Annotated in this window: 109 protein-coding genes, 1 tRNA gene and 5 pseudogenes (1 of these 115 only partly in view); 65 read left to right on the plus strand and 50 right to left on the minus strand. The window is 70.2% G+C overall.

Annotated elements, in window-relative coordinates; translation table 11 throughout:
* Positions 1–267: 267 nt before the first annotated feature.
* The 12 genes and pseudogenes from ACIQGQ_RS09845 to ACIQGQ_RS09900 form a co-directional block, all read left to right on the plus strand.
* The gene (locus ACIQGQ_RS09845) at positions 268–1566 is read left to right on the plus strand and encodes an ATP-binding protein (protein WP_402392897.1); all 1299 of its coding nucleotides are present in this window, start codon (positions 268–270) and stop codon (positions 1564–1566) included.
* A complete protein-coding gene (locus ACIQGQ_RS09850) occupies positions 1563–1985 on the plus strand; it encodes a roadblock/LC7 domain-containing protein (protein ID WP_366288795.1) in 423 nt (140 codons plus the stop codon). Before ACIQGQ_RS09845 ends, ACIQGQ_RS09850 begins: the two co-directional genes overlap by 4 nt.
* Positions 1982–2356, plus strand: coding sequence for a DUF742 domain-containing protein (locus ACIQGQ_RS09855; RefSeq protein ID WP_402392900.1), 375 nt, complete (start codon positions 1982–1984; stop codon positions 2354–2356). The genes ACIQGQ_RS09850 and ACIQGQ_RS09855 overlap by 4 nt, the downstream gene beginning before the upstream one ends.
* Positions 2331–2921, plus strand: coding sequence for a GTP-binding protein (locus tag ACIQGQ_RS09860; protein WP_402392903.1), 591 nt, complete (start codon positions 2331–2333; stop codon positions 2919–2921). The genes ACIQGQ_RS09855 and ACIQGQ_RS09860 overlap by 26 nt, the downstream gene beginning before the upstream one ends.
* 109 nt (positions 2922–3030) lie before the next feature.
* Entirely contained in the window at positions 3031–4440 is a 1410-nt protein-coding gene (locus ACIQGQ_RS09865) for a cytochrome P450 (RefSeq protein ID WP_402392906.1), read from the plus strand.
* A 465-nt stretch (positions 4441–4905) separates the two neighbouring features.
* A complete protein-coding gene (locus ACIQGQ_RS09870; RefSeq protein ID WP_402393429.1) occupies positions 4906–6036 on the plus strand; it encodes a cytochrome P450 in 1131 nt (376 codons plus the stop codon).
* Positions 6033–6833, plus strand: coding sequence for an enoyl-CoA hydratase/isomerase family protein (locus ACIQGQ_RS09875; RefSeq protein WP_402392909.1), 801 nt, complete (start codon positions 6033–6035; stop codon positions 6831–6833). The genes ACIQGQ_RS09870 and ACIQGQ_RS09875 overlap by 4 nt, the downstream gene beginning before the upstream one ends.
* 350 nt (positions 6834–7183) lie before the next feature.
* Positions 7184–9391: an MMPL family transporter gene (locus tag ACIQGQ_RS09880; RefSeq protein ID WP_402392912.1), complete on the plus strand. Its 2208-nt coding sequence runs from the start codon at positions 7184–7186 to the stop codon at positions 9389–9391.
* A gap of 95 nt (positions 9392–9486) precedes the next feature.
* A complete protein-coding gene (locus tag ACIQGQ_RS09885) occupies positions 9487–10734 on the plus strand; it encodes a sensor histidine kinase (RefSeq protein WP_402392914.1) in 1248 nt (415 codons plus the stop codon).
* Positions 10731–11411, plus strand: a complete 681-nt coding sequence (locus ACIQGQ_RS09890) for a response regulator (RefSeq protein ID WP_402392916.1) — start codon at positions 10731–10733, stop codon at positions 11409–11411. Before ACIQGQ_RS09885 ends, ACIQGQ_RS09890 begins: the two co-directional genes overlap by 4 nt.
* Positions 11412–11682: 271 nt before the next feature.
* A complete protein-coding gene (locus tag ACIQGQ_RS09895) occupies positions 11683–12480 on the plus strand; it encodes a VOC family protein (protein ID WP_402392919.1) in 798 nt (265 codons plus the stop codon).
* Positions 12481–12485: 5 nt separating this feature from the next.
* Positions 12486–13121 (plus strand): annotated as a pseudogene (locus tag ACIQGQ_RS09900) (phosphoribosyltransferase); the annotation flags it as partial.
* A gap of 64 nt (positions 13122–13185) precedes the next feature.
* Here the strand turns inward: ACIQGQ_RS09900 and ACIQGQ_RS09905 are convergent.
* Complete coding sequence (locus tag ACIQGQ_RS09905; protein WP_402392922.1) at positions 13186–14706, minus strand: alpha/beta hydrolase; 1521 nt, start codon at positions 14704–14706, stop codon at positions 13186–13188.
* Between the two features lie 325 nt (positions 14707–15031).
* Between ACIQGQ_RS09905 and ACIQGQ_RS09910 the strand changes: the two genes are divergently transcribed.
* From ACIQGQ_RS09910 to crcB (ACIQGQ_RS09925), 4 genes are all read left to right on the plus strand, one after another.
* Positions 15032–15931: a GNAT family N-acetyltransferase gene (locus ACIQGQ_RS09910; protein WP_402392925.1), complete on the plus strand. Its 900-nt coding sequence runs from the start codon at positions 15032–15034 to the stop codon at positions 15929–15931.
* Between the two features lie 105 nt (positions 15932–16036).
* Positions 16037–16450 carry a fluoride efflux transporter CrcB gene (crcB, locus tag ACIQGQ_RS09915; protein WP_402392927.1) on the plus strand — a complete coding sequence of 138 codons (414 nt, stop codon included), beginning with the start codon at positions 16037–16039 and terminating at the stop codon, positions 16448–16450.
* Complete coding sequence (locus tag ACIQGQ_RS09920) at positions 16447–16821, plus strand: DUF190 domain-containing protein (protein WP_402392929.1); 375 nt, start codon at positions 16447–16449, stop codon at positions 16819–16821. The genes crcB (ACIQGQ_RS09915) and ACIQGQ_RS09920 overlap by 4 nt, the downstream gene beginning before the upstream one ends.
* The gene (gene crcB, locus ACIQGQ_RS09925) at positions 16818–17192 is read left to right on the plus strand and encodes a fluoride efflux transporter CrcB (RefSeq protein ID WP_402392931.1); all 375 of its coding nucleotides are present in this window, start codon (positions 16818–16820) and stop codon (positions 17190–17192) included. Before ACIQGQ_RS09920 ends, crcB (ACIQGQ_RS09925) begins: the two co-directional genes overlap by 4 nt.
* A 199-nt stretch (positions 17193–17391) precedes the next feature.
* On the opposite strand, the gene ACIQGQ_RS09930 is transcribed toward crcB (ACIQGQ_RS09925), so the two are convergent.
* Positions 17392–17838 carry a hypothetical protein gene (locus ACIQGQ_RS09930; RefSeq protein WP_402392934.1) on the minus strand — a complete coding sequence of 149 codons (447 nt, stop codon included), beginning with the start codon at positions 17836–17838 and terminating at the stop codon, positions 17392–17394.
* Positions 17839–17977: 139 nt separating this feature from the next.
* Between ACIQGQ_RS09930 and ACIQGQ_RS09935 the strand changes: the two genes are divergently transcribed.
* From ACIQGQ_RS09935 to ACIQGQ_RS09945, 3 genes are read left to right on the plus strand one after another with little or no spacing between them, the layout of a single operon-like run.
* Positions 17978–19249, plus strand: coding sequence for a sensor histidine kinase (locus tag ACIQGQ_RS09935; protein ID WP_402392937.1), 1272 nt, complete (start codon positions 17978–17980; stop codon positions 19247–19249).
* Positions 19234–19881 carry a LuxR C-terminal-related transcriptional regulator gene (locus ACIQGQ_RS09940; RefSeq protein ID WP_402392940.1) on the plus strand — a complete coding sequence of 216 codons (648 nt, stop codon included), beginning with the start codon at positions 19234–19236 and terminating at the stop codon, positions 19879–19881. The genes ACIQGQ_RS09935 and ACIQGQ_RS09940 overlap by 16 nt, the downstream gene beginning before the upstream one ends.
* Positions 19882–19925: 44 nt before the next feature.
* Positions 19926–20690, plus strand: coding sequence for an SDR family NAD(P)-dependent oxidoreductase (locus ACIQGQ_RS09945; protein ID WP_402392942.1), 765 nt, complete (start codon positions 19926–19928; stop codon positions 20688–20690).
* Positions 20691–20720: 30 nt separating this feature from the next.
* Here the strand turns inward: ACIQGQ_RS09945 and ACIQGQ_RS09950 are convergent, their stop codons facing one another.
* A complete protein-coding gene (locus ACIQGQ_RS09950; protein WP_402392945.1) occupies positions 20721–22169 on the minus strand; it encodes a DEAD/DEAH box helicase in 1449 nt (482 codons plus the stop codon).
* A 688-nt stretch (positions 22170–22857) separates the two neighbouring features.
* On the opposite strand from ACIQGQ_RS09950, the gene ACIQGQ_RS09955 reads away from it, so the two are divergent.
* From ACIQGQ_RS09955 to ACIQGQ_RS09975, 5 genes are all read left to right on the plus strand, one after another.
* On the plus strand, positions 22858–23328 hold the full coding sequence (locus tag ACIQGQ_RS09955) for a hypothetical protein (protein WP_402392948.1): 471 nt from the start codon (positions 22858–22860) through the stop codon (positions 23326–23328).
* A 6-nt stretch (positions 23329–23334) separates the two neighbouring features.
* Entirely contained in the window at positions 23335–23958 is a 624-nt protein-coding gene (locus tag ACIQGQ_RS09960; protein WP_366288839.1) for a toxin, read from the plus strand.
* 36 nt (positions 23959–23994) lie between these two features.
* Positions 23995–25263 (plus strand): MAB_1171c family putative transporter, encoded by a 1269-nt coding sequence (locus tag ACIQGQ_RS09965; RefSeq protein ID WP_402392950.1) that lies wholly within the window; start codon positions 23995–23997, stop codon positions 25261–25263.
* Entirely contained in the window at positions 25260–25889 is a 630-nt protein-coding gene (locus ACIQGQ_RS09970) for a hypothetical protein (protein WP_402392952.1), read from the plus strand. The genes ACIQGQ_RS09965 and ACIQGQ_RS09970 overlap by 4 nt, the downstream gene beginning before the upstream one ends.
* A gap of 115 nt (positions 25890–26004) precedes the next feature.
* Positions 26005–26850, plus strand: coding sequence for a GNAT family N-acetyltransferase (locus ACIQGQ_RS09975; RefSeq protein WP_402392955.1), 846 nt, complete (start codon positions 26005–26007; stop codon positions 26848–26850).
* A 27-nt stretch (positions 26851–26877) separates the two neighbouring features.
* Here ACIQGQ_RS09975 and ACIQGQ_RS09980 read toward each other — a convergent pair whose 3' ends face one another.
* Together ACIQGQ_RS09980 and ACIQGQ_RS09985 are read right to left on the minus strand one after the other, a co-directional pair.
* Positions 26878–28581: a SpoIIE family protein phosphatase gene (locus ACIQGQ_RS09980; protein ID WP_402393432.1), complete on the minus strand. Its 1704-nt coding sequence runs from the start codon at positions 28579–28581 to the stop codon at positions 26878–26880.
* A gap of 50 nt (positions 28582–28631) precedes the next feature.
* On the minus strand, positions 28632–28904 hold the full coding sequence (locus ACIQGQ_RS09985) for a DUF1876 domain-containing protein (protein WP_352274215.1): 273 nt from the start codon (positions 28902–28904) through the stop codon (positions 28632–28634).
* Between the two features lie 295 nt (positions 28905–29199).
* Here ACIQGQ_RS09985 and ACIQGQ_RS09990 point away from each other — a divergent pair, with 295 nt between their 5' ends.
* Together ACIQGQ_RS09990 and ACIQGQ_RS09995 are read left to right on the plus strand one after the other, a co-directional pair.
* Complete coding sequence (locus ACIQGQ_RS09990; protein ID WP_366288847.1) at positions 29200–29709, plus strand: hypothetical protein; 510 nt, start codon at positions 29200–29202, stop codon at positions 29707–29709.
* 108 nt (positions 29710–29817) lie between these two features.
* The gene (locus ACIQGQ_RS09995; protein WP_352274217.1) at positions 29818–31257 is read left to right on the plus strand and encodes an SPFH domain-containing protein; all 1440 of its coding nucleotides are present in this window, start codon (positions 29818–29820) and stop codon (positions 31255–31257) included.
* Positions 31258–31343: 86 nt separating this feature from the next.
* On the opposite strand, the gene ACIQGQ_RS10000 is transcribed toward ACIQGQ_RS09995, so the two are convergent.
* A complete protein-coding gene (locus ACIQGQ_RS10000) occupies positions 31344–31739 on the minus strand; it encodes a nitroreductase/quinone reductase family protein (RefSeq protein WP_402392958.1) in 396 nt (131 codons plus the stop codon).
* Between the two features lie 295 nt (positions 31740–32034).
* On the opposite strand from ACIQGQ_RS10000, the gene ACIQGQ_RS10005 reads away from it, so the two are divergent.
* Positions 32035–32397, plus strand: a complete 363-nt coding sequence (locus tag ACIQGQ_RS10005; RefSeq protein WP_402392960.1) for a hypothetical protein — start codon at positions 32035–32037, stop codon at positions 32395–32397.
* 7 nt (positions 32398–32404) lie between these two features.
* Here the strand turns inward: ACIQGQ_RS10005 and ACIQGQ_RS10010 are convergent, their stop codons facing one another.
* From ACIQGQ_RS10010 to ACIQGQ_RS10025, 4 genes are all read right to left on the minus strand, one after another.
* Positions 32405–34231: a hypothetical protein gene (locus ACIQGQ_RS10010; RefSeq protein ID WP_402392962.1), complete on the minus strand. Its 1827-nt coding sequence runs from the start codon at positions 34229–34231 to the stop codon at positions 32405–32407.
* A 264-nt stretch (positions 34232–34495) separates the two neighbouring features.
* Positions 34496–35461, minus strand: coding sequence for a hypothetical protein (locus ACIQGQ_RS10015; RefSeq protein WP_402392964.1), 966 nt, complete (start codon positions 35459–35461; stop codon positions 34496–34498).
* A gap of 466 nt (positions 35462–35927) precedes the next feature.
* Positions 35928–36461 carry a GNAT family N-acetyltransferase gene (locus ACIQGQ_RS10020; RefSeq protein WP_402392967.1) on the minus strand — a complete coding sequence of 178 codons (534 nt, stop codon included), beginning with the start codon at positions 36459–36461 and terminating at the stop codon, positions 35928–35930.
* Positions 36458–37723 carry a helix-turn-helix transcriptional regulator gene (locus tag ACIQGQ_RS10025; RefSeq protein ID WP_402392970.1) on the minus strand — a complete coding sequence of 422 codons (1266 nt, stop codon included), beginning with the start codon at positions 37721–37723 and terminating at the stop codon, positions 36458–36460. Before ACIQGQ_RS10025 ends, ACIQGQ_RS10020 begins: the two co-directional genes overlap by 4 nt.
* A 226-nt stretch (positions 37724–37949) precedes the next feature.
* Here ACIQGQ_RS10025 and ACIQGQ_RS10030 point away from each other — a divergent pair, with 226 nt between their 5' ends.
* Together ACIQGQ_RS10030 and ACIQGQ_RS10035 are read left to right on the plus strand one after the other, a co-directional pair.
* Entirely contained in the window at positions 37950–38363 is a 414-nt protein-coding gene (locus ACIQGQ_RS10030) for an ATP-binding protein (protein ID WP_402392973.1), read from the plus strand.
* The gene (locus ACIQGQ_RS10035; RefSeq protein WP_402392976.1) at positions 38360–38557 is read left to right on the plus strand and encodes a hypothetical protein; all 198 of its coding nucleotides are present in this window, start codon (positions 38360–38362) and stop codon (positions 38555–38557) included. Before ACIQGQ_RS10030 ends, ACIQGQ_RS10035 begins: the two co-directional genes overlap by 4 nt.
* Before the next feature lie 22 nt (positions 38558–38579).
* On the opposite strand, the gene ACIQGQ_RS10040 is transcribed toward ACIQGQ_RS10035, so the two are convergent.
* A complete protein-coding gene (locus ACIQGQ_RS10040; protein ID WP_402392978.1) occupies positions 38580–39281 on the minus strand; it encodes a bleomycin resistance protein in 702 nt (233 codons plus the stop codon).
* Positions 39282–39507: 226 nt separating this feature from the next.
* Between ACIQGQ_RS10040 and ACIQGQ_RS10045 the strand changes: the two genes are divergently transcribed.
* The gene (locus tag ACIQGQ_RS10045) at positions 39508–41103 is read left to right on the plus strand and encodes an oleate hydratase (protein ID WP_402392980.1); all 1596 of its coding nucleotides are present in this window, start codon (positions 39508–39510) and stop codon (positions 41101–41103) included.
* Between the two features lie 17 nt (positions 41104–41120).
* Here the strand turns inward: ACIQGQ_RS10045 and ACIQGQ_RS10050 are convergent, their stop codons facing one another.
* Together ACIQGQ_RS10050 and tsaD are read right to left on the minus strand one after the other, a co-directional pair.
* Complete coding sequence (locus tag ACIQGQ_RS10050) at positions 41121–42221, minus strand: HoxN/HupN/NixA family nickel/cobalt transporter (protein WP_402393435.1); 1101 nt, start codon at positions 42219–42221, stop codon at positions 41121–41123.
* 262 nt (positions 42222–42483) lie between these two features.
* A complete protein-coding gene (gene tsaD / locus ACIQGQ_RS10055; RefSeq protein WP_402392982.1) occupies positions 42484–43542 on the minus strand; it encodes a tRNA (adenosine(37)-N6)-threonylcarbamoyltransferase complex transferase subunit TsaD in 1059 nt (352 codons plus the stop codon).
* Positions 43543–43940: 398 nt separating this feature from the next.
* Between tsaD and ACIQGQ_RS10060 the strand changes: the two genes are divergently transcribed.
* Both ACIQGQ_RS10060 and ACIQGQ_RS10065 read left to right on the plus strand, forming a co-directional pair.
* A complete protein-coding gene (locus ACIQGQ_RS10060; protein ID WP_402392984.1) occupies positions 43941–44309 on the plus strand; it encodes an RNHCP domain-containing protein in 369 nt (122 codons plus the stop codon).
* Positions 44310–44335: 26 nt separating this feature from the next.
* Positions 44336–44758: an RNHCP domain-containing protein gene (locus tag ACIQGQ_RS10065; RefSeq protein WP_402392988.1), complete on the plus strand. Its 423-nt coding sequence runs from the start codon at positions 44336–44338 to the stop codon at positions 44756–44758.
* A gap of 77 nt (positions 44759–44835) precedes the next feature.
* Here the strand turns inward: ACIQGQ_RS10065 and ACIQGQ_RS10070 are convergent, their stop codons facing one another.
* Positions 44836–45285 (minus strand): carboxymuconolactone decarboxylase family protein, encoded by a 450-nt coding sequence (locus ACIQGQ_RS10070; RefSeq protein WP_402393438.1) that lies wholly within the window; start codon positions 45283–45285, stop codon positions 44836–44838.
* A gap of 100 nt (positions 45286–45385) precedes the next feature.
* On the opposite strand from ACIQGQ_RS10070, the gene ACIQGQ_RS10075 reads away from it, so the two are divergent.
* The gene (locus tag ACIQGQ_RS10075) at positions 45386–46270 is read left to right on the plus strand and encodes a sigma-70 family RNA polymerase sigma factor (protein ID WP_402392991.1); all 885 of its coding nucleotides are present in this window, start codon (positions 45386–45388) and stop codon (positions 46268–46270) included.
* An 18-nt stretch (positions 46271–46288) separates the two neighbouring features.
* Here ACIQGQ_RS10075 and ACIQGQ_RS10080 read toward each other — a convergent pair whose 3' ends face one another.
* Positions 46289–46810 (minus strand): anthrone oxygenase family protein, encoded by a 522-nt coding sequence (locus ACIQGQ_RS10080; RefSeq protein WP_402392993.1) that lies wholly within the window; start codon positions 46808–46810, stop codon positions 46289–46291.
* Between the two features lie 5 nt (positions 46811–46815).
* Positions 46816–47469, minus strand: a complete 654-nt coding sequence (locus ACIQGQ_RS10085) for a maleylpyruvate isomerase family mycothiol-dependent enzyme (RefSeq protein WP_402392995.1) — start codon at positions 47467–47469, stop codon at positions 46816–46818.
* 70 nt (positions 47470–47539) lie between these two features.
* Between ACIQGQ_RS10085 and ACIQGQ_RS10090 the strand changes: the two genes are divergently transcribed.
* Both ACIQGQ_RS10090 and ACIQGQ_RS10095 read left to right on the plus strand, forming a co-directional pair.
* The gene (locus ACIQGQ_RS10090) at positions 47540–48463 is read left to right on the plus strand and encodes a LysR family transcriptional regulator (protein WP_402392997.1); all 924 of its coding nucleotides are present in this window, start codon (positions 47540–47542) and stop codon (positions 48461–48463) included.
* A gap of 419 nt (positions 48464–48882) precedes the next feature.
* On the plus strand, positions 48883–49482 hold the full coding sequence (locus ACIQGQ_RS10095; RefSeq protein WP_402393000.1) for a hypothetical protein: 600 nt from the start codon (positions 48883–48885) through the stop codon (positions 49480–49482).
* A 164-nt stretch (positions 49483–49646) separates the two neighbouring features.
* On the opposite strand, the gene ACIQGQ_RS10100 is transcribed toward ACIQGQ_RS10095, so the two are convergent.
* Positions 49647–50102, minus strand: coding sequence for a hypothetical protein (locus ACIQGQ_RS10100; RefSeq protein WP_402393002.1), 456 nt, complete (start codon positions 50100–50102; stop codon positions 49647–49649).
* A gap of 227 nt (positions 50103–50329) precedes the next feature.
* Positions 50330–50908, minus strand: coding sequence for a TetR/AcrR family transcriptional regulator (locus ACIQGQ_RS10105; protein WP_402393004.1), 579 nt, complete (start codon positions 50906–50908; stop codon positions 50330–50332).
* Between the two features lie 91 nt (positions 50909–50999).
* Here ACIQGQ_RS10105 and ACIQGQ_RS10110 point away from each other — a divergent pair, with 91 nt between their 5' ends.
* Both ACIQGQ_RS10110 and ACIQGQ_RS10115 read left to right on the plus strand, forming a co-directional pair.
* Positions 51000–51446 (plus strand): anthrone oxygenase family protein, encoded by a 447-nt coding sequence (locus ACIQGQ_RS10110; protein WP_402393007.1) that lies wholly within the window; start codon positions 51000–51002, stop codon positions 51444–51446.
* 56 nt (positions 51447–51502) lie between these two features.
* Complete coding sequence (locus ACIQGQ_RS10115; RefSeq protein WP_402393010.1) at positions 51503–51928, plus strand: DUF4267 domain-containing protein; 426 nt, start codon at positions 51503–51505, stop codon at positions 51926–51928.
* Between the two features lie 404 nt (positions 51929–52332).
* Here the strand turns inward: ACIQGQ_RS10115 and ACIQGQ_RS10120 are convergent, their stop codons facing one another.
* The 12 genes from ACIQGQ_RS10120 to ACIQGQ_RS10175 all read right to left on the minus strand — a co-directional run bounded on the left by ACIQGQ_RS10120 (position 52333) and on the right by ACIQGQ_RS10175 (position 64494).
* The gene (locus ACIQGQ_RS10120; RefSeq protein WP_402393013.1) at positions 52333–53166 is read right to left on the minus strand and encodes a PIG-L family deacetylase; all 834 of its coding nucleotides are present in this window, start codon (positions 53164–53166) and stop codon (positions 52333–52335) included.
* Between the two features lie 254 nt (positions 53167–53420).
* Positions 53421–53759 carry a MerR family transcriptional regulator gene (locus ACIQGQ_RS10125; RefSeq protein WP_402393016.1) on the minus strand — a complete coding sequence of 113 codons (339 nt, stop codon included), beginning with the start codon at positions 53757–53759 and terminating at the stop codon, positions 53421–53423.
* A gap of 419 nt (positions 53760–54178) precedes the next feature.
* On the minus strand, positions 54179–54499 hold the full coding sequence (locus ACIQGQ_RS10130; RefSeq protein ID WP_402393019.1) for an SCO5918 family protein: 321 nt from the start codon (positions 54497–54499) through the stop codon (positions 54179–54181).
* 57 nt (positions 54500–54556) lie between these two features.
* Complete coding sequence (locus tag ACIQGQ_RS10135) at positions 54557–54955, minus strand: hypothetical protein (protein WP_402393021.1); 399 nt, start codon at positions 54953–54955, stop codon at positions 54557–54559.
* A 46-nt stretch (positions 54956–55001) separates the two neighbouring features.
* Positions 55002–56525 (minus strand): DEAD/DEAH box helicase, encoded by a 1524-nt coding sequence (locus ACIQGQ_RS10140; RefSeq protein ID WP_402393024.1) that lies wholly within the window; start codon positions 56523–56525, stop codon positions 55002–55004.
* A 278-nt stretch (positions 56526–56803) separates the two neighbouring features.
* Positions 56804–57007, minus strand: coding sequence for a cold-shock protein (locus ACIQGQ_RS10145; protein ID WP_030323642.1), 204 nt, complete (start codon positions 57005–57007; stop codon positions 56804–56806).
* A gap of 780 nt (positions 57008–57787) precedes the next feature.
* Positions 57788–58003, minus strand: coding sequence for a DUF6243 family protein (locus ACIQGQ_RS10150; protein WP_402393027.1), 216 nt, complete (start codon positions 58001–58003; stop codon positions 57788–57790).
* Between the two features lie 138 nt (positions 58004–58141).
* Positions 58142–59569 (minus strand): DUF6177 family protein, encoded by a 1428-nt coding sequence (locus ACIQGQ_RS10155; protein WP_402393030.1) that lies wholly within the window; start codon positions 59567–59569, stop codon positions 58142–58144.
* A gap of 349 nt (positions 59570–59918) precedes the next feature.
* Positions 59919–60581, minus strand: coding sequence for a pentapeptide repeat-containing protein (locus ACIQGQ_RS10160; RefSeq protein ID WP_402393032.1), 663 nt, complete (start codon positions 60579–60581; stop codon positions 59919–59921).
* Positions 60547–62772: a hypothetical protein gene (locus ACIQGQ_RS10165; protein ID WP_402393035.1), complete on the minus strand. Its 2226-nt coding sequence runs from the start codon at positions 62770–62772 to the stop codon at positions 60547–60549. The genes ACIQGQ_RS10160 and ACIQGQ_RS10165 overlap by 35 nt, the downstream gene beginning before the upstream one ends.
* A complete protein-coding gene (locus ACIQGQ_RS10170; protein WP_402393037.1) occupies positions 62769–63305 on the minus strand; it encodes a DUF6507 family protein in 537 nt (178 codons plus the stop codon). The genes ACIQGQ_RS10165 and ACIQGQ_RS10170 overlap by 4 nt, the downstream gene beginning before the upstream one ends.
* A 793-nt stretch (positions 63306–64098) precedes the next feature.
* Entirely contained in the window at positions 64099–64494 is a 396-nt protein-coding gene (locus ACIQGQ_RS10175) for a hypothetical protein (protein WP_402393039.1), read from the minus strand.
* 388 nt (positions 64495–64882) lie between these two features.
* On the opposite strand from ACIQGQ_RS10175, the gene ACIQGQ_RS10180 reads away from it, so the two are divergent.
* A complete protein-coding gene (locus ACIQGQ_RS10180) occupies positions 64883–66391 on the plus strand; it encodes an ISL3 family transposase (protein WP_402393440.1) in 1509 nt (502 codons plus the stop codon).
* Between the two features lie 85 nt (positions 66392–66476).
* The gene (locus ACIQGQ_RS10185; protein WP_402393042.1) at positions 66477–66986 is read left to right on the plus strand and encodes a hypothetical protein; all 510 of its coding nucleotides are present in this window, start codon (positions 66477–66479) and stop codon (positions 66984–66986) included.
* 267 nt (positions 66987–67253) lie between these two features.
* Here the strand turns inward: ACIQGQ_RS10185 and ACIQGQ_RS10190 are convergent, their stop codons facing one another.
* On the minus strand, positions 67254–68147 hold the full coding sequence (locus tag ACIQGQ_RS10190) for a helix-turn-helix domain-containing protein (RefSeq protein WP_402393044.1): 894 nt from the start codon (positions 68145–68147) through the stop codon (positions 67254–67256).
* 128 nt (positions 68148–68275) lie between these two features.
* Between ACIQGQ_RS10190 and ACIQGQ_RS10195 the strand changes: the two genes are divergently transcribed.
* From ACIQGQ_RS10195 to ACIQGQ_RS10215, 5 genes are all read left to right on the plus strand, one after another.
* Complete coding sequence (locus ACIQGQ_RS10195; protein ID WP_402393046.1) at positions 68276–68638, plus strand: VOC family protein; 363 nt, start codon at positions 68276–68278, stop codon at positions 68636–68638.
* Positions 68639–68664: 26 nt separating this feature from the next.
* Entirely contained in the window at positions 68665–69084 is a 420-nt protein-coding gene (locus ACIQGQ_RS10200) for an SRPBCC family protein (protein ID WP_402393049.1), read from the plus strand.
* A 1021-nt stretch (positions 69085–70105) separates the two neighbouring features.
* Positions 70106–70756: a hypothetical protein gene (locus ACIQGQ_RS10205; protein ID WP_402393052.1), complete on the plus strand. Its 651-nt coding sequence runs from the start codon at positions 70106–70108 to the stop codon at positions 70754–70756.
* Positions 70753–72963 carry a hypothetical protein gene (locus ACIQGQ_RS10210; protein WP_402393055.1) on the plus strand — a complete coding sequence of 737 codons (2211 nt, stop codon included), beginning with the start codon at positions 70753–70755 and terminating at the stop codon, positions 72961–72963. Before ACIQGQ_RS10205 ends, ACIQGQ_RS10210 begins: the two co-directional genes overlap by 4 nt.
* 3 nt (positions 72964–72966) lie before the next feature.
* The gene (locus ACIQGQ_RS10215; RefSeq protein ID WP_402393058.1) at positions 72967–73725 is read left to right on the plus strand and encodes a hypothetical protein; all 759 of its coding nucleotides are present in this window, start codon (positions 72967–72969) and stop codon (positions 73723–73725) included.
* Positions 73726–74005: 280 nt separating this feature from the next.
* Here the strand turns inward: ACIQGQ_RS10215 and ACIQGQ_RS10220 are convergent, their stop codons facing one another.
* Both ACIQGQ_RS10220 and ACIQGQ_RS10225 read right to left on the minus strand, forming a co-directional pair.
* Positions 74006–74179 carry a hypothetical protein gene (locus ACIQGQ_RS10220; RefSeq protein WP_402393061.1) on the minus strand — a complete coding sequence of 58 codons (174 nt, stop codon included), beginning with the start codon at positions 74177–74179 and terminating at the stop codon, positions 74006–74008.
* A 467-nt stretch (positions 74180–74646) separates the two neighbouring features.
* Complete coding sequence (locus ACIQGQ_RS10225) at positions 74647–74850, minus strand: hypothetical protein (protein WP_402393063.1); 204 nt, start codon at positions 74848–74850, stop codon at positions 74647–74649.
* 320 nt (positions 74851–75170) lie between these two features.
* Here ACIQGQ_RS10225 and ACIQGQ_RS10230 point away from each other — a divergent pair, with 320 nt between their 5' ends.
* Both ACIQGQ_RS10230 and ACIQGQ_RS10235 read left to right on the plus strand, forming a co-directional pair.
* The gene (locus tag ACIQGQ_RS10230; protein ID WP_402393066.1) at positions 75171–76823 is read left to right on the plus strand and encodes a HEAT repeat domain-containing protein; all 1653 of its coding nucleotides are present in this window, start codon (positions 75171–75173) and stop codon (positions 76821–76823) included.
* A 666-nt stretch (positions 76824–77489) separates the two neighbouring features.
* Positions 77490–78056: a hypothetical protein gene (locus ACIQGQ_RS10235; RefSeq protein WP_402393069.1), complete on the plus strand. Its 567-nt coding sequence runs from the start codon at positions 77490–77492 to the stop codon at positions 78054–78056.
* A gap of 146 nt (positions 78057–78202) precedes the next feature.
* On the opposite strand, the gene ACIQGQ_RS10240 is transcribed toward ACIQGQ_RS10235, so the two are convergent.
* Both ACIQGQ_RS10240 and ACIQGQ_RS10245 read right to left on the minus strand, forming a co-directional pair.
* Positions 78203–78676, minus strand: a complete 474-nt coding sequence (locus ACIQGQ_RS10240) for an NUDIX domain-containing protein (RefSeq protein WP_402393072.1) — start codon at positions 78674–78676, stop codon at positions 78203–78205.
* Between the two features lie 56 nt (positions 78677–78732).
* Positions 78733–79650: an FkbM family methyltransferase gene (locus ACIQGQ_RS10245; protein WP_402393074.1), complete on the minus strand. Its 918-nt coding sequence runs from the start codon at positions 79648–79650 to the stop codon at positions 78733–78735.
* Positions 79651–79756: 106 nt separating this feature from the next.
* Between ACIQGQ_RS10245 and ACIQGQ_RS10250 the strand changes: the two genes are divergently transcribed.
* On the plus strand, positions 79757–80254 hold the full coding sequence (locus tag ACIQGQ_RS10250; RefSeq protein WP_356931709.1) for an ATP-binding protein: 498 nt from the start codon (positions 79757–79759) through the stop codon (positions 80252–80254).
* On the opposite strand, the gene ACIQGQ_RS10255 is transcribed toward ACIQGQ_RS10250, so the two are convergent.
* The 4 genes from ACIQGQ_RS10255 to ACIQGQ_RS10270 are packed head-to-tail and all read right to left on the minus strand — an operon-like array spanning position 80212 to position 84207.
* Positions 80212–81105, minus strand: a complete 894-nt coding sequence (locus tag ACIQGQ_RS10255) for a hypothetical protein (RefSeq protein ID WP_402393076.1) — start codon at positions 81103–81105, stop codon at positions 80212–80214. The two genes, ACIQGQ_RS10250 and ACIQGQ_RS10255, sit on opposite strands and share 43 nt — an antisense overlap.
* Complete coding sequence (locus ACIQGQ_RS10260; protein WP_402393079.1) at positions 81102–82349, minus strand: hypothetical protein; 1248 nt, start codon at positions 82347–82349, stop codon at positions 81102–81104. The genes ACIQGQ_RS10255 and ACIQGQ_RS10260 overlap by 4 nt, the downstream gene beginning before the upstream one ends.
* On the minus strand, positions 82346–83050 hold the full coding sequence (locus tag ACIQGQ_RS10265) for a hypothetical protein (protein WP_402393081.1): 705 nt from the start codon (positions 83048–83050) through the stop codon (positions 82346–82348). Before ACIQGQ_RS10265 ends, ACIQGQ_RS10260 begins: the two co-directional genes overlap by 4 nt.
* Positions 83047–84207 carry a glycosyltransferase family 1 protein gene (locus ACIQGQ_RS10270; protein WP_402393084.1) on the minus strand — a complete coding sequence of 387 codons (1161 nt, stop codon included), beginning with the start codon at positions 84205–84207 and terminating at the stop codon, positions 83047–83049. The genes ACIQGQ_RS10265 and ACIQGQ_RS10270 overlap by 4 nt, the downstream gene beginning before the upstream one ends.
* Before the next feature lie 164 nt (positions 84208–84371).
* Between ACIQGQ_RS10270 and ACIQGQ_RS10275 the strand changes: the two genes are divergently transcribed.
* The 3 genes from ACIQGQ_RS10275 to ACIQGQ_RS10285 are packed head-to-tail and all read left to right on the plus strand — an operon-like array spanning position 84372 to position 86466.
* Complete coding sequence (locus ACIQGQ_RS10275) at positions 84372–85322, plus strand: multiprotein-bridging factor 1 family protein (RefSeq protein WP_402393087.1); 951 nt, start codon at positions 84372–84374, stop codon at positions 85320–85322.
* Positions 85319–85888, plus strand: coding sequence for a peptide deformylase (locus ACIQGQ_RS10280; protein WP_402393090.1), 570 nt, complete (start codon positions 85319–85321; stop codon positions 85886–85888). The genes ACIQGQ_RS10275 and ACIQGQ_RS10280 overlap by 4 nt, the downstream gene beginning before the upstream one ends.
* Positions 85885–86466, plus strand: coding sequence for a GNAT family N-acetyltransferase (locus tag ACIQGQ_RS10285; RefSeq protein WP_402393093.1), 582 nt, complete (start codon positions 85885–85887; stop codon positions 86464–86466). The genes ACIQGQ_RS10280 and ACIQGQ_RS10285 overlap by 4 nt, the downstream gene beginning before the upstream one ends.
* A 118-nt stretch (positions 86467–86584) precedes the next feature.
* Here the strand turns inward: ACIQGQ_RS10285 and ACIQGQ_RS10290 are convergent, their stop codons facing one another.
* The 4 genes from ACIQGQ_RS10290 to ACIQGQ_RS10305 all read right to left on the minus strand — a co-directional run bounded on the left by ACIQGQ_RS10290 (position 86585) and on the right by ACIQGQ_RS10305 (position 91241).
* On the minus strand, positions 86585–88246 hold the full coding sequence (locus ACIQGQ_RS10290) for a relaxase/mobilization nuclease domain-containing protein (protein ID WP_402393095.1): 1662 nt from the start codon (positions 88244–88246) through the stop codon (positions 86585–86587).
* Complete coding sequence (gene mobC, locus ACIQGQ_RS10295; RefSeq protein WP_402393098.1) at positions 88247–88693, minus strand: plasmid mobilization relaxosome protein MobC; 447 nt, start codon at positions 88691–88693, stop codon at positions 88247–88249. It lies immediately after the preceding gene.
* Between the two features lie 273 nt (positions 88694–88966).
* A complete protein-coding gene (locus ACIQGQ_RS10300; protein ID WP_402393443.1) occupies positions 88967–89752 on the minus strand; it encodes a DUF2637 domain-containing protein in 786 nt (261 codons plus the stop codon).
* 253 nt (positions 89753–90005) lie between these two features.
* A complete protein-coding gene (locus ACIQGQ_RS10305) occupies positions 90006–91241 on the minus strand; it encodes a DUF3631 domain-containing protein (RefSeq protein ID WP_402393446.1) in 1236 nt (411 codons plus the stop codon).
* A gap of 296 nt (positions 91242–91537) precedes the next feature.
* On the opposite strand from ACIQGQ_RS10305, the gene ACIQGQ_RS10310 reads away from it, so the two are divergent.
* The 3 genes from ACIQGQ_RS10310 to ACIQGQ_RS10320 all read left to right on the plus strand — a co-directional run bounded on the left by ACIQGQ_RS10310 (position 91538) and on the right by ACIQGQ_RS10320 (position 93626).
* Positions 91538–92020 (plus strand): helix-turn-helix domain-containing protein, encoded by a 483-nt coding sequence (locus ACIQGQ_RS10310; RefSeq protein ID WP_402393100.1) that lies wholly within the window; start codon positions 91538–91540, stop codon positions 92018–92020.
* Positions 92021–92205: 185 nt separating this feature from the next.
* Positions 92206–92424 (plus strand): excisionase family DNA-binding protein, encoded by a 219-nt coding sequence (locus ACIQGQ_RS10315; RefSeq protein ID WP_402393448.1) that lies wholly within the window; start codon positions 92206–92208, stop codon positions 92422–92424.
* On the plus strand, positions 92424–93626 hold the full coding sequence (locus tag ACIQGQ_RS10320; RefSeq protein ID WP_402393102.1) for a tyrosine-type recombinase/integrase: 1203 nt from the start codon (positions 92424–92426) through the stop codon (positions 93624–93626). Before ACIQGQ_RS10315 ends, ACIQGQ_RS10320 begins: the two co-directional genes overlap by 1 nt.
* Positions 93627–93678: 52 nt before the next feature.
* Here ACIQGQ_RS10320 and ACIQGQ_RS10325 read toward each other — a convergent pair whose 3' ends face one another.
* On the minus strand, positions 93679–94839 hold the full coding sequence (locus ACIQGQ_RS10325) for a hypothetical protein (protein ID WP_402393104.1): 1161 nt from the start codon (positions 94837–94839) through the stop codon (positions 93679–93681).
* Positions 94840–95081: 242 nt separating this feature from the next.
* On the opposite strand from ACIQGQ_RS10325, the pseudogene ACIQGQ_RS10330 reads away from it, so the two are divergent.
* Positions 95082–96133 (plus strand): annotated as a pseudogene (locus ACIQGQ_RS10330) (DUF6004 family protein).
* Here ACIQGQ_RS10330 and ACIQGQ_RS10335 read toward each other — a convergent pair.
* Together ACIQGQ_RS10335 and ACIQGQ_RS10340 are read right to left on the minus strand one after the other, a co-directional pair.
* Positions 96018–96329 (minus strand): annotated as a pseudogene (locus ACIQGQ_RS10335) (transposase); the annotation flags it as partial. The pseudogenes ACIQGQ_RS10330 and ACIQGQ_RS10335 overlap by 116 nt on opposite strands.
* Before the next feature lie 48 nt (positions 96330–96377).
* Positions 96378–96464: pseudogene (locus tag ACIQGQ_RS10340) on the minus strand (recombinase family protein); the annotation flags it as partial.
* A 214-nt stretch (positions 96465–96678) separates the two neighbouring features.
* On the opposite strand from ACIQGQ_RS10340, the gene ACIQGQ_RS10345 reads away from it, so the two are divergent.
* The 5 genes and pseudogenes from ACIQGQ_RS10345 to ACIQGQ_RS10365 all read left to right on the plus strand — a co-directional run bounded on the left by ACIQGQ_RS10345 (position 96679) and on the right by ACIQGQ_RS10365 (position 99676).
* A complete protein-coding gene (locus tag ACIQGQ_RS10345) occupies positions 96679–97299 on the plus strand; it encodes an RNA polymerase sigma factor (protein ID WP_402393106.1) in 621 nt (206 codons plus the stop codon).
* Positions 97296–98429: a CU044_5270 family protein gene (locus ACIQGQ_RS10350; protein ID WP_402393109.1), complete on the plus strand. Its 1134-nt coding sequence runs from the start codon at positions 97296–97298 to the stop codon at positions 98427–98429. Before ACIQGQ_RS10345 ends, ACIQGQ_RS10350 begins: the two co-directional genes overlap by 4 nt.
* Positions 98430–98501: 72 nt before the next feature.
* Positions 98502–98660, plus strand: a pseudogene (locus ACIQGQ_RS10355) (DUF1254 domain-containing protein); the annotation flags it as partial.
* 48 nt (positions 98661–98708) lie between these two features.
* A complete protein-coding gene (locus tag ACIQGQ_RS10360; RefSeq protein ID WP_402393451.1) occupies positions 98709–99278 on the plus strand; it encodes a DUF1214 domain-containing protein in 570 nt (189 codons plus the stop codon).
* Positions 99279–99352: 74 nt separating this feature from the next.
* Positions 99353–99676, plus strand: a complete 324-nt coding sequence (locus ACIQGQ_RS10365; RefSeq protein WP_402393111.1) for a DUF6004 family protein — start codon at positions 99353–99355, stop codon at positions 99674–99676.
* Between the two features lie 163 nt (positions 99677–99839).
* On the opposite strand, the gene ACIQGQ_RS10370 is transcribed toward ACIQGQ_RS10365, so the two are convergent.
* Positions 99840–99910, minus strand: a tRNA-Gly gene (locus ACIQGQ_RS10370).
* A 467-nt stretch (positions 99911–100377) separates the two neighbouring features.
* Between ACIQGQ_RS10370 and dcd the strand changes: the two genes are divergently transcribed.
* Both dcd and ACIQGQ_RS10380 read left to right on the plus strand, forming a co-directional pair.
* Positions 100378–100953: a dCTP deaminase gene (gene dcd, locus ACIQGQ_RS10375; RefSeq protein ID WP_366288927.1), complete on the plus strand. Its 576-nt coding sequence runs from the start codon at positions 100378–100380 to the stop codon at positions 100951–100953.
* Between the two features lie 42 nt (positions 100954–100995).
* The gene (locus ACIQGQ_RS10380; RefSeq protein WP_366289151.1) at positions 100996–101496 is read left to right on the plus strand and encodes a phosphoribosyltransferase; all 501 of its coding nucleotides are present in this window, start codon (positions 100996–100998) and stop codon (positions 101494–101496) included.
* Positions 101497–101589: 93 nt separating this feature from the next.
* Here the strand turns inward: ACIQGQ_RS10380 and ACIQGQ_RS10385 are convergent, their stop codons facing one another.
* Positions 101590–102558 (minus strand): Yip1 family protein, encoded by a 969-nt coding sequence (locus ACIQGQ_RS10385; protein WP_402393114.1) that lies wholly within the window; start codon positions 102556–102558, stop codon positions 101590–101592.
* A 188-nt stretch (positions 102559–102746) separates the two neighbouring features.
* Entirely contained in the window at positions 102747–105029 is a 2283-nt protein-coding gene (locus ACIQGQ_RS10390; protein WP_402393117.1) for a (Fe-S)-binding protein, read from the minus strand.
* Between the two features lie 514 nt (positions 105030–105543).
* On the opposite strand from ACIQGQ_RS10390, the gene dnaK reads away from it, so the two are divergent.
* The 4 genes from dnaK to ACIQGQ_RS10410 all read left to right on the plus strand — a co-directional run bounded on the left by dnaK (position 105544) and on the right by ACIQGQ_RS10410 (position 109761).
* Positions 105544–107388 carry a molecular chaperone DnaK gene (gene dnaK, locus ACIQGQ_RS10395; RefSeq protein ID WP_366288936.1) on the plus strand — a complete coding sequence of 615 codons (1845 nt, stop codon included), beginning with the start codon at positions 105544–105546 and terminating at the stop codon, positions 107386–107388.
* Positions 107385–108035 carry a nucleotide exchange factor GrpE gene (gene grpE, locus ACIQGQ_RS10400; RefSeq protein ID WP_366288939.1) on the plus strand — a complete coding sequence of 217 codons (651 nt, stop codon included), beginning with the start codon at positions 107385–107387 and terminating at the stop codon, positions 108033–108035. Before dnaK ends, grpE begins: the two co-directional genes overlap by 4 nt.
* Positions 108036–108128: 93 nt before the next feature.
* Positions 108129–109313 carry a molecular chaperone DnaJ gene (dnaJ, locus tag ACIQGQ_RS10405; RefSeq protein WP_366288941.1) on the plus strand — a complete coding sequence of 395 codons (1185 nt, stop codon included), beginning with the start codon at positions 108129–108131 and terminating at the stop codon, positions 109311–109313.
* A gap of 1 nt (position 109314) precedes the next feature.
* Positions 109315–109761, plus strand: coding sequence for a heat shock protein transcriptional repressor HspR (locus ACIQGQ_RS10410; RefSeq protein WP_352275737.1), 447 nt, complete (start codon positions 109315–109317; stop codon positions 109759–109761).
* 132 nt (positions 109762–109893) lie between these two features.
* On the opposite strand, the gene ACIQGQ_RS10415 is transcribed toward ACIQGQ_RS10410, so the two are convergent.
* Positions 109894–110558: the 3' portion of a helix-turn-helix transcriptional regulator gene (locus ACIQGQ_RS10415; protein WP_402393122.1), read on the minus strand. The gene runs 319 nt beyond the window's last position; 665 of the gene's 984 nt are visible here — the last part of the coding sequence; its start codon lies beyond the right edge, outside the window; it ends in the stop codon at positions 109894–109896.

The following is a 110558-nucleotide window of genomic DNA, read 5'->3' on the forward strand; positions in this document are numbered from 1 at the left end:
CCTCGTGAGGCGCTTGTGAACATTCGGCATCGGATCGCAACTGGCGTGTCGGTCTTGACAATTGCCAGAGCGGCCGATGTTAAGATCATCTTACTTCCAGTGGGCTGATGGCATATGGGGGCATTCCGGGAGGGATGAATTCCTCGGCTCCACATCCGGAGGGGCCTTCCCCGGGTGGCGCAGGTCGTGGCCGGACCGGCCCGGCAGGTGTGGTACCCGAAGGATCGTCAAGCCGTATCCCTAGCCATGGCACTTGAAGTGAGTCTCATGACATTTGCACAGGGCCTGCTCTTCTGGGCGCTGGTTGTCGTCGCGTTGGCCGCCGTGGGTGCCGTTCTGCGGGCTCGTACGACCAACATCCGCTTGCGTAGACAGAACGCCGAACTGCACCAGCAGCGCGACCTGCTGCAGAGGCAGCGGGACGAAATCCACGTCGCGCACACCGGCCTGACGCATCAGCACTCCGCCGAGCTGACCGAGGTCCGCCGGGACGCCGAGGAGGAGACCAAGGCGGTCCTCAAGGCCGCCGTCCGTACGCTGCAGAGCCTCGCGGACGAGCAGCAGCTCGTCATCGAGAACGCCCAGCGCAAGTACGGCGACGACCCGGCGATCCTCGCCGACCTGATGGCCGTCGACCACGCCAACAGCCAGTTCGGGCGCCGGGCGCAGGGCATCGCGGTGCTCTGCGGCGGCTGGCTCGGGCGGCGCGAGACCGTCGCGTCCGTGTACGACGTGGCCCGCAGCGCCCAGGGGCGCATCCGCCACTTCGACCGGGTCCGGGTCAACGGCCAGGTGAACTTCTCGGTCGTCAGCCGGGCCGTGGAGCCCGTCGCGGTGGTCCTCGCCGAGCTGCTGGCCAACGCCACCAACTACTCGGCCCCCGGCACGCCGGTGGAGGTCAACATCCAGGCGGTGCCGACGGGGGTCTGCCTGATCGTCGACGACGCCGGCCTCGGCATGGGCCAGGAGGAGAAGGACCGCGCGGCGGCCCTGCTCGCCCCGCAGGCCGCGATCAGCGTCTCCAGCCTGGGCATCCCCCCGCAGTTCGGTTTCGCCGTCTCCGGGGTGCTGGCCGCCCGGTACGGCTTCAAGGTCTCGGTGGACTCGGTGTCCCCGTACGGAGGTGTGCGCGCGGTGGTACTGCTCCCCGACGAGCTGCTGACCAACGACCTGCCGGCCCCGGCCGCCGTGCCCGCCCCGGTCCCGGTCGCCGTCGAGCGGCACGACGCGGAGATCGCGGCGCTGCCCCGGCGCCAGGCACCCGCCCCCGTACCGGCCCCGGCGCCCGCGCCGCTGCCGCCGTCCCCGACCCCGCTGTTCCCCCCGGCCGCGCACACCGGCGCCGCCCCGCAGCCCTTCGGGTCCGCACCGCAGCCTTTCGGGTCCGCCACCACCGCCGGCGGCCTGCCCAAGCGTCGTCGCAAGAGCCCGGTGTCGGTGGTACCGCCGGCCGAGGCCGGTCCGGTGCGCAGCAATGAGGAGACCGCTTCCCGTCTGGGCGCGTTCCAGCGCGGAACGCGGTCCGGGCGAGACACGACGACGACGGAAGGACCCGAGTTCCAGTGAACCCCGATCTGTCCTGGGTACTCAACGACCTGCTCCAGGTACCCGGCGCGCGCCACGCGATCCTGGTCTCCGCCGACGGTCTGCTGCTGGCCAACTCCAGTGAGATCGGCCGGGACGACGCGGAGACGGTGGCGGCGGCGATGAGCTCCATGCAGTCGCTGAGCCGGGCCGTGGCGCCCTTCATCGGGGCCCAGGCCGCCCCGGGCCGCTGGCGGCAGACGCTGCTGGAGTACGACCACGGCTGGATCTTCCTGATCGCGGCCGGCACCGGTGCCTATCTCGCCGCGGCGGCCGCCGCCGACGTGGACATGGAGGCCATGTCCTTCCGGATGCAGCAGCAGGTCACCGCGTTGGGGAAGGCGATGACGACGCCGCCCCGGCAGGACGCGGGGGTCGGCGTACCGGGATCCGGCATATGACGACGCCGGGCGACGAGCAGGCGGTCAGCAGCGGCTTCGTCCGCTCGTACGTCGTCACCGGCGGGCGCAGCCTGCCCGACGCGGAGGTGCTGTCGCTGGTCACCCTGGTGACCATCGCGCCCGACCGGCAGCCGCCGCCGAACCCGAGCCCGGAGGTCCGGGCGATCTGGGAGCTGTGCTCGGGCGGCTACCTGTCGGTGGCCGAGGTGGCGGGCCATCTCGGCCAGCCGGTCGGGGTGGCGCGGCTGCTGCTGAACGATTTAGCGGAACAAGGTCACCTGATGCGCCGCCAGGCGCCCCCGCCGGCCCAGCTCGTTGACAGGAAGATCCTCGAAGAGGTGTTGCATGGACTCCACGTCCGGTTCGGCTGACAGCATCTATGTGTCGGACGCGGTGCGCCGGGCGGCGAAGATCCTGGTCGTCGGGCACTTCGCGGTGGGCAAGACCACGCTCATCGGCACCCTCTCCGAGATCACTCCGCTCCGTACCGAGGAGCGGATGACCCAGGCCGGGGCGCACATCGACGACCTTCGGGGCGCGCCGGACAAGGTGACCACGACCGTGGCGCTGGACTTCGGCCGGCTGACCCTCAGCGACGAACTGGTGCTGTACCTGTTCGGTACGCCGGGCCAGCAGCGGTTCGTCGAGCTGTGGGAGGACATGGCGCGTGGTTCGCTGGGCGCCCTCCTCCTGGTCGACCCGGCCCGGCTCGCCGACACCTTCCCGGTGATCGACCTGGTCGAGACGTACGGGCTGGAGTACGCGGTCGCGGTCAACAGCTTCGACCCGGGCAGCCGGCACGGCGAGGCGGAGCTGCGCGAGGCGCTCGACCTGCTGCCGGACACTCCGGTGGTGTACTGCGACGCCCGGGACGAGAAGTCGTCCGCGCAGGCCCTGATCACCCTGGTCCAGCACCTCCTGACCCGCGTGGCCTGAGCCACCGGGGCCCGGACCGCCCCGGCCGACCGGGCCCCGGGGCCGCCGGCCCGTTCTCCTTCCACCGTACGGGCCGCCCCCGGCCCGCGTTCACACCGAGGAATCACACATGGACTCGTCGCCGGGATCCACCCCGTACCGCGCCGCCGACAGCGCCCCCAGCGGGTGCCCGATGGGCGGTGGGCGGCAGACCTCGCTCTACGGGCCGGAGTTCGCCGCCGATCCGCAGCGCGTGTACGACACGTTCCGGGCGCACGGGCTCGCCGCCCCGATCGAGCTGGCCCCCGGCGTGGAGGCCACCCTCGTGGTGCAGCACGAGGCCGCGCTGCGGGTGCTGCAGAACCCGTCGTACTTCGCCCGCGACTCCCGGCGCTGGGCCGCGCTGCGGGAGGGCCGGGTGCCGATGGACAGCCCGGTGCTGCCGATGATGATGTACCGGCCCAACTGCCTGTTCACGGACGGCACGGAGCACCTGCGGCTGCGCAAGGCGGTCACCGAGAGCCTCGCCCGGCTCAACACCACCCGGCTCAGCCGGGACGTGGAGCGGATCGCCGACTACCTCATCGACCAGTTCGTCGAGCGCGGCAGCGCGGACCTGCTCGGCGACTACGCCAAGCTGCTGCCGCTCCTGCTCTTCAACCAGCTCTTCGGCTGCCCCGGCGACATCGGCGACCGGCTCACCCGCTCCATGTCCGCGATCTTCGACGGTGTGGACGTGCTCCGGGCCAACACCGAGCTGACCGAGTGCCTGATGGAGCTGGTCGCCCTCAAGCGGCGCCAGCCGGGCGAGGACATCACCTCCTGGCTGATCCAGCACCCGGCCGGGCTGCGGGACGAGGAGCTGAAGGACCAGCTCGTGATGCTGATGGGCGCGGGCGTCGAGCCGGAGCGCAACCTGATCGCCAACGCGCTGCTGCTGATGCTGTCCCGCGAGACCGGCGCCCCGCAGCGGCGCGGCACCGGCATGCTGGTCGAGGACGCCCTCGACGACGTGCTGTGGAACAACCCGCCGATCGCCAACTACGCGGCGCACTACCCGGTCCAGGACATCGACCTGGGCGGGGTGACGCTGCGGGCCGACTCCCCGGTCCTGATCAGCTTCGCCGCGGCCAACAGCGACCCGGCGCTCACCGACGCCCGCCAGACCCTGAGCAAGGGCGCCCACCTGGCCTGGGGCGCGGGGCCGCACGTCTGCCCGGCGAAGTCCCCGGCGCAGCTCATCGCGCTCACCGCGATCGAGAAGGTCCTCAACTCGGTGCCCGACCTGGCTCTCGCCGTGGATCCGCACGCGGTCGAGTGGCGGCCGGGCCCCTTCCACCGGGCCCTGGTCTCGCTCCCGGTCCGCTTCACCCCGGCCGCCCGCCGCTCGGCCGCGGTGCCGGCCGCGCCGTCGGCCGCCGCCCCGGTCCGGGAGTCCGCGCCGGACCCGGCCGCGTCGGCCCCGTACGACCGGTCGGCCGAGCAGCCGAAGAAGACCAAGGGCTGGTGGAGCTCCTTCCTGGACGTCTTCCGGGTGTGACGGTCTGTCATCGACGGTCGGTGCGACCGGCCGTCGATGACACGGAGAGGGACGCGAGCGGCCGGTAACCGGTCATGGAGAGCGCGGAATCGGTCACCTTGAGGCTGGCTGATTCCGCGCTACGCGCAATTAGTCGTAAACCGGCCTTGTCTGTACATGACGGCCCATTATTTATGTAACTGGAGTGACTCACGAGGCAGTTGGTACTCGTGTGAGTGATTGACAAGGGGCCGGATGGCACTTTCGTTGTGATACGGCCAACAGCGAAGCGCGCTTGGGCGGCATATGCGGAGGGGTAGGTTCTGCCGGTAACCATGAGCCCAGGTCAAGGAACTCTGCGTGAGCGCTATACGTGGCACCGACAGTCACCCCGAAGACCGGCGTGCCCTCATCTCCCTCCTCAGACGTCTCAAATCGCCCGAGGGGCAGGCTGATCCCTACCCTCTACTGGCCCGGCTGCGGGCCATGGGCGATGTCGTACGCGCTCCCTGGGACGCGTACTTCGTGACGGGTTACGACACCTGCAGCGAAGTGCTGCGGGGCCGGAACTGGCTGGCCCCCGACTTCGCCTGGCAGGAGCGACAACCGGACCCCGAGCGCTGGCAGGCCGCCGCCACGCAGGAGATGACCAAGACGCTCTCCCGGCTCAACGCCCCCGAACACACCTGCCAGCGCCGCAGCCTCGGCAACCTCTTCGACCGGTCGACGATCGAGCGGCTGACCCCGCTGGTCGAGGAGCACGCCACCCGCCTCCTGGACGACCTGGCCGACAAGCTCCGCTGGGGGGAGGCCGACTTCGTCAGCATCGTCAGCGAACAGCTCCCGATCAGCACCATCGGCTCCTGGCTGGGCATCCCGCCCGAGGACCACGCGCACATCCTGGAGATCACCCACAACCAGGTGCACGCCCAGGAACTGCTGCCCACCAAGAGCCAGCTCGCCGTCTCCGCCGAGGCCACCCTCCAGCTGCGCGCCTACTTCACCGAACTCGTCGAGCGGCGCCGCGCCCACCCCGGCAACGACATCCTGACCGGCTGGATCCACCACTGGGACGCCCGCGAGCCGGACCGCGGGACGGCCGACGAGATCCTCTACCGGCTCACCATGTTCGTCACCATCGCCTCGCTGGAGACCACCGCGACCCTGCTGTCGGCCATGGTGGAACTGCTGCTGAGGGAGCCGGGCCGCTGGGAGTGGCTGGCCCGCAACCCGGGGCACATCGACGCCGCCGTCGACGAGGTGCTCCGCTACGACCCGCCGATCCACATCAACACCCGGGTGGCGGCCGAGGACACCGTGCTGGCGGGCGTGCCGATCGCCAAGGACAGCATGGTCCACGTGATGTACGGGGCCGCCAACCACGACCCCCGGCGCAACGAGGACCCGGACGCCTTCGACATCCGGCGTCGCGGCACGCATCTGACCTTCGGCGGCGGGGTGCACTACTGCCTGGGCGCCGCCCTCGCCCGACTGGAGGCCCGCACCCTCCTGACCCAGCTGCTGAAACGATTCCCCACCCTGCGGACCGTCGCCCCCGCCGACTACGCCTCCCGGCTGGTCTTCCGCCGGATCGTCTCGCTGGGCGTGGCGGCATGACGCTCCCGCCCCCGCCGTACGTGCCCCCGCCCCCGGCGTACGCCCCCGCGCCGCCGCGGCCGAGCACCCTGCGGGCCGAGCGGGACGGCGCCGTGCTCCGGGTGGAGCTGGACTCCCCGGAGACCGGCAACGCGGTGACCGGGGCGATGCTGGACGACCTGCTGACGGTGCTGGCCGTGCCCGACCCGGACGTCCGGGTGCTGGTGCTCAGCGGTGCCGGGGACGACTTCTGCCTGGGCGGGGACCGGGGCGAGTTCGCCGACTGGCTGGACGCGGACCCGACCGGCCGGGGCATCCGGATCGCCGGTGAGAAGGCCCGCCGGGTCTGCGAGGCGATCTCCACCAGCCACGCCGTCACCATCGCCCGGATCCAGGGCCGGGCGATCGGCGCCGGGCTCGCCCTGGCCCTCGCCTGCGACCTGCGGGTGGGCGCCGACACCGCCGGCTTCCGGCTCCCGGAGCTGGCGCTCGGGCTGCCCACCGCCTGGGGCGGCGTACTGCCCCGGCTCATCCACGAGGTCGGCGCCGCCCGCGCCCGCGAGCTGATCCTCACCGGGCGCGCCTTCGACGCCGCCGAGGCGCACGAGCTCTCCGTCCTCCAGCGGATCGTGCCCGAGGACGGGCTGGACGCGGCGGTCGCCGCCTGGACCAAGCCCATCGTGCGCCGCCCCGAGGCCGCCCTGCGGGTCACGAAGGCCCTGCTCAACTCGTACGCGGCCCCGACCCGGCTGGCCGATCCGGCGGTGCTGGACGCGGAGCTCATGGCCACCGTCGCGGCGGCGACCCGGCGCCGGTAGCCCACGCCCGGCCGCCCGCGCGGCTCCCGGACGCGGCACACCGCCGCCGTCCGGGAGCCGCGCCGCCGGGTACGTAAGGACCGGCCCGTTCCGGCCGGATCGCGCACCGCGCACGGGCGGGCCGGATCGCGTACGGGCCGGTCCGGTCGTACTGCACCGGCCGTAGAGGCGACCTGCACCGGCCGTAGCCCGTACTGCCTGCGGGCGCACGACGACACGGCATCCGTTCTCACGAAGGATCGAGGCATCCCTCCGGCCCCGCCGCGCCCCGGCGCGGTCCCGGCACGGCCGGAGGGCGGCACCACGCCGCAGCCCCTCCGTCCGATCCAGAGAAACCGGAGCGCCCCTTCGTGGCCACCTTCCTCCACCGGCTGGGCCGGCTGTCCTTCCGACGGCGCCGGCTCGTCGCCCTGCTCTGGGCCGTGCTCCTGGCCGCCTGCGCCCTGGCCGCGGCCAAGGCGCCGACCGCGCCCGACGACGCGTTCTCGATGCCCGGGACCGAGTCGCAGAAGGCGTTCGACCTGCTGGACCGGCGCTTCCCGGGCGGCAACGCGGACGCCGCCGACGCCCGGATCGTCTTCGTCGCCCCCGAGGGCCAGAAGATCACCGCGGGCCCGAACCGGGCCGCCGTCGAAAGCGTCGTCGCCGACGTGGCGGACGGCCCGCAGGTCCGGACCGTCCTCGACCCGTTCTCGCTGGCCGGGGCGGTCAGCGGGAACGGCACGACCGCGTACGCCACCGTCGCCTTCACCGCGGCGCCCGCCGAACTCACCGACGCCGCCACCGACGCCCTGCGCGACGCCGCCGAGGCCGGGCAGCGGGCAGGCCTGACCGTGGAGATGGGCGGCACCGCCCTGGCCCCGGAGAGCGAGCTGGGCGGCGCCACCGAGGCCATCGGGCTGGCCGCCGCCGCGGTCGTCCTGCTCGTCACCTTCGGCTCGCTCGTCGCGGCGGGCCTCCCGCTGCTCACCGCGGTCGTCGGCGTCGGCATCGGCGCCGCCTCGATCGTGGCCGTCGGGATGTCCGCCACGACCACCACCCTCGCCCTGATGCTGGGGATCGCGGTCGGCATCGACTACGCCCTGTTCATCGTCTCCCGCTACCGGACCGAGCGCGCCGAGGGCCACGGAGCCGAGGAGGCCGCCGCCCGCGCCACCGGCACGGCGGGCTCCGCCGTCGTCTTCGCCGGGCTCACCGTCGTCATCGCCCTGGCCGGCCTGTCCGTGGTCGGCATCCCGATCCTCACGAAGATGGGGGTCGCCGCCGCGAGCACCGTCGTGGTCGCCGTCCTGGTCGCGCTGACCCTGCTGCCCGCGCTGCTCGGCTTCTTCCCGCGGGCCGTGCTGGCGCGCGCCGGACGCGGCGAGCGGCCGGACGGGGAACGGCCGGGCCGGCGGCGGGCGCGCGGCGTCCGCCCCGCGCTGGGCGTCCGCTGGGCCCGTGCGGTGGTCCGGCGCCCGCTCGCCGTCCTGGTCCTGGCCGTGCTCGGCCTCGGACTGATCTCCGTACCGGCGCTCGACCTGCGGCTCGGCATGCCCGGCGACGAGGCGCAGCCCGTCTCCACCACCCAGCGCCGCGCCTACGACGCCCTGGCGGACGGCTTCGGCCCCGGCTTCAACGGGCCGCTCACCGTCGTCGTCGACGCGAAGGACGCCGCGGACCCGAAGAGCGCCGCGGACCGGGCCGGGAAGCGGATCGCCGCCACCGGGGGCGTCACCGCCGTGACCCCCGCCGCCTTCAACAAGGCCGGTGACACCGCGGTCCTCACCGTCGTGCCCACCACCGGGCCCAGCTCCGCGGCCACCGCCGACCTGGTCCACGACCTCCGCCGCACGGCGCGCGGCCTGGCCGCCGACACCGGCGCGACGATGCTCGTCACCGGCACCACCGCCGTCAACATCGACCTGGCGCAGAAGGTGAACGACGCCCTGCCGACCTACCTGGCGCTCGTCGTCGGCCTGGCCTTCCTGCTCCTGATGATCGTCTTCCGCTCGCTGCTGGTCCCGCTCAAGGCCGCGCTCGGCTTCCTGCTGTCGGTCGCGGCGGCCTTCGGCACGATCGTCGCGGTCTTCCAGTGGGGCTGGTTCGCCGACCTCCTCGGCATCGAGCAGACCGGCCCCGTGGTGAGCCTGATGCCGATCTTCCTGATCGGGGTGGTCTTCGGCCTGGCCATGGACTACGAGGTCTTCCTCGTGACCCGGATACGGGAGGCGTACGTGCACGGGGAACGCCCCCGCGCGGCGGTCGTCACCGGCTTCCGGCACAGCGCCCGGGTGGTCGGCGCGGCGGCGGTCATCATGATCGCGGTGTTCGCCGGGTTCGTCGGGATGACCGACCCGATGATCAAGATGGTCGGGGTGGGCCTCGCCGCGGCCGTCCTCTTCGACGCCTTCGTGGTCCGGATGACGATCGTCCCGGCCGTGCTCGCCCTGCTGGGCGACCGGGCGTGGTCGCTGCCCGGGTGGCTGGCGAGGGTCCTGCCCGAGGTGGATGTTGAGGGCGAGGCGCTGAACCGCACCGCCCCCGGGAAGCCCGCGGCCGAGCCCGTGGGCGTATGAGCCCGTCGTCCGGCCGGGGCCGGTACGCGCCCCGGCCGGACGAACCGGGAGAATTCAAAGGAAACGGCACGGTCCGCAGGAGGGAGAGGGAGAACGTGTTCACCGAAGGGCGCCGGTGGCTCCGCCACCACCCGCGCACCACGGACCTGCTGGTGGCGGTGGTGCTGTGGGGCGTCGCCGTCTTCGCCGGCACCCTGGCCCAGGGCCGGATCGTCCGGGCCCCGGAGCCCGGGTTCGTGCTGGCCGCCCTGGTGCCCTCCGCCGTCCTGGTGCTGGGCCACCGCCGCTACCCGCGCCTCACGGTGGTGGCGACCACCGTGACCGGTGGCGCCCTGGGGCTCATGGGCAACCCCGGCTCCGGTACCTCCTTCGACCCCAACACGAGCGTGGTGGGCGCCGCCCTGGTCGCCCTCTACCTGCTGGCCCAGCGCACGACCCCGCGTACGGCCGCGGTCTACACCGTCGGCTCGGCCGTCGCCCTGCTGGTCTTCTCCACCGGCTGGAACCACCCGGCGCTGCTCAGGGGCGACCAGCTCGGCCTCGTCTCGTCCGTCCTGCTGGCGGGGGCCCTCGGCGAGCTGGTACGGAGCCGGCGCGACCATCTGGCGGCCGTGGAGGCCCGCGCCGAACTGGCCGAACGCACCCGCGAGGAGGAGGCCCGGCGCCGGGTCGGCGAGGAGCGGACCCGGATCGCCCGCGAACTCCACGACATCGTCGCCCACCACATCACCCTCGCCCACGCCCAGGCCGCGACCGCCGCGTACCTGCTGCGCAGCAAGCCCGACCAGGCGCAGCGGACCCTCGACCAGCTGGCGGGCACCACCTCCTCCGCGCTGCGCGAGCTGAAGGCGGCCGTGGGGCTGCTGCGCAGCGAGGGCGATCCGGAGGCCCCGCTGGAGCCCGCGCCCGGGCTGGCCCGGCTGCCGGAGCTGATCGCCTCGTTCGAGCAGGCGGGCCTGGCGGTGTCGGTCCGGGTGGAGGGCGAGGTCCGCCCGCTGCCGCCGGGCGCCGATCTGACCGCGTACCGGGTCGTGCAGGAGGCGCTGACCAACGTCACCAAGCACGCGGGCGGTGCGAACGCCTCGGTCCGGCTCGTCTACGGGCACCGGGTGCTCACCCTGACCGTCATCGACGACGGTCAGGCGCGACCGGCCACCGGAACCCCGGGTTACGGTCTCATCGGCATGCGCGAACGGGCCCGCTCGGCGGGCGGCCGGCTGGCCGCCGGACACCGGCCGGGCGGTGGTTTCGAGGTGTCCACCGAGCTTCCGCTGGAGGAGCCGGGCGGGGCCTTTCCCGGGGAGTCCGGGGAAGGGGACGACGACGGGAGGACGGCGCCGTGACCATCCGGGTGCTGCTGGCCGACGACCAGGCGCTGCTGGCCGGAACGTTCCGGCTGCTGATCGAGTCGAACGACGACATGGAGGTCGTCGGCGTCGCGGCGGACGGCCGCGAGGCGGTGGAGCTGGCCCGGACCGCCGTCCCGGACGTGGTCGTCATGGACATCCGCATGCCGGGCATGGACGGTCTCGCCGCCACCGAGGCGATCTGCCGCGACGAGACGCTGCGGAGCACCCGCATCCTCATCCTCACCACCTTCGAGATCGACGAGTACGTGACCCGGGCCCTGCGGGCGGGTGCCAGCGGCTTCCTCGGCAAGGACGTCGGCCCCGAGGAGCTGCTGGACGCCATCCGGACGGTGGCCGCGGGCGACATGCTGCTGTCGCCCACCGCGACCCGGTCCCTGATCACCCGCTACCTCGCCCGCCCGGAGGGCCGGACCGCCGCCCCGGCGTCGCTGGACGTCCTGACGGCCCGGGAGCGCGAGATGATGGCGCAGGCCGCCGAGGGGCTGTCGAACGACGAGATCGCCGCGCTGATGCACGTCAGCCCGTTGACCGTACGGACGCACATCGGCCGTGCGATGTCGAAGCTGGGCGCCCGGCACCGGGCCCAGCTCGTCGCCATGGCCTACCAGTCGGGCCTGGTCCGGGTCGACCCGCCGCAGGACCGGGGGTAGCGCCCCGGCGCCCGACGCGCGGGACGGCGGTGTGCCGGCGAAGGGCTGTCCCGCGATCCGCGGCGGATCGGCGCGCGGCGTCGGATGCGCTGCGTCGCAAGGCGGAGGAATATTCGCATAGTGGATGTATGCGGATGTTCCGACAACGCGGCAAGGTGCCGTAGCGCTGCGGCGAGGTGCCAGAGCCGTCGCCGCGCGCCCGCCAGGGATCGCGGGGCAGTCCCTGGCGCGAGGAGCCGGACCATCCACCCGATCGGGAAGGAGTCAGGCCATGGCCGCACTGCCGGAGGGCACCCCCTGCTGGGCCGACGCGATGTTCGCCGACCTGGAGGCCGCGAAGCGCTTCTACGGGGACGTGCTGGGCTGGACGTTCGGTGAGTCGTCGGCGGAGTTCGGCCACTACACCCAGGCGTACGCCGACGGGAAGGCCGTCGCCGCCCTGATGCCGCCGATGCCCGGCCAGGAGGCCCCGTCGGCCTGGTGCCTCTATCTGGCCTCGCCCGACGCCGCCGCCACCGCCGAGAAGATCCGCGCGAACGGCGGCGAGACCCTGATGGACCCGATGCCGGTCGGCGACTTCGGCACGATGGTGATGGCCCGCGACCCCGGCGGCGTCGCCTTCGGCGTGTGGCAGGCGGGCAGCCACGAGGGCTTCGGGGCGCGCGGGGTGCCCGGCGCGTACTGCTGGGCCGAGGTCTTCACCCGGGAGCCCGCGAAGGCCGACGCCTTCTTCCCCGCCGTCTTCCCGTACACCCTGCGCGAGATGCGGGACGAGCACGTCGACTTCCGGCTCTTCAACCTCGGCGACGAGACCGTCATGGGCCGGATGGCGATGGGCGACGAGTTCCCGCCCGAGGTCCCGTCGTACGTGAACGTCTACTTCACCGTCGCCGACTGCGACGCGGCCGTCGCGAAGGCCACCGAGCGCGGCGCCGTCCTCCGCTACGGCCCGCAGTCCATGCCGTTCGGCCGGTTCGCCGCGCTGACCGACCCGCAGGGCGCCGCGTTCTCCCTGATCGACGTGGATACGACCGAGGGCGCCCCGCCCGAGACCGCCCCGGTCTCCTGACCGCCGTGCTGTTCGTCGACCGCGCCGACGCGGGACAGCAGCTGGCCGAGGAGCTGCGCGGTCTGGAGCGGGAGGACCCGGTCGTGCTGGGCCTCCCGCGCGGCGGCGTCCCGGTGGCCTTCGAGGTGGCGCAGACCCTCGGCGCCGAGCTGGACGTGATCGTCGTCCGCAAGCTCGGGGTGCCGCACCACGAGGAGGTGGCGTTCGGCGCCATCGGCGAGGACGGGGTACGGGTCGTCAACGAGGATGTCGCCGGTCCGCTGCGGGCCGGCCGGCAGGACCTCGCGGCGGTCGAACGCGTCGAGCAGGCCGAGCTGGCCCGCCGGGCCCGGGTCTACCGGGCGGGCCGGGCCCGGGTACCGCTCGCCGGCCGGACGGTCGTCGTCGTGGACGACGGCATCGCGACCGGCGCCACCGCCGAGGCCGCCTGCCGGGTGGTGCGCGCCCAGCACCCGGCCCTGCTGGTGGCGGCCGTACCGGTGGCGCCCCCGGAGGCGCTCGTACGGCTGCGCCGGGTCGCGGACCGGGTGGTGTGCCTGTCGGCGCCCCGGCTGTTCCACGCGGTCGGCGAGTGGTACCGGGACTTCTCGCAGACCCCCGACGACGAGGTGATCTCCCTCCTGACCCGGGCCCGCAACGGCGGCCACCCCACACCGGGCTGCGACTGACCGCCCGACGGCCGGGGCGGCCGGTCGCGGGGCACGGTCAGCCCGTGCAGAGGACGTCCTGCCCGGGCCGCTTCCCCGTGGTCAGGAAGGTGGTGACGGCGCGGTCTCCGCAGGCGTTCCCGTTGGCCAGGTACATGCCGTGGCCGCCCCGGTCGACGGCGACCATACGGGCCCGTCCGCCGAGGGCGGCGCGCAGCCGCAGGGCGCCGGAGTAGGGGGAGTACGGGTCGCGCAGGCCCTGGATCATCAGGATGTTGGACGGTCCCCGGTCGGTGATCGCGACCGGCTTCTCGACGGGGGCGTCCTTCCAGAAGGCGCACGCGTTGATGTTCGCCGGTGCCCCGGCGGTCAGCGGATGGGCCACCCGGTCGGCGGCGACGGCCCGCCGGTACTGGGCGACGGTGCCCCGCCAGCGCACGTCGTTGCAGACCACGCCCATCGCGACCGTCGCGTCCGCGTCCGGCAGCGGCCCGCTCAGCGCGGCGGGCAGCACCGGCTTCGCCGTGCCGTCCCCGCCCTTGCCGTCCCCGGCCGCCCGGACCAGTTCCGCGAACCCGGTGAAGGAGTCGTCGGAGGCCAGCGCCAGTTGGAGTGCCTGGCGCAGCCGGTTGCCGGTCAGCGGAACACCCGGAGTGGTGGTCTCCGCCGGCTCCCGGTCCAGCCGCGCCGCCAGCGCCAGCACCAGTGGCCGCACGTCCTCGGCCCGCTGCGCGAGCCGCAGCCCCTCCGCGTCCCGGGCCGGATCGGCGGCCCAGCGCGCGAAGTCGGGGAAGCGGTCGTCGACCCCCACCGCCGCACTGGCCATCCAGCCCTGCTCGACCCGCGCCGGGTCCGGGTCGTCGTTGCTGTCCAGGACCCAACGGTCCGTGTGCTGCGGGTACTTCTGCGCGTACACCGCCCCCACGTACGTGCCGTACGACACGCCCCAGGCCGAGAGCCTCTCCTCGCCGAGCGCCTGCCGGAAGCGGTCGATGTCCCGCACCTCGTTGGCCGTGGTGAGGCTCCGCAACAGGGCGCCGCCGTTGCGGGCGCAGGTCCCGGCGGTGCGCCGGGCCCGGACCACGTTCTCGTCGATCGAACCGTCGGGGCCGGGCCAGGACCGGATGTTGATCAGCTCCCGGTCCTCCGGCCCGAGGCCGCAGCCCGCCTTCGTACTGCCGCCTGCCCCGCGCGGGTCGAGGCTCACGACGTCGTACCGCCCGCCCGTCTCCCGCTGTAACGCCGTCCCCGTCTCCGTCACCTCCCGCACCCCGGAGCCGCCCGGCCCGCCCGGGATCACCAGCAGCGTCCCGCGCCGCTCGGCGGGCCGGTCGCTGCGGACCCGGGTCACGGCGAGGGAGAGCCGCGGCCCGTCCGGATCCCGGTAGTCCAGGGGGACGGGCAGTTCGGCGCACTCCTGCCCGGCCGGTCCGTCCGCCCGGGCGCAGGGCCGCCAGGAGAGCGCGGGTACGGAGTCGGCGGAGGCGGCGGCCTCCGGAGGCGCGGCCCCGGTGAGCAGGGTGACGGCGGCGGTGGCGGACAGGGCGACGAGCGCGGCGGATTTTCGGTAACTCCTCATGTCCCACAGCGTGGTGGGGCGGGGCCCTCCGGCCCATCCGGCAGCCCGGACGGAGACCGGTGGGGCTGTCCCCCGGAGCACAGGGGGGCGTGCTCACGTACGTCACGTCGTGGGGCGGGGCGCGAAAAACCTTGGACGGGCCCCCGGTTGATCATCTACTCTGTGGCTCCACGCCCTGAGACGGACGGAAGGAGGCGAGTGCCGTGCAGTTCACGTCTTTCCCGCGCTCCCTTTTCCGTTGTCCCCGCGTGGTCCGCGAATTCTGACGAGTTCCGAAGAATTCCGGCCGGGAGCGCTCCGAGCAGCCCTTATCCCGGAGGAATCCATGACCGACACGGTCATTCGCACGCTCTCCACGAGCGATGCCCATCTTTTCGACGCACTCCCCGACCCGCTCGGCACCCGTGAGAGCCATCGGCTCACCCGGTTCCGTACCGAGTGGATGCGCGTCGCCCTGCGCGGCGGCGAGGTCGTCGCACGCGGTGCGTGGTGGGGCGGCCCCGACGACCCGGAGCCCGTCAACATCAACTGGTTCGACGTGGCCGAGGGCGAGGAGGCGGCGGGGGCCGAGCTCCTGCGTTCCGCTCCCCGGCAGGTCGAGCTGGAGTTCAACCTGCCGGGCGGCTGGCAGGACGATCCCGGCCTGCGCGCCGCCGCCGACACCCGCTTCGCCGCCGCCCGGGCCGCCGGGTACGAGCTCCTGGCGGAGCGCTTCCTGTACCGCTGGACCCCGGACCACGGCCTGCCCGAGCGGCCCGGACGGCTCCGCTTCCGGGCCGAACCCGACGACGCCGTGTTCTTCGACGCGCTGCGCGACATCCACTCCGCCACCCTGGACGCCCACGCGCTCCAGGCCGTCGCGGAGGGCGGCCTCGACCAGGCGGCCCGGGAGGAGCTCGACTTCTTCCACTGGTGCCCCTCGCCGAGGGAGTGGTGGCAGACCGCGTACACGCCGGAGGGCGAGCTGGCCGGCATCCACATCCCCGCGCACAACCCGTCCGGCCCGATCATCGGCTACATCGGGGTCGTGCCGGGGCAGCGCGGCCGCGGCTACGCCTACGACCTCCTCGCCGAGTGCACCCACTTCCTCGTGGAGCGGGGCGCGGAGTTCATCAGCGGGGCGACGGACCAGGGCAACTTCCCGATGGCCGCGAACTTCGCCCGGGCCGGCTTCCCCGTCGTCCGGGAACGCGTCAACTTCCGGCCGCCGGCCCCGGCGGCGTAGGGCGGGCGCCGGGGACGGGACGGTACGGAACCGGCCGTCCCCGGCGCACGGCCCCGTACGGCGGCGATAGCCTGGTGGGAGGAGCAGGCAGGAGATCTCGTGTCCATGGGAACAGCCCCGAACCGGCAGGGTCCTGTTGTCGCGGTGGTCGCGCTCGGCGGCGCGACCGGCGCCTGCGCCCGGTACGGGGCGTCGCTGCTCTGGCCCACCGCCGCCACCGGATTCCCGTGGACGACGCTGGTCGTGAACGTGATCGGATGCGCGGTGATCGGCGCGTTCATGGTGGTGATCAGCGAGGCGTGGTCGGCGCACCGGCTGGTCAGGCCGTTCTTCGGCACGGGGGTGCTCGGCGGTTTCACCACCTTCTCCACCTACGCGGTGGACATCCAGCGTCTCGTCGACGGCGGCCGGGTCCGTGCCGCACTGGGGTATCTGGGACTGACCCTGCTCGCGGCGCTCACCGCGGTGTGGGGCGCGGTGTGGGCGACCCGACGCGTACTGGCCTGGAGGCGGCCATGACGACCACACCACGGACGGAACGGGCCCTGCGCCTGACGGTCCTCGTCGGCGAGTCCGACGGATGGCACCACCGGCCGGTCTTCACCGAGATCGTGCACCGGGCCCACCGGGCGGGGCTTCCGGGCGCCAGTGTGTTCCGGGGGATCGAGGGGTTCGGCACCTCCTCGATGATCCACACCCAGCGGCTGCTCTCGCTGAGCGAGGACCTGCCGGTGGCGGTCGTGATCGTCGACCGGGAGGACCGGATCCGGGCCTTCCTGCCGCGGATCGAGGAACTGGTGGAGGCCGGCGGGCTGGTCGTCCTGGACGAGTGCGAGATCGTCCGCTTCGACGGCGACGGCGGTAGTGGTGAGGGGGAGCAGGGCCGGTGAACTGGCTGCTGGTGATCGTCGGGGCCTCGGTCGGGGCCCCGCTGCGCTATCTGACCGACCGGGCGGTGCAGTCCCGTCACGACAGCGTCTTCCCGTGGGGCACGTTCACGGTCAATGTGGTGGGGTCGCTGATCCTGGGTCTGCTGACCGGCGCGGTGGCGGCCGGCGCCGCCTCCTCGCACGTACAGCTGCTGATCGGCACGGGACTGTGCGGGGCGCTCACCACGTACTCGACGTTCAGCTACGAGACGCTGCGGCTGGCGGAGGACGGGGCCCGGTCGTACGCGGTGGCCAATGTCGCGGGGAGCGTGGTGGCCGGGCTGGGCGCGGCGTTCGCCGGGGTGGAGCTGGCGCACGCCCTCTGGGCCTGAGAGCGGCCGGCGTCCCCTGCCACCGCGATGCGAGGCGGTGGCAGGGGAACGCCGTTGGGGAGGAGCCGTCACCGGGCGCCGGGCGATTCAACCCGTGGTGCGCGCCGGAGCGGTCCGTCAGGCGCCGACGCTAGGCAACGGCGCGCGCCCCGGCCCCGTCACCACGCCGCGCCCCGGCCCCGCGCCACCCCAACGGCGGTCAGCGGCCCCGGGGGAAGGCGGTGCGCAGCGCGGCGCCCCGGGTCAGGAACGCGATCCCGACGACGGGCAGGACGCAGACGGTCTGCACCGCCGCGTACCAGAGCGGGCAGACGCCCGGAACGAGATCGACGCCGACGATCGCGATCGGCATGACCGCGGACAGGGTGCCCAGCCGTTCGAAGGCCCGCCGGGAGCCCCGCTGGTCCGGGCCGTCCCGGAACGCGGCGACGGCCAGCCGGTGCATCACCACGGCGACCAGCGGCAGCAGCACCGCCCGGACCCACATGAACGTGTTGACCGGGTGACCGCCGGCCGCCACCACCGCGACGGCCGCCAGCGCGACGGCGCCGAGCACGCCGTACGCGGTGGCACAGCCGGTCACCCGGTCGGCGGCGCGCCGGAGTCCGGGGGTGGTGCGGGGCGTGGAGTGCGTGTCGGTTTCCATGCCTCTGACGCTAGGGAGCGCCCGGCGGCCGCGGTACGGGGCCGGCCCCACGGAAGAGTGGGGCCGGCCCCACTCCCCGGCGGCGCGCGGGCCCGGCATGATCCGGACGGAGGCCCTGGCGGCGGACGGAGGAGGGGACATGAGGCGGAACCCGGACGCATGGCCGGTGCGGGTCGGCGTGGGGTTCGTGCGGGCGTGCGCCGTGGCGGCCGTCGCGCTGGCGGTGCCGGCCGTGTGGGCGGCGGCGGTGGCGCTGGGCATCCGGTGGGGGGCGGGGAACCCGTGGTCCTGGCTCGCGCCCCTGGTGCTGGTGTGCGTGGGCACGCTCGGGCTGTCCCGGCCGGTGTGCCGGGCCGTCCGTCTGCTCGTCGCGCGCTGGACGGGGACGGCGATCCCGGCCGGGTACCGGCGGGCCGGTCCGGTGACGCAACTGTCCACCGGTCACTGGTGGAACGGCTTCGGCTACGAGCGCACCCGCCGCGACGCGCTGATGGACCAGCGGTGGCGGGTCCGGTGGGGCGACCCCGCCGTCCCGCGCGATCTGCGGTTCGTCCTGGTGCTCCCGTTCACCGCGGGCGCCGTCGCGGCCGTTCCGGCGGCCGGGGTGGCGGCGGCGCTGTACGGGCTCGGCCGGTCCGGGGGCGCCGGGTGGCTCGCCGGGGTGCTCGGGGTGGCGGTGGCCGTGGCCTCGGCCCCGTACGCCTGGCGGCCCCTCGCGCCGGTGGCCGTGCGCCTCCTGCGGCCCTCGGCCGCGATGGCGCTGGCGGAGCGGGTGGCGGAGCTGACCGCCCAGCGCGCCGACACCACGCTCGCCCAGGCCGCCGAGATCCGCCGGATCGAACGGGACCTGCACGACGGGGCGCAGGCCCGGCTGGTCTCGCTCGGGCTCTCCCTGGCGACCGCGGAGAAGCTGCTGGAGACCCGCCCCGAGCAGGCCAGGGCGCTGCTGCGGGAGGCCAGGGGCGGGGCCGCCGCCTCGCTGGCGGAGCTGCGCGAACTGGTCCGGGGGATCAGCCCGCCGGTCCTGACCGAGCGGGGCCTGGTCGACGCCGTCCGCGCCCTCGCCCTGGACATCCCCCTCGATGTGACCGTGACCGCCGACGCACCGCTGCGCCTGGACCCGCCGATCGAGTCGGCCCTCTACTTCGGCGTCGCCGAACTGCTGGCCAACACCGTCAAGCACGCCCGCGCGACCCGGGCCCGGGTCCGCTTCCTCCCGGCCGGGGAGGACCGCCCGGGTGTCGTCGTCGAGGTGGCGGACGACGGCCGGGGCGGCCTCGACGAACGGCCCGGCGGCGGACTCGACGGGCTGCGCCGACGCCTGGCGGTCTTCGACGGCACACTGGAGGCCGACGGCCCGCCGGGTGGCCCGACCCGAGTGAGGATGGCGGTGCCGTGCGAATCGTCGTAGCCGAGGACCTCTACCTGCTGCGCGACGGCCTGGTCCGGCTGATCGAGGCATACGGCCACGAGGTGGTGGCGACCGCGGCGACCGGGCCCGAGACGCTCGACGCGCTGCGGACCTGGCGCCCGGACGTGTCCGTCGTCGACGTCCGCATGCCGCCGACCCAGTCGGACGAGGGGCTGCGGGCGGCTCTCGCGGCCCGCGCCGAGACACCCGGGCTCCCGGTCCTGATCCTCTCCCAGCACGTCGAGCAGCTCTACGCCCGGGAGTTGCTGGCCGACGGCTCCGGGGGCGTCGGCTACCTCCTCAAGGAGAGCGTCTTCGAGGCGGACCAGTTCATCGACGCCCTGGAGCGGGTCGCGGGCGGCGGGACCGCCATGGACCCGGCCGTCATCGCGAAGCTGCTGGCCTCCACCGCGCCGGGCGGGCGGCTGGAGCGGCTCACCGACCGGGAGCGCTCCGTACTGGCCCTGATGGCCGAGGGGCTGTCCAACCAGGCGATCGGCCGTCAGCTCTTCCTCAGCGAGAGCACGATCGGCAAGTACACCACCTCACTGTTCGGCAAGCTCGGCATCGTCGACGACGACGACACCCACCGCCGGGTCCGCGCCGTACTCGCCTACCTGAACGCATCCTGACGATGCGTCAGGCACATTCCGTCCGTCGACCGAAAGGACCTTCCGTGCCGGACCGCCCCGCCCCCGAGACCCCGCGCCCCGTCACCCTCGTCACCGGCGGCAGCCGGGGCATCGGCGCCGCGACCTGCGTCCGCCTCGCCTCGGACGGCCACGACCTCGTGCTGGGCTACGTGCGCGACGAGGAGGCCGCCGAGCGGACGGCGGCGGCGGTGCGGGCCGCCGGGGCGCGCTGCGTCACCGTACGCGCGGACACCGCCGAGGAGGCCGACGTGGAACGGCTCTTCGACACCGCCGCCGAACAACTCGGCCCGCTCACCGGCCTGGTCAACAACGCGGGGGTGACCGGCCCGCTCGGGCGGCTCGCCGACACCTCCGCCGAGACCCTGCGCCGGGTCGTCGACGTGAACCTCCTCGGCTACCTGCTCTGCTGCCGCCGGGCCGCCAAGGACCTGGCCGCGAACGGGGGCGGCGCCATCGTCAACCTGTCGTCGGCCGCCGCCACCCTGGGCAGTCCGGGGGACTTCGTCCACTACGCGGCCACGAAGGCGGCGACGGACGCGCTGACGGTCGGCCTCGCCAAGGAGCTGGGCCCCGACGGCATCCGGGTCAACGCCGTCGCCCCGGGGATGATCGACACCGAGATGCACGCCATGGCCGGCGACCCGGACCGGGCGGTGGCGGCCGTCCCCGGCATCCCGCTCGGCCGGATCGGCGCCGCCCCGGAGATCGCCGCCGCGATCGGCTGGCTGCTGTCCGCCGAGGCGTCGTACGTGACCGGCGCGGTGCTGCGGGTCGCGGGCGGGCGGTAGCGGCGGCGGCCCCGCGAACGCCCGGCCCGTTCAGCCGCCCTTGTTGGCGCGCCGCTGCTTGGCGGCGGCGCGCGCCTGGGCCGTGGGCAGGTCCGGGCGGCGCGAGCGGCCCGGCTTCGCGGGACGGCTGCCCAGCCCCCGGAAGTGCGCACCGCCCCCGCCGGCACCACCACTGTTGCCGCCGCCGGTCCGTTCGCGGGTGGGGGCCGCGCCGTCGACCGGCACGCCCGAGGGCTCGCGCGCCCCGGTGATCCGGCCCAGCTCGTCGTCCCCGGGGCGGACCTTGGCGGTCTGCGGGGTGATCCCCGCCTCGGCCATCAGCCGTACCGTCTCCCGGCGCTCGGCCGGGAGCGCCAGCGTGACGACGGTGCCGAAGGCCCCGGCGCGGGCGGTGCGGCCGCCCCGGTGCAGGTAGTCCTTGTGGTCGCCCGGCGGATCGACGTTGACGACCAGGTCCAGCTCGTCGACGTGGATGCCGCGCGCCGCGACGTCCGTGGCGACCAGCACCGTGACCTGCCCGGCCCGGAACCGGTCCAGCGTGCGGGTGCGCTCCTGCTGGGACTTGCCGCCGTGCAGCGCGGCGGCCCGTACGCCGCTGCCGAGCAGATGGGCGGTGAACCGGTCCGCGGCGTGCTTGGTGTGCAGGAACATGATCACCCGGCCGTCACGGGCCGCGATCCGGGTCGCGACGGCGAACTTGTCGGCGGGCCGGACCAGGAGCAGATGGTGCTCCATCGTCGCCACCGCACCGGCCACCGGGTCGGCCGCGTGGACCACCGGGTCGTGGAGGTAGCGGTCGACGAGCTGGTCGACGTCGCCGTCCAGGGTCGCGGAGAACAGCAGCCGCTGGCCCTGCGGCCGTACCAGGTCGAGCACTTCGGTGACCTGCGGCAGAAAGCCCATGTCGGCCATCCGGTCGGCCTCGTCCAGGACGGTGACGGCCACCCGGTCCAGCCGGCAGCTCCGGCGCTCGACGAGATCCCGGAGCCGGCCCGGCGTGGCGACGACCACCTCGGCGCCCTCGCGCAGCACGGCGGCCTGCGGCGCCACCGGCACCCCGCCGTACACCGTGGCCAGCCGCAGCCGCAGCGCCCGCGCGTACGGGGCGAGCGCCTCCGTGACCTGCTGGGCCAGCTCCCGGGTGGGCACCAGGACCAGGGCCAGCGGCCGGCGGGACTCGGCCCGGCTGCCCGCGGTACGCGCCAGCACGGCGAGCCCGAAGGCGAGCGTCTTGCCCGAGCCCGTCCGGCCCCGCCCCAGCACGTCGCGCCCCGCCAGGGCGCTCGGCAGGGTGGCCGCCTGGATCGGGAACGGGGTGGTGACGCCCTCGGCGGCGAGCACCGGCAACAGCGCGGCGGGCAACGCCATTTCGGCGAATCCGGTCCCGGAACCGGTGCTCGCGGAATCGGCACCGGCGGAATCGGCACCGTCGGCGCGGTCCGAATGCGGCATGCGGTCGTGATCGTGGTCGCGGTCCATGACGAGGAACCCTTCCTCACATTGTCGGGGCGGCTCGGGCGGACCGTCCGGAGCCCTCCGGTCCCGGCCGACCGGCCTCGTATCTCACGGCAAACCGCTGCTCGACCCCGAATAATAGCATGGCGAAATTTCGCCATTAAAGGCATTTGCCTATCGAATTGCGCATGAAGGGGGAAGGCGTGCAAATGCGCTTTCGGGGTCCACGGGGGAGGGGGAAAGGCTTTCCGGCCGGGTTCGGTGAATCAATTCCCTGCCCGGCGTGCGGCTCGAATCGTCCCGCCCCGGCGCGCGCCGGTGCGACCGCCCGGGTACGCCACGCCGGAGGGTGGTTGATGATCGGCCTGGTCGGCGGCCATAATGCGGGTGTAGCCCTTCATGCATCCCCCGTCGTGAAGGGCTACACCCATGCTCCGGGGGCCGGTCGCCCCAGATGCATGCATAATGCACTTTTTGTCCGTGGTGAATTCGCACGAACCGCGTTCTTTCACGGGCAGGGGACTCCCCTCGTGGTCCCCTGCCCGTGTTTTTTCGAGTTAACAGTGACGTAGCGTGTTTACGCAAGTCCGTTCCCGTGCCAGCCACCACTTCGGGTACGCCGCGTCAGCGTTCGTTACAGTACGAGCCCGTTGACCGAATCGATGACCGTGAGCACCGATCGAACGGAAGCGGCGGATACGTGGGGGGCCCGATGGACAGCGCCGAGGAACGCGCACCGGAACTGCGGACCTTGCAGCAGAAGGTCGAGTACATGGTGGAGAAGACTTTCCCGGGGCAGAAGATCTCGGGCCGCTTCTTCGCCGACCTCGTCAAGGAGCGCGGCGGCTCGCTCTCGCACAGCTATTTCTCCAACATCCTCGCGGGCAAGGTCACTCAGCCCTCCGAGGACATCCTCAAGGCGCTCGGCCTGGGCTTCGGCGTGGACTGGCGGTTCTTCAAGGAGGAGTCGGAGGTCGTCGACGACGTCGTGGCCGGGCTCCAGTTCCTCGCGATGCGCCGCACCGGGGAGATCAGCGGGGTGGCGGGGCGCGGCCTGGACGAGGACGGACTCCCGCCGGAGCTGCTGCAGTTCGCGCTCTCCCTGCTGCGGGAGTCCACCGGCCAGACCAAGGACCTGCCGGGGGCGCCGGGTACGGCCACCCCCGGCGGGTCGGGGAAGTAGCCCTCCATGTCCTTGCGTCAACTGCGGAAGGAGTGCGAGGCCGGGCTGGCCGACCTGCCGATACCCGCGCCCTTCTCCATCGACGCGCTGGTGGCGAACATGGAGGCGGCCCGCGGCCGCACCATCGTGCTGCACGAGATGCCCGACCGGCTGGCCCGGGTCAATGCCGCCTGCGGGCTGCGCCTGAAGACCGGCGGGACGAGCTTCGTGCTCTACCGCCGCAGGCCGACCGCGTACCAGACCCAGCACGTGATCCTGCACGAGCTGTGCCACGAGTGGTTCGACCACGGCACCTCGCTCGACCCGGAGCAGCTCCGCCGCCTGCTTCCGGTCTTCGACACCTCGCTGATCAACCGGGTGCTGGGCACCGGCCCCGCGACCGCCCCCGCGCCGTCCGCCCCGCCCCCGCCCGCGGTGACCGACCTCGCCGACGCGATCCGGTCGGGGGACGGCACCGTGCAGGCCCGCGCGCAGTACGACACCCACGACGAGCGGATGGCCGAGCTCGGCGCCTCGCTCATTCCCCGCATGGCCCTGGACGTGACGAGCGACGACATGGTGGGGCGGCTGGCCAACTCGCTCTCCCGCCCGGTCGCCAACCGCCGCCGCGGCCTGTTCCGCCGAGACTGACCCGCCGTCCCGTCCCCCACCCCCAAGGACCCCGCCGTGACCCCGCTCGACCTCGCCGGCTACCTCATAGCCGCCCTGATGACGGCCGTCGCCCTGTGGCGCATGCCCTCGGCCCTGTGGGGCGACGAGGAGGACAAGCGCCGCCGGGCCCTGTGGGGCTGTTACGCGGGCTTCGCCGCCGCCCTGTGGACCAAGACCCGGGCCGTGCGCATCGCGCTCAACGACAGCGCCGTCACCGACCTCGCCGTACTGATCAAGCACTACACGGCGACGATCGCGATCCTGGCGATCCTCAGCTACATCGTGGCGATCTACGGCCGCTACCCGGACGCCGGGGCCGTGCCGCGCCATGTCCGCTTCGCCCGCGCCATCCAGCAGGTGGCGGCCAAGGCGTCGATCGCCACGCTGATCCTGCTCACGGTGCTGTTCTTCACCGTCGTCGACCGCTCCGTGCCCTCGGACCGCTTCGTCTCCGACCACGCCGGGCAGTGGGGCGCCACGCTCTACATGAGCGTCTTCTACCTCTACCTCGGCGCCGCGTCGGCCGTCTGCGCGTACCAGTGGGCGCTGGCCACCGCCGGGGCCGGGACGCGCCATCTGCGCGTCGGCCTGGGGATGATGACGTTCGCGATGCTCATCGGCGTCGGCTACACCGTCAGCCGGACCCTGTTCCTCTGGGTCAGTGTCGTCGACACCCCGAGCGAGTCCTTCGCGCTCCGCTTCGACGAGATCACCGAGGCCGCCCAGCTGGTGCTGTTCGCCTTCTTCGCCGTGGGCGCCTCGATCCCGGCCCTCAGCAAGGTGCGGCGGCGCGCGAGACTCTGGCGGGCCCAGGTCCGACTGCACGGCCTCTGGCGCGAGTTGATGACCGCCTTCCCCGAGCAGCCCTTCGACCCGCCGGCCTCGCTGGTCCGCGACATCACCCGCTTCGGCACCCCCGCCGACCTGCGCGTGGACCGCTGGGCGGCCGACATCGCGGACGCGGTGGAGAAGCTGCGCCACTACGTGCCCGACACCCTGCTGCCCGCCGCGAAGGCCGCCGCCGCGGCGGACGGCGCCACCGCCCCGGACCGGGCGGGCCCGCTCACCGAGGCGTACTGGATCAAGGCGGCGCTCACCGCCCGCAACGACGGCGCCCCCGCCACCACCGCGGCGGCCGTGGAGACCCAGCACGCCACCGACCAGGAGGGCGAGGTGGCCTGGCTGGTCCGGGTGGCCACCGCCTACCGGACCGTCGACCAGGACCGTGCGGCGCGGGTGCTGGCGGACGCCACCACCCCTTCCGCCATCGAGGAGACCGCGTGACCACCACCGACGCCACCACGGAACCCACGGAGCCCACGGACATCGCGGAGGCTTCCGGCACCACCGGCACCGCCCGCACCGTCACCGACGTCTTCCAGCCCCGCAACGTCCTGCTCGTGGGCATGCTCGGCATCGGGCTGGCCGCCGCCGGCCACTGGACCGGACTGCTCTGGGGCTTCCTCGGGGCCCTCTGCGCGGGCCTGGTGCCCGCCGGGTACATCGAGTGGGAGCGCGGCCGCGGCACCTGGGGCGACCGCCATGTCGTCGACCGGACGAAACGGGCCCCGATCTTCTTCGTCATCCTCGGCTCCATCGGCGCCGGTTCGGTGGTGATGGTCCTCGGCCACGCGCCGACCGGCATCCTGCTGGCGATGCTGGCCCTGTGGGCGATGACCGTGGTCCTGCTGGCCGTCAACACGGTGTGGAAGATCTCGGTGGACGCGGCGGTGGCCTCGGCCGTCGTCGCGCTGCTCGCCGCGGTCCATTCGCCGTGGTGGCTGCTCGGCTACACGATGACGGTCGCGGTGTGCTGGTCGCGCGTGGCGCTCCGGTACCACACGGTCGCGCAGGTGATCGCCGGTGCGTCGCTGGGGGCCACCACCGCCACCGCGCTCCTCTTCGGCTGAGGCCGGGAGGCGGCTGAGTCCGAGGAGGCCGGGACCGGGGCTCCGCCCCGCCCGGATCTCCCGCTCGGCCGAAACCCGCCGCTGAACGGTCCGCCCGTGGGGTACGGCTTGCCCCGTGCCGAACTTCGAGATCACCATCGCCAGCGCCGACGACCTCGCCCTGCTCACCGAGTGGGCCCACGAGGAGGGCTGGAACCCCGGGCTGACCGACCGTCACGCCTTCCACGCCGCCGACCCCCACGGCTTCCTGATGGGACGGCTGGACGGCGAGCCCGTCTCCTGCGTCTCCGTCGTCCGCTACGGATCCGGCTTCGGGTTCCTCGGCTTCTACCTGGTCCGGCCGCACCTGCGCGGCCAGGGGTACGGGATCCGGACCTGGCGGGCCGGGATGGAGCGGATGGCGGGCCGCAACGTGGGCCTGGACGGCGTGGTGGCCCAGCAGGACAACTACCGCAAGTCCGGCTTCCGTTCGGCCTGGACGACGATGCGTTACGAGGGGCTGCCGCCCGCCCGGCCGGTCCCGGACGGGGTTGTGCTCGTCGACGGGCGGTCGGTCGCCTTCGACCGGCTCGCCGCGTACGACCGCCGCTTCTTCCCGGCCGAGCGCGACAGCTTCCTGGCCCCGTGGATCGCCCACCCCACCCGGGTCTCGCTCGCCGCCGTCCGCGACGGCGAGCTGTGCGGGCTGGCCGTGACGCGCCCCTGCCGGGCCGCCTCCCGCATCGGCCCGGTGTACGCGGAGTCGCCCGAGGTGGCCGGGGCGCTGGTCGGCGCGCTGGCGGCGGCCGATCCCGGGGTGCCGGTCGCGGTCGACGTGCCCGACGTCAACCCGGCGGCGGTGCGGCTCGCGGAGGAGCTGGGCCTGAGCCCGTCGTTCGAGACCGCCCGGATGTACACCGGGCCGGTGCCGGAGTTCGACCGTCCGGGCCTCTTCGGCGTCACCAGCCTGGAGCTGGGCTGACACCGGGACTCCACGGGCCGGCCCGGGTCAGGTGGCGTCGTACGTCTCCGGCCGGGCCGGGTCCGGCTCCCGGGGCCGGGTCCGGGAGGCGAGTACGGCTATGTCGTCCTCGGCGCCCGGACCGAACCGGTCCAGGACCCCGTCCAGCAGGGCGTCGAGGCTGCCGCCGGACGGCATGGCCAGCTCCCGCAGCCGGCGGACCGAGGTGTCGATGTCCTCGCCCCGCCGCTCCACCAGTCCGTCCGTGTACAGGAAGAGCACCGTACGGGGATCGAATTCCAGCCGGGTCGTCCGGTAGCCCCCGAACCCGGTTCCGAGCGGCGGCCCCACCGCGATCTCCTCGCACACCCGGGTCCCCGCGAGCGGATCGATCAGCACCGGCGGCAGATGCCCGGCGCTCGACACCTCGCAGGCCGCGCCGTACCGGTCGACGACGGCCAGCAAGCAGGTCGCGGCCCGGTCCAGCCCGGACCGTTCGACCATCCGGTCCAGCTGCTCCAGGATCAGGTGCGGCTCCAGCTCGTCGTCGGCGAACATCCGCAGCAGGGAGCGGTAGTGGCTCATGGCGACCGCCGCCTCCACCCCGTGCCCCATCACATCGCCCATCGCCTTCAGATGGCGCCCGTCCCGCAGCGGGATGACGTCGAACCAGTCGCCGCCCACCATCACGCTCCGGTCGGCCGGCAGGTAGCGGGTGGCGATCTCGATGTGCGGGTGCGGGGGGCGGGGCTCGGAGAGCAGGGAGCGCTGGAGCTCCAGGGCGATGGTGTGCTCGTGCGCGTACCGGCGGGCGTGGTCGAGGTCGACGGCGGCCCGCGCGGCCAGCTCCCGGGCTATCACCACGTCCTCGTCGGTGAAGACCGGCGAGTCGCCCGACCGGATCAGCCCGAGGACGCCGAGCGGACCGGCCCGCACCGCGACGGGCACGATGACCGCCGAGTGCAGTTGCAGGGCCCGGTAGGAGGCGAGCCGCGCGGGGCCGGGCGCGGAGCGCAGCAGCTGCTCGTCGGTGGTGTGGTTCTCCACCACCGGCTGGTTGGCCGCCAGGCAGCGCTGGACGGCCGCGCCCTCCTGGTAGTCGATGTACTCACCGGCCCGCCCGAAGCCGAAGCTCTCCAGGTCCTCCGCCAGCCCCGGCTTCGCCCGCAGCGCCGCCCGCCGCAGCCGCAGCACCCCCGGGGGCGCGGGCCGCACGGGCGCGGCGACGTCCGGCGGGAAGACCTCGACGATCGCGACGTCCGCCAGCCCCGGCACGACCAGTCCGGCCAGCTCGGCGCAGGTGGTGTCCATGTCGAGGGTGGTCCCGATCCGGGTGGACGCGGTGTCCAGCAGGTTCAGATGGCGGCGGGCCTGCTCCAGCTCGCGCTGGCGGCGGTCGGCGGCCATCACCTCCAGCACGATCGCGGCCACGCCGAGAACCCGGCCGCCGGACTCCAGGCGGTGGAAGGCCCCCTGCCAGTACCGCCGTACGGTCGTGTCGCGGGCGGTGAACCCGCTGACGGTGATCTCCCGGGGCTTCCCGTCCGCCAGCACCGCCCGGATCAGGTCCTCGCGCGCGTCGAGCCGGGGCAGCACCTCGTCGATGGTGTGGCCCAGGTGCTCGGAGGCGGGGATGCCGTTGATCCGTTCGAGTGCCGGGTTGATGTAGCGGTAGCGCAACTGGTCGTCGAGGACGGCCACCCCGGCCGTGGTGCCGTCGAGCAGCGCCGCCAGCGTCTGAGGATCGAGCAGTGCGGGGCGGTCGTCGTCGGCGTCGGCCCGGTGCGGGTCGCCGGCCCGGTTCAGGTCAGCGGGTGCGAGGTCCGGCCGGACGCCTCGTCGATCTCGTCGTGTGCCTTCGTCAGCATCTTCATCGCCAGCTCGTTGAGGGCCCTGGCCCCCGCGATCTCCTCGCCCACCCGTGGCTGGGACTGGTCGGAGGGGTGGCGGCTGGCGTAACCATGGGCCCGCACCTCGGACCCGTCCGGAAGCCGTACAAGGGCGGCCGCGCGGGTGCGGTGGGTGTCCTCCTCGAACTCCAGCTCCACATGCCATCCGACGGTTGTCATCACCATGACGATCACCTCGTTACCAGCGTGCGCCCGTTCCCCCGCCCGCGCACCACGGCCGAGCGTTGTCCACAGCCTGTGGACAACGGGTTCCGATGGCGCTCCGGCCGTGCTCCGGCCGCGCAACCCCGGCATAAAGGGCGCGTAAAAGATTGCCGGAACCCGGCAGTGACGGCCGGGTGTACGTATGGGACCATCCAGCCAGTTCGACGGAATTGTTTCGATGTCCGGCGTTCGGCGCTCGATGGATTCCTGGACCGGGGGGCCGGGGTACCGGGGGATCGGGGAGGGTGATGGTCGCATGAACGTGTTCCTGGGTCTCGGCATTGCCGGGATCGTGTTGCTCGTCCTGTCCCTGATCTTCGACGGGATACTCGAAGGTCTCCTCGGGGGCGTTCTGGACGGCCTGTTCGACGGGCTCCTCTCGCTCCCGGTCATCGCCGGGTTCCTCTCGATGCTCGGCTTCGGGGGCGCGATCGTGCTCGGTACCACCGGCGCCGGTACGGTCGTGGCGACCGCCGCCGGAGCGCTGGCCGGGCTGGTGGCGGCCTGGCTGACCTGGAAGCTGAGCCGGGCCCTGATGCGCGACCAGACCAGCGTCACCCCGCGCGGCGACGACCTCGTCGGCACCTCGGGCTCGGTCGTCACGGCCATCCCGGCCGAGGGGTACGGAGAGGTCCTGCTGAGCCTCGCCGGCCAGCCCGTGAAGCTCGCGGCGAAGAGCCCGACGCCGATCGCCCGGGGCACCGAGATCTGGGTGGAGGCCGCGCTGTCGACCACCTCGGTCGCCGTCCGCCCCGTCGAACACTGACCGCCACCGCACCGACCACCCACCGCGCCCGGACACGCACCCTCGCCCGAGCGCGGCGCACTGCCCGAACCTAGCTGCCGCCCCGAGAGGCGACAGGGGGGACACCTCATGAGCCCAGTCGTGACCGCGGTCGCCGGAGTCGTCGTACTCCTGGTGCTGCTCGCACTCGTCGTCATCACCCGCTACAAGGTCGCCGGGCCCAGCGAGGCGTTCATCATCACCGGCCGCCGGGGCAAGAAGTCGACCGACCCGGTGACCGGCCGGACCAGCATCGACAACAGCGGCCAGAAGGTCGTGGTCGGCGGCGGCGTCTTCGTCGTCCCGTTCGTCCAGCAGAAGTTCACCCTGGACCTCTCCAGCCGGCACATCCCGATCGCGGTGCGCGGCGCCGTCACCCTGCGCGGGGTCAAGTCCAACCTGGAAGGCGTCGCGATCGTCAAGGTCGGCGGCAGCGAGGAAGCGATCCGGGCCGCCGCCCAGCGCTTCCTCCAGCAGCAGGACGGCATCGTCGGCTTCACCCAGGAAGTGCTCTCCGGCGCGCTGCGCGCCATCGTCGGCCGGATGTCGGTCGAGGACATCATCCGGGACCGCGCCGCCTTCGCCGGACAGGTCGCGGAGGAGGCCGAGGCCAGCCTCTCCGGCCAGGGCCTGATCCTGGACGCTTTCCAGATCCAGGACATCACCACCGAGGGCTCCTACCTGGAGGACCTCGGCCGCCCCGAGGCCGCCCGCGCCAAGCAGGAGGCGGACATCGCCGAGGCGATCGCCAAGCGCGCCTCCGAGCAGGCCCGGCTGAAGGCGGCCGAGGAGATCGCCATCGCCGAGCGGACCTTCTACCTCAAGCAGGCCGAGATCAAGGCCGAGACGGAAGCCGCCGCCGCCCAGGCCAACGCGGCGGGCCCGCTCGCCGAGGCCGCCCGCCAGCAGGACATCCTCGCGGAGCAGGAGAAGGTCGCCGAGCGCCAGGCCGCCCTGACCGACCGCGAACTCGACACCAAGATCCGCAAGCCCGCCGACGCCGCCCGCTACCAGGCCGAGCAGGAGGCCGAGGCCCGCCGGATCGCCCAGGTCAAGGAGGCCGAGGCCGACGCGGAGCGCGCCCGGCTGACCGGTCAGGGTGAGAAGCTGCACCGTTCTGCGCTGGCCGACGCCGTCCGCATCGAGGGCGAGGCGGAGGCCGCGGCCATCGCGGCGAGGGGTTCCGCCGAGGCCGAGGCCATGCACAAGAAGGCCGACGCCTTCGAGCGGTACGGCGACGCGGCCGTGCTCCAGATGCTCGTCGAGGTGCTGCCGCAGGTCGTCGCCAAGGCGTCCGAGCCGCTCAGCGCGGTCGACAAGATGACCGTGATCTCCACGGACGGCGCGAGCCAACTGTCCCGCACGGTCACCGACAACGTCGCCCAGGGCATGGAACTCCTCAGCTCCACCACGGGAGTCGACCTCGGCGCCCTGCTCCAGAACCTCCAGTCCAAGTCCGGCAAGAAGCCCGGGACCCCGGCCCAGGCCCCGGCCCCGGCCGCCGAGACCCCCATCGAGATCACCGACTGACGAGGCGGCCACCGCACTGCCAACACCGTGTGCCCGGACGGGAGTCGACCGTCCGGGCACACCCATGTGCGCACGGCGCCCCCGGCTCAGTCCGCCAGATCGACCCGCACCGTCAGCAACTGCGTACCGACCGCCCGGACGACGGCACTGTTGTAACGCGGCAGGGTACGGAGCCGGGCCCGCGCGTCGTCCTCCGGCAGCGGGTGCGCCGTGCCTCTGTGCCAGCGCCCGCCGATCCGCACCCGCACCCGGGGATCGGCCTGGATGTTCCGGACGTACTGCGACTTCGTCCCGTACTCCGAGACCAGCCAGAACTCCTGCCCCACCTTCCGCCCCCCGACCGGCGTCCGGCGCGGCCGGCCGGAGCTGCGCCCCGTGGTCTCCAGCAGGATCTGCGCCTTCGACCGTCTGGCCAGCGGGTTGACGACGTTCCGCTGAAGCGCGGTGACCGCCTTGAACTTCAGCTCCCGAAAGTCCGCCATCGCGTACCCCTTCCGTGGCTCCACGCCTCCGTCCCCGCGAGCCTACGACCCGGCCCCCGCCCCCACCCCCCAGCCGAAACCGGGCGTGGCGCCCCGCTCACTGGCTCCCGGCCGCGACAGGTCGCGGACCGGACGGTCCCACCACCCGCTTCGAGAAGGCTCACTCCCGCCGCGCGAAATCCATGGCCCCGCATGTGCGGATTGCCAGGAGCACCGCGCGCGGCGAAGCGCCGGCGCGTGACGGAGTCAGGGAAGAGGGTGGCAGGTGATGTGGCCGCGTCAATAGAGTGACGGGATGGGACTCTTCAAGCGGAACAAGGCGACGTCCGGCCTGCTGCTCGTGTCCGACAGGGGCATCCAGCAGGTGAAGACCGCGTCGTACGGGATGGATCTCGTGCAGGAGGTCGCCCGTCTTCTCGGTTCGGAGCACATACGCTCCACCAAGCTCGGCGAGGAGCTCACCCTCTGGTACGCCGAGGAGGGCCCGGGTCGTGCGAGCTCCGGCCCTCCCAACCCTGTGGCCAGCCGGCTCGCGGCCGAGCACGGCGCGGCGCCCGTCACCGGTCCCGCGGTCGTCGCCGGTCCGCTGCTGTACGGCAGCCCGTACCCGCTGGGCGCCGAGGAGATCACGCAGGTCTCGGGGCGCCTGCACGGATAGCCGCGGCTCAGACGGCCATGGCCGCCACGATGCGTGGCAGGAGAACGGCGTTGGCGCTGCCGAGGGACACCCTCACCGCCTGCTGCCTGCCCCGCTCATGGATCCACACCAGGCCGTCCGCGACCTTGACGTCCGTGAGCGAACCCCAATCGGCCTCCATGACTCCGCGCAGCGTGAGCCCGCCGCGGTGCACGCGCATCTCGCCGATGCTGAACGACCCGCCGCGCCGGATCAGGTCGAGATGCTGCGCGAGCAGCCGGGGCTCAAGGACGCGCTGGGCGAACTCGACCAGGGCCAGCCACGCTTCGGGGGCCTCGGGCCGCTTTCCGCCCTTGCTCCAGGTCAGATTCTCCAGGCCCTTCGGTGAGCTCCCGTATCTGCCCACGCCGAACGTGTAGATATTGGTGTACATGGAGGGGAACAGGAAGCCCTGGTGCTTGGTCCGTGAGACGGGATACCGGACCCACTCGATCTCCTCCCAGGTCAGCGAGTCACCGCCGTACGTGATCCGCTGCTGGTCGGCGACCACGCGCGTCGTCCAGCCGACCGGACTGTCCACGAAGGGGCGCCCGGGGGCCTCCTGGCGCGGGGGTGCGGATCGCGGAGTCGCCGTGCGCAGGGATGCCGTGCGCTGGGATGCCGTGCGCGGGGATGCCGTGCGCGGGGATGCCGTGCGTCGGCCGTTCGCCCCGGCATAGGCCCGCAGCCACGCCGGTACCTCGGCCCGCGGGTAGGCGGCGAGGTCGTTGCGGTAGTGCCTGGGGGCGAGCAACTGCCCGTCGGGGAGCCGCTCGTCACCGTAGTCGTACTGGGTGGAGACCTGGGCCTGGCCGCCGGGCCCCTGGGTGACGGCGACCAGCAGACGCAGCCACGGTCCGGCCGGCATGGCGGCCGCGAGGTGGCGCTGGCGGCGTACGAGGAGGGCTATCTGCTCCGGCACCCGTGCCTCTATGGGCTGTTCGTGCTGCCAGAAGCACAGATCGGCCGTCTCGGCGGAGACGGCGCAGGAGAATGCCGCCACCATGCGTTCCCACCGCTGTGGTCCGCACAGCGCCAGCTGGCGGGCGATCTCGTCGGTCAGCGCGGTCACGCGGGCCGCCGTCATGTCCTCGGGCGGGGTGCCGACGACGGTGAAGTCGGTGGTCGCGCCCGGCTGCCCGGACCGGGCATCGAGGCGCTCGAACTCCGCCTTGAGGTCGTTCATGAACGCCTCCTCGGCGGGCGCACGCCGTACGAAGGCCTCCTCCGCGGTGAACAGGGCGTCGGCCTGTCCGGGCGGGATCGCGGAGGTGACCTCCTTGATGCGCCCCGTGTCGCCGACCATGAACACCGAACGGCCGACGGGCATGTCGAGGAAGGCCATGGGATCGCTGTCGTCGACGTCGACGGGCGCGTAGACGCTCCAGCCCGCGGCGAACCGATCCGCGGCCAGGCCCTGGAGCGGGTAGTCCAGGCCTCCGGTGGCGATGTGCTCCTGGACCAGGGCGATGGCGCGCTGTTCGTCGATGCGTCCGACGGCACCCGGCTGCGGGGCCCTGCCCAGCGGATGGTTCGGGTCCGCCCCGTCCGGGCCCGGGTAGTGGTGGGTGAGCTCGAACCACAGGCGCATCTCGTCGGTGGTCACCGCGTCGGTTCCGGGGCTCACGGCGTCCCATGTGCCTCCGGGGTCGCGGGCGTAGAGCCCGACGGACTCCCCCTGGGAGACGGTCACGTAGTCGCAGGCATGGAGATCTCCGTACGCGGCGATCATGGCGAGCGATGGCGCGGCGGGGCGTTCCTCGCGGGCGATCTCCCTGCCGTCCATGCGCGTCGCGGCCAGTACATGACGGGGCATCAGCACAACTCCCTTGCAAACACGGGGCACGACCGTAGCCCAGGGCGACCATCATGGTGAAGATCCGGGGCCGCCGCCTCCTGCGAAGTTCCGCCGCGGCACCAACCGCATCACCGACGTCGTCAAGGCAGTTCCCGTCCCTCACCGCGCATCAGCGTGAGGGTCAGGTACTCGGCCAGGGCCGGTCTCCTTCGTACGGTGTCCCCGGGGCCGTACCCGGGGGCACCCGTACCCCGACCGTCCGAGCCGCCCTACGCGGTCGCCCTACGCGGTGGCGCCGCCGAGCGCCGCGACGCGCTCGCGCCAGGTCGGCGCGGGGGGTTCGTTCCTCGCTTCCTCGGCCCGTCGCGCCCAGACGGCCGCCTGCTCCTCCCGGTAGCACGGCCCGCACACCGTCTCGTCGCCGACCGGCCGGAACACGTGCTCCTCCACGGCCCCTTCCGCCTCGCAGGCGATCAACTCCCGCGCCACAGGCGGCGATACGGGCGCGACAGCCGGGGCGGCGGGCGGTGCCGGGAGCTTCTGGACGAGGCGGTGGCGCAGGAAGCCGACGGCGGACCGTACGCCCTCGCGGGGCAGCTCGCTGGTCAGCGCCCGCCGCAGATCGGCGGCGCTCACCCCGCGCCGGATCCACTCGGCCGCCGCCTCGGCCAGCCCACGGGCCTCCCGCACCCCGAGGTGCAGCTGCGGATGCGCGTGCCGCAGGGAGAGCAGCACCCGCTCGCTCTCCGCGACTTCGGCGAGTTCGGCGAGTTCGGCGAGTTCGGAGGGAGGGTGGGAGTAGTTCTTCCCCGGTTCTTCTTCTACCGGTTCATAGTCGCCGGTCTCCCGGCCCCTCGGCCGACCGACCGTCGGTTCCTGCGCACCCGGAGCGACGGCGGAGCGGACCACGTCCCCCACCCGGTCGTTCCGTACCGCCTTGGCCTGCTCGTCGGTCAGGGAGATGTTCGCGAAAAGTTGATCGGTCACCCAGTAGCCCCGGCGGCCCTGCCGCTTCCACTCGTGGACGAACCCGGACGCGATCAGTTGCTTCTTGGCGCGCTGATAGGCCCGGCCGGAGATCCCGAGCGACTTGGCGTGATCGCTGAGCGCCTTTTCGACCTCCTGTTCGGGAAGGCCCTGTACGTACAGGAGGAGGATCTTCGCGTCACTGTTCAGGCGCGGGTGCCGCACGACATCGTGCGAGGCCTTCGTGTAGCGACGGGACGGCGCGATAGCATGCCAAAGCATCTTGGTGGACCTTGTTTCCACTCGTAGGTGAAGGCCCTCGGATCGGTGCTGTGAACACCACCGGGGGCCGCTCTACGCACACATGAGCGCACAGAGCGTGATGACGCGATCACCGTACCGCATGGAAACGTCCGCTTGCGCCGCAATCGCCCGACACCGGTTCGAGCGCGGCCCGTCCGTTCAGGGCGTGATCCAATTCGCCCACCCGAAGGCGAACTTGTACGCGGAACGCACCGCCCGCCACCCCCGCCGGCCCACCGCGAACGCCACGGCCAGCGCCACGACGAACAGCCCGGCGAACGCCCCGGCGATGACCGCTCCCGCGCCGCCTCGGGATCGGCGTGCGCGCCCTCCGGCCATGGGCGGAGGGCGCGCACGCCGTTCTTTCATGAGAAGGAGGAAGGGTGACAACTCCGCTGCCTGATCGCTCGGTTCGTCAGGCTGCGGCGATCCGTGCCGGAACGGCTCAGGAGAGTGGCAGGTCCACCAGCATCACGGCGAACACGGGGGAGTCGGGAAAGGGCTGGTCCTCCCCGACCTTCCGGTACCCCCAGGACTCGTACAGCACCTGCACCCTGGGGTGTGTCACGTCCACCAACAGTGTGGCCAGGGATTCGTCACGGGCGTCCATCAGCGCCCGGTGCAGCCGCTCCGCCGTACCCGTCTTGCGCCACCGGGCGCGCACCATCAGTTCGGAGAAGTGGAAGGTACGCGATGCCTCGGGGGCCGGAGCCGGATCCAGGTGTTTCCGCCACCACTCGCGGCCCTTGGCGCCGGGGGCACCGTACGAGAAGCCCGCGGGCTCGTCCCCGTCGTAGGCGATGACGCACGCGAATGCGGGGCTCCCACCCCAGTGGTCCACGAACCAAGGGAACTTCTGGAGGAACTCGTCGTCCGCCAACTGCGCGGCGTGCACGTCCGCGTGGATGTCGATCAACGTCTGCCGGATACTCGGCAGGTCGTCGTGGCCGTAGCGGCGCAGCTCCAGCGCTGGAGTCATCTGGCCAGGCTCCATTCTGATCGGTAGCGGTCCTCCCACTCCCGTACAGGGCCGGAACCCGGTGCGAGGGTGATCAGGTCACGGTGGAAATCTCCGAGGTAGGAGCGCATGCGGCCAGGCAGCGTGTTGCCGCGCATCAGCGCGAACACTTTCGCGGTTGAGGCGCACGCCTGGTCCACGTCGCGCTGGTGAAGCTGGGCCGCGGCGAGTTGAAGGGTGGCAAGGGCCCGATTCCGGCGGAACTGCTGAGGGATGGCCGACAACGCGCGGTGCGAAGCGGCTTCCGCGCCTACCGCATCACCGGTCTTGTCCCGCACGACAGAGGCAAGGGCAAACAGTTCGGCGGGGCCGTAGAAGGCAACCCAGGACGGCCGGGCCTGGTCCGGACCCGCCTTCGCCAATGCTTCTTCCGCGTGCCCCAGGGACCGCAGGGCGCCTTGACGGTCTCCGATGCCTGAATGCCCGATAGCCGTACGGGCGTGGGCGAGGGAGGAGAACAGCGGGTCCCGACGTGCGACGGCGGTCGCCCGCGCGGCCCGGCCCGCGCTCACCGCCTGCGGGAACTCCTCACGATGCAGCGCGAGCATGGCGTGCAGATTCCATACCTGGAACTCGGCGATCGGATCCTTCGCCATGCCCGCCAGGTACAGCGCCCTGTTGAGGTGGCCCAGCGCGCGACAGCTCTGCCAGGCGTCCATGGCCGACCAGGCGGCCGATGCGGTGTAGCTCGCGGCCAGACCGAACAGGCGTTGTCGGACGCGTTGCGAGGCGGCCCCCTTCTGAAGGGCCAGGGCCTCGGACGCGCCGGCGAGCGCGACCCGCTCCAGGTTCTCGTGGCCGCCTCTGGAAGCGTCGAGGGTCGTCAGAGCGTCCAGGCCGTTGCGCAGCCGGATCACGTCGGCGGTGCCGACCGCATATGACCTGGAGGCGCTCAGGGGCACGATGACAGCGGCTGCTCCGGTGGCGGCGGTGAGGAAGTTTCTGCGGTGCACAGGGTCCTCCGTCCTGGTAGCGCTTCGTCGGCCTGCCGGTGGTAGGAATCCGAGTTCCTCAACGCTGCGGCCCAGTAGCGCCTCCAGGGCGTCGCGTTGCCGCAGGTGGGGCCAGCGGGTCTTTCCCGTCAGCCAGTGGCGCACGGTGCGGTCGCTCACCCTGCCTTCCCGGCCGAGCGACCGGAGGTAGCCGTTCACGGCCTCCGCCAACTCGTTCTGGGTCAGGCCTGCTTCGTGCAGCGCATCCGCCAGGTGCCTGTTCGCCTCCACGCTTTCAAGGTAGCGAGGAAGCGCGATCACGGTGGGGGAGCAGCAGCGAAATTTCCGGTTTTACGCGCCGCGATGAGGTGCGACTTTTCCGTTCGGACCCTTACCGGGAGTCGTTCACTGGATGCGGAACGCCACCGAAAGGGGTGGTGCGGCGGTCGCTGGAGCAGCCCGCTCCAGCTCCGGTCGTGGCCGTGCCGCGCTTGCCGTTCACCGACGAGGAGCCTTGATGACCGTGACCGCCACAGCCCGACCGACCGGGCACCCCGGCTACAGCGAGACCCTGCCGCGCGTCCCGGAGAGCGCGGCCCCGGCCCGGCGGCTGGTGCACCAGGCGTGCGCCGTGTGGGGGATGGAGGGGCTGGGCGACGACGGTGCCCTGGTCGTCTCGGAGTTGGTGGCCAACGCCGTGCGGCATGCCCGGCGGGAGTCCATCCGGGTGGTGGTGGAACGGATTGCCGCAGGCACGTTACGGGTGGCCGTCGCGGACTTCTCGCAGGTGCGGCCCGTGGAGCGCGAGGCGGACGACGGTGACGAGGAAGGGCGCGGGCTTTTCCTGGTGGCGGCGCTGGCCGCCGACTGGGGGACGGACGTTCGGTGCTGGGGGAAGGTCGTCTGGGCGGACCTGGAGGGGCGAGGATGACCGCCGGAGAGCCGCCCGGCCGGAGTGCCGCGCGGGCCCATCTGTCGCAGTTGATCGGGATGTTCGGCAGCGACGGCTGCCTGCGCGTCGACACGGCTTCCGCCTCCGGCGCGACCGGCCGGGCCCCGGCATCCGCGTCCGACGCCGCTGACACCTCCGGCCGCGGTGAGCCGGACGGCGGCGGGCGGGCTTGAGGGGGCGCCCCGGGGAAGCGCTTCAGCCGCGCAACTCCTCCAGGCGGCCGAGGTCGCCGCAGAGCGCTTCCCGTTCCTCGGCGGAGAGGGGGACCGCGGCGGCCTCGGCGAGCGCCGTCGCCGCGGTCCTCTCGTCGCCGAGGCGCCCGGCGACGTCCGCCCGCAGGACGAGGAGGCGGACCAGTTGTGCCGGTGTGGGGCGCTCGTCGTCGAGGCGGAGCACGCGGTCGACGACCTTCGCGGCGCCCGCCGGGTCCTCCTTCGAGTCCGCGAGGAGGGAGGCGTGGTGCAGGGCGCGGGCGAAGGTCTCCTCGGGTGCCGGTCGGTGGTGCTGGTCCTCGCTCGTCGGCTGCCCGACGCGGACGCAGTTGCCGCCCGGGTCGGTCATCAGGAACTGCCGCGTGCCGTACGACATGTCCTTGAGCGGTCCGATGCGCGGCAGCCCCCGGGACGGGACCTTCCCGTACGCCCGCTTGAGCCCCGCGCGGAAGTCGGCGTACAGGCCGTCGACGTCGTCGGTCCGGACACAACAGGTGCTGTACGACTCGCTCGGCTCGTACCGCTTCATGCCGAAGAAGTGGAGCTCGATGCCGCCGCGTTCCACGACGGCGTACGGGTTGGGGCTCTTCTGCTGGAAGGTCACCTCGAAACCGAGGGCCGTGTAGAAGTCGAGAACGGGCTGGAGGGTCCGGCACGGCAGGATCGGAACGGTTGTCTCGGCCATGCGTCGCACTCTAGTCAAACTTGACTAGAGTGCGCAGGGGTTTCTGGCGAGTGCTCCGTGCCGCGCGTCCCGGGTGACGGGCAGCGGCTGCCTCCGATCGCGGAGGAGGGACATCTGGGGCAGGCTCGGGAGGGTGCGCCCAGGGCGTCGGCCCCCGTACCCCGGAGCCGGTCGCCGTACCCATCCCGCACCCACCCCGCACCGCGACGCATCCGGAGGTCCGACCGTGCCGGGTTCGAAGAACTCCAAGGTCTACCTGGTCGGCGGCGGTGTCGCCTCGCTCGCCGCGGCGGCCTTCCTCGTACGGGACGCGGGGCTTCCCGGGGAGAACGTGCACATCCTGGAGCAGCTGCCGATCGCCGGCGGGTCGATGGACGGGGCGAAGGCGCCCACGCCCGAGGGCGGGTACGTCACCCGGGGCGGCCGGATGTTCGAGGAGGAGCACTACGTGTGCCTCTGGAACCTCCTGGAGACGATCCCGACCCTGGACGACCCGGCGATCTCGGTACGGCAGGAGATGCTCGCCTTCAACATCGAGCACCCCACGAACGCCAAGGCCCGGATCATCAACGCCGACCGCACCATCGCCGACGCCGCCCGGCTCGGTCTGGACACCCGCGACCGCGCCGACATGACCCGGCTGCTCGCGCTGCCCGAACGGCTCATCGGCGCCCGCCGCATCGACGACTTCTTCCAGCCGCACTTCTTCGCCACCAACTTCTGGTGCATGTGGCGCACGACGTTCGCGTTCCAGACCTGGCACTCGGCGATCGAGCTGAAGCGGTACTTCCTCGCCTTCGTCCAGGAGTTCGACCGCATCCACACCCTGTCCGGCGTACGGCGCAGCAAGTACAACCAGTACGACTCCGTCATCCGCCCGATCCAGGAGTGGATCACCGCCCAGGGCGTGCACATCGACTTCGGCACGACCGTCTCCGACGTCGAGTTCTCCGACTCCGACGCGCGCCGGATCTCCCGGCTGCACCTGGAACGGGACGGGGACGGAGCCGGGACGATCGAGCTGGGCGAGGACGACTACGCGTTCCTGACCATCGGGTCCATGACCGCCGACGCCACCTACGGCGACCGCACCACCGTCCCCGAGCTGATCCGCGACAAGCGGGACGGTTCCTGGCGGCTGTGGGAGTCGATCGCGAAGAAGGCGCCGGACTTCGGCCGCCCGAACGCCTTCTGCGGCAACATCGACGAGACGAAGTGGGAGTCCTTCACCCTCACCATGACCGGCCGGACCCTCCTGGACCGCATCCAGGAGTACACCGGCAACGTGCCCGGCGAGGGCGCCCTGATGACCTGGAAGGACTCGCGCTGGCTGCTGTCGGTCGTCGTCCCCGCCCAGCCGCACTTCCGGGACCAGGAGGAGAACACGTACACCCTGTGGGGGTACGCGCTCTTCGGCGACGTGCCCGGCGACCACGTGCCGAAGAAGATGGACGACTGCACGGGCGCCGAGATCCTCGACGAGCTCCTCGGCCATCTCGGCTTCGACGACATCGCCGACGAGGTACGGGCCACCACCCGGGTCACCACCGTCCAGATGCCGTACATCGACGCCCAGTTCCAGCGCCGCGTCGTGGCCGACCGGCCGCTCGTCGTGCCGGACGGCGCCGAGAACTTCGCCTTCCTCGGCCAGTTCGTCGAGATCCCCGAGGACGTCGTCTTCACGGTCGAGTACTCGGTACGCGGCGCCATGAACGCCGTCTACCACCACTTCGGCCTCGACCAGGGGAGGATCCCGTCGATCTACCACGGCCTGGCCGACCCCAAGACCGCCTGGTCGGCGCTGAAGACCGCCTTCGCCTGACGGGCCGGTGGTGTGGGTCAGCGTTCCGCGCCGGTGTGCTCACCGCTCGTGCCGCTCGTCCCGCTCGGCTGGAGCCCGGCGGTCCACTTCTCCTCGATCCGGCCGAGGCGCCACACCGCGAACGCGACGATCCAGGTGGCGACGAAGAGGCCGACGACGAGATAGCCGACCACGTTGAGATCGAGGCCGCCGACCCAGTCCCAGAACGGCCCGTGCAGGCCGAGCTTCTCGCCGACCAGGCCGAGCAGCTCGACGGTGCCGATGAGCAGGGCGACCGCGACGGACAGGCCGGTGATCGTGAGGTTGTAGTAGACCTTGCGGACCGGCTTGGAGAAGGCCCAGCCGTAGGCGAAGTTCATGAACGAACCGTCGATGGTGTCCAGCAGCGACATGCCGGCCGCGAAGAGTACGGGCAGGCAGAGGATCGCGTACCAGGGGAGCCCGGACGCGGCGCCGGTCCCGGCGAGGACCAGCAGGGCGATCTCGGTCGCGGTGTCGAAGCCGAGGCCGAAGAGGAGGCCGAGGGGGTACATCTGCCAGGGCGCGTTGATCGACTTCATCAGCCGGCCCAGGATCCGGTTCATGAACCCGCGGTTGTTGAGCTGCTCCTCCAGCGCGGCCTCGTCGAAGTGCCCGGAGCGCATCTCGCGGAACACTTTCCAGATCCCGGCCAGGATGACCAGGTTGATGATCCCGATGGCGTAGAGGAAGACACCGGAGACCGTGGTGCCGATCCAGCCGGTGACGTCGTGGAGCCGGGAGTCGCCGTTCTGGACGGGGCCGGCGAGCGCCTTGATCCCGAGGGAGAGCAGGACGGCGAGGGCGAAGACGACGCTGGAGTGGCCCAGGGAGAACCAGAAGCCGACCGACAGCGGGCGTCGGCCCTCGTGCATGAGCTTGCGGGTGGTGTTGTCGATGGCGGCGATGTGGTCGGCGTCGAAGGCGTGCCGCATGCCGAGCGTGTAGGCGGTCACGCCGATGCCGATGCCGAAGGTCTTCTCCCCGAGGCTGTAGTGGGCCGGGGCGACGATCGCCACGAGGGTGAACCAGCCGATGACGTGCAGGGCGACGATGAACGCGGCCATCCCCGCCACCCGCCGCCACTCCGCCCGGGTCATGGACCCGGCGATGCGCCGCCGACGGGAGGGCGGTGCGGCGGTGGCCGACGGGGTCGGGGAGGAGGATGCCATGCGCGTCTTCTTTCGCTTCGCTCTCGACTCTTATCGCGCGCATCCTGCTGTTGCAACCTGTGTGCAAGAAGGGTTCGGGGCGGACCTGGCCGAAGAACCACCGTCCGCTGGTCGAAGCTTTGCGCCGCTGTGGGCGGAACATGACGAAACCGTCATCCTCGGGCGCGGGTGCTGCCCCCGGCGCGGCCGCTCACGGGACGAGGGCGACGGGATGCAGGGCCGCGTACTCCAGCGGCGCCGACGGGTCGACCGACATGTCCAACGGCGCCGGCTCCGCCCCGGCCCGTACGAGGAGGTCGCCGACGGCGGCGATCATCGCCCCGTTGTCGGTGCACAGCGCGGGCGACGGCACCCGCAGCGCCACCCCGGCGGCCGCGCAGCGCTCCTCGGCCAGCGCCCGCACCCGCGCGTTCGCGGCGACCCCGCCCACCACGACGAGGGTCCGCGCCCCGTACGCCGCGCAGGCCGCCAGCGCCTTGCGCGTCAGCACGTCCGCGACGGCCTCCTGGAGCGAGGCGGCGCCGTCGGCGAGCGGGAGCTCCTCGCCCCGGAGGCGGTGCCGCTCCGCCCAGCGGGCCGCGGCGGTCTTCAGTCCGGAGAAGGAGAACGCGTAGGGGTCGTCGCCCGGACGGGTCAGCGGGCGCGGGAAGGCCACCGCCCGGCGGTCGCCGTCGCGCGCGGCCCGGTCGATGGCCGGCCCGCCCGGATACGGCAGCCCGAAGACCCTGGCGACCTTGTCGAAGCACTCGCCGGCCGCGTCGTCCACGGTGTCGCCGAGGTGCAGGACCGGGTCGCGCGCGAGGTCCCGCACGAACAGCAGCGACGTGTGTCCGCCGGAGACGATCAGCACCACGCACGGGTCCGGGAGCGGCCCGTGCTCCAGGGTGTCGGCCGCGACGTGCCCGGCGAGGTGGTGCACCCCGTACAGCGGTACGCCCGCCGCGTACGCGAGCGCCTTCGCCCCGGCGAGGCCCACCTGGAGGGCGCCGGACAGTCCGGGCCCGGTGGTGACCGCGACGGCGTCGATGTCCCCGAGCCGCAGCCCGGCCCGCTCCAGCGCCTCCCGTACGACGGGGGCGAGGGCCTGTACGTGCGCACGGGCGGCGATCTCCGGCACCACCCCGCCGAACCGCGCGTGCTCGTCCATGCTCGACGCCACCACGTGCCCGAGCAGCCGACTGCCGGAGACGATCCCGGCCCCGGTCTCGTCGCACGAGGACTCGATACCCAACACCACCGGAGACGCCACGTCGCTACCTTTCGCACATCAACTGTAATTGCAAACTATGTGCAACAAGGTAGTGCGAGCGGATCGCGATCGTGGCCGCCCTGGGCCGGGGGGCGTCGAATAATGCGTTGACCGCCCTGGAAGGCGTCCTGTTAGCTGAGCGGGACGTTCTGCTTAGTTATGGGCATAGATGCCCTCAGAAGGGGTGTTTTATGACCCAGCCCGTGCCGAGCGCGCCTCGCCGCTCCGCGTAACGTCCGCCGCCTTTCGACGCCCGGTTCCCGGGTGGTCGCCGGACGTGTCCTCCGGTGCTTCGATCCGCCCGTCCGCCGCCCTGCGGTGGTGTCGGGCCGTTCCTCGACGAGGCCACTCGGCCTGCTCTTGCTGTCCTGACAGACTTCCCAGCAAGGAGCACACGGGTGTCCAGCCACACCACCAACAACAACACTCTCGGCCTCAACACCTTCGCCTGCGCCTGGTGCGGGCTGACCGTGTCCGCGTACGCCGCCGACGGCGCGCAGCGCAACCACTGCCCCTCCTGCCTGCGCTCCCGGCACGTCCTCGACCACGTCGAGGGCGGTTCGAGCGACTGCGGGGGGCGGATGTCCCCGATCGCCATCGCCGTGCTCCGCACCGGTGACTGGATGGTGATCCACCGCTGCGTCCGCTGCGACGAGCTCACCTCGAACCCGGTGTGCGCGGACGACAACCAGCTCATCCTGATGCGCATGGCGGTCCGGCCACTGGCCCAACCACCTTTCCCCCTCGAAGCGTTCGGAACCCTCTGACCGCCCGGCGGGAAAGGAGCATCACCATGTCGCGCCACAACGGGCGAAGCGGTCACGGGCGGCGGCGCCCACAACGGCACAAGGACGTCCTGCACACCGGGGGCGGACACCGGACGCGCGCCTTCCGGTGCGTCTCCTGCCGTCTCGACGTCTCCCCGGACGCTCCCGGCACCGCGCACCGCAACCACTGCCCCCATTGCCTGGCGAGCAGGCACGTCGACCGGAGGATCCCGGGCGACCGCGACGCGGACTGCCGCGGCCGGATGGAGGCGCTGGGCATGTCCGTCCGTACCGACGGCGAGTGGACGATCATCCACCAGTGCGCCTCCTGCGGTGAGCTCAGCGCCAACCGCATCGCGGGCGACGACAATCCGCTCGCCCTGGTGCGCCTCGCCCTGAGACCCCTCGCCGGTGCCGGGGCCGTCGGCCGGTCCCTGCTCACCCCGTAACCAGGTCCCCGCGCCCCCTGTCCGGCCTCGTCCGGGCAGGGGGCCTCGGCCGTGGTTCCGGTCCGGGCCCGGACGGGTCAGTTCCAGGAAGCGCCCGCCGGCTCCTCGATCGTCGCGTTGATGCGGTTGAAGAAGTTGGTGAGCCCGATCATCAGGATGATCGCGGAGAGCTGCTCCTCGTTGAAGTGATCGGCGGCCCCGTCCCAGACCGCGTCGGGGACGGCCTTGCCGGAACGGTCGGCGATCCGGGTGGCAGCCTCGGTCAGGGCCAGCGCGGCGCGCTCCTCGTCGGAGAAGAACGGCGCCTCGCGCCAGGCGGCCACCGCGTGCAGCCGCTCGTCCGTCTCGCCGTGGCTCTTCGCGCCCGCGACGCCCGCGAACACGCAGGCGCTGCAGCCGTTGATCTGGCTGGCCCGCAGATGGACCAGCTCCAGGATCTGCGGTGCGACACCGCCCTGGTACATGGCCTTGTAGATGTTCTGGATGCCCTTCATGGCGTCCGGCAGGACCATCGCGGGGTTCTTCATGCGGGCGGTGGTCGTGGTGTTGGTGTTCAACGTGGTGTTTCCTCTTCATCGGTGAGTGTCCGTCATCAGGTCGACGGATCCCGACACGGGGGTGTGACGGATGAACGAGAAAAATCTTCTGGCCGAGCGGTTCGAGGCGGAACGGGCCCAACTGCGCGCCGTGGCCTACCGGATGCTGGGATCGCTCGCCGAGGCCGAGGACGCCGTCCAGGAGGCGTGGCTGAAGCTCGGCCGCAGCGACGTGAGCGAGGTGAGGAACCTCGGCGCCTGGCTCACCACGGTCGTCGGCCGCGTCTGCCTGGACATGCTGCGTTCCCGTACGTCGCGCCGAGAGGACCCGCTGCCCGAGGGGGAGGACCGGCTCCGGCTGCCCGACCCGGTCGTCAGCGGCCTCGCGACACTCGATCCCGAGCGGGAGATCCTGGTCGCGGACTCGGTCGGGATCGCGCTCATGGTCGTGCTGGACACGCTCTCCCCGGCCGAGCGGCTGGCCTTCGTCCTGCACGACATGTTCGACGTGCCCTTCGACGAGATCGCGCGGATCCTCGGCCGGGCCGCCGCCTCCACCCGGCAGCTCGCCAGCCGCGCCCGCCGACGTGTCCAGGGTGTCGCACCGGCCGCCGACACGGACGCCGCCCGCAAGCGCGAGGTCGTGAACGCGTTCGTGACCGCCTCCCGCAGCGGGGACTTCGAGGCGCTGCTGACCGTTCTCGACCCCGAGGTGGTGGCGCGCTCCGACGGCGGCACGCTCGTCCCGAGCATCCTGAGGCGCGGGGCGGCCGACGTGGCGTCCCAGGCGATCACCTTCGCCCGTTTCGCGGCGGACGCCCGCCCGGTGCTGGTCAACGGCACGCCCGGAGTGGTGTCGTTCACCGAGGACCGGCCGCTGGCCGTCATGTCCTTCACTATCAGGGACGGCCGGATCACCGGACTGGACATCCTCACGGACCCGTCCCGCCTGGTCGCCCTCGGCCTGACCCCGTGACCGGCGGACCGTCCGGCCCTACGACGCCCTGACCGGCACGTTCCCCGCTCCGGCGGCGGACTCCGTACCCGTACCCGAGTCCGTCGCCGGTCGCCTCAGGAAGAGGACGATCAGGAGGACGAACGCGGTGAGGGCGGTGAACGTCCGCAGGTCGTTGAAGAGTTCCCAGCGCCGCAGGATCTCCGCGTGATCGGCCGGCGGCGTGCCGACCGCCCATTCCTTGATCCGCCCGTTGATCGGCACGTTGCCGAGACGGGTGACCAGGAAGGACGCGAGGGTCAGCAGCCCCGCCGCACCCGCGATCGCCCGGGCGCGGCCGCGGGTCAGGGCCGCGAGAGCGAGGGAGGCCGACGTCGACACGGCCATCGCGGCCTGCATCGTGATGCCGTTCATCCGCATCAGCTCGGCGTGGAACGACAGCCGCATGTCGAGCGGTACGGCGTCGAAGGTGGGGACGAGGTTGGCCGCGCCGTAGCCGAACGCACCGGCGAGGAGGCCGGTGGCGAGCAGGGCGAGCCCCTGAAGGAGCCGGATACGCATGTCCGTCACTTCCCCGGGGCGATGAAACGGTCGCGCGGTTCGCCGTGCAGGTGTCCCGGAGGGAGCCGTCTGCCGTACGCGACCAGGAGAAGGTCCTGCCCGGCGCCGGACAGGGGCGTACCGGTGCCGAAGGACCAGTCGAGGTCGTCGGCGCGGAGTCGGACACCGCTCAGGTCGGCTCCGAAGAACGAGAGGGACCTGGCATCGACGCGGTCCAGGAGGATGCGCACGCGGTCCTCCGGGACCCGGCGGCCGAGGCCCAGCGCGACCGTGATGTCCAGGCCGTGCACCACGTCGTGGCCCAGGGCCGCCTCGATCCCGCCGACCGGCGGTTTCCAGGGGTGGTCCGCGTTGTCCCGGAGGAACGCGGCGAGTTCCGACGTCCCATGGGCGGCGGCGTCCCTGCGGGCGCACAGGTCGGTCATCCTGTGGAGGCTGCCCCGCGCCCGGACCAGTTCGCGGGCCGTCCTGGGCAGCGAGTACCGGAACCCCATCGTCATGTGGGCCGCGACCTCCCGTACCCGCCAACCCCCGCACAGGCTCGGTGCATCCCACTGTTCGGCCGGCAAACCGTCGAGCACGGCCGCCAGTTCTCGTCGTTCGGCCGCGATCGCCGCTCTGACGTCCGCTGCTGGTCTCCGGTGCGACGTGTTCCCCATGGCTCAAGGCTCTCGGCGCCCGAACCATAAGTCCAAGAGTTTGTAAGTCTCACAACTAGAATGATCAGTTATGGACATTCGGCAGTTGCGGTACTTCGTCACGGTCGCCGAGGAAGCCAATTTCACCCGGGCCGCCACCCGCCTGCACCTGGCGCAGCCGGGGGTGAGCGCACAAGTCCGGCAGCTGGAAAGGGAACTCGGGCATCCGCTGTTCGACCGCTCCGGACGGACGGTGACCCTGACGGAGGTGGGCGAGGCCGTACTGCCGTACGCGCGTGCCGCGCTCGGCGCCGTCGAAGCGGTACGGCAGACCGCCGACGAGTTCACCGGCCTGCTGCGCGGGCGGGTCACGCTCGGCCTCGTGTCGGGCGCGGCCGGTGCGGCGGAGTTCGGTCTGGCCGCCGTACTGGCCGGCTTCCACGAGGACCATCCCCGGGTCGAGATCACCCTGACCGAGGACACCTCGGAGCGCATGCTTGCCGCGCTGGGTCGCGGGGAGCTCGACATCGCCGTGATCGGACTCGCGGACGAGGAGGCCCCGTCGGGCGTCTCCGTCCAGCTCCTGGTGGACGAACCCCTGGTCGCGGGCGTCGCTCCGGGCGATCCGGCGCTCGTGCCCCCGGACCGTACGACCATTCCGCTGGCCGAACTCCGCGACCGTCCGCTGATCAGTCTGCCGCGTGGCACGGGGCTGCGCGGGGTGCTCGACCGCGCGTGCGCGGAGGCGGCGTTCCGGCCCCGCATCGCCTTCGAGGCCGCCGCTCCGCCGTTCCTCGCACAGCTCGCCGCCCGTGGCCTCGGTGTGGCGGTGATCCCGGCCCTCTCCACCGACGCGGCGGCGGCCCTGGGCCTGCGGACACTGGAGATCATCGAGCCCCGGCTGCGCGGCCGGGTCGGGCTGGCCTGGCGGACGGACGGCCTCGCGGGCCCCGCGGCCACCGTCCTTCTGGACCTGCTGCGCACCGAACTCACCGCACCGGGCAGCCCGGACTGACGCACCGATACGGGCTGTAGCCTTTTCCGTCCAGATCTACGGGGCCCGATATTCCGGCCGTCGTTGTCTCGGATGCTCGGGGGCGGTTCGTGAGGGGGGGCGGAAAATCCGGTCGCCGACGACTTGATTTCACCCGGTCCGGGTCGAGATCCGGTACGCACAGGTTCACGTTTTGTCTGGATGTGGCGCAAGGTGTTGTAATTGCGTAATCCGCTTGCGGGTTGCTTTGATTTCCTCGTGCCCGCCGTGATTCTCCAGTGACACAAGGGGAGTTGACCCCTGATCCCCTGGATGGAATTCTCGCAGGTCGGCCGGTGTGGGAGCGGGTGTGAAGCCGTTCGCGACGGGAAGTTTAGTGATCATTTTCGTGATAGAGTATCAATGAATTCACTGGACGCCGCGACTAAAAGGGGAATGGCGTGAACACCGAGAAGGTTACGGCTCGACGTCTTACGGCCGAGGAGATTTCGGGCCTGGGTCCGCAGGATGGAATCTTCGTCTCGGCAGGGACGAGTGCCCTTCCTCTCGACTGCTACGCCCCGGCATTTCTTACGGGGCCGGGCAAGAATTTCGAGGGAGGGTCCTTCGTCGCGAGGACGGTTTTCGGTGAGGAGGTCCACGTCCTCCCGGACAACGCGGAAGAGGCCGGGATCTGGATCGCCGACAAGAACGGGGAGGAGATCGAGGTCCTCCAGAGCGCCGGGGTTCTCCTGAACCTCGCCCTCTTCGTGCCCAGCGGGGGCGGGGAGTCCCTGGAGGCGCTCTACTCCGCCGCGCGGGACGCGTTCGGCGCGGGGGTCGTCCAGCGCTGGAGCGAGGAAGTCGTCGCGGTGCCGGACGTCAAGATCGACCTGTACGAGGAGCCGGCCAAGGCCCGGAAGAACGCGAACGGCCAGAACCGCGACCGCCGCGCCCTGGACATCTACCCCACCCGGGTGCGGTTCCTGGAGCCCAGCGAGGGCTGGAAGTTCGTCGTCGAGCCGCACAAGGAGATCGTCGACGACACCCCGACGATCTGACCCGACAGCGGCCCGGAGGCCACCCCGCTCGCAGGGGCCGCTCCCTCCGTGACGGCCCCAGGCAGACGCGCCAACCCGTCGGCCGCTGTCAGTAGTTCACCCAGACGCCCGGCCGGAGCATCCCGGCCGGGCGTTCTGCGTCGGCACCTCCGCCCGGAGCGGCTTCAGGACTTCAGGGCCCGGCGTGCGTGGTGCACCCCGGCCGACACGCCTCCGATGCCCACCGCCCCGAAGAACAGCATCCGCATCGCGGCCCCCGAGGCCCGGTCACCGTCATGCTCGATGTAGTCACCGATGAGCGTGCGCGTCACCACGAAGGACTGCCCGTCCTGGGCGTTCTTGGAATTCGCTTCCGCCCGGTCGTCGACGGTCCCGGTGCCGTGTTCCCGGAAGGTTCCCAGACAGACACGCATCTGCCCGCTCCGAGGGGCGGGACGCATTTCACAGCGCTCGACGCGCAGATCTCCGGTCGCCGTACCGTGGCCCCGGGCGGCCGCCCATTCGAGAGCGCCGAACGCCACGGCCGCACCGAGCATCCCCAGACCGACTGCGCAGTAGCCGAAGGCGTACAGGGCGCGCTGCCGTCGCGTCGGTGAATTGTCCACGAAGCGGTCGTCCATCACGTATGAGCCTTCCGGATTCGGCGAATGAGGAGGACGTCCCGGCTCGTGCCGCCCACTGCGGCGTGCGGTCACCCTCCTCACCAGGTCGTTCGGGCTGCGCACCTGCCGAAGCTAACAAGGCGGGGCAGGCCGGGTGCAGGGCCGAAGGTCATTCATCCGCCGTCCTCCCCGGCTTTCCCTGGCTTTCCCCGGCTCTCCGCGGTTCTCTGCGGGACGGGGGTGTGTCAGGCCAGGGCGAGCCGGTCCACGAGCAGCCCCACCCTCGTCTCGGCGTACTCGGGAGGCAGGCGGCCCGCACGGGTCAGGGTGGCCAGGCCGTGCAGGGCGGCCCAGAAGGTCTCGGTGAACGTCCCCGGTTCGACGCCGTCCCCGGAGACCTCGGCCAGGGTCTCCATCAGCGCGGCGAAGGCGTCCTTCAGCGGCTCGGGGGTGTCCTCCTGCGCGTACGCCAGACCGCCGTCGAGCTGGAACAAGGCGTCGTAGACCGCCGGGTGGCGGGCGGCGAAGTCGAGGTAGGCGCGGGCCAGGGCGGCGACCCGGGCTCGCGGACCGTCCTCGGCTGAGGTCGCGGCCCGCACCGCTGCGGCCAGTTCGGCCGCGCCCTCCAGGGCGACGGCGCCGATGATCTCCCGCTTGCCGCGGAAGTGGCTGTAGAGGACGGGCTGGCTGTACTCGATGCGCTCGGCGAGCCGACGCGTGGTGACCGCGTCCCAGCCCTGCTGCTCGGCGAGCTCGCGGGCCGTGGCCACGATGAGACGCTCGCGGGCCGCCCGTTCGCGCTCCTTGCGTTCCTGTACTGACATGACCTGATCCTAGCATCGCTAGACAATCGAGCGTTAGCAGTACTAGCGTTGCCCCATCACCTAGCGGCGCTAGAAAAGTGGGGGAATCGTCATGCTCAGCACACTCCAGGTCGTCACCACCGTCGTCGTCGGCCTGATGGTGGGGGTGGAGTTCTCCGTCGCCTTCATCATGAGCCGCATCCTGAACGCCCTTCCCGAGGACAGCGCCCAGCTCGGCCACGCCCACGGCGGCCGCATGCTCGGCGCCCTGATGCCGTTCTGGTACATCGGCTCGCTCGTCCTCAGCGCGATCTGGGCCGCCGCCGGATGGCACCGCCCCGGCGCCGGACTCGTCGTCACCGCCGCCGGCCTGCTGATCCTCAGCGTGATCATGTCGATGCTGCTGCTCGTCCCGATCAACAACCGGGGCAAGACCTGGACCCCCGAGAACCGGCCCGCCGACTGGAAGCAGCAGCTGCACCGCTGGGAGCGCTACCACTACGTCCGCGTCGCCGTGATCGTCGCCGCCTTCGCCCTGCTGGTCACCGCCCTCGTCTGACAGCAACACAGCACCGCCGCCGACCAGGTCCACAACGTCCCGCAAGGAGAAGAACCATGTCCCTGAAGAAGATCAACACCGTCCTGGCAGCTGCCTTCATCCTCTTCATCCTCTGGTTCGGGACGGAGTACATCCTGAGCCCGGAGACGACGGCGCCGAGCTTCGGCCTGCCGAGCTGGCCGTCCGGCGACGGGGGCGGCTTCCTGATCGTCAAGGGCGTCCGCGACGTCGTCCTGGCCCTGGTCCTGGCCGTCCTGCTGGTGACGGGCCACCGCCGGGCGCTGGGCTGGGCGCTGCTGGTCGAGTCCCTGGCCGCTTACGGGGACATGGCCAACGTGCTGGCCCACGACGGCTCCATGGCCATGGCGCTCGGCGTCCACTGCCTGACCGCCACGCTGATGGTGGTCAACGGCCTCCTGCTCATACGCGAGACCCGCAGCGCCCCGGCCTCCCTGCCGACGCCGGCCCCGCAGCACGCCTGAGGACCGGAGAACGAACAAGGCCCTGGTCCCGGGGACCAGGGCCTTCGTCATGGAGCGGGTGACGAGAACCGAACTCGCGCTCCGAGCAGGGGAGTCACCCCCGAACCTCGGCCAGACAACGGCCTCTGACCCGGAGTGGCAGTCGAGTGCGGCCGTTCACTCACGGTCTCGGTGAAGCCTCTGGTGGCAACTGATTGCCGACGCCACTGGCACGTTGTCGCACGGCACCGTCGCGCTGAGTCGCGGGAAACGGTCGGTCTTGCCGGGGAACCGGGTGCTGGTCCACCTGGATGGCGGCTCCTCGGAGCGGGACGGGGCGGGTGGGCCCGTTGAGCCCGATGAGCCTTCCCGGGCTTACGGGCTCTGGACCCCGGGCTCCGGCCCCGGTCAGGCGGGCGGGCTGATCAGCGCAGTCCGGCGAAGAGATCGTTCTCGGGTACGGCCGCGCCGGTGGAGTCCTTGACGCGTACGAAGGTCTCCGTGCCCATCAGCTCGCCGAACCGCTCCTTGCCCATCTTGAGGAAGAAGATGTTCTCGCCCTGGCTGGCGTGCGCGGCCAGCGCGTCGAACTTCTGACCGCTGAACGCGGTGGTGTCCACCCATGTGGTGATCTCGTCGTCGGGGAGGCCGATCTCGGCCATCGCGGCGGCCTCGGCGGGATCCGGCTCCGGCATGTCCTCATGGAACTCGCGCATGGTCTCCCCGAACCGCTGCATCGCCGAGCGGGGCATCGTCGTCCAGTACACCTTCGGTGTCAGCGCGGTCATCTCCAGCGCCGCCATCGTGATGCGGTTGGCCTGGATGTGGTCGGGGTGGCCGTAGAAGCCGTTCTCGTCATAGGTGACGACCACATCGGGCCGGTAGTGCCGCATGAGCTCCGCAAGCCGGGCTGCGCCTTCCTCCACGGGGGTCTGCCAGAAGGACCCGGGGGCGTCGTTGCTCGGCCAGCCGATCATCCCGGAGTCGGCATAGCCGAGCATCTCCAGATCGCTGATCTTCAGGACGTCACGGCTCTTCTCAAGTTCTTGACGGCGTATCAAGGCAATGGCCGCCGGGTCGTGCCCGGCGTCGCCCGGTTTGACGCCTCCCGGTCCGTCACCGCAGCCGCCGTCGGTACATGTCACGAGAACCGTGCGGATGCCTTCCGCCGCGTACCGCGCGAGGACCCCTCCGGTACTGGTGGCCTCGTCGTCGGGGTGGGCGTGTACTGCCATGAGCGTCAAGGGCCGGTCGATCATGAAACAGTCCTCCTGTAGAAGTACGTCGTGCTCCGAGCGCGCGACGGGCGTGGCGCGAATCCTGGGGCCCGGATCCCGGTGGGGCGGACGGCCTTGTGGTTTCCACGCTTCCCGCCCGAGCGGCGCCGTCCCCCCGTCGATGCAACCGTGCCGGCCGGTCCGGCTGTTCCCGGCGCGGCCACCCAGCAGGCGTCGGCGTCTCACCGCGAAACGAGGTACGGACGCGACCGCCGGTGCCCGGCGGACGCGCCGCCTCAGTCCTCGGTCGGCGGCTTTGCCGCTTCGGCGGCGCGGCGGTACTCGGCGTTGATGCGTTGTGCCTCTTCGAGCTGGTCTTCCAGGACGACGATGCGACAGGCGGACTCGATGGACGTGCCCTGGTCGACCAGTTCGCGGGCGCGGGCGGCGATGCGCAGTTGGTAGCGGGAGTAGCGGCGGTGTCCGCCCTCCGAGCGCAGGGGGGTGATCAGACGGGCTTCGCCGATGGCGCGGAGGAAGCCCTGGGTCGTGCCGAGCATCTCGGCGGCCCGGCCCATCGTGTAGGCGGGGTAGTCGTCGTCGTCAAGTCGGCCGTACGAATCGGCTGCTGTCACTTGCACCTCTCCTGTGGAACGCATGGAGGGGCCCTGGCGCCGTACGGCACCAGGGCCCCGAAGGAACTACTACACCACCTGCCGGTCCTGATACCGCTACTGCACCGGCATCCTGTGTCCGCGGACCCGACCTGGCCGCTGTCGGGACTGCGGGGATCGCGACTGCCCGACCGGGGACCACCTCACTGCCGATGCCCCGCGGTACCCGGGCGCATGGCTCCGGGCCGGGCGATCCCGATGGCGCGGGCTCCTCCGTTCTTCCCTCGGTGGTCAACTACCTACCATGGGGCACCCCGCGTACGGCCGCTGACGCGAACCGCTCGGCAGCCGGTGGCGGCGCCGCTCCGGCGGGCAGCCGGATCCGTGGTCTTCCTGCGTCCGCTCCGGCTTCGAGACTCCACCGCCGTTCAGCCGAACGATCAGGCGGTCGGAGAGTCGGTCGGGACGCCGAGCATCGCGGAGGCGCGCTGGTGCGGGCTGAGGGCGCGGGCGGGCGCGGTGGCCTGGGGGAGGCCGTGGCAGGTGAAGCCGAGCTTGGTCATGGCCCGGACGACTTCGTCGGCACTGAAGTCGCGGCGGTCCTGGCGGGTGATGACCTGGCCGACCTGCTTGACCGGGTAGGTGCGGCGGCCGATGGTCACGGACTCGCCGACGACCTCCTCGGGCTTGATGTCCTTCATGGAGTCCAGGACGCCGTTCCTGGTGAGTTCGAACGGGAAGCGGGCGATGACACAGCGCACGATGCCTCACAGGGATCACAGAGAAGGGAAGGAGTTTGTTCCGCCGGGCGGGACGGTTCAGAGGGCCAGGGCGGGGACGCCCGATGCGCCGACCTGCTCGTCCACGGCGGACGGGGGAGCGGACCGGCGGTGGTGCGTGGCGTGCTCGGCCACCATGGTGGCGGGCGAGGTGTGCGGCCCGCGGTCGCCGAGGATGTCGCGCAGCTGGAGCCGGTCCGTGTAGGCGGGGCTGTCGCGGACGGTGGTGAGCCGGGCCCGGGTGACCAGTCCGGTGCACAGACCGTCGTTGTCGCAGACCCTCAGGTGTCCGGTCCTGTCGCTGGCCATGACGGACAGGGCCACCTCGACGGTCATGCCGTCGCAGACCTGCGGCCCGGCCGTGGTCATGGTGTCGAACACCGACTCGGACACGGGGGTGGCGTTCAACGAGGGGGGCTGCAGCTGGATCAGTGTCATGACGTACCTCCTGCGGAGACGGGTCAGCTTCCGGATCACGCGGTGTTCAGGCCGCCGCGTCGAAGGCGGGGTTCCGCCCGTTCGCGCGCCGGGCAGTCGCAGCGGGGCTGCGTCGGCCCCGGGAGGCCGTGCCGCGCTTGCGCCGCTCGGGTGTCGGCGCGGTGATCGTCACGGGGATGCCGGAGGGGGTCCGGGCGCCGGTGATCCGGCGGAGTGCCTCCTCGCCCGAGCGGACCTGGGTGGCCCGGGGCACGATGCCGGCGGCCGCCATGAGGCGCGTCATGGCGCGGCGCTGGTTGTTGGTGACCAGGGTGACGACACTGCCGGACTCGCCGGCCCGCGCGGTACGGCCGCCGCGGTGGAGGTAGTCCTTGTGGTCGGTCGGCGGGTCCACGTTCACGACGAGGTCGAGATGGTCGACGTGGATGCCGCGCGCCGCGACGTTCGTCGCGACCAGGACGGTCACGTGCCCCGACTTGAACTGGGCGAGGGTGCGGGTGCGCTGCGGCTGTGACTTGCCTCCGTGCAGGGCGGCGGCCCGGACACCGCTGGCGAGGAGGTCCTCGGTGAGGCGGTCGACGGCGTGCTTGGTGTCCAGGAACATGATCACCCGCCCGTCGCGCGCCGCGATCTCCGTCGTCAACCGGTGCTTGTCGGCACCGTGCACGTGCAGGATGTGATGCTCCATCGTCGTGACCGCACCCTGGGAGGGATCCACGGAGTGGACGACGGGGTCGGCGAGGTAGCGGCGGACCAGAAGGTCGACGTTGCGGTCCAGGGTCGCGGAGAACAGCATGCGCTGGCCCTCGGGGCGGACCTGGTTCAGGAGCGCGGTGACCTGCGGCATGAAGCCCATGTCGGCCATCTGGTCGGCCTCGTCCAGGACGGTGATCGCGACCTGGTTCAGCCGGCAGTCGCCGCGGTCGATGAGGTCCTTGAGGCGACCGGGGGTGGCCACGACGACTTCGGCGCCGCCCCGCAGCGCAGTCGCCTGCCGGCCGATCGACATCCCGCCGACGACGGTGGCCAGACGCAGCTTCACAGCGCGGGCGTAGGGGGTGAGGGCATCGGTGACCTGCTGGGCGAGCTCCCGGGTGGGTACCAGAACCAGGGCCAGCGGCTGACGGGGCTCGGCGCGCTGTCCGGCGGTACGGGCCAGCAGGGCCAGGCCGAAAGCGAGGGTCTTGCCGGAGCCGGTCCGGCCCCGGCCCAGAACGTCGCGACCCGCCAGAGAGTTCGGCAGCGTCGCGCCCTGGATCGGGAACGGCACGGTCACGCCCTGCGCGGTGAGGGTGGTCAGCAGGCTCCTCGGCATGTCGAGGTCGCTGAACACGTCGACCGCGGGCAGCGCCGGAGTGGTCGTCTCCGGCAGGGCGAACTCTCCCTGCATCGGGGCGGGCAGCCGGCCGCCCGAACGGTTCGGACCTGCCGAACGGTTCGGACCTGCCGAACGATTCGGGGTGGACGAACCGAAGCGACTGCCCCGAATCGAACCAGCGGTGGAGTCGTACCCGTGGCCGCCGTTGCGGCGGGCCCGGGAGGAACGGCTGTTCGTGCTTGTGGGGTTCATGAAGAACCTTCCTTGATGCGGCACGTATCAAGGAATTCCCGGCGTAAGAGCGGCGTCGGAATCACAGGCACGGACCGAATGGAATGCGAACGCGATTCACGGGAAATCCGTGTCGACGTACGCAAAAAAGGAGGATGGCGTGCGAAAAGCGAATCCGGTGCATCGCCGGGCGCTTCTCCGAGGGATGCGCGCCCGGTGACAGCGTGCTCCGGAAACGCGTGCAGCTGGGGCCCGCACCCCGAGGGATGCGGGCCCCAGCTACGAAATGCGCGTCAGCGTCAGGCGGAAACGATGTTCTCGGCCGTCGGGCCCTTCTGGCCCTGCGCGATGTCGAAGCTGACCTTCTGGCCTTCCTGCAGCTCGCGGAAGCCCTGGGCGGCGATGTTCGAGAAGTGGGCAAACACGTCAGGACCGCCACCGTCCTGCTCGATGAAGCCGAAACCCTTTTCCGCGTTGAACCACTTCACGGTGCCAGTAGCCATGTCATTTCTCCTCTGGGCAGTACATCGGGATCCGCACTGTGCGGAAACCGTGTCGCCGCGATGATGCCCAGCCCGGAAAATGACCGGAAATACAGAACACTTCCTCGCGACCCGAAGGCCGACCGGAGGCGCTTGAGTTTTTGGGTACCAAAACTGCAACCGATTCCGACAGTAGCACGCTGGGGTGGATTTTGCGTGCCATGTCTATTTCCCGTGTGCGCTGCGGCAGGAACTCTCCCGGTAAGGGATGCCAAAATCTGAGGCCGCCGACACAGGTATTCATTCACCTCGGGCACGTCGCTGCCGGACAGGAGAATGCTGCGTGCCATGAGCATGCCGCGCATGGACCTCCCCGATCGCGGTTGCCGCACGGCCGGCTACCGGGTCGCGACCATGCGAGCAGGCCCCATGCCTGTGGCAGGCGAGCGCGACGGAATCGGATTGCTGGGGACCAGAGTTCAAAGGCTGGGCGGCACCGCCAGGAGCAACAGGTGCCCAGATGCACAGGTGCCGAGCCTTCCGTACTGCGCAGCTCGTCGTAGGTCTCGACGTCCAGGCCGAAGCTGTACCCGCCCCGGACGACCCGCGGGCTCGGGGCGCACTTGAACTGAACTCCTGACCGGCACGCAGGGGGTACGCACCGGGCACTCGGGCTGGGACGCGGACGGTCGGCCGAAAAGCTGAGCAGGACCGGCCGCGCCCGGTACGGCGGCAGGGCCGGAACCGCGCGTCCTGGTTCTGGCCCTGCCCCGTGCGGTGCCCACCTGCGGCGGCGGTGCGTCAGCTCTGCGCGATGCCATCGCCCGTCTGCCCGGCGCCCTCGGCCGCCTCGGCCTTCTCGCGCATCTTGCGCACCAGCTCCGCCTTCCGGTCGGCGGCACCCTGGCGGTCGAGGTTGCGGTGCGGACCGTTGTTCTGCCGTTCGGCGCGGGACAGCCTCTTGCGCTGGCCGCCGCCCATGCCCACGGGGTTGTTGATGTTCTTGCTCACGGTCATGGGTTCTCCCGGAATGATGTGAAGTGGTCTAGGCATTCAACAGTGAGGGACGGACCCGGCGACACCGAGCGACGTCAGCAGGGGCCCGGTCCGGGCAACAAACAAGGCCCTGGTCCTCGGCGCACCATGCGTGATCGTTCAGGCGGGCGGCGCCCCTCGCAGATGACGCATGAGCTGCTCAAGTGCGTACCAGCTCTCGGCGGACTCTCCGTCGCCGAGCGGGTAGTAGAAGCCGGGCCGGGCGTTCGGGCCCAATCGCACCGCGTGTTCCTTGAGCGGTGTCCTGCTCGCGGTGTCGCGTCCTGCTTCCCGGACCTCCGCGGGGCCCAGCACGAAGGCGTAGGGCAGTGGTGGGTCTTCGAAGTGGGGTGGGGCGCTCAGGTCTTGGCGTGCTGCACGGAGTTGGCACAGCATGGTTTTCAGTCCGTGCCGGGTCACGAGTTCGTCGGCCAGTTCCGGCAGCGCTTCCAGGGGCGGCTTCTCATCGGGGCCGTAGCCGATGGTGAGGGTGATGTCCTCCTCTACGCCCTCCGGGGTGCGGATCACGCGCAGGGTGGCGACGGAGGGCCGGTTCGGGACACCGACGACCACCGTCCAGGTGGGCCGTGGGGCACGTTCGTACGCCAACTCGGTCAGCTGCCGTCTCGACCAGGCCAGACCGGCCGGCTCCGATGTTCCCCAGCTGGCCGGCGGGCCACCGGCCAACGCTTGCCAGGCGGTTTCCAGCGCGCCGCCGAGAACAAGGTCCGCCCTGGGAGGGTGCAGGGTCCGGAAGGAAACCACGAGCTGACGCTCGCCGCTGGGCCGAACCTCTACGAAGGCCTCTGCCACTGGAGTTTCACCGCTTTCGTCCCGAACCGGGGAGAAGGCGTCGTCCTGCCAGCGCAGTACAGCGCCGGTCAGCCCGTCGTAATAGCCGCACCGCTCGTCCTGCACCACCCAGCGCGAGGGTGCGGACTGCAGCAGCATGCGGGTGGGCAGGGAGAGACGGCAGTGCGATGGGGTGACGATCTGCAGGCATCGGTCGCTGTCCACGGTGGCCCGCAGCGCCTCGGAAAGCCAGCTCGTCATGGGGACGACCGGTCGGTCCTGGAGAACAACGGCAGCCGTGTCGGTAAGCATGTCGACGGCTGGCTGGGCGGCAGCAGGCGCTGGTACCGCAGTGATGCCCGAAACATCGACCGGGCTGGCCGCACCGACGGTGCCGGGGGCATCCGGCGGCCAGACCCTGCCGCCCAGGAGCATGGTCAGCCGGGCTGCGAAGGCACCCGCGAGCTGTTCGGCCTGAGGAACGCCTGCGGCGGCACGTGCCTCGACCCACCACGTCGGGCCGTCGCCGGACGGCTCGATGCCGGGCCCCAGCAGCCGTGCCGCCTCACCCTGCACCTGGAGCTGCAGCGGCACCTCGATCGAGACGAGCGGCCGCCCCTCGGCATCACACAGTTGGAACACGGCACCCTCGCCGGCGGTCTCGACCACCAGGTCCGGGCCGCCCGCGAGCAGCCCCGCCAGGACGCTCAGGGCATCCGGCACGCGCTCGGTGAGCGCGATCACGTCCTTGGTCATGCGATGTCCCCCAGGTTATGTGTGGTCGGCTGCCGTCCGCAAAGTCGAGCGTCGTCTGGATCAGCCGGGTCGCCCCGCCCCGGCGCCACGAGCGTGCTGTGCCCGGGCGGCGGTGTGCCCAGGCATACGCCGGGAACAGTACGAACGCGTGGTGGATTACGTCGTCGATGTCGTCCGTCGGTCGGCCGTCGAAATTTTTGCCGAGCAATTCACGCCAGCTGTTCAGGGCCGACTCCTCTGACTTCCCGGAGTTCGTTGCCCGCTGAGCCGCTCTTCCCCGAATCGAGGATGAGCGGCTCAGCGAAACCGGTCACACCGTGAAAGCCGTGGATTCCGGAGGGCGCCCGCTCTACTGCTGGGGGCTACCCGGAGCGGTCACCTCGACCTGCCCACCCCGCTCGCTGATCCACGCCTCGAGCTCCGCACCGGCCAGTTCCCGGGAGGATTCGCCGCTGAAGACCGTGATCGGCCCGAAAACGGTACCTGTCAGGCCACGCACCACCGTAGTGTCGTCGACTGTGACCTTGAAGGTGTTCTGGAACAAGACCGCGTTGGTCAGGTCCGCTCCCCTCATATCGACGCCGAAGAGCGAGGCCCCCATGATCTGCGCTCCTCTGAAGCTCGCTCCCGACGCGTCGACCCCTTGCAGCGAAGCTTTGATCATGTCGGCACCGTCGAGCCGCGCCGAACGGAGCAAGGCCCCGTCAAGATTCGCCCTGACGAGGTCGGCGCCAGTCAGATCCGCGCCGGTGAGGTCCGCTGACTGAAGGTCGGCGCGGTAGAAAATCGCTCCCGCGAGCCGCACACCCGCCAGGACCGCCTGGGTGAACCACGAGTTCGAGAAGTCTCCGCCCGACAGGTCCGCACCTCGGAAGTCGTGCCCGACGCCGAAAAGGCTGTAGCCCTCCTCCGTAAGCCATTCCTGCAACTGACGCGTCGCCTCAGGATCGGCTGGGAGCGTCTTCGGCTCCCAGTCCTTATGGGTACCAGATGACATGATCTCCCCAGCCATGGCTTTCAACAATGCCCTTGATGCTGTCGATCGCCGCTTGATCCGCGTTCCGAACGTCGACAATGACTACGCGATGTTTTTCGACAATCTGCTCCGTGAATGTATTCACCCAGGTCTGAGCATGTCTAGCCGGGTTGTATGCGTTCGGGAACGGCTGGGCGAGCATGGCCGGATTACGCACATTGTTGAACGGAGGCCAGAATGAATGGACGCCCTTGATGTCATAGTACTTACCGGTGGTTTCGGAGTAGAACTCTCCCCTGTCGGCTAGCTCCGGACGGCGGATATCCCCCGGGAGGCGCCCGCTCTCCCGGAGGTCGAGACCGACCCGGGCCTCATCCATCGATTTGTCATCGATCTGATTCCTGTGATCCGGGTCGTGCTTCAGGTGATCGAATTCTTCCGGAGACCGCTTCGCCACTTCTTCCAGGTGACCCCAGTGCGCCGCCTTTTCCTCCGCCGTCAACTCCGGAATCGGCTCGTTCACACGATCGCCGGGCGTGTGCTTCTCCACCTGACCATCGGCACCGTCACCGGATCCGCGATCGGCGGAACCGGGCGCAGGGTTGTCACCGCCCGCGTCGCTGCTGTGGGCTCCGTCGCCGCCATGGGTGTGCTCCGAGTGGCCGCCCGCGCCCGTACCCGGGGTTTCGCCATGACCACCGCCGCGGGAAGTCGTGTACGAACCTGCGGCGCTGTCCGAGCCTCGACCGGTCGTCGGGTGGTCCGCGGCGTGGCCGGCCGTGGACGGCGTGTGGTGTGTGCCACCGCCATCCGTCAGGTGGGAACCACCGCCCGGGTGCGCCGAGCCGGTCGGGTGGCCCGCCGTGTTCTCGGCGCGGCCGGGTCCGCCCGCGCCCTTGAGTACCTTCTCCTCGCCGGGGGTGGTCTCGTGCGTGTTGGGCAGGTCGTCCTTGTGCGGCTCCCGAACGGGTTGGGTATCGGGAACGACATTGCCGTGTTCGTCCCTGATGTGCGCGTCATTGCCGATGACGCGCTTGTTGCCCGCGTGGTCGACGTATTCATGGCCGGGGGGCGCGTTGCGGGCCATGTCGTCGATACCGGCCTGGCTGGCCTTCAGGCCCTCCATGAAGTCGCCGACCTTCAGCTTGGTGACACCCGCCGCCCTGCCGAGGTAACTCATCGGATCGACGAGCGCGCCCGCCTTGCCCAGCGCAGTCACGGTCTCCGCGCCCACACCCAGCTTTCCGGCCTTGCCGAGCTTGAGCAACGAGCCCGAACCGAGCGTCGCACCGTTGAATAGCACCGCCCCGAACGCCCGCGAGGGATCCTTTTCCCACTCGTCCCATGCGACCAGCGACTTGCTGAAGTTGCGTAGGGCCGCTTTCTGCTTTTCGCGGTCGCTGTGGTCGACCGGGCCGAACATCTTGTCCATCGCCCAGTCGTAGGGAGTGATGAGGTAGGCGCTGACACCTCCGAAGGTATTGCCGATGCCCGACCAGGTGTTTTTGAAGTTGTCCCAGTCGAACACGTTGACCATGCTCCCCAGGCCTTTGAGGGTGCCCCCGACGCCATCGACGAAGAACCCCTTCAGCCCACCGCCGACGTGGTCCTTCGTCCACTCCCACGCAGCCTGTAGGCCCGTGTACTCACGCTCGTCGGCCGCCCCCCAGGGTGTTTCCTTGGCGTCCTTGACGTCGCTTTCCTTGAAGCCATACATGCCGGTCTTGTGTGACCCGTCATCAACAATGAAGCGCGTACCGCCCACCAATGAAGTGATCTTGTTGGCCGCATCACGCTCGACGCCCTGGAACGCCACCCATGTCGTGCCGACCTCATGGACAAGACGCGCGTTCTCGTCGATCTTGTCCTGGTCCTTCTGCCAGTCGTCGTCTTCTTTGTTCTCCGCGACGAATCTCTCCGCATCCTCGCGGAGCTGCTTCATCTTGTTCACCAGCGGACGGGCGGTCGACGCGAACTCGGTCAACGCACCACTGACGGACTCCAGCTTTTTCGCGAACTCATCCGCCTTATCCCGCACCGGGACGGTCGAGTTGAGCAACTCCTCCTGCTCGGGAGCGTCATAGACCGCGTCCAAGGCTTGGAAAGCATTGTGAGTGTCCTTGCCCGTACTGCGAATGCTGGAGGCAGTCGTCTTCAGTGAAGTCGCCTGCGTCTCCAAGGCATCCAGATCGCCCGTGAAGGTCGGTAGCTTCTCCAGATCAATCACTTCTTGAGACCCTTCAATTCTTCCGGCGTCGGAGCCTTGGAGTACTCCTTCTGCTTGTTCCTCGCCATCTCCAGATCGCCCTTGATGTACTCCTCAGTGGCCAGGCGCGCCCCGGTGATGGACTTCCCCGTCCGAACAGCAAGAAATTTTAATTCGCCGTTCGTATGTTCCTGGAATTCCTGTAACGCCTGAGCCACGGGGCCGAACGCGCCCCCCTTGGGAATTTCGGTCCCGCCCAGAACCATCGTCCCCGCACACGCCGCGGCGCCCAGCAAGCCCTCGCCGTACGACGTGAACTCTTCTTCGAACTCGCCGCCGACCTCTGCTGTCCTGCTCAGGACTCCACGAACGCCATCCGGCTTGATGTCCCACTTGGACATGGTCCCCCCGCTCCGTAAACGTCTCTTTCCAGTGTCCCGGCGTTCGCCGATGGCCTCGACGGCGGCCGTGGCCCTGACCGGCGCCTGGTGCGCTGTGCCGTCCTGCATCTCCGATGCCGAGCGCGCGATGATCAAGCGGGCCTCGGTCGCCACCCCGTGTGAGCCATCAGTGCCGTCAACACTGCTCGATCAAACCGAACTTCACGAGCTCGACACGGTCACTGTGTAGAGTCCCCCGCCCGATCGCCATGGCATGCATCGGTGCGACATGTCTATCAACAGCGCATTACCACATGCAAAGTGAATGACGGTACGTCCATACATCTTCTGCCAGGGCAGTGGGGTTCATCATGGAATCAGCCATCGATGTCATGCTTTTGCGGCAAAGCGCGACTGGGCTGCGCCAGATGAGCAGCAGGGCCCGGCAGAGGTGATATTGCAGTCGACTCGTCGGTGAGCCGGCCCGTGTCCTTGGCCAGGTCCTGTTGCGCGACCTTGGCGAGGGTTCGCGCTGGCGGCGACTGATGGGCTGCCCCCGCACCTACGGGCGATGCGCTCCGAGGGGCACATGGACTTGCGCTGGAGTGGTGACGGTGGCTGTCCTGACGATCCGCTTTCTGGCCATCCTCTGCACGGAATTCAAGGTGGATTCTCGACCGGTTCGCAGAGGAAGAGCCTGAGGCTTATGTTCGTGGTGAAGGAGGGAGTCTCGCGGCTCACGGGCCGGACCCTCTCCGCTCGGTCCAGCGCCACACTGCCGATCGGTACTCGGGCACGTACCGGCGGCCAGCTCGTGCGGGCTTGACGCACAACGGCGGCTCACTGGGCATCTGGCACGTGGCTTTGTCCATGAGGACGCGCAGCAGATGTTCACGACTTGGGGAGGCATCGGAGCCACCGAGAATTCGACCGCTGAATCCCCGAACCGGGAGGCGGCCTGGGCGTGTCAGCAGTCGCCCGTGTCCGGGGGCACAGGACGTGGCAGTGGCTGACGCCAGTCGCCCGACCTCGCGAGGAGGAACCGGCGGGCGAGAGAACGGATGTCGTCCCACGCCGGATCCGTGGTCAGGGCGTTGCCCCAGAGGCCGACGCGGCAGGCGGCGTCGATCTCGCCGAGGCGCCAGCCGATGGCCCGGAGATTACGCATGTCTTCGGGCTCGAAGGCTCCGCGCTCCGCGAGTTCTTCGGAGACACGGCAGAGCAGTTCCGCCTCTTCGACGACGTCCTTCGTTTCCAGTTCACGCTCGCCCAGCCAAGCAAGCTGATCTCGGGCCTCGGCTGCCAGGAGAGACATGAAGCGCAGCGTCCAGGTGCGCAGATGCGCCTCGCCAAGATGATTCACGGTTCCAGGATCGCACCCGGCCGCCGCAACCGTGTTCGATGGTGTGGAGAGCGCCATTGGCCGGCGCGGTGCTCGCGGATGTCGAGGAGCGGGCACCGCACCGCGATCGAACAGAGCCAGACGACAGTGTCTCCCGAAGGCGTGAACATCTGCGGTCCGTTCTCGGGCTCTGGCTCAGGTTCTGTGACGCGGCCACGCTGAGTGACGGCTGAGCTTCTCCGGGCAGTAGGTGAAGTCGCCCGAAAACTAGCCGTAGTCAAGGCCGTTGGGCTCACAGTTCGGGGCCGTGGAAGAGATTGTGCTCCGGTTGAAGGAGCTGTTGTTCCCGTCGATCACGGACGTTGCGGTGCTGTCGGTGGACGTGAGCATCGCAATAGTGCGGGTCGACGTGGAATGCACTGCGCATGGTGCCGCTTGCCCGGCGTGCGGGGTCTGGTCGAACCGGGTTCATGGTTCCTACCTGCGATTTCCCGCTGATGTGCCCAGCGTCGGGCGAAGCGTTCTTCTACAACTGAGGGTCCGCCGGTTCGCCTGCGGGAAATCGGGGTGCACCCGCCGCACTTTCGTCGAGCAGATACCCGGTCTGACCCGTCGGCACGGTCAGCGGACCGAGCGGCTGCGCATGATGCTGGCCGCGGGAGGTTTCGCCCTGGCGGGCCGTGCCGGCGCCCGCCTGAGTTCCGCGCTCGGGGTCTGTGTCAGCCGGAGCACCGTCCTGCGCCTGGTCGATGCCCTTCCCGAGCCGGAAGTGCCTGCCCCGCGTGTGGTCGGCGTTGACGAGTACGCCACCTGCAAGGGCCGCCACTACGGCACCGTTCTCGTCGATGTCGAGACCCGCCGCCCTGTCGACCTACTGCCCGACCGGGAGGCATCGAGCCTGGCGGCCTGGCTCGCCGATCGGCCCGGCGTCGAGATCGTGTGCCGGGACCGGGCTCCGTTCTTCGCCGAGGGCGCCACCGCCGGTGCACCGCAGGCCGTCCAGGTCGCGGACCGGTGGCATCTCTGGCACAACCTCAGCGAGGCCACCGAGCGGAGCGTCGCCCAGCACTGTCGCTGCCTCCGCGCTCTGGCCCCCACGCCCCCTGAACCCGGACCCGAACCCGAATCCGGGGCAGTTCCGACCGCGGACTCGTCCAGTTCTCCTTGGCCGCGCGGGCACCGATTCGCCGACCGGACCCGGGCCCGGCACGCCGCCGTCCATGCCCTGCTGACGGCGGGACACAGCCGGCGCTCGGTCCAGCGGCAGCTCGGGATGACCTACCGCACCGTCAAGCAGTTCGCCGACGCCGCGACACCGGAGGAGCTGTTCACGGGCCAGTGGCAGAACCGGCCCTCCGTCCTCGACGACTACAAGCCCTACCTGGACGACCGCTGGAACGAGGGCAGCGCCAACGCCTGGAAGCTGTGGGAGGAGATCGTGCCACTCGGCTACAAGGGCAGCTACCAGCGCGTGCGCGCCTACCTGCACGACAAGCGCACCTCACCGCGGCCGGTGACCGCCCGGCCGCCCTCGCCCCGGACCGTCGCCGGATGGATCCTCCGCCGCCCGGACACCCTCACCGAGACCGAGCAACTCCAGCTCAAGGCCGTCCGGACGCACTGCCCCGAACTCGACGCCCTCACGGGGCACGTCCGCTCCTTCGCGACCATGCTCACCGAGCGCCGGGGTGAGCGTCTGCCCGACTGGCTGCACGCCGTCTGGCAGGACGACCTGCCCAGCCTCCACACCCTTGTCGCGGGCATCGACCGCGACCGCGACGCTGTCGTCGCCGGACTGACCCTGCCCTGGAGCTCAGGTGTCGTGGAAGGGCACGTCAACCGAATCAAAATGCTCAAGCGCCAGATGTTCGGCCGGGCAGGCTTCGCCCTCCTGCGGAAGCGCGTCCTTATGTCCTGATCACCGACGACGGAGGAACTCGATGGCAGCGGCGCCAGCGGATGTGCAAGCCTTCCCGTCCCAGATGCCGACGGAGAAGACTTTGATGACCAGCGATGACGCCGTCGATCAGTTCAGACACATCGGGCATGAGAGGGCATTTGGCAGGCATGTCGGGTCGGACAGGCTCATTCAGGCAGGTCTGGACGCGCTGATAGCTGGGGTCGAGAGCCCGTCCTTGGCCATGCTGGCTGGACTCCTCCGGAGCGAAGAGCCCGAAGCGCCAGAGCTTTTCGACCAAGTACTGGAGGAGCTGGGACTGCTCTTCGACCCGCCCGCAGACCCCCGGGCCGCAAAGTGGGCAATGGCCTACTGGATCGCCGGTCAGATCGTCGACGGAACCCTGGATCCCACCGCCGGCACTCACCTCATCTGGGCAGACATCGCCTACGACCTCGGCTACCCCGAAGAGCTGAAACCCCTTGTGCACTGCGCGCACAACCTAGACGGCTGGGAGGAGAGCTGGGGAGTCTCCGTCGAGGAACTCAACGGAGAAGCGGTTGAGGCAGCGAAGCAGTTCCTCAGCAAGAGGTCTGTAGCCGAGGCGGGAGACTAGCCCGGGGTTCGTTCTCGCCATCGGGACGGTCAACCGCGAGGTGATCCGGTCACTCAACGTGGCCGCACCACAGAACCTGAGCCAGAGCCCGTTCTCGTGAACAGAGCCAGGCACGGATATGGCACGGAGCGGGTGACGAGAATCGAACTCGCGCTCTGAGTTTGGGAGGCACCCGGCACTTGAAGGGCCACATAGGGTCTGAGCTGTTGAAACGCTTGCTGTGGGCCTTGCGGCGAGGTGGTTCACCGCCCCCTTCTTGACCGCTGCTCACCGTCCCTCCTGGCGCGTAGCGGCACGTGCTGGACCCTGGTCGAGGGCCCGCTGCCCGGCTATGTCCCCCTCGGGGTGCCCCGGAGCGAGGAGCCGCCGCAGCGCCGTCGGTGTGTGACCGAGGTAGTGGCGCATGGTCCGGGTGAGGTGGGCCTGGTCGGAGAAGCCGAGGTCGGCGGCGAGGGTGGCGAGGCTTTCCTCGCCGGCGTCCAGACGGTCGAGGGCGCGGCCGACACGGACCCGGTTGCGGTAGCGGGTCAGGGAGACCCCCAGCACGCGGGTGAATGCGCGGCTCAGACGGTAGGGCGAGACGCCGAGGAGCTCCGCGAGCGGCAGCAGTCCCTCGGAGGCGGGGTGGGCCTCGCCGATCGCCTGCCGGGCCGCAGCGACGAGCGTCCCCTCGTCCCGGCCCGGGCGCATGCCGGTCGGTACGGCTCCGTCGACGGCATGTCCGACGGTGGTGGAGAGCAGCCCGAGGAGTTCCTCGGTCACCGCGTGGTCCACGTCGCCGGTGCGGGCGGACGCGAGGACGCGGCGGTGGGCCAGGTCGAGGCGGGCGTCCACGTACACGCTCTGCCGAGCCGGGCGGGCGTCCTCACCCGCCACGGCCCGCCACAGCGTGGGCGTCAGGCTGATCGAGGTGCACTCGTCGCCCCCGGCGGCCGGGTGCGCGAAACGCTCTTCCTCACCTGGCACACCGAGATAGCCCGTCGTCGGGTCGACCTCGGCCGGGGCGCCGGCCACCTTCCTGCGGAACCGGCCGCGCTGCACGAGCACCACCTGGTAGTCCTCGCGCACCTCCGCCTGCGACCAGTTGGTGTGGTCGTCCCGGCAGCTCACCGCAGTGATACGGAAGTCGGGCCGGGCGGCGAGGACGGTAGCGGTGAGCACTCTTCGACGCTACGCCGGGGGTCTGACATCGGCCCCGCCGCAAGGATCTTCAAGACCGGGACGGGGCCTGGCGAGCAAGCTGAGCGGCGTCGCACGTCATCCCGTACCACGCTCAAGGAGCCATCGTCATGTCCGTTCTCGCGCAGATCAGCACCGTGGTCATCGATTGTGGTGACCCGGTTCGGCTCGCCGAGTTCTACAGCAAGGTCACCGGCTGGGAGATCGCCTACAGCGGCGAGGACTACGCCTCCCTGGCCGGCGGGGAGCAGCCCGGCCTGGCGTTCGTACGCATCGAGGGCTACCAGGCCCCGCGCTGGCCTGACGATGCCAAGCACGCACACCTCGACTTCACGGTCACCGACCTGGAGGAGACGGTCGGCCGCATCCTCGCCCTCGGAGCGTCGAGGCCCGAGTTCCAGCCCGGCAAGGACCAGTGGGTCGTCCTCACGGATCCCGAGGGTCATCCGTTCTGCCTCACCACCGGCGCCTGACAGTTCCCCCGACAGGAGAAGGGCACATGGCTCATATCAAAAAGGAATTCCTGATCGACAACTCCCCGGAAAACATCTGGGAGGCCCTGCGCGAGGTCGGAGCCGTGCACCAGCGCCTGGTGCCGGGCTTCGTCACGGACACCCGCATGGAGGCGGACACCAGGATCGTGACCTTCGCGAACGGTGCGGTCGTGCACGAGCTGATCGTCGACATCGATGATGCGGCCCGCCGGGTGGCCTATGCGGTGGTCGGTGGCTCGATGGCGCCGAAGCACCATCACGCCTCGATGCAGGTCCTCGCCGACACCGAAGGGCGCAGCCGTTTCCTCTGGACGATCGACGTGACGCCGGATGAACTCGCCGTCCCCATCGACGAGATGGCTGAGCAAGGTGCGCGCATCATGAGAGAGACGCTGAAGGCCGCCCCGGCACCGGCAGGCAGGTAGGAACCTCGGGGCAGGTGGTGCAAAGGTGGTGCAAGGCACCTAGACAGACCTAGACAACGACTAATCCCCAGGTCCCTGACCTGGGGATTAGCGGAAGAGCGGGTGACGAGAATCGAACTCGCGCTCTGAGCTTGGGAATCACTCGATACTTCGACAGCAGATAGCCGTCTGGCCTGCGGGAATGATGACTCCTGGCCCTGCTCTGGCTGCCCTGGCGAACCCCGTGTTGTCCGCTGTTCACCGCCCTTACTGGCACGTTGTGGCACGGCCTTGATGGAAGCGCTGCACAACAGCACTCATGCCAGGTCCCGCTGTCTGGTCGAGCAGGCCGTCGCGGCCCTGAAGAGCCGGTGACCCCTGCGGAAGCTTCGCTGCAGCACCAACCGCATCACCGAGATCGTCCAAGCCGTACTCGACCTCCATCGCGTCTAGCGTGAGGGGGTAAGGCTCCTTGGCGGAGCAGATGCCGTCGGCGCAGCCAAGGGAGTTGCGCCAGGTGTTCATGGTCGTCGGTGCTGCTTGGCGAAGGCGTACGCAGGCGCGGATGCGGCGCCCGGTTCCGGGAAGGGCGGTCTTCTGCAGATCTCTGGCCAAGGGAGGCAGAGGTTCATCCGGATCACCGGTCGGGCGGCTCTGACAGGTAAGGGGCGATCGATAGGGAAGGGGCGATGCTGCCCCGCCTTCGTTGGTAGGTCGCCTTGGCCAGTTCAGCCAAAGCATGAAGCGGTGCCGCGCGGGGTTGTGACATCGCAGCCATGAGACTGACCAGACCTATCAACGGTACCGGCGTGTCTGCAGCCGCCTGGGTCGTAGGTGAGGGCCTTGGAGGGGCGCGTGATCGGCAGAAGGTGGGGCCGAGCGTGGGACCCCCTGAGCCGACTGTCATGAGGTCCCGGTCGACACGCCATGGCAGTGACAATATTTGCATTCGCTGGGCCCCGTAAATTCGGAGTTTCACGGCTTGCCCGTCTGGCATTCCGAAATTTTCGAGTCATTTGTTGATGGATTCCATTGACCGAGAATGATCCAGGTCTGGTTGTCGCGCGAGGTCGCCATCAGGGAATTTCATGATCCACTGCCTGCTGGTGGCGATTGGATCTTGACCGATAAGCGGCATGCCCTTTCGGCTGTTATCGGCCAAGAACTCCGTTTCGATTTTTTTGCTGTAATCCCATCCCGCACTCTGATCTCTCGAATCTATGGCGACGAAGCGGGTGGGGGTGTGGGCATGGCGGAAGCGTTCGATGTCCTTGAGGTGGCGACCAGTGGCGCAGGGGTGCTGGCAGCTGAGATGGCCAGGTCGGGCTGGCAGGGCGTGCGTGACGCGTTGGTGGCGTTCTTCCGGGGAGGTAACGAGGGGACGGCCCCGGACGAGCTCCGTGTGGTGGATCTCCACCACGCCCGGCTGTTGGAGACGCCAGAGGCGGAGCGCGAGCGGGTGCGCGAGGAGATCTGTCAGGAGCTGGTCATGCAGCTGAGGAGCTTTCTCGCGAAGTACCCCGGGACAGCCGTCGACCTCATGGCGCTTGTGCGCGAACGGCAACGGGCCAACGGTGAGGGCAGCTCGGGGCCACGAATGACCGCGGAGAACAACAAGAACAGTCAGGTCATCATGACTGGCCAATCGATCTTCGGCGGCAGCTTCACGTACCGGGCGGAGGAGCCCAAGTGACGGATGCCTTTGACGACGGTATCCCGGACTGGGTGCGCCCTCAGCGGTCTGGGCAACAGCCAGCGGACACGCCCCGGCCGACCGGGGCTGCAGATGCCTCGGAGAGAGACGTCGTCGATCCGGACGGCGCCGATGTGTCCGGGCAGACATCCACGACTGATGCGAACGGCACAGATTCGGGTGTGCCAGAGGACGACGCGGAAGCCTCGCCGCCTGGGCTGAGCGTGTCCGGCAACCACAACGCGTTCGTCGTGGCCGCCCTGGGTTCGGTATTTCTGTCGACGGGCAAGCAGCCGCTTACCGTCATCGACCTGTCCGAGTTCGAGCTGAAGGCTGCCAGCCAGGGGTGGGTGTCCAAGGACGCAGATGATCTGCCGGTCACCGCTGCTGACGAGGCTGCCAAGGTTCTCTCCGTGCCGGATCACGGGCTAGTGGTGATCGCCGGTCCTCCGGAGTACGGCAAGCGGACCGCCGGTATCCGTGCTCTGTGGCGGACGGCGCGCTCGCGGCTGGCCAGGGACGCCTCGATGGAGCTCAAGGAGATTGAGCCCGACTGGGAGGACCCTGCGGAGCCGGACTGCTCCCTTCTCCCCGATGCGGCCCACACCGGCTACCTGCTGCATATCGAAAGCGAGATGACCGGTTGGGCGAACCCGAACCGAGTGGCCGGTGCCCTGGCCGTCCACGCGGAGAAGCTGGCGAAGATCGGATCGTGCTTGGTCGTGATCGCCGACGAGCGGGTCTGGCCGCAAGGTGCCGCGCATACCGCAGCCCTCGTCCACGTGAGGAACAGGCCGTCGGCCCAGTTGGTGGCCCGTACACACTTGGAGTACGTGTACAACCTGCCTGGCCGGGCCGACCTTGTCACAGCTGACCGCAGCGAGCCCGTGGCGGGTGCGGCTGCCCGGTTGCTGACTGCCGAGTCCACACCGGCGGACGGTGCCCGGTTGGCCGCCCTCTTGGCCGCCACGGACGGCTCACCGGAAAGTGTTGAGACTGCGGTAAGCAGGTTCCAAGAGTGGTCCACCGACGTCAGCGCGGTGTTCACGGCCACGACACAGATGCCTGAGGACCGCGCACTGCTCATTGCCGCGGTCTTTCTCAACGGCGAAGACGCACTCACCATCCAGGAGGGTGCCCGGGCCTTGCTGGGAGACCAGGAGCAGGACAGTGTGCGCGAGATCCTCACCGGCCCCGACCTCAGCGACAGACTCGCGTCGGTCAAGGCGAAGGTGTCGGGCAGGAAAGCATCCTTCGATCACCGGCCCGGGTACACCAGGGCGGTGCTTCTCCACTTGTGGCACCAGCGTCCGGACATCCACACCCCTCTCCTGCAATGGCTGGACGGGCTGGTGGCGGATCAGGCTGGCACGAAACGGCTGAAGAGGATCAGCGACTTGCTGGTCGAACTGGCCATCACCGAGAACGACATCCGTGTCGTGGAGATGATCAAGAACTGGATTGGGGACAGCTCAGACGAAGGGCACCTGCGACTGATCGCCAGTGTCCTGAGCAGAACAGCACAGGCCGACCGGCTCGGCCCTGCCGTCCGAGCGAAACTCCTCGACTGGGCGCATGACGGGAAGGAACCCGTGGCCCGGGTGGTGGCCATGGTCTGTCAGAGCGACTTTGCCCAGCAGTACCCCCGGCAGGCACTGGTGCGCATCCAGCATGTCCTGGGGAGAGCCGAGCGGGACAAAGCTGTCATGGAGGCCGAGGCGGCTCTCCGCGCCATGGCGGCCGAGGAGAAGCAGCTGCCGACCGTCTGGCGCATGGTCAACGCTTGGGCTGCCAAAAGAGGTAACACCGCCGGGAGTCGGGCCTTTCTAGCCGTCATCGACCCGCAGCCCCATCCGTACGCATTGCAGGTCACCCTTGCCTCGGCCGCGGCTGACCCGGTCGTCGCGGACGCACTGGTTACTGGGTGGAGTACCGCTCTGGAGAACCGAGCCGTCCATCCGGAGTGCCGGCTGCTGATCGACCGGTGGGCCCATGCGCGGGCGGACGGCACTGTGCCTCGTGAGCACGTCACGGAAATCCTGGGGCGTGTTATTTCCCGGTACCTGACGGCCGCGCCGGTCTCCGCACTGCTGATCGGCGAGCCGGGCGTCGCCTATGACGCCGCAGTGATCGAGTTGCGGGCCGACCTGAGGCAGATCTCTCAAGCCGGTCCGTGGTCGGTAGCTGACGGCAGCAGGGAGCCGTAAGTCGTGGGCTGGAGAAAGCAGGATCTACCCGATCCGCGGGTGGAAGTCCAGGCTCTGGTGGAGCGCTTCGAGGCCCGGCTGGGCAGCGCGCACGAGGGCATCGCCTTCCAGGTGGTTTTCCATGCGCGGGTCCAGAACGCGGGCCTGGCCTTGGCGGATGCGGACGGGGCTGCTCGTGCCGTCCGCATCGCCTTAAGGCACAAGGCGGCAGATTTCCTCCGGCAGCAATCCGCGACCGACCTCCACTCCGTTCAGGACCTGCTGGCACGCGAAATGGCGCGCAGCCATACGCTGGTCGAACCTCAGATCCGGTACGACGCGCGCGTGGACGTGACGCTACTGCCGGGGGATCAGGCTGCCGTGGAGGCGCTGTTGGCCGCCCAGCGCAAGCAGTCAAAGGCCACGGCTATCCGGCGGCAGGAACTTGAGGATCTTGCCGAGGAGCTCTCCGACCCCGCCGGGGTTATGGCGCGATGGGCCACGACCGACGCAACCGACTGGGCCAAGCGCTCGGGCGAGGCCAAGAACCTGGCTGAGCTGTTCGCTGCCTACCGGCCGCCTGGGCGCCACGGCGTCGAGTACGCACTGGTAGAGGCGGTTCGGGAGTTTCTGGCCTCCTTCCCCGAGCCAGCGCAGAAGCAGATGGTCTATGGGCTTTTGAGCGCCGGAATGCAGAGGGCCGAGCGGCCCGACCACGCGGCAAAGGTCGAGGAGATTGCAGAGGCCGTCACAGGGACACCGGCGCCACCTGGAGGAGCCTGATGGACACCGCGATCCTCTGTGGCACTTCAGAGATCCGACGGTGAAGGTAACCAGTGTGTTCTGGCGCTGGACGCTCTCCCCGCGGACCAGCTTCCTCGCCTGGAGGCGCTCCCGGGCCAGCGGCGACACCATCTCCTTCGATGTCGCCTGGAGGGAGATCCGCGTCCGTCGGTACCCGGAGGAGGCTTTATACCGGAAGGCCGGACACTTTCCCCCACCACCTCGGCCGGATGCTTGATGCAAGCACGGGCCCAACCGAGCCCCGAGACGCACCGCAGAGCTAGAAGCCGCCCACGCCGACTGCGGCGAGCTGGCTGATGGCGTACGCGAAGATGCCAGCCACCGCGCCGACCAGACCTGCGAACGTCTCTCGTGCCGGGCCCCATGCATGATTGCGGCGTGTCGTCACGTGACTACAATCAAGGCCCTGGTCTCCGGCCAGGGCCTTCGCCATGGAGCGGGTGACGAGAATCGAGCTCCCGCTCTGAGCTTGGGAATCACCCTGCGCTTACGCGTGCGAATGATATCTGACCTGCGGAAATGACTGCCGAAGCCGACGGGTTGGCCCACCCCGTTTTGACCGCTGCGCACCGCCCCTACTGGCACCTTGTGACACGGCCACCCGTGCGCCGTCGGGGGAGATGTCGGTCGGGATGGGGATCGCGTTGCCTGGCACGGTGGTGTGGCTCGGCAGGATGCCCAGTCGTGCGGGCGTCAGCTTGGCGTGCCGCCGCTCACGCGTCCGTTCCGAGGGGCTCGCCAGGCTGGTGGGCAGCAGGGTTGGGGAGCGGGGGCAAGTTTCCGCTGGGCAGCGCGGGTGTTTGTGGACACCTACATCTCGTTTCCGTTCGCGATGACGGATGGGATGCTGGCCCAGCGGCCGTCCCCGCAGGGTGGGGGCGGCCGCCGATCTATCTGGCCCTACGTGCAGGGCTGGTCGGGCAACTGGCCCCGATTGAATCGCCGTACCACCCACGTGGCGGCGGCAACAACTACGACGACACCTAGGCCACCGGCGAACTCGGGCACCGCGTCGAACAGAATGGCTTCGACCGTTTCCAGTAGGCCGTGCTGTGCCGTGGGGCAAGAGGCCACAGCAGGTGCGCTCTTGATGAGGATGTTCACCGCAATTCCTTTCCTTCTGCGCCCCGGGATCACAGTCGGCCGGGGATGGCAGCGAGCGTGGTCCGGCGGGTGTGCGTCCCCAACAGGCACTGGGAGGTGTGGAGACAGGCTGGGACGGGCTGGGACGGATGCTGAGGAACCCGCAGCTCGTTGGAGCGGGTGCTAGCGTCGCTCGCAGGCGTTTCGAGGGAAGATGCGGTCTGTTCGGGGATGGCATCCAAGAGGGCAGGGTGAGGATGGCGAGGAGCGGGGAGCGCGGCGCGAGTAGCCCGTGGAACGAGCTCACGAACTTCCTACGCAGTCAGGCCAGGGAGGCCGGCTTGGGGCCGACCGCGCTGTCCGACGCCTTCAAAAAGCAACTTGACAAAGAGCAGCAGGTGGGGCGCTTGTCAGCGCAGGATGCTGCCTGCATGCCGTGTTCCAAGTCGCACTTCGACCGGCTGCTCAAGGGCGGTGTGCCGACGCCATCGAAGGTGTTCCTGCGTCACTTCCTTGCAACCACCAGCCGTGCCGGCGGTCTGTCCGCTCAGGAATACTCGGCGCGCTTTGCCACGGCCTGCGCGTTACTCGCTGCCGTCTACGAGTCTGGGGCCGACGCGGAGCGCGAGCAAATGCACCTGGTCCGTCGGTTGGAACCGAGCCCTCCTGCCGAATTGGCGGATCCCGTTGCCGTGCTGCGCCTGGAAGTCGAACTCGAAAGGGCCCGACACGCCGAAACCCGTTTGAATTACGCACTGCAGAACGCCCAGTTCCTCGTTCGAACCCTGTGGAACATCATCAATGCTCTGCGCGTCATCATCATCGAACATGACACCGAGCGAGCTCATGCCCTGCATGAGGGTGCCGACCCCCGACAGGTTGCCAAGCTGCACAACGAGACACGTCTGGCGCTCGCCCACAAGCACACCGCTCAGCGGGAGGCGGACCGGGCAACGTTACGGATCCGCGAGCTGGAGAAACTCTGGGAACAGGCCCGGACTGACGTCCAGCGCCTGGCCCTGCATCCTCATGCTGCCCATCTTGCCCAGGACGGCGCTGGCGGACAGCAGCCAGCGCCCTCGGCGCTCCCAGTCGACCTGCTGTCCCAGCCGGCACTGGACGACATCGCGGACGCGCTTGCCAAAGCTCGGGCAGTGAACACTACGGAAGAGAACGTCGCCCACGAGCTGAAGCGGTTTCTTTCCCCCACCGAAGCATTCAGCGAGGACGATGAGTTCGCTATCCTGCTGGCCGCTACCCGTATGCCCGATGCCGAAGTCCGAGCCACTGCCCTGAAAACCTTGGTCGTCAGGCGGCCGGAGCACCCTGAGGTGACACAGGCGCTCCTGCGCATGGCCGAGGACGACGACAGCAAGGTGCAGAACTTGGCCATCCGAGCCCTTTCGGACACCTACCCGGGAAACCCCGACGTGCGAGCTCTCTTCCTCGGCATGCTGCCGCACAGGTGCGAGCGGATCAACGAGGCTGTCGCTGGTGCTCTAGCTGTGCACTGGGCGGGCGACCCTGGTGTGATGGAGGCCATCACAGCCCTGGCCGACAGCGAACACATCGCGGCCCAGATCGCGGCTATCAAGGCATTCGCCTCTGGGTGGCCTGGTGACCCTGTCTGCCGCGACGCGATCATCCGTCTACTCCATACTCATAGCATAAGTCACATGAATATTACGGCCATCAAGGCTCTCGGAGAAAAATGGTCGCATGACGCCGTCGCTGGTAGTGCATTGTGCTGTCTCGCCCGTACCTCCAGCAGAGGTATGGAGATGGATAGCATTGTAGAGATGGCGATTGTTGACGCCTTCGAAACGGGGTGGCCCGAGTTGCCCGAGGTTCGCAGCACCCTCATAGCGTTCGCAGACCGGGGGCGAACTTCCGCCGTGGGAACAGCGGCGATGTACGTCCTTACTCAGCGCTGGCCTGACGACCCCGAAATCTGCAGGATGCAAAAGGTCTTTACCAAGGGTTTTGGATGGTAATGGGCTCGCTCGCCCGGAGGCACGCAAGAAGCTCAGGCAGCAAGAAGAGCCCCGGGTCTGCGACCTGGGCCTTCGTCATGGGGCGGGTGACGTAAATCGAACTCGCGCTCTGAGCTTGGGAATCACCGTCGCTCAGGTAGATTATCTAGCCGCTGGCCTGCGAAAACGCCCTCTCGTGTGGCGGATCTCGCTGGCCTTGAGATGCCTGTGTTGACCGCTGTTCACCACTCTGAAGGGCACGGATGGGGCACGTGCCTGGTAGGTGTGGCTCGCGTCGAGTTCGACGATGATGCGGGGGGGGGCAGTCACCGGACCGTGCGATGCGGCGGACTTGCTCGGGAGGTTGTATACCGAGTGGGTTAACTCCAGGGAGGTACCCAATCGCGCGCCTGCAGCGCTGGCCCGCCCGTCCGTGATTGCTGACGGTCGAAGGGCTTTGTGTGCTGGGGACTTTGGTGAGACATTGAGGCTGTTTTTCGCGTACCCGGAAACGGTGACGCGGACAGCAGGGCGAAGGAGTTCACTCCTCGCCCTTTTTTCATGCCCGCCGAGAGGCTCTGTCTCCCGGGCTCACGTCGCCTTGCGACCTCTTCCCCAGGCCCCATTCGACACCGGACGGGGCCTTTCGCATGCCCGCGCTCAGCGGACTTCTGAAAGGCAGGCCCCATGCAGCCCGACTTCAGCCAGGATGCGGAGGCCGCCGTGATCTATCGTCTCCTTCGTGCCGAGCCCTCCCCGGCAACCGTGGACGGAAAGCCGTCACCCGTGAACATGCCCCGCCGCCGCACGAGGCCCGCCACAGCAGCGGACATCGCCCGGCAGGAGGGGATCGACCTGGGGCTGGAACGTCGGTCATCCAGCAGGATCGTCAACAGGCCAGGACGTCGACGGAACGGGCAGCGACAGGCCGAGCCGAGCGTGGAGGCATTCGTGTTCGACCTCGCCATGTCCACGTTGTTGGGTTACGACCGTGATACTGCCTGGAGACTGGCGAAGGCCTGGGCCAAGTCCGGTTGTGTGGGCCGGGCCGAGGTCCTCGGGTGGGCAGCCATCATCGGGGTGCGACACCCGCACGCCGTCGGACAACTGCGGCCCCATGGCGTCACCGCCGACATGCTGGAACTCCGTATCGGCGGAACCACCGCTCGAAGCCGACTCCGCAACGGGGAGAGCGCCGGCGGCGTGATCGCCGGTCTGCTGGAGCTGTGTGATGGGAACGCTGCCGCCGCCTGATCCGGACCGTCGTCGGCCGGTGGTCGATTCCAGCAGCGCTCGACCACCGGCAGGCGGGGGTCAGGCCGGAGGGCGCCTCGTGGCTTGTGTGGGTGCGGCGGTGGAGCACCTTGCTCAGTGCGACGCCTGGCTCTGGAGCTCGCTCGTCACCCAGTGATGCCTGGCCATCCGTAGCGGGATAAGGAGGGGCCTCCGTTCTGGTACGCCGCCAGGGCCTGCATGGTGGTCGGGAACGAGGGCTCGGGCAGGCGGTTCGCGGCGACCCACTGAGCAGCCAGGTGCTTGTTCGGCTCCGTGTTGATCAGCTCGCCGGTCCAGGTTTCAGTGGCGAAGACGAAGACGACGAGCTGGCCGGCCAGGTCCCAGCCCTGTTCGACGTGGACGACGTGGACGAGCGAGAGATCGGCCGGGTCGACGAGCAGGCCGGTCTCCTCCTTGAGTTCGCGGGCGGCTGCCTCGTCGAGGGCTTCGCCGGGCTCGGCCTTGCCGCCGGGGAGGGTCCAGGCTGGCTGCGGGGACCAGTTGGGGGCGGCGTAGTGCACTGCGGCGATCGTGTCGCTGCCCTTGTCGTGGACGATCACGCAGACGGCGTTGCGGCTGTTCATCACGCTGGTGTTCATCGCGGTGCCCAATCCGTGTAGAGGTGCCGGAAAGTGTGGGTGGCCAGGGGGGAGGCTCAGAGCCCGGTCGTGAGGTGGTCGGCGTCGGTGCGGGAGAAGACCAGATCCGTCATCTCCTTTGGGACCTCGGTGCACCGGACGGGCGGCTGCGGCCGGCGCATGGCCCGGGGGTAGGTGGCCGGGTCGTAGTCGTTAGTGAGCTTGTACGCGTGAAAACCGTGTGCGCGCAGGGTGTCGAGGATGTCGGCGGCGCTCTCGCCCTGCTTGGCCAGGAGTCTGGGGGTGATTTCCAGGACGAGTTCCGCGTCGTCGCGCAGGTGCGGGAGCGCGGGCAGGAGGCCGCGAATCGTGGCTGCTTCGGCGCCTTCGACGTCGATCTTGATGACTCGGGCGGTGGCGAGTTCAGTTTGGCTGATCAGGTCGGCCAAGGGGGCGGTGGGCACCGCGACGGTCTCGTGGATGCGGCTGGGCCGGATGGCGGTGGTGTGACCGAGGTTGGCGGGGTCTTCCAGGTACAGGGCCAGGGTGCCGTGGGTGTCGGAGGCGGCGGAGCGGACGGCCCGGATGTTGATGCGGTGGTTGGTGGTGGCCGCGGTGGTCAGGGCGTCGTGGAAGCGGGGGTGGGGCTCGATGGCGACGACGTGGCCGTGGGCGCCGACGGCGTGGGAGGCCAGGAGGGAGAACGCGCCTCGGTGGGCTCCGACATCGATGAAGGTGTCCCCTGGGCGGAGCCGGTCGCGGAGGAAGGCGCTCAGGTTCGGCTCCCACTCGCCGAACAGGTACTGGTAGCGCTGGATGACGTCGCTGGTGGTGACAGTAACCGTGTCGCCGGTACGCAGCCGGGTGGTGGTGTGGAGGGGGTGGGTGCGCAGGTGCTCGTCGAGGAAGCGGCCGACGAGCCGCGCCTTGCCGACTGTTCTGGGGGCGTGGCGGACGTAGGCCCGTAGCGCGTGGGCGAGGACGGAGGCGGACATGGGCGGCTCCTTCGTACGGCGGCCTGGGAACGGGGTCCCCGGGCCGGCCGGTGGTGACAGACTGGCGAGAGAACGCTGGTGATGTTGGAGGGAGTTGGTGGTGGCTGTGAGTGACGCTTCAGTGGTGTATCTGCTGGTCGGGCTCACCGGCTCGGGGAAGACGACCTACGCCCAGCGGGTGCTGGAGCCTCAAGGGGCGGTGCGCCTGTCGGTGGACGAGGTCGTCTTCGAGCGGCACGGCCGGTACGGCGTCGACTACCCGGAGAACACGTACTTCGAGAAGGAGACTCCGGTCGTCGACGAGCTGCACCGTCGGCTGGCCGAGCTGGTCGCGGAGGGCCGGGACGTGGTCTGGGACCACGGGCTGTGGCCGCGCAAGGACCGCGAGGAGATGAAGGAACTGGTGGAGGCCGCCGGCGGCCGGTGGCGGCTGCTGTACTTCCCGGTGGAGCGCAACGATCTGTTGCGCAGGCTCAGGGAGCGCAACGAGCGGGGAGACGCGAACGCGCTGCTCGTCACGCCGGAGGCCTTGGACGACTTCTTCGCCCGCTTCGAGGCGCCTCAGGACGAAGGCGAGGAAATCGTGGAACCCGGCTGGTTCTGAGCCGTCGGGGGCCGCCAGGTGGTGGTGAGCTTGGCGGCTTCGACCGCCCAGCCGACTGGCAGGTGGTCAAGGGTGACGTGGCGGAAGCCCAGGCGCGGGTCGGAGACGTCGATGCGGCCGTGGTGGCGGTCGATGTGTTGCAGCAGGCGGGATGCCTCGCTGCGGACGGCAGGGGTGTGCTCGGCCCACTCGCCGGAGGTGAACTGCTCGACGCGCTGGCGCAGGTCGTCCAGGACGCCCGAACGCCACTTGAAGTGGTGCACGCACGCGAGCGCGTGCGGGTCGGGTTTGTGGCCCGGTGCGCGGTGGTTGCCGGATGCGACGGTCACCGAGGAGTGGGCGAGGACGATCTTGCGAGGGTCGCCTTGGAGGAGTCGGCGGGTCAGATGCCCGCCGAGTGGGAAGGCCCGGTCAAGGCCGGTTTCCGGGCGCCACATGGCCAGGCGGCCGTCGTTGGTGACGCGGTCGAGCATCAGCCCGCCGACCACTTTCTGCCCGGCGTCCCCGGCCTGGGCGAGCACGTCGGTGAGTGGGGCGGGGTAGGTCTGGAACTCGTCGGAGTCGGCGAGCAGGTGCCAGCCGTTTCCGGCCTGCTCGCGCAGGGAGTCGCGGAGCAGGGTGTTGGTGTGCTCGTGCCAGGGGCCGGTGCTGATCTGGGCGGGGACGATGCCGAGGTCGTGGCAGGCCGTGATCAGCTGGTGCCGCCAGGCGTCGGGTACGTGGTCGGGGAAGTGGAAGGCGAGGTGGAACCGCTCGATGCCGAGTCGGCGGTAGTGGGCGGTCCAGGCGGCCAGCAGGGTCGGCTCGACCGGTCCGATGACCGCGATCAGGGCGGGAGGGATGGGCGTCATCGGCGCTCCTTGGTCAGGTGGCGGCGGAGGCGGGTGTAGGTGTCGGCGAGGAAGGCGGCCTGCTCGGCCGCCGGGTACATGCCCAGTGCAGCGGGCGCCGACGGTCCTGGCCGGGCGGGCGCCTTGGTCGTGAGCTTGTCCAGCGTCTTGGCGAGGGTGTCCGGGTCTTCGGAGGGGAAGAGCCGGGCCCACGGCTGGCCGGTCAGCCGGGCGGACAGCTCGTGGTCATGCGCGGAGACGATCAGCGGAACGCCGAGGCGCGCGGCGTCCATGACCAGCCCCGACTCCTTGCCGACCCCGGGTTTGCGGGCGACGAGGGCCGCGTCGGCGGCGGCGTAGACGAGCCGCAGGACCTCCTCGGCGACCGGACCCGGCACCGTGTGGAGGTGGACATGGGGCAGCTGGTGCCAGCGGTCGAGGACGGCGTCGTCCAGCGGGATGCCGCACACTAGGACGTGCAGCGGGGTAGTGAGGCGGGCGAGGGCCGCGTCGATGGTGGCGATGTCCTTGTACGGCCACCAGCCGCCGACCAGGCACACCGCCCTCGCGTCGCCGGGGATGGTGAAGGCGGCGCGGGCGCTGTCGCGCTCGGCGTCGGTCAGCCGCCGTCCGTCGTCGACCGCGAACGGTCGCACCTCGCCGCGAAGATGCGGGAAGGCCGCCGTGACCTGGTCGCGGACATCAGCAGTCGGGAGCAGCGCGATCACCCGCCTCTCGCTCCTGCGGGCCAGCCGGCCCAGCAACCGGACCGGATGGTCTTCGGTGGTGACCACCTCGTGGACGAATCGCAGGTGCGGGACGCCGCCGAGCAGGGCGGCCACGCCGTGCAGGGCCTCGTTCGCGCTGAGGATCACCACGGCCGCCGCCCGCGGGGCGAGTCGGCGCGCGGTGCGAAGGCAGGCAGCCTCGGTCAGACACCGGGCGAGGAGGGTGACCTGATGCGGAGCTCTGCGGATTCCCTGGGGCCAGCTCCGGGAGGTGAAGGCCCGCTGGCCGGCGGCCGAGACGCGCTCCGCCGCCCGCGCGGCGGCCAGCAGGATCCCCGCCGTCGGCCCGGTCGGTCCGGCGGCGATCCGGGCCACGGACCGCGCCAGCGGGCTCAGGCCCTCGCTCAGTCCGTCAGGGGCGACGACCAAGCTCTTCGGCCACGCGGCGGCGAGCGCCGTCAGCGTGCGCTGATGGTGCCCGCCGCCCCGGTGCGCGTACGGCTCGATCAGCACCAGCGGCCCAGGGACGGTGTTCATCCGGTGACCGCCTGCTCGCCGTACAGGGTGGTGAAGTGCCGGTGGAGCCAGGGTGGGTCGTTGAGTACCTCGAAGCGCGGAGGGCTGCCGGCGACGGTCTTGGCGAAGTCGAGCCCGTCGCGGGCGCCGGCCGCAGCGTAGGTGCCGTACTCGCCGTTGCGGCTGGACGTCCAGGCGTTGATACGTTCCTGGGCGGAGGCGTCGGTCATGCCGTACTCGCTGCCGCGCGCGAGCATCGCGCACTCGCGGAAGCCTGCCTTCCACGCGTGGAACGGGCTCTGGTTGAACCGTGTGATGCCAGCGGTCTGGCGGCAGAACTCGACCCGTCCGGGTAGTGCGGCCAGCACGTCGACGGCCTGGCCCATCTCCCGCAGCGCCGAGCGGCGGATCAGCTTGAGTCCGCCGTATCCGTAGGTCAGGCCATTGACCGGGTTCACGGCCTGCCACACCCGCATCGCCACCCCGTCGGCCAGCGGCTCCACCGCGGCGGTGGAGAACTCGGGGTCGATGGCGAAGTCGCCGTCGGCGAGGAAGAACGTCTCGGTGTCGACCAGCTCGGCGGTGAGCCGGTAGGCACGGCGCATCCCGCGGACCCCGTGCAGGCGCTTGACAGTGCCGCCCAGTACCCGGGTGAGGCGGGTGTGCAGGGAGCTGGCCAGCGGCTCGTCGTAGGAGAGCTGGACCGCGTCGAAGCCGGTCACTGGATCGCCTCCAGGTAGCGGGCGGCCACCGTGGCGGGCGCGAGTTCGGCGGTGGAGGCATACGCGCGCTTGGCGTGCAGGAGGTAGAACTCGGGGTCCGTGGCGAGGCGCGTGGTGATCCGGACGGCCTGCTCGTCGGTGTCGAACAGCAGCTCGTTGTCGATGTGCTCGGCCAGCCAGCCGGTGCGCGGGCCGATCACGGGCAGGCCCATCGCCTGGCAGTCGATGACCGACATGGACCAGGGGCAGCCGGGCCGGAAGGGGGCGATGCCGAAGTGGGCGTCGGCCAGCAGGTCGCGGTAGCGGACGCGGTCGCCGTGGTCGGAGGCGATGGCGACGCCGTCCGTGGTCGCGAGCTCTTCCAGGTGTCGTTCCGGGCTGGGGTCGAGGCGGACGCGTTCGGGGCTGCGGGTGCCGAACAGGTCCATCACTGTGAGCCGCACCGGAGCCTCGGCGACGAGGCGGCGGGCGAGCCCGGTGAAGCGGGCGGTGCCGTAATGCGCGTACAGGCGGTGGTTGTAGATGCCGGTGGCCCGGCCCTCGGGCGGGGTGATGTCTGCAGGGTCGCGTACCAGCCGTACGTCCCTGGGGGCGGGGACGATGTGCAGCTTCTCGCCGAGGTCGACGCCGGTGCGGACCGCTGCCGCCGTGGTCCAGGCGGCGGCGGTGGAGGAGTGGACCAGGACGCGGTCACAGGCCGCGAGGCCGGCGGTGAAGGCCAGTAGCACGCTGCGGCCGAGGCCGCCGTCGTCCATCGCCGGGTCCAGCTCCAAGGCGCCGGGGCCAGTGTCGGTGAAGGAGAACGGCAGGTAGTGGCAGTAGCCGACGATCAGCGCGTCCACCCCGGCTTCCAGGAGCGCGGCTCGGATCGCGGGGGCGGCCTCGATCTGGTTGGCCACCACCACCTCGGGCCGCCGGTTGCGGAACAGGGCAACCAGGGCGTCCATGCCCGGGTCGAAGCGGGCCCGGTACTTGGTGGACGGCGACGTGGTGAGCGCGAAGTGCACGCGGGCGTCGCCGACCGGGACGGGAGAGGCCACGGTCACCTCCGCCCCGGCGTCGGTCAGGGCCGGGGCGATCAGGTCGGCGAAGGTGAAGCCGGAATCGGCAGCCAGCTGACTGCTGTTGGAAACATTGAGCAGATACAGCACGCGCATCGCTGAGACCCTCCTTCTTGGGGCCCGGGGATCGACCTGGGCCGGTGAAGGAAGGAAACGCGTGACCGAGACCGTGACAGAATGGTGAATCGAGATCACTCACGGTTCATTCATCTCATCCGGCAGCCAGGGCGGGGGCTTTGATGGACGCGCGGGATGATGCCTTGACGGCCGAGCAAGCGGCCGAGGCGTTCGCGGCGGAAGTGGCCCACTGGCGCGAGGTGCGGGGCCTAGCCAAGCGGGAGTTGGCCAGAAGGATGGGCTTCGACCCGTCCTACGTCAGCCATGTCGAGTCGGGCCGACACAAGCCGACGGAGGACTTCGCGCTGCGCGCGGAGGAGGCTCTGAACGCGGGCAAGGCCATCTGGCGACGATGGCTGGACTACGAGGCGGCCAAGGCCCGCACCGCACCAGCGCCGTCGACGCCGGTGCCCCGCAGATCCGAGCAGCCGTACGCGGCCGGCTCGGCGATCGTCGTCGAGCACGACGCAGCCCGTCTGGACTACGACGGCAGCCACTACCGGCTGACGATGCGCCGACTGCTGCGGAACACCGGCAGCGAACCCATCACCCGCTACCTGATCCGTATCAGTGTCGACCGCTATCCGGGCGAGCCCGAACGCTCCAACGCCCACTACCGCGAACACCCGCTGACCTGGGACGAACTCGCCCTGACCGCGACCTGCCGCGGCGAGGCGATGCACTGGCAGGCCAAGCATGACCGCGACGCCTTCAAGGAGGTGTGGCTGGCGTTCGAGAACAGCGAGGGCCGCTTCCCCCTCTACCCGGGCGAGTCGGTCTGGATCGAGTACGCCTACTCGGTGGGCGCCGAGAAGTGGGGCCGCTGGTTCCAGCGCGCCGTCCGCCTGCCTACCGAACACCTGGCAGTCGAACTCGCCTTCCCCACCGCACTCGACCCCGCCGTGTGGGGCACGGAAACCTCCATGACTGCCGAGGCCGCACCGCTGCGGACGGCCCCGATGCAGCGCGAGGAGAACGGGATGCGGATCTTCTCCTGGAGTACCTCCACACCCGCACTCCACGCCCGGTACCGTCTGGAATGGCGGTTTCGAGGGCGAACCGAACGGGACATGAATCAAGGGGAGTTCACGTGAACCAGGCGCGGCCCAGCGAGCAGATGCGGGACCTCGGCGTTGTGCAGGACGGCGCTCCGGTTCTCGCTGAACCCGCTCGCGCCTTCGACTTGCCGGCTGAGCGCGAGGCAGCCGAGCAGGCCGTCGAGCAGATGTTCGCAGCCATGGAGAGGATCGGGCAGGTCCACCCGTTCGCCAAGGGCATGGGCCTCGCGGCCCCTCAGATCGGGATCGCCAGGGCCGCTGCCGTGGTCCAGCTCCCCGGCCCCGGCACTCCTGCGGTCGTGCTGTTGAACCCCCGTATCACCGACTGCTCCAGCGACGCGGACGAGCAGTATGAGGGCTGTCTGTCGTTCTTCGACGTTCGCGGTCTGGTTCCCCGGCCCCTTCGGATCACGGTGGAGACCACGACCTTGGACGGTCAGCTGGTGACCACCGCCTACGAACGCGGACTCGCCCGCCTGATCCACCATGAGATCGACCACCTGGACGGCTTGCTCTATACCGCGCGGATGCGTACCGGCGTCGTCCCCATCCCTGTCGAGCAGTACCGTCAGACCGGCTGTGCTTGGGCCTACGAGCAGTGACAGTCCACCTGGCCGGCCCCGGTCTGGCCCTGCGTGAAATCGAACTCGGGGACACCGCCGACCTCCTGGCCATCTACGGCGACCCCGAGGCCACCCGGCACCTCAGCTTCGAGCCCCGTACCCCCGAACAGGTCCAGGCGATCGTCGACCGGTCCATCGCTTCGGCCACGGACGTTCCCAGGACCGAGTACGGCCTTGCTGTCACCCGGCTCGGCGACCCCCGGCTGATCGGCTACGCCCGCCTGGCGACAGAACCGCAGCAGGCGGCCACCATCGGCTTCGCCCTGCACCCCGACGCGTGGGGCAAGGGCTTCGGTACGGAGACCGTCCACCTGCTGTGCGGGCTCGGTTTCCGAACGCTCGGCCTTCACCGCATATGGGCAGCTCGCTCGCCGCACAATGAGGCATCCGCGCGGACCCTGCTGCGGGCGGGAATGACCGAGGACGGCCGGATCCGCGAACACGTCTTCGTCCATGGTGCGTGGCGCGACTCGATCACGTACTCGATCCTGGAGTACGAGTGGGCGCCGATCAAGGGTGTGGGTGGCGGTACCGCTTCGGGGGCGGGCGCCGCGTAGGAGTCTCTGGGCGGCGGGACCGGGGCGATCTTCAGGAACCGTTGGAACAGGCTTGCTGCTCTGATTCTGAGCGGCTCCCCGGGCGGGGAGCCGCTCGCGCTGTTCGGGTAGTCCCGAGTCACCGGGTCCTTGGCCGTGCTGGTGGCGCGGCTCGTGGTGTGGTGGTGGAACCGGGCCGGACTCGCCCTTCTGCTTTGTTGCGCGGGGGCTTCCTGACGACGGGTTCTCGAAGGCGGTTCAAGCGCCAGGCGAGGACTTCGCTGAGGCTGGTGGCGGTGTCGAGTTCTCGGTGGCGGGCGGCCTGGATGAGGAGCGCGGAGGGAGCGCGGCCGGCTGCTGTGGTGTTGTTGAGCGTGGCGGCGAGGGCGGGCCAGTCGGGTTCGGCGAGGATCTGCTCGGCCAGGTCAGGCAGTGCTTGGCGCACCGTAGCGGCTTGCTGCTTCAGTAGCCATGGGGCGAGGTGCCGACCCCGGTGGTGGAGTGCGGTCAGGGGTTCGGCGGCTGCGGTCTGGTAGGCCACGCGGAGGTGCGTGGTTGCACGCTGCGCGGCCTCGGCCTGCTGGTGATGGTCGCGGGCGCGGTGCCAGTGTTGGGCGGCGATGACCGCGAGCAGGAGAGCGTCGAGGACGGTCGCGAGGAGGGCTCCGTCCTTCGGTGCGGGCTGACGCAGGATCGCCTTCACCGCCCGGCGGGTGGCTTGGGCCTGCTCGTGTCGGGCGCGGATGCCAGAGCGGCTGGCCCGCTCGAAGGCTGTGGCGGCCTGGACGAGCTGAGGCCGGAGGCCGTCGGGGGCGATCAGGGGGAGTGCGTCGAGAGCTTCGGCGAGGACGGTGATGTGGGCTTGTCCGGCGTCTTCCTCTTGGTCGAGGTGGTCGGGGATCCCGTCGACGGCGCGGGCGAGTCGTCGCCAGGCCGGGGGGTCGGTTTGTTCCGCCGACGTTGAAGCCGTGGCCGCCAGGCGCTCGGTGATCTTGGGGTAGGAGAGGTCTGGGGCGAGGGTGGAGCCGGAGAACCAGACGGGCTCGCCCTGGGCGTTGGTGTCGTTACCGACGGCGACCTTGTAGCCGCGGACGTCCCCGGAGGGGAAGTACTGGACGTCGACGAGGGCTCCGGCCCCCTCGACGATCCAGAAGAACTCCTCGGTGTTCGTGGCCGCCGAGACGGCGGTCCGGACGACGGTGCGCAGGTGTTCCCGGGCGGTTCGGGCGTTGCCGGTCCGGCGGGCCTTCTCCTGCTCGGCGCGGGTCGGCCGCTTGGCAGCGGTGCAGTCGCCTCGCGGCACCTGGCGGAGCCCGTACTCCTTCTCGATGGCGACGAGTTCCTTGTCGGCGCGCAGGAAATCGTTCCAGTTCCTCGGCGGGCGCAGATCGCCCCGGACCTTGGTGGCGACGATGTGGATGTGGTCGTCGGCGTGGCGGACGGCGACCCAGCGGCAGGCGTCGGGGTCGCCGGCCGGGGCGATGCCGGCGGCGTTGAGGATGCGGCGGGCGATGGTGGCCCACTCGTCGTCGGTCAGGTGGCGGTCTTCGGGGGCGGCGCGGATCGAGCAGTGCCAGACGTGGTTCTTCGGCGCATTGTGGCCGGCCTGCTTGACCCGCAGGTCGAGGACGGCGGCGAGCTGGGCGAGGGTGGCGTCGGGGTCGCGGCCGGGGTCGGGGGCGAAGCCGTCGAAGGAGGCTACGAGGTGGGGGTCGGTGTGTTCGTTGGCGCGACCGGGTCCGTAGAGGTAGTTCAGGACGCCCCGTGTTTTGTGGCCGGGCTTGACGATGTTCGCGATCAATCAGGCCGCCCGGTGGTGCGTGGCGGCCACATCGGCGGCGGCGTCGACCGCCGCGACCGTCTGCCTCACGGTCGTCACGAGTCGGCGGGCCTCGGCGAGGACGGCGGCGTCCACAGGGTGTGCGTTGCCGTCGGCGTTGAGGCGGTGGGCGATCTGGTTCGCGTTCGTGCCGATCCTGGCGAGCTCGGTACGCAAGGCAGCGAACTCATCGATCAGGTCGTCGGTGGCGGCACGCTCGGCGGGCAGGGCGAGGTCGCTGTCCAGGTGAGCCATGACGATGGCGCCGACGAGGTGCGCGCCGGCCAGGTTGTGGCGGCGGGCCTCGGCGAGGATCGCCTGCTTCTCGTTGACGCTGTAGCGGACGTCGACACGCTCTCGCCGCTGCACGTTCTGGCGGGCACGGCGACGGGCGATACGACGCAGCGCGGCCTCATCGGCGGCACGCACACCTCCTGCCCCCGGTGCGCCCTCGCGCCGGGGACCCGCCGCCTCCGCCACCCCCGGGGCGGAGGCTTCCGCGTGGGACCGGCCCTTGGACGGTCCAACGCCATACCTTGCTCCGCCCGGGGCAGGGGTGGTGGTCGGCTGCTGGGTGGCGTACGGAGAACTGGGGAGGGGCTGTTCGTGCATGCGTGGGCTCTCTGATTGTGCGGGGAGACGAAGTGGTCTCGCCCCGGAGGTGTTCCGGGGCGAGCGTCCGGTGTGCGGAAGGGGCCTGGGCTACGCGTCTACCTCAGCGGAGGACTGGTCGCGCTCGGCCTGGAGCAGAGCCTTGGCCTTCTCCATGCGTTCGCGGCGGCCGGGCCTGAGGCCCTTGTCGCGGATGGCCGTCTCCATGTGGCGGCGGGAGACGTGGCCCGCACGTCCCAAGGGGGCGGTACGACCGATCTCGACCACCTGCTCCCACGTGGCCATCGGCCGCTGATCGCCACGCTTGGCGGGCGGCTTCTCGGGCTGGGCCACTTGCTCGGCGGCCTCTTCGGCCTGCTCGGCCACGTTCTCGTCTGACCGTGGCTCCTTGGCGGCTGCTGCCGCGCCACGTTCTGGAGGGGTGGCCGCCGTGATGTGGCGGCCCTCGTCGCGAGGCTCTGCGTGGGCGGGGCGGCGCTGGACGAGTAGGTAGAGGTGGACGGCGCCGGCGAGCGCGAGTGGGGCGATGGCGGAGATGACGCCGACGGTGATGTCGTCCAGGGCGAGGCCGCCTCGTCGCGTCTGCTGGTTGAGGCGGACGGCGTGTAGGACGTTGGCCCAGATGCTGGTGGCGGTGGCAACACTGACCAGGCCCCAGACGTACGCCCGGGACCCCAAGCGCGCAGTGCGCACGATGAGGAGGGCTCCGATGCCGATGGCGATGAAGCCGTCGATTACCAGGGGGAAGGCGTAGGTGAGGGCCGGGTGGATATGGCTGGCGGCGGCCATCTGGCGCAGGGCGTCGTACGAGAGCGCGAAGGCGGCCATGGCGAGGAGGGCGACGCCCGCGGGGATCAGGACGGGGAGGGCCACGATCCTGCGGATCAGGCCGGGGAGGGGTATTGGAGGTGCGGTGGTGCTGGGGGAGGTCAAGGAAGGGTGCTCCGGAAGCTCGGGGAGGTTGGGGTGGCCGCGCGGCCGGTGGCGGGTGGGAACCGTCCCGACTCGTCGCATGCCTGGTCAGCGCAGGTACGGGTGGGGGTCGTGACATCGGGTCGACCCGTCACGGGCGGGTGACCCGTCCCGGCCCCGACCTGCGAGGGGACGGGTGGGGACGGGTCGTGCCGGGTCAGGCGCCGGGTGCCGGTTCCGGCAGGAGCAGCGGCTCGGCGGCCGGGGAAGCGGCCGGGGCGGGCTGGGGGCAGTAGCGGGCCCAGGCGTCGGCGAACTGCTCGCGGGCGAAGCCCCTGGCCTGGAAGCCGTCGGGGAAGCGGTGGCTGGCGGCGCTGATGCCGTAGTCCTTCAGCAGGAGCTGCAGGCCGCGTGCTGTGAGGCCCTTGTCCTTGTACTCGGGCCAGGGGGACTCGGTGTCCTCGTTGAGGATGCCGAGCAGGCGGCCGGTACGGAGCAGGGCCGGGTTTCCTTCGGCGGCGAAGGCGCGGCGGACGTCGGCGAGGAGCCGGAGGTTCAGGGCGCTGTTGTCCTGGTCCTGCTCGGCCTCGTGCTTCGTCATGGCCAGGCAGGCGGCGCGGGCGGCCTCGGGCCAGGTGCCGCCGGCGAGGTCGGCGACGGCGACCAGTGGCTGCCAGGTGTCGGCGGCCCGGTCCTCGACCGGCATAGCGGGGGTGAGGTCCAGGGCGGTGGCGTGGAGCGGTCCGAGCCAGGCCACGAGCCGGTCCCGTACGGCGTGCAGGGCGGGGGTGTCCCGTACGGTGCGGAACTCGGCGACCTTCTCGCCCGGCCCCCGGCGGCGCATCCGGATGACGACCGACCGGTCCATGATCGTGTCGGGCAGGTCTCCGATCCCGGCGAGGGCGGCCATCGCGAAGGTGGGGAACTTCGATACTTCGTGGTTCGGGCCGGAGACCCGCAGGGTGGGGCGGTTGCGCTGGTGGCCGGCGTTGAGCAGGCCGCGCATCTCCTCGTTCTTCTCCGCGACCTTGGCCGAACCGAAGAGGGTGTCGGCCTCGTCGACGAGCAGGGTCGGCGGGTTCTCGGTGATCGACCGGAACACGGCGGCGGCGGAGGCGTTGACCGTGATCAGCGGGTCGTGGACGGTTTCGGTGACCACGTCCAGGAGCCGCGACTTGCCGCACCTCTTCGCGGGTCCGACGACCGCGAGGCGCGGGGCGTGCTGCCAGGCCGTCTGCAGGTGGGTGGCCGCCACCCAGAGGGTCACGGCCGTGAGCGCGTCCTCGCTCGGCAGCACCACGTACCGGCGGAACTGCGCCCGGAGGTCGGACAGTGCCTCCTCGCCCTTGGATGGCGGAGTGGGGTCTGGCTGCGGGGCGGCGGGCTGGCCGGGGACGGCGACCGGCGGCCAGGCGGCGGGAAGCGATGGCGTGTTCGGGGTGGCTTCGTCCATACTGGACATCGAGCTCCTCAATCTGCGGGCCATACGGGACGGCAAACCCGGCCATGCAGCTAGTCGTTCAGGGATGGGCGGCGTGAGGTTTGCGCTTTGAGCCCCTCGGTGTCGCAAGCACCGGGGGGCTTTCTGTTTGTCGGGCTAGGCGATGGGGGCTCCAGCGGTTCGGGGCGGTGCGGCACGTCTATCACTATGCACTATGCATAGGTGCTTTGCAAGTGGCAGAAGGTGCTGTACTGTCTTTACTGGCCCTGCAGAGTGCAGCGGCACGCTGCGACAGGAAGGAGGGGCCGATGTCGGACGACGAGCCAGAGGGTGTCCTGCTCAAGGGCGAGGACAACGCCGCCAAGCGGATCAAGGCCGAGCGCGACCAGCGCGGCTGGAGCACCACCACGCTCTCCGACCGCCTCAACGAGGCCGGCTACGAGATGAACCCGTCGGGGGTGTGGCGCATCGAGAACGGCAAGCGCCGCATCAACCTCGACGAGGCCATCGGCTTCGCCGAGGTTTTCGGGGTGTCCCTGTCCAACCTCGTCGGCCCACCGGGCCTGGCCGCCGCCGGCCGCACCATGGAGCTCATCGACACCGTCGTGGCCGCCAGCGCGGCCGCCCAGCGAGCCCAGCACGCGTACCGCCGGGCCACCGCCGAACTCACCGCCTACCTCGATGAGCACCCGGACATCCGCGAGGCGGCCGACGTGATGGTCAGCAACGCCATCGCCGAGAGCACCATGAAGATCAACCAGGAGGAGTTCGGGCCGCCGCCCCAGCAGTAGCCCGCTCCTCCGGCCGCCCTGGACCGCAAACCCCAGGACCCGGCCGCACCACACGCCCATCCCATCCCTGAACGACACCGGCCCGGCCGGGGTTGCCGCCCCAACCGCCGAGGCCAGGAGAGGACACCCACTTGCGCCACACGGCAATACCCCACGCCTCCACCCAGCCCCGCACGGCGAAGGAGGTGAACAACAACGACCGCCTGCTCACGGTCGACGAGGCCGCTGAACGCCTCGGGACCGGCGTCCGCTTCATCCGCCGGCTCGTCGCCGAGCGCCGCATCCGCTACGTGAAGCTCGGCAAGCACGTCCGTATCTCGGAGAGCGTGCTCAGCGCCTACGTCGAGGAGCGGACGGTCGAGCCCGTCCGCGCCCGCCGCTCCGGCTTCGGGCTGGTGGCCTGATGGCAGGCTCCCGCACGAGGGTCCCGCGCCGCAGCTTCGGCGCGATCCGCCGGCTCCCCTCGGGCCGCTGGCAGGCCCGCTACCCCGGGGCAGACGGCCTGCTGCGCGCTGCCCCCGAGACGTACGAGACCAAGCGCGAGGCCGAGATCTTCCTCGCCCAGGTCCAGGCCGACCAGTCGCGCGGCGACTGGATCGACCCGACTGCCGGCGAGGTGCTCTTCGCCGAGTACGCCACCCGATGGATCGACGAGCGCGGCGTCGCGCCCACCACCGAGGAGCTGTACCGGCGGCTGCTCCGCCTCCACCTGGAGCCGACCTTCGGCGGCGAGTACGTCAACGCCATCAGCCCGGCCAAGGTCAGGACTTGGCGTGCGGAACGGCGGAGGGCGACCGGCGCCACCACGACCGCCAAGTCCTACCGGCTGCTGAAGGCCATCATGCAGACGGCTGTCGAGGACGATCTGATCCGCCGGAATCCCTGCTTCATTCGTGGAGCGGGCCGGGAGGACGCGGACGAACGACCTGTGGCCACCGTCGAGCAGGTCTTCGCGCTCGCCGAGGCCATCGGGATCCGCTGGCGGCTGATGGTCCTCCTCGGGGCCTTCGCCTCCATGCGGCCGGAGGAACTGGCCGAGCTGCGCCGAGCCGACATCGACCTCGACACCGGCTCGGTCCGGGTTCGGCGAGCGGCTCCGGAGCTGAACACGGGCCGCCGGGTGATCGGCGATCCCAAGTCCCGTGCGGGCAAACGGGAGATCATGCTGCCGAGCTTCATCCTCCTTGACGTCCGCCGCCACCTGGAGTGGTTCGCCCAGGACGGGCCCGACGGCCTCGTCTTCGTCGGGGAGCGTGGCGCCGCCCTGCGCGGCACCACCTTCGGCCGGAAGTGGCGCAAGGCACGGGACGCGGTCGGCATGCCGAAGGAGTTCCGCTTCTACGACCTCCGGCACACCGGCAACACCCTCGCCGCCGACACCGGCGCCAAGCTCAAGGACCTCATGGTCCGCGCCGGCCAGTCCTCGGAACGGGCCCAGCTGATCTACCAGCACTCCACGAAGGCGCACCAGCGCAAGCTCGCCGATGACATCGACGCCGATGTCCGCCGCCAGCGAGCGGAGATTCGGGGCTTGGGAGCAGCCGCTGTTGCCCAAAGGGTTTCGGCTGCGCTTCCAGGTTCCGGCGGGGCTGCGCGGGTGAGGTGACAGGCCCAGGTGGAGGTCCAGAGCGGACCTCCACCTGATGGTTTCGCGCCCGTCAAAAGGGAGGCTCGGCTGCGATGCCGGCCTTCGGGGATTCCGCGGCCTCGATCAGCTTGTTGGTGAGCTCGACGGTGGCGAGGTACCACCAGAAGATCCAGTCCAGAAAGGCGTCGTTGTAGTCGGCCAGCTGGTCCGCGCGCCGGTGGCGTAGGTCGAATCTGTTGGCGATCTCGAACAGGGCCCCGTCGTGAGGCTTTCCGAGGTCTTCGCGGATCAGGGTGCGGCGTTCCTCCAGGATCCCGACTGCGGCCACGATGGCCGACCGCTTGCTTTCCAGAGAGGCGTCGCGTGCGCGGAAGAGTGCGATGGCATGCCGGACGCGGTCGGTGATGGCAGGAGGGCTGTCGTTGAGGACACGGTGCACAAGCTGGCTACGTGCGTCGTCGGTAACTGCGACGAGTCGACCCAGGTCCTCCCCCTCGGCGGCGAGCTCGTACTCGGTCCCTGCTTCGTTCAGCAGCTTGTTGATCTTCGTGCGGTAGAGGATTCGGGCCGGCCCGTTGTGGAACTCCGAGTGGTGCCAGCCGCACCCGCCGTAGGAGTGAAAGCTCCGTAGCCGGGGACGGCTGACGAGGTCGTGGAAGACCTCGATCAGGCCGTAGAAGATGTCGTCGTCCCAGGTGGTCGGGGCCAGAGGCCACAAGTCTGGAATGCCCAGGCGCCGTTCGATCAGCGCGGAGGCGTCGGGCAGGTCATCCCGCCCGTCGATGCACTCCTCGCCGAACTGCTCGACCAAGTAGCCCTTGTCCACGAAATCACCGACGATCCGTGCGAAGTCGCGGCGGGCATCTCGGGCGGTGCTGCCGTCGGCAGACGAGCCACGTGTGTGTCGCTGAGGCCAGTACGGTCGGGGCGCGAGCGCAGGCCGAATCTCCGAAGCACGGCTGATGAGTTCCGAGAACCAGTCCTCTTGGGTTCCTTGCTTGTACCGGCTCTCCCGCCCCACTCCCCAGCCGTTACGAGGGGCGTCGACCTCTTGGAAGTCCGTCACGGCTGTCGATCCGACCAGAGCCTCGGTCAGGAGCCATTCTGCGCGGTCCTCCCACGAGCGGCTCGTCGCCCTGAGGATGCGCTCCCCTTCCGACACGAACAGGGAAGTCGGCCAATCCAGCTCGTAGTTGCTCAGGTCCACCATCACAGCGCCATCATCACCCATTCGCACGCATAGAGGAGCGGGCTTTTGTGCATGCCGCATGCTCGTCGGCATCTACCGGGCAAACGTCACTTGTTACACCTTTCAGACGGGTGGTCTGATCTTGACTCGCTCGTCCGGGTGAATGTTCGTACTTCCTTGCGTACTTCGGACGCTGTCCCGCGCGGCTCGCATCGACAGTTCGCCGCCGGTCAGGCGATGACGACGATGGAGGACATGGCCCGATGAGCGCCAACGAGACGTACATGGACCTGAACAACGAACCGAAGCCGATCCGCGGGCATGTTCTCGCTGCCGCGACCGTCGTCTTCGGCGAGGACCAGGAGAACGGGCGTCGGGAGACGATCGTCTTCTCCGGGTTCACGCAGATCAACAAGTGGCCCATGCCCGGTTTCGAGCACGAGGTCGACGAGAAGGGGCGCGCGTCGTTCGATGCCGAGTTGATCTCCGCTCTCGAGGTCGGGATCAAGGGCTACAGCTACGAGTTGAACGACCGCATCCAGATACTCACGAACCCCTTCCAGTCCAGCAAGGGCAGTGTCCGGCAGGCCGTGGCCGGTACGAACTTCCCTGCGGAGTTCCAGCTCCGCCGGTTCGGGATCATCGAGACCAGCACACTGCGGCTGGTCAACAAGGACGGCATCGACACCTCCGGTTCCGTGGACAGGGTGCCGCCCTTCAAGGAGCCGCTGACCGGCCCCTTCCCTGACGCGTCGCTCGGAGGGAACGCGGAAGCCCGGTCGGCGACGAACGTGATCCGCGCTGCCGACCCGTCGGTGGCCTGGTACGCGTCCGATGACAACAACCAGCCGGCCACCGAAGCGGCAACGCTCTTCTTCGCCAAGGGCCCGAACTCCTTCACGACCATGATCGTCGACCCTCGGTGATCATCCAGAGCACTCTGGAGGGTTCCCTGACCCTCGCGGTCGACGGCAAGACCGTGAAGGTGGACCTCGCAGGAGACCACCGCAGGGCCGGCGGTGCGGAGATCCTCCTGTTCGGCCCCGAGAAGCACGACCGGGGCCGCGGGGTGCTGGCCCAGCTGTCCCGCCTGGCGGTGGTCGGCGACTGTGCCGAACTGGGTGGGCGTGTCATGCTGCGGGTGAGCTGGGCGCAGCCCTCGACCGGCACGTACGGCAAGGGCGAGGAGGACAGCCTTACTGATCGTTTCAGAATGACTTTCGAAGGCGCCACAGGCAGAACTGGTGGGGCCAGGCGAAGGCCCGCTCAACGACCCAGCGCACTGTGCCGGGTCCGGAGCCGTGGACGACGCCCCGTCGGGCGATCCTCGGCTTGATGCCGCGCTTGCACAGCAGGCGGCGGTACTTCTCGAAGTCGTAGCCCCGGTCGGCGAACAGCCGCTGGGGCCTGCGACGGGGCCGCCCCCGCAGACCGTGGATCGGTGGGACCGCGTCCCAAAGCGGTATGAGCTGGGTGACGTCATGCCGGTTGCCGCCGGTGAGCGTGACGGCCAGCGGGGTGCCGTGGCGGTCGACTGCGGGCACCACCAGGGTGTCACCGCGCTGTAGGAAGGCGTGGCAGGCCTTGAGCGCGGGGCGCAGGTCGTCCTTGCCGGACTTCTTGTCGGCGAGGATGCGCCGGCAGCCGGTGGCGGCGAGGGCGTCGATCTGGCGGTTGAGCTTCTGTCCGCCGGTGGAGACCCGAGCCCGCGATGAGGATCTCGGTCCGCATCGCGGGCTCGGCGGTCAGGGGTTCGAACGGGTGGGGTTCAAGTGGCACGCTCACGCCCGGAATTCTTCTTGGTGCCGTTCTGGGAACCCTGCTGTGTGTGCGGAGAGAGAAGGTGATACGGCCCGGTGCGGGCGTGAGTGAGGAGATGGGATGCGGGAGCGGATACGCGCGGGCGATCGCGCGGCGTTCGGCGAGCTCTATGAGCAGTATGCGAAGGCGGTGTACAACCATGCCTTCCGGCTGACCGGCGACTGGTCGGTGGCCGAGGACGTGATGTCGGCGACGTTCCTGGACGCCTGGCGGACGAGGGAGAAGGTCGGAGAGGAGGGGGGATCGCTGCGGCCGTGGCTGCTGGGGATCGCGACGAACAAGGCGCACAACGCCAGACGCGGTGTCCGTCGGCGTTTCGCCTTCCTGGCCCGGGTGCCCGCCCCGGAGCCGGTGGCGGACTTCGCGGACGAGGCGGCCGGGCGGATCGACGACGCCCGTCGCCTGGACGCGGTTCACCGGGCGGTGCGGGGCCTGCGCCGTCAGGAGAGGGAGGTGCTGGCGCTGTGCGTGTGGTCGGGGTTGGACTACCAGCAGGCCGCTGACGCGCTGGGGGTGCCGGTGGGCACTGTGCGCTCACGCCTGTCGCGCGCCCGGGTCAGGCTGCGGGACCTGACCGACCGACAACTGGCCGAAGAAAAGCGGGAACCGCGCCCGGGGCGCGGAGAGGTAGAGAGTGAGGCCGCGTTCGCGGTCCTGTCCGTCCAGGAGGGAACCCGGTGAACGACACCCCGTACCGGCCCGCACAGGCTGAGCGCGAGGAGATGGCCCGGCTGCTGCCGGCCCCGGCCGAACGGGACCTGCCGCCGGGCCGCCACCTCCACCACAAGGAACTCCTCATGCGACAGATCAACCAGGACACCACCCACACCTCCCACCAGCCAGGCGGACTGCGCCGGCGCTTGGCCGACGCGGCCGCCCCCGGCCGTCCCCGGCGCCGACTGGTCCTCGGGGCGTCGCTGGCCGCGGGGGCGATGGCTGCGGTCATCGCGGTGACCGCCGTCGGTTCCAACGCCCCGACCACAGTCCCTCAGGCGGGCAGTGCTCCGGGCGGCTCGGTCAGCGAGCGCGGGCCCGGCGGCGCGTCACCCCAGGCCGTCCAGCTGCTGACCCGCATCGCCGCCGTCGCCGCCAGCACCCCTGCCCCGCAGGTCCGTGACGACCAGTACATCTACATCGCCAGCCAGGTCTACGGCGCGAGCAAGGAGATCGGCGCCGACGGCGACGGCGCCAAGGCCCAGTACAACGACGACGGCACCGGGACCACCCACCCCCGACAGGCATGGTTCTCCGTCAACGGCAGCCGCGACGGTCTCCTCACCGAGCCCCTCAACCCGGGCATCCGGCCCGGTAAGGAAGGCGTCAGCCTCGGCAAGAACACCAAGCCCTCCCTCCAGCTGCCCACCTACACGTACCTGGCCTCCCTGCCCACCGACCCCGACGCCCTGCTGACAGCCGTCTACGCCCAGAACACCGGCGTGGACAAGAACCTCAACCCCGACCAGGAGGCGTTCCAGACGATCGGCGACGCGCTGCGCGAGTCCCTGATGCCCCCGCGGATCGGGGCGGCACTCTACAAGGCCGCGGCCAAGATCCCCGGGGTGAACGTCGTGGACGACGCCGTGGACGCGTCCGGCCGGCACGGCGTGGCCGTCAGCCAGGACCACGGCAACCAGCGCACCGAATGGATCTTCGACAAGGACAAGCTCACCTACCTCGGCGAGCGGACCGTCCTCATCAACGACGACAGCGCCGGCGGCAAAGCCGGACGCATCCTGGTCAGCACCGCCGTGACCGAACGCGCCGTCGTCGACAAGGCCGGCCAGAAGCCTTCTCCGGGTACAGCCACCTGACCTTCGACACCGGGACCGGTTCTTCCTCCCAGGCCGCTCGGCGCCCCGACCACCGATCCGTCCTCCGGCGCCCAGGTCTACGCCTACGCGCTGACCGGACCGGGCTGGGAGGGCGAACTCCCCGACGACGTCCATCAGGTCCCCATGGGGACCGACACGGTCTGGCTGATGGGCCGGATCGAGATGTTCAACACGGGCGATGACGTGGCGAACGTCACCGCCTACCAGAGACTGGTGCGACTGCTGCCCACCACCCCGCTCAACCCGCCGGATCCGGCCATGAGCGCCACCCTCGCAGAGCTGGGCGTCTACCCCTACGACCCTGCCAGACTCCCCGACGCCAAGGTCCTGGACCAGGCCAAGGAAGAGGGCCTCAGGCTCATCGCCAACCACAAGGGCCCCGCCCCCATCAACGGTTGGACTTTCGTCAAGACGGACATCGGCTCCTACGGCACCGACTACCTGCAGCGCGCCTACGTCGCCATGTTCGGCCTGGCCGCCCATCTCCCCGAGGACGCCCTCTATCCCAGCACCGGCGGCCCCTCGACGGACAGCGCCGGCAAGCCGATCCCCTACACCCTGACCTTCCCCGCCGGTCAGCTGCCGCCCGTCGATGCGTTCTGGTCACTGACTGCCTACGACGCCGACAGCTTCCTGGTCGCCAACGCCGCCGAGGTCTACGCCGTCGGCCACTTCACCGCCCCCGCGCCCGAGGACGACTCCCTGGACAAGACGAACTGGCTCCCCATCCCTACCAGCGGCAAGTTCACCATCACCCTGCGGCTCTACGCCCCGCAAACCGACGCGATCCCGGCTGACTGGCCGCCCGCCCTCACCAGGGCCGAGTAACCGGCCTGCCGGTAGAGCGCCGCGAGCGCGCCACTCCTGTGCGTTTCCACCTTCGAGTGTCCGCCTCGGTCCGGATGCCGCTCGCAGAACAGCGGATCGAGGGGCGGCGGGTGCCGGCACGCCGTCCCGTACGAGTAAGCCGCGTCGCCTACCCGGCAGGCCTCCACCTGAACGCGCACTTTGAGCTCTCCACCCCCACCGGAACCCTCTCCGCGGACGCGGCGGTACCGCTCCTTGGCCGACCCGGCGGCCTGGAGGCCGGCGGCACCGAGCTGCGCGCCGAGAGTGCCGATGTCTCGCTGGTGACGGAGTCCGGCACCACCAAGGCGCGCATCACCGACGTCCGGCTGGTTATGCGCGACACGTGGGCCGGTGAGTTGGCGTCGGTCAGCGACTGACGGCCCGGCCCGCATGCAGTCGGCGGAGCTCAGCCCGGCCCTGTGGATCGGCGCCTGACCTGATGGTGCATGAGGGCCCGTATGGCACGCGAATGGCACGCAGGCCCCGACAGGTCTAGACAACGACGAAGCCCCAGGCCGCTGACCTAGGGCTTCGTAGAAGAGCGGGTGACGAGAATCGAACTCGCGCTCTGAGCTTGGGAAGCTCATGTTCTACCATTAAACTACACCCGCGAAAGCAGCCCGCCCGATCGGCGGCTACCGTCGCACACTGTACCCCATGCCAGGTCCCCGGCGTTTGAGCCGTGGGGCCTTCTTGGTGTGAGGGGTGGGTGGACGCGGGTGCGGTGGGCGGGAGTTGGGGCGTAGCGTGGGGGGTCGGAGTGCCGCGTGGAGCGGCGTCCCGTTCATCCCCTAATGTGGCGGTTTCGTCCACGGTTTGGTTGGGGAAGGGACTTGATGGACTCCATGGAGCGCACCGTCGTCCGCTGTGCCGAAGGGCACGTTTTCGCTACCGCTACGTTCCCGATGCAGCAGCTCGGGGCCGGGCGGATCGGTCCGGGGCGGCTCATCCGCTGTCCGCGCTGTGCGCGGCTGCGGCATGCCGTGCCCGTGGTTTCCGTGCGGCGGTAGCGGTTGACGGCAGGCGCGCGGGCGGACCTGATTGGGGTGGGCCCGCGCGTTCTGCGTATCCTCGGGACGTGCTTCTCTCAGATAAGGACATCCGGGCCGAGATCGACGCCGGACGTGTACGTATTGATCCGTTCGACACGTCGATGGTGCAGCCGTCGAGCATTGATGTGCGGCTCGACCGCTACTTCCGGGTGTTCGAGAACCACCGCTATCCGCATATCGACCCGGCCGTCGAGCAGGCCGATCTGACCCGCATGGTCGAGCCGGACGGGGACGAGGCCTTCATCCTGCACCCCGGTGAGTTCGTGCTGGCCTCGACGTACGAGGTCATTTCGCTGCCGGACGATATCGCCTCGCGGCTGGAGGGGAAGAGTTCGCTGGGGCGGCTCGGGCTGGTGACGCATTCGACCGCCGGCTTCATCGACCCCGGTTTCTCCGGGCACGTGACGCTGGAGCTGTCGAATCTCGCGACGCTGCCGATAAAGCTGTGGCCGGGAATGAAGATCGGGCAGCTGTGCATGTTCCGGCTGAGCTCGCCGGCGGAGTTCCCGTACGGCTCCGAGCGGTACGGGTCGCGGTACCAGGGCCAGCGCGGGCCCACCGCTTCGCGTTCTTTCATGAATTTCCATCGGACCCAGGTGTGATGCCCCGTGAGCGGTGACATGAGCGGTGACATGAGTGGTGCTGTGACGACCGACGAGCGCGAGAACCTGACCTACGAGGGGTTCGGCCGCGCCGTGCGTGAGCTGGCACAGGCCGTGGCGGACGACGGGTTCGAGCCCGATGTGGTGCTCAGCATCGCGCGCGGCGGGGTCTTCGTCGCCGGTGGACTGGCCTACGCGCTGGACTGCAAGAACATCCACCTGGTGAACGTGGAGTTCTACACCGGAGTGGGTACCACGTTGGAAATGCCGGTCATGCTGGCACCGGTTCCGAACGCGATCGACTTCTCCGACAAGAAGGTGCTGATCGCCGACGACGTCGCCGATACCGGGAAGACGCTGAAGCTGGTGCACGATTTCTGCATCGATCACGTCGCCGAGGTGCGCAGCGCGGTCATCTACGAGAAGTCGCATTCGCTCGTGAAGTGCGAGTACGTGTGGAAGAAGACCGACAACTGGATCAACTTCCCGTGGAGCGTGGAGAAGCCCGTCGTACGACGCAGCGGCCAGGTTCTCGACGCCTGAGGCGCCTCACGGTGCGGACAAACGACTGAAGCCCCGGCACGGGAAGTGCCGGGGCTTCAGTCGTTTGTCCGCGGGCGGGCCGGGGACCGTGTGTCAGAGCGTGCCGAGCTTGATGATCGACAGCAATGCGATCAGCTGGATCGCGGAGGCGCCCAGTGCCTTCGGCCACGGCAGGTCGTGGGATTTGCTCACCATCGAGGTGAAGAGCGCGGCCGAGGCCAGCCAGGTCGCCCAGCCGAGAATCTGGACCAGGGAGTTCTCGCCGCCGAGGAAGAGCGCGAATATCAGGCGCGGTGCGTCCGTGATCGACATGATCAGCATCGACAGGCCCACGGTCGGCTGCCAGGACCCGTCGCCGCCGAGCTGGCGCGCGAGCGTGTGGGTGACCATGCCCAGGACCAGGCCGCCGAGGACGAAGCCGACGCCCGTGATGATCACGTAGGGCACCGCGGTGGAGATCGTCGCGTGGATCGCGTCGTCACGGGCCTGGTCGAAGCCGAAGAGCGCGAGCAGCCCGTACAGGAAGGTGACGATGAGCGCCGGGCCCCAGACGGGGTAGTCGCGCATCTGCCAGAACGTCGGTCCCGGGCGGAGCACGATGCCGCTGAGCAGCTGCTTCCACGGGAGCCGGGGGCCCGCGGGCTGGGCGGGGGCCTGGCCGGCGCGGTAGGTGTCGCCGGGGCCGTACGGGTCCTCGCCGATGCTGAAGGCCTGGGTGTGGCCGGGGGCGTCGGCGTACGGGTCGCCCGGCTGCGGGGCGCCGTGGGGGTGGTGCGAATTCCGGGGGTGGTGGGGCTGCTGGTACGGGTCGCCGAAGTACTCCGGCTCACCGTGGCCGCCGCCCTGGCCGCCGCCGTGCCCCTGCCCGTAACCGCCCTGGCCGCCGCCGTTGCCGTAGCCGCCGTTGTACGGGGGCGGGGCCGCGTTGCCTCCCGCCGGGGGCCATGACTGCTGACCGTACGGCGGTGGTGCCTGTGTGCCGTACGGCTGCTGCCGCGGTTGCTGTTGCGCCTGCTGCGGGGTGCGGTTGTCCCGGCCGCGTCCGATCCTGAATCCAGCCACGTCACTGAACGTACCTGGTACGGGCCGGTCCGGTCAGAGGGCCTGGGGTGCGGGCCCGCCATTGCGGCCGAGCTGTGACATCCCCTAGGGGAACCCCGGGGGGCCTGCCCCAGGCCGGAAAAGGCGGCAGCGGCCGGTCCCGCCCCCGAGGCGGATCCGGCCGCTGCCGACGCGCGGTCCGTGCGGAACTACTTCACCGGTTCCGGCTCCGGAGCGTCCTCGGACTCCGCCTCCCCGGCGGGGTCGGCCGGCGTCTTGACCGAGTCCAGCAGCAGCTGCGAGACGTCGACGACCTGGACCGACTCCTTCGCCTGGCCGTCGTTCTTCTTGCCGTTGACCGAGTCGGTCAGCATGACCAGGCAGAACGGGCAGGCGGTGGAGACGATGTCCGGGTTCAGCGAGAGGGCCTCGTCGACGCGCTCGTTGTTGATGCGCTTGCCGATCCGCTCCTCCATCCACATCCGGGCGCCGCCGGCGCCGCAGCAGAAGCCGCGCTCCTTGTGGCGGTGCATCTCCTGCTGGCGCAGACCGGGGACCTTGTCCATGATCTCGCGCGGCGGGGTGTAGATCTTGTTGTGGCGGCCCAGGTAGCACGGGTCGTGGTACGTGATCAGGCCCTCCACCGGGGTCACCGGGACCAGCCTGCCCTCGTCGATGAGGTGCTGGAGCAGCTGGGTGTGGTGGATGACCTCGAACTCGCCGCCGAGCTGCGGGTACTCGTTGGCGATGGTGTTGAAGCAGTGCGGGCAGGTCGCGACGATCTTCTTGGCCGACTTGGCCTTCTTCGTGGAGTCGTCCACGCCCCCGTCCTCGTCGAGGGACTCGCCGAACGCCATGTTCAGCATCGCGACGTTCTCCTGGCCGAGCTGCTGGAACAGCGGCTCGTTGCCCAGGCGGCGGGCGGAGTCACCGGTGCACTTCTCGTCGCCGCCCATGATCGCGAACTTGACGCCCGCGATGTGCAGCAGTTCCGCGAAGGCCTTGGTGGTCTTCTTGGCCCGGTCCTCCAGGGCGCCGGCGCAGCCGACCCAGTACAGGTAGTCGACCTCGGTGAGGTCCTCGACGTCCTTGCCGACGATCGGGACCTCGAAGTCGACCTCCTTGGTCCACTCGACGCGCTGCTTCTTGGCCAGCCCCCAGGGGTTGCCCTTCTTCTCCAGGTTCTTGAGCATCGTGCCCGCCTCGGACGGGAACGCGGACTCGATCATCACCTGGTAGCGGCGCATGTCGACGATGTGGTCGATGTGCTCGATGTCGACCGGGCACTGCTCGACGCAGGCGCCGCAGGTGGTGCAGGACCACAGGACGTCCGGGTCGATGACGCCGTTCTCCTCGACGGTGCCGATCAGCGGGCGCTCGGCCTCGGCGAGGGCCGCGGCCGGTACGTCCTTCAGCTGCTCCTCGGACGCCTTCTCCTCGCCCTCCATGGTCTTGCCGCCGCCGGCCAGCAGGTACGGGGCCTTGGCGTGCGCGTGGTCGCGCAGCGACATGATCAGGAGCTTGGGGGAGAGCGGCTTGCCGGTGTTCCAGGCGGGGCACTGCGACTGGCAGCGGCCGCACTCGGTGCAGGTGGAGAAGTCGAGGATGCCCTTCCAGGAGAACTGCTCGACCTGGGAGACACCGAAGACGGCGTCGTCGGCCGGGTCCTCCCAGTCGATCTCCTTGCCGCCCGAGGTCATCGGCTGGAGCGCGCCGAGCGCCGTCGCGCCGTCCGCGTTCCGCTTGAACCAGATGTTCGGGAAGCCGAGGAAGCGGTGCCAGGCGACACCCATGTTGGTGTTGAGCGAGACGGTGATCATCCAGATCAGCGAGACGCCGATCTTGATCATCGCGACGAAGTAGATGAGGTTCTGCAGCGTGCCCGTCGCCAGCCCCTTGAAGGCGAGCACCAGCGGGTACGAGACGAAGTACGACGCCTCGTAGCCCTCCACGTGGTGGATCGCGCCCTCCAGACCGCGCAGGGTCAGGATCGCGAGGCCGATGGTGAGGATGACGTACTCGACGAAGTACGCCTGCCAGGCCTTGGAGCCCGCGAAACGGGACTTGCGGCCGGCCCGGGAGGGCAGGTTCAGCAGCCGGATGGCGATCAGCACGAGGATGCCGACCGTCGTCATCAGACCGATGAACTCGGTGTACATCTCGAACGGGGCCCAGTCGCCGATGATCGGCAGGACCCAGTCGGCCTGGAAGAGCTGCCCGTACGCCTGGACCAGGGTCGGCGGCAGGGTCAGGAAGCCGATGGCGACGAACCAGTGCGCGAAGCCGACGATCCCCCACCGGTTCATCCGGGTGTGGCCGAGGAACTCCCTGACCAGGGTGATCGTGCGCTCTTTGGGATGATCGGTGCGGCTGCCTGCCGGAACCGGTTGGCCGAGCTTGACGAACCGGTAGATCTGCGCGACGGCTCGGGCGATGAGCGCAACGGCGACGACGGTCAGCACCAGCGACACGATGATCGCGGCGAGTTGCATTTGGGGGCTCCTCGGGCCTGCGAGGGTGGGACCCAGTGTCGATGAGCGGATACTGGGATCATCTGCGATTACTAAGCAGTAACTTAATTAGTCTGTGCTGACACTACCCACTTATTCCGCCGCTCTGTAGCCGGACAGGCGGTGATCTGTGTCGCTCACCCGTACCCGTGCCGGTACCTGTTCTCCGCGTGTGTGCCCGCGCGTGCGCGCTCGCGCCCGCGTCCGCGTCGATGTTCGTACCCGCATCGTTCCCTCTCGATCGGAAGTTCGGTAATCGGGGTGGGTGCTCTGTGTAGATTTCGGCATTTTGTGACAGAACGATCCCATGAGGTGATGATGGGGGAGGGGTGGCGGCGTCGGGGGTCGGGGGGTGTCGTGCGCCGCGGCGGAGGCGGATGGCGTGAGGGGTGTGCACGATAGTTGAGTCAGGTCGACTCAGGTCTGTTGACAGTGGGGTGGGTGTCGTGCATCCTTGAGTCAGTTCCACTCAAGTAGTCAAGCTGGAGGAATCGAAATGGCACGTGCGGTCGGCATCGACCTGGGCACGACTAACTCCGTCGTCAGCGTTCTGGAAGGCGGCGAGCCCACCGTCATCACCAACGCAGAGGGCGCCAGGACCACGCCGTCCGTCGTCGCCTTCGCGAAGAACGGCGAGGTGCTGGTCGGCGAGGTCGCCAAGCGCCAGGCAGTGACGAACGTCGACAGGACGATCCGTTCCGTCAAGCGCCACATGGGCACTGACTGGAAGATCGACCTGGACGGCAAGAGCTTCAACCCGCAGCAGATGAGCGCCTTCATCCTGCAGAAGCTGAAGCGCGACGCCGAGGCGTACCTCGGGGAGAAGGTGACCGACGCGGTCATCACCGTCCCCGCGTACTTCAACGACTCCGAGCGCCAGGCCACGAAGGAGGCCGGCGAGATCGCGGGCCTCAACGTCCTGCGCATCGTCAACGAGCCGACCGCCGCCGCCCTGGCGTACGGGCTCGACAAGGACGACCAGACGATCCTCGTCTTCGACCTCGGTGGCGGTACCTTCGACGTGTCGCTCCTGGAGATCGGCGACGGCGTCGTCGAGGTGAAGGCCACCAACGGTGACAACCACCTCGGTGGCGACGACTGGGACCAGCGCGTCGTCGACTACCTGGTGAAGCAGTTCGCCAACGGGCACGGCGTGGACCTGTCCAAGGACAAGATGGCTCTCCAGCGTCTCCGCGAGGCCGCGGAGAAGGCGAAGATCGAGCTCTCGTCCTCGACCGAGACCACGATCAACCTGCCCTACATCACGGCGTCCGCCGAGGGCCCGCTGCACCTGGACGAGAAGCTCACGCGCTCGCAGTTCCAGCAGCTGACCGCGGACCTCCTGGACCGCTGCAAGACCCCGTTCCACAACGTCATCAAGGACGCGGGCATCGCGCTCTCCGAGATCGACCACGTCGTTCTCGTCGGTGGCTCCACCCGTATGCCGGCCGTCGCCGAGCTCGTCAAGGAGCTGACCGGTGGCCAGGAGGCCAACAAGGGCGTGAACCCGGACGAGGTCGTCGCCATCGGCGCCTCGCTCCAGGCCGGTGTCCTCAAGGGCGAGGTCAAGGACGTCCTGCTCCTCGACGTCACCCCGCTGTCCCTCGGTATCGAGACCAAGGGCGGCATCATGACCAAGCTCATCGAGCGCAACACCACGATCCCGACCAAGCGGTCCGAGATCTTCACGACGGCCGAGGACAACCAGCCGTCCGTGCAGATCCAGGTCTACCAGGGCGAGCGCGAGATCGCGGCGTACAACAAGAAGCTCGGCATGTTCGAGCTGACCGGTCTCCCGCCGGCCCCGCGCGGCGTCCCGCAGATCGAGGTCTCCTTCGACATCGACGCGAACGGCATCATGCACGTCGCCGCGAAGGACCTCGGCACGGGCAAGGAGCAGAAGATGACCGTCACCGGCGGCTCCTCGCTGCCGAAGGACGAGGTCAACCGGATGCGTGAGGAGGCCGAGCAGTACGCGGAGGAGGACCACCGCCGCCGCGAGGCCGCCGAGTCGCGCAACCAGGGCGAGCAGCTCGTCTACCAGACGGAGAAGTTCCTCAAGGACAACGAGGACAAGGTCCCCGGTGACGTGAAGACGGAGGTGGAGACCGCGCTCACCGAGCTGAAGGAGAAGCTCAAGGGCGAGGACACCGCCGAGATCCGTACCGCCACCGAGAAGGTCGCGGCCGTCTCCCAGAAGCTCGGCCAGGCGATGTACGCCAACGCCCAGGGCGAGGGTGCTCCGCAGGGCGAGGGTGCCCAGCAGGCCAAGGCCGACGACGACGTCGTGGACGCCGAGATCGTGGACGACGAGAAGGACGCCAAGGGCGGTGCGGTGTGACCGAGGAGACTCCGGGCTTCGAGGAGAAGCCCGACGTCCCCTCCGGCGCCACCTCTGAAGGAGCCGAGCCGAAGGACGCCAAGCCCTCTGCGGAGGAGGAGGCGTCCCCGGCCGGGGACGGAGTGCAGACAGTCGGCCTGACGGCCCAGCTGGACCAGGTGCGCACGGCGCTCAACGAGCGCACGGGCGACCTCCAGCGGCTCCAGGCCGAGTACCAGAACTACCGCCGCCGCGTCGAGCGGGACCGGGCCACGGTCAAGGAGATCGCCGTGGCGGGCCTCCTGTCCGAGCTGCTGCCGGTGCTCGACGACGTCGGCCGCGCCCGGGACCACGGCGAGCTGGTGGGCGGGTTCAAGTCGGTGGCCGAGTCCCTGGAGACGGTCGTCGCCAAGCTGGGCCTGCAGCAGTTCGGCAAGGAGGGCGAGCCCTTCGACCCGACGATCCACGAGGCCCTGATGCACTCGTACGCGCCGGACGTCACGGAGACGACCTGCGTGGCGATCCTGCAGCCGGGGTATCGGATCGGCGAGCGCACCATCCGCCCCGCGCGGGTGGCGGTCGCCGAGCCCCAGCCGGGGGCGACCCCGGCGGCCGCCAAGGAAGAGAAGGCAACCGACGAGGAGAGCGGTGGCACCGAGGAGGTCTGACATTCCGTCCGACCACCTCGTGGCCCACCGCCCGGCCATGCGACCGGCCCACGCGCCGGCCGCATGGCCGATCGTCCGGAAGGAGGGACGTCGATGAGCACGAAGGACTTCGTCGAGAAGGACTACTACAAGGTCCTCGGCGTCCCCAAGGACGCCACCGACGCCGAGATCAAGAAGGCGTACCGGAAGCTCGCCCGCGAGTTCCACCCGGACGCCAACAAGGGCGACGACAAGGCGGAGGAGCGCTTCAAGGAGATCTCCGAGGCGAACGACGTCCTCGGTGACAGCAAGAAGCGCAAGGAGTACGACGAGGCCCGCGCCCTCTTCGGCAACGGCGGCTTCCGGGCCGGCCCCGGCGGCGCGGGCGGCAACTTCAACTTCGACCTGGGCGACCTCTTCGGGGGTGCCCAGGGCGGCGGCGGCCAGGGCGGTGCCGGCGGCTTCGGCGGCGGCGGCCTGGGCGATGTCTTCGGCGGCCTGTTCAACCGGGGCGGTACGGGGACGCGGGTGCAGCCGCGGCGCGGCCAGGACATCGAGTCCGAGGTGACGCTCAGCTTCACCGAGGCGGTCGACGGGGCCACCGTCCCGTTGCGGATGTCCAGCCAGGCGCCCTGCAAGGCGTGTTCCGGCACCGGTGACAAGAACGGCACCCCCCGGGTCTGCCAGACCTGTCTCGGCACCGGCCAGGTCTCGCGCGGCTCCGGCGGCGGCTTCTCGCTCACCGATCCCTGCGTGGACTGCAAGGGCCGGGGCCTCATCGCCCAGGACCCGTGCGACGTCTGCAAGGGGTCCGGGCGCGCCAAGTCCTCCCGGACCATGCAGGTCAGGATCCCGGCGGGCGTCTCGGACGGCCAGCGGATCCGGCTGCGCGGCAAGGGCGGTCCGGGCGAGCGCGGCGGTCCGGCCGGCGACCTGTACGTCGTGGTCCACGTCGACGCCCACCCGGTCTTCGGCCGCAAGGGCGACAACCTCACGGTCACCGTCCCCGTCGACTTCACGGAGGCGGCGCTCGGCGGCGAGGTGAAGGTGCCCACGCTCGGTGGCCCTCCGGTCACCCTGAAGCTGCCCGCCGGCACGCCCAACGGGCGTACGATGCGGGCCCGCGGCAAGGGCGCCGTGCGCAAGGACGGCACCCGGGGCGACCTGCTCGTCACCGTGGAGGTGGCGGTTCCCCAGGACCTCGGCGACGAGGCCCGGGAAGCGCTGGAGGCGTACCGCCGGGCGACCGCGGGCCACGACCCGCGGGCCGAACTGTTCCAGGCCGCGAAGGGAGCTTGAGGTGGACGGCCGACGACGCAATCCGTACGAACTGACCGATGAGACACCGGTGTACGTGATCTCGATCGCGGCCCAGCTCTCGGGGCTCCATCCGCAGACCCTGCGCCAGTACGACCGCCTCGGCCTGGTCTCGCCCGACCGCACGGCCGGGCGCGGCAGGCGCTACTCGGCCCGCGACATCGAACTGCTGCGCACGGTGCAGCAGCTGTCGCAGGACGAGGGGATCAACCTCGCCGGCATCAAGCGCATCATCGAGCTGGAGAACCAGGTCGCCGCGCTCCAGCAGCGCGTCGCCGAGCTGTCGGCGGCCGTGGACGGCGCGGCGCAGGCGATGCAGCAGCGCGAGGCCCAGGTGCACGCCTCGTACCGGCGTGATCTGGTGCCGTACCAGGACGTGCAGCAGACCAGTGCGCTGGTGGTCTGGCGGCCCAAGCGGCCGAAGGGCTGAGAACGGGGCCGCGCGACGGCCCGACAGGCGGAGAAGGGCCGGGAGGCGTCCTGAGGGACGGCTCCCGGCCCTTCGGCCGTTCCCGGGACGCCCCTTGTGCCGTCACGGGTCCGCACGGGTCCGTACGAGCGGTCAGGAGTCCTCTTCGAGGATGCCCGAGCGGGCTATCAGATAGCCGAGCTGGGCCCGGCTGTTGCTGCCGAGGGCGGCGGCGAGCTTGGCGACGTGGGCGCGGCAGGTGCGGACGTTCATGCCGAGCCGGCGGGCTATGGAGTCGTCCACGTGCCCCTCCACCAGGAGTTGGGCGATGGACCGCTGGACCCCGCTGATGCCGAGCGAGGTCGGCTCGTACTTGACCTCCTCGCGCAGCGGCGCCGCCCTGGTCCAGAACTGTTCGAACACGTTGACCAGGTAGTGCACGAGTCCCGGGTTGCGGAGCTCCAGGGCGATCTGGTCGTCGTCGCTGGCGGGTATGAACGCGACGGTCCGGTCGAACACGATGAGGCGGCCGATCAGCTCCTCCAGCGTGCGTATCTCCACGTTGGCGTCGTCCATGCGCTCCGCGTACGCGAGGGTGCTGGGGCTGTGGCGCACGGTGTGCTGGTAGAGCGTGCGCATCCGGACGCCCCGGTGGACGACGGACAGGCCCCGCTCCAGCGACTTGATGAGGCGGTCCTCGCTCCGCCCGCCGCCGGGCTGGACGGTGAGCACCTCGGTGCGGCACTCTGCGGTGGCGAGGTCCAGGGCCGCGTTGATCCGGTTCGCGCCTTCCAGCACCGTGATGGCATTGGTGGTGG

Origin of the sequence: Streptomyces sp. NPDC092952 (assembly GCF_044754785.1) — a bacterium.
Classification (GTDB): domain Bacteria; phylum Actinomycetota; class Actinomycetes; order Streptomycetales; family Streptomycetaceae; genus Streptomyces.

Excerpts from the sequence above, each read along its gene's own strand:
- crcB (WP_402392927.1), top strand. The coding sequence starts at position 16,037 with ATGGGAACAGCCCCGAACCGGCAGGGTCCTGTTGTCGCGGTGGTCGCG.
- ACIQGQ_RS09870 (WP_402393429.1), top strand. The coding sequence starts at position 4,906 with ATGGGCGATGTCGTACGCGCTCCCTGGGACGCGTACTTCGTGACGGGT.
- ACIQGQ_RS10035 (WP_402392976.1), top strand. The coding sequence starts at position 38,360 with ATGACCGCCGGAGAGCCGCCCGGCCGGAGTGCCGCGCGGGCCCATCTG.
- ACIQGQ_RS10110 (WP_402393007.1), top strand. The coding sequence starts at position 51,000 with ATGCTCAGCACACTCCAGGTCGTCACCACCGTCGTCGTCGGCCTGATG.
- ACIQGQ_RS10240 (WP_402393072.1), bottom strand. The coding sequence starts at position 78,676 with ATGAACACCAGCGTGATGAACAGCCGCAACGCCGTCTGCGTGATCGTC.
- ACIQGQ_RS09935 (WP_402392937.1), top strand. The coding sequence starts at position 17,978 with ATGAGGCGGAACCCGGACGCATGGCCGGTGCGGGTCGGCGTGGGGTTC.
- ACIQGQ_RS10260 (WP_402393079.1), bottom strand. The coding sequence starts at position 82,349 with ATGAACACCGTCCCTGGGCCGCTGGTGCTGATCGAGCCGTACGCGCAC.
- ACIQGQ_RS09960 (WP_366288839.1), top strand. The coding sequence starts at position 23,335 with ATGTCCTTGCGTCAACTGCGGAAGGAGTGCGAGGCCGGGCTGGCCGAC.
- ACIQGQ_RS10235 (WP_402393069.1), top strand. The coding sequence starts at position 77,490 with ATGCAGCCCGACTTCAGCCAGGATGCGGAGGCCGCCGTGATCTATCGT.
- ACIQGQ_RS09865 (WP_402392906.1), top strand. The coding sequence starts at position 3,031 with ATGGACTCGTCGCCGGGATCCACCCCGTACCGCGCCGCCGACAGCGCC.
- ACIQGQ_RS09950 (WP_402392945.1), bottom strand. The coding sequence starts at position 22,169 with ATGGACCGCGACCACGATCACGACCGCATGCCGCATTCGGACCGCGCC.
- ACIQGQ_RS10220 (WP_402393061.1), bottom strand. The coding sequence starts at position 74,179 with ATGGCGAAGGCCCTGGCCGGAGACCAGGGCCTTGATTGTAGTCACGTG.
- ACIQGQ_RS09875 (WP_402392909.1), top strand. The coding sequence starts at position 6,033 with ATGACGCTCCCGCCCCCGCCGTACGTGCCCCCGCCCCCGGCGTACGCC.
- ACIQGQ_RS10050 (WP_402393435.1), bottom strand. The coding sequence starts at position 42,221 with ATGACCCGGGCGGAGTGGCGGCGGGTGGCGGGGATGGCCGCGTTCATC.
- ACIQGQ_RS10360 (WP_402393451.1), top strand. The coding sequence starts at position 98,709 with ATGAGCGCCACCCTCGCAGAGCTGGGCGTCTACCCCTACGACCCTGCC.
- ACIQGQ_RS09895 (WP_402392919.1), top strand. The coding sequence starts at position 11,683 with ATGGCCGCACTGCCGGAGGGCACCCCCTGCTGGGCCGACGCGATGTTC.
- ACIQGQ_RS10320 (WP_402393102.1), top strand. The coding sequence starts at position 92,424 with ATGGCAGGCTCCCGCACGAGGGTCCCGCGCCGCAGCTTCGGCGCGATC.
- ACIQGQ_RS10020 (WP_402392967.1), bottom strand. The coding sequence starts at position 36,461 with ATGACTCCAGCGCTGGAGCTGCGCCGCTACGGCCACGACGACCTGCCG.
- ACIQGQ_RS09930 (WP_402392934.1), bottom strand. The coding sequence starts at position 17,838 with ATGGAAACCGACACGCACTCCACGCCCCGCACCACCCCCGGACTCCGG.
- ACIQGQ_RS10185 (WP_402393042.1), top strand. The coding sequence starts at position 66,477 with ATGACCAGCGATGACGCCGTCGATCAGTTCAGACACATCGGGCATGAG.
- ACIQGQ_RS10140 (WP_402393024.1), bottom strand. The coding sequence starts at position 56,525 with ATGAACCCCACAAGCACGAACAGCCGTTCCTCCCGGGCCCGCCGCAAC.
- ACIQGQ_RS09910 (WP_402392925.1), top strand. The coding sequence starts at position 15,032 with ATGACCGACACGGTCATTCGCACGCTCTCCACGAGCGATGCCCATCTT.
- ACIQGQ_RS10120 (WP_402393013.1), bottom strand. The coding sequence starts at position 53,166 with ATGATCGACCGGCCCTTGACGCTCATGGCAGTACACGCCCACCCCGAC.
- ACIQGQ_RS09990 (WP_366288847.1), top strand. The coding sequence starts at position 29,200 with ATGAACGTGTTCCTGGGTCTCGGCATTGCCGGGATCGTGTTGCTCGTC.
- ACIQGQ_RS09920 (WP_402392929.1), top strand. The coding sequence starts at position 16,447 with ATGACGACCACACCACGGACGGAACGGGCCCTGCGCCTGACGGTCCTC.
- ACIQGQ_RS10100 (WP_402393002.1), bottom strand. The coding sequence starts at position 50,102 with ATGGACGACCGCTTCGTGGACAATTCACCGACGCGACGGCAGCGCGCC.
- ACIQGQ_RS10200 (WP_402393049.1), top strand. The coding sequence starts at position 68,665 with ATGGCTCATATCAAAAAGGAATTCCTGATCGACAACTCCCCGGAAAAC.
- ACIQGQ_RS10075 (WP_402392991.1), top strand. The coding sequence starts at position 45,386 with ATGAACGAGAAAAATCTTCTGGCCGAGCGGTTCGAGGCGGAACGGGCC.
- ACIQGQ_RS10015 (WP_402392964.1), bottom strand. The coding sequence starts at position 35,461 with ATGCTTTGGCATGCTATCGCGCCGTCCCGTCGCTACACGAAGGCCTCG.
- ACIQGQ_RS10005 (WP_402392960.1), top strand. The coding sequence starts at position 32,035 with ATGGGACTCTTCAAGCGGAACAAGGCGACGTCCGGCCTGCTGCTCGTG.
- ACIQGQ_RS10000 (WP_402392958.1), bottom strand. The coding sequence starts at position 31,739 with ATGGCGGACTTTCGGGAGCTGAAGTTCAAGGCGGTCACCGCGCTTCAG.
- ACIQGQ_RS10105 (WP_402393004.1), bottom strand. The coding sequence starts at position 50,908 with ATGTCAGTACAGGAACGCAAGGAGCGCGAACGGGCGGCCCGCGAGCGT.
- ACIQGQ_RS10080 (WP_402392993.1), bottom strand. The coding sequence starts at position 46,810 with ATGCGTATCCGGCTCCTTCAGGGGCTCGCCCTGCTCGCCACCGGCCTC.
- ACIQGQ_RS09855 (WP_402392900.1), top strand. The coding sequence starts at position 1,982 with ATGACGACGCCGGGCGACGAGCAGGCGGTCAGCAGCGGCTTCGTCCGC.
- ACIQGQ_RS10195 (WP_402393046.1), top strand. The coding sequence starts at position 68,276 with ATGTCCGTTCTCGCGCAGATCAGCACCGTGGTCATCGATTGTGGTGAC.
- ACIQGQ_RS10040 (WP_402392978.1), bottom strand. The coding sequence starts at position 39,281 with ATGGCCGAGACAACCGTTCCGATCCTGCCGTGCCGGACCCTCCAGCCC.
- dnaK (WP_366288936.1), top strand. The coding sequence starts at position 105,544 with ATGGCACGTGCGGTCGGCATCGACCTGGGCACGACTAACTCCGTCGTC.
- ACIQGQ_RS10310 (WP_402393100.1), top strand. The coding sequence starts at position 91,538 with ATGTCGGACGACGAGCCAGAGGGTGTCCTGCTCAAGGGCGAGGACAAC.
- ACIQGQ_RS10365 (WP_402393111.1), top strand. The coding sequence starts at position 99,353 with ATGCCGCTCGCAGAACAGCGGATCGAGGGGCGGCGGGTGCCGGCACGC.
- ACIQGQ_RS10155 (WP_402393030.1), bottom strand. The coding sequence starts at position 59,569 with ATGACCAAGGACGTGATCGCGCTCACCGAGCGCGTGCCGGATGCCCTG.
- ACIQGQ_RS10030 (WP_402392973.1), top strand. The coding sequence starts at position 37,950 with ATGACCGTGACCGCCACAGCCCGACCGACCGGGCACCCCGGCTACAGC.
- dnaJ (WP_366288941.1), top strand. The coding sequence starts at position 108,129 with ATGAGCACGAAGGACTTCGTCGAGAAGGACTACTACAAGGTCCTCGGC.
- ACIQGQ_RS10115 (WP_402393010.1), top strand. The coding sequence starts at position 51,503 with ATGTCCCTGAAGAAGATCAACACCGTCCTGGCAGCTGCCTTCATCCTC.
- ACIQGQ_RS09985 (WP_352274215.1), bottom strand. The coding sequence starts at position 28,904 with ATGGTGATGACAACCGTCGGATGGCATGTGGAGCTGGAGTTCGAGGAG.
- ACIQGQ_RS10090 (WP_402392997.1), top strand. The coding sequence starts at position 47,540 with ATGGACATTCGGCAGTTGCGGTACTTCGTCACGGTCGCCGAGGAAGCC.
- ACIQGQ_RS10135 (WP_402393021.1), bottom strand. The coding sequence starts at position 54,955 with ATGACACTGATCCAGCTGCAGCCCCCCTCGTTGAACGCCACCCCCGTG.
- ACIQGQ_RS10255 (WP_402393076.1), bottom strand. The coding sequence starts at position 81,105 with ATGACGCCCATCCCTCCCGCCCTGATCGCGGTCATCGGACCGGTCGAG.
- ACIQGQ_RS09955 (WP_402392948.1), top strand. The coding sequence starts at position 22,858 with ATGGACAGCGCCGAGGAACGCGCACCGGAACTGCGGACCTTGCAGCAG.
- ACIQGQ_RS10160 (WP_402393032.1), bottom strand. The coding sequence starts at position 60,581 with ATGGCTGGGGAGATCATGTCATCTGGTACCCATAAGGACTGGGAGCCG.
- ACIQGQ_RS09845 (WP_402392897.1), top strand. The coding sequence starts at position 268 with ATGACATTTGCACAGGGCCTGCTCTTCTGGGCGCTGGTTGTCGTCGCG.
- ACIQGQ_RS10065 (WP_402392988.1), top strand. The coding sequence starts at position 44,336 with ATGTCGCGCCACAACGGGCGAAGCGGTCACGGGCGGCGGCGCCCACAA.
- ACIQGQ_RS09905 (WP_402392922.1), bottom strand. The coding sequence starts at position 14,706 with ATGAGGAGTTACCGAAAATCCGCCGCGCTCGTCGCCCTGTCCGCCACC.
- ACIQGQ_RS10305 (WP_402393446.1), bottom strand. The coding sequence starts at position 91,241 with ATGGACGAAGCCACCCCGAACACGCCATCGCTTCCCGCCGCCTGGCCG.
- ACIQGQ_RS10070 (WP_402393438.1), bottom strand. The coding sequence starts at position 45,285 with ATGAAGAACCCCGCGATGGTCCTGCCGGACGCCATGAAGGGCATCCAG.
- ACIQGQ_RS10245 (WP_402393074.1), bottom strand. The coding sequence starts at position 79,650 with ATGTCCGCCTCCGTCCTCGCCCACGCGCTACGGGCCTACGTCCGCCAC.
- ACIQGQ_RS10145 (WP_030323642.1), bottom strand. The coding sequence starts at position 57,007 with ATGGCTACTGGCACCGTGAAGTGGTTCAACGCGGAAAAGGGTTTCGGC.
- ACIQGQ_RS10325 (WP_402393104.1), bottom strand. The coding sequence starts at position 94,839 with ATGGGTGATGATGGCGCTGTGATGGTGGACCTGAGCAACTACGAGCTG.
- ACIQGQ_RS10085 (WP_402392995.1), bottom strand. The coding sequence starts at position 47,469 with ATGGGGAACACGTCGCACCGGAGACCAGCAGCGGACGTCAGAGCGGCG.
- ACIQGQ_RS10205 (WP_402393052.1), top strand. The coding sequence starts at position 70,106 with ATGATCCAGGTCTGGTTGTCGCGCGAGGTCGCCATCAGGGAATTTCAT.
- ACIQGQ_RS09995 (WP_352274217.1), top strand. The coding sequence starts at position 29,818 with ATGAGCCCAGTCGTGACCGCGGTCGCCGGAGTCGTCGTACTCCTGGTG.
- ACIQGQ_RS10390 (WP_402393117.1), bottom strand. The coding sequence starts at position 105,029 with ATGCAACTCGCCGCGATCATCGTGTCGCTGGTGCTGACCGTCGTCGCC.
- ACIQGQ_RS09860 (WP_402392903.1), top strand. The coding sequence starts at position 2,331 with ATGGACTCCACGTCCGGTTCGGCTGACAGCATCTATGTGTCGGACGCG.
- ACIQGQ_RS10345 (WP_402393106.1), top strand. The coding sequence starts at position 96,679 with ATGCGGGAGCGGATACGCGCGGGCGATCGCGCGGCGTTCGGCGAGCTC.
- ACIQGQ_RS10150 (WP_402393027.1), bottom strand. The coding sequence starts at position 58,003 with ATGACCGTGAGCAAGAACATCAACAACCCCGTGGGCATGGGCGGCGGC.
- ACIQGQ_RS10010 (WP_402392962.1), bottom strand. The coding sequence starts at position 34,231 with ATGCCCCGTCATGTACTGGCCGCGACGCGCATGGACGGCAGGGAGATC.
- ACIQGQ_RS10270 (WP_402393084.1), bottom strand. The coding sequence starts at position 84,207 with ATGCGCGTGCTGTATCTGCTCAATGTTTCCAACAGCAGTCAGCTGGCT.